Origin of the sequence: Corallincola holothuriorum, assembly GCF_003336225.1 — a bacterium.
Classification (GTDB): domain Bacteria; phylum Pseudomonadota; class Gammaproteobacteria; order Enterobacterales; family Neiellaceae; genus Corallincola; species Corallincola holothuriorum.
On record NZ_QPID01000012.1, the window covers coordinates 1 to 115343 of the forward strand.

101 protein-coding genes (1 of these 101 running past the window's edge) are annotated in these 115343 nt (G+C 49.2%); 43 read left to right on the plus strand and 58 right to left on the minus strand.

Translation table 11 applies throughout. From position 1 onward, the window contains the following. Nucleotides 1–139: 139 nt before the first annotated feature. Nucleotides 140–499 (minus strand): PilZ domain-containing protein, encoded by a 360-nt coding sequence (locus tag DU002_RS16655; protein ID WP_158538110.1) that lies wholly within the window; start codon nt 497–499, stop codon nt 140–142. Nucleotides 500–805: 306 nt separating this feature from the next. Between DU002_RS16655 and crp the strand changes: the two genes are divergently transcribed. Next, the gene (gene crp, locus DU002_RS16660) at nt 806–1441 is read left to right on the plus strand and encodes a cAMP-activated global transcriptional regulator CRP (RefSeq protein ID WP_114339581.1); all 636 of its coding nucleotides are present in this window, start codon (nt 806–808) and stop codon (nt 1439–1441) included. 67 nt (nt 1442–1508) lie between these two features. On the opposite strand, the gene DU002_RS16665 is transcribed toward crp, so the two are convergent. The 9 genes from DU002_RS16665 to rpe all read right to left on the minus strand — a co-directional run bounded on the left by DU002_RS16665 (nt 1509) and on the right by rpe (nt 10830). Then, nucleotides 1509–2306: a DUF1338 domain-containing protein gene (locus DU002_RS16665; RefSeq protein WP_114339582.1), complete on the minus strand. Its 798-nt coding sequence runs from the start codon at nt 2304–2306 to the stop codon at nt 1509–1511. Nucleotides 2307–2390: 84 nt separating this feature from the next. Beyond that, a complete protein-coding gene (astD, locus tag DU002_RS16670; RefSeq protein WP_114339583.1) occupies nt 2391–3863 on the minus strand; it encodes a succinylglutamate-semialdehyde dehydrogenase in 1473 nt (490 codons plus the stop codon). 18 nt (nt 3864–3881) lie between these two features. Then, on the minus strand, nt 3882–4901 hold the full coding sequence (gene astA, locus DU002_RS16675; protein WP_114339584.1) for an arginine N-succinyltransferase: 1020 nt from the start codon (nt 4899–4901) through the stop codon (nt 3882–3884). A 28-nt stretch (nt 4902–4929) separates the two neighbouring features. After that, the gene (locus tag DU002_RS16680) at nt 4930–6144 is read right to left on the minus strand and encodes an aspartate aminotransferase family protein (protein ID WP_114339585.1); all 1215 of its coding nucleotides are present in this window, start codon (nt 6142–6144) and stop codon (nt 4930–4932) included. A 210-nt stretch (nt 6145–6354) separates the two neighbouring features. Further along, nucleotides 6355–7542 carry an HDOD domain-containing protein gene (locus DU002_RS16685; protein ID WP_114339586.1) on the minus strand — a complete coding sequence of 396 codons (1188 nt, stop codon included), beginning with the start codon at nt 7540–7542 and terminating at the stop codon, nt 6355–6357. Nucleotides 7543–7671: 129 nt separating this feature from the next. Beyond that, on the minus strand, nt 7672–8274 hold the full coding sequence (locus DU002_RS16690; protein ID WP_114339587.1) for an anthranilate synthase component II: 603 nt from the start codon (nt 8272–8274) through the stop codon (nt 7672–7674). Between the two features lie 147 nt (nt 8275–8421). Then, nucleotides 8422–9426, minus strand: a complete 1005-nt coding sequence (gene trpS, locus DU002_RS16695; protein WP_114339588.1) for a tryptophan--tRNA ligase — start codon at nt 9424–9426, stop codon at nt 8422–8424. A gap of 33 nt (nt 9427–9459) precedes the next feature. Continuing rightward, the gene (locus DU002_RS16700) at nt 9460–10161 is read right to left on the minus strand and encodes a phosphoglycolate phosphatase (protein ID WP_114339589.1); all 702 of its coding nucleotides are present in this window, start codon (nt 10159–10161) and stop codon (nt 9460–9462) included. Next, complete coding sequence (gene rpe / locus DU002_RS16705) at nt 10162–10830, minus strand: ribulose-phosphate 3-epimerase (RefSeq protein WP_114339590.1); 669 nt, start codon at nt 10828–10830, stop codon at nt 10162–10164. A gap of 289 nt (nt 10831–11119) precedes the next feature. On the opposite strand from rpe, the gene DU002_RS16710 reads away from it, so the two are divergent. The 3 genes from DU002_RS16710 to DU002_RS16720 all read left to right on the plus strand — a co-directional run bounded on the left by DU002_RS16710 (nt 11120) and on the right by DU002_RS16720 (nt 12525). Then, complete coding sequence (locus DU002_RS16710) at nt 11120–11830, plus strand: TorF family putative porin (protein WP_114339591.1); 711 nt, start codon at nt 11120–11122, stop codon at nt 11828–11830. A 157-nt stretch (nt 11831–11987) separates the two neighbouring features. Continuing rightward, nucleotides 11988–12311 carry a hypothetical protein gene (locus tag DU002_RS16715; protein WP_114339592.1) on the plus strand — a complete coding sequence of 108 codons (324 nt, stop codon included), beginning with the start codon at nt 11988–11990 and terminating at the stop codon, nt 12309–12311. Nucleotides 12312–12351: 40 nt separating this feature from the next. Beyond that, complete coding sequence (locus tag DU002_RS16720; protein WP_233496531.1) at nt 12352–12525, plus strand: DUF2970 domain-containing protein; 174 nt, start codon at nt 12352–12354, stop codon at nt 12523–12525. A gap of 2 nt (nt 12526–12527) precedes the next feature. On the opposite strand, the gene DU002_RS16725 is transcribed toward DU002_RS16720, so the two are convergent. The 9 genes from DU002_RS16725 to DU002_RS16765 all read right to left on the minus strand — a co-directional run bounded on the left by DU002_RS16725 (nt 12528) and on the right by DU002_RS16765 (nt 21520). Then, nucleotides 12528–13361, minus strand: a complete 834-nt coding sequence (locus DU002_RS16725) for a Dam family site-specific DNA-(adenine-N6)-methyltransferase (protein ID WP_114339593.1) — start codon at nt 13359–13361, stop codon at nt 12528–12530. Beyond that, nucleotides 13354–14877, minus strand: coding sequence for an SPOR domain-containing protein (locus DU002_RS16730; RefSeq protein WP_147271889.1), 1524 nt, complete (start codon nt 14875–14877; stop codon nt 13354–13356). Before DU002_RS16730 ends, DU002_RS16725 begins: the two co-directional genes overlap by 8 nt. Before the next feature lie 30 nt (nt 14878–14907). Next, entirely contained in the window at nt 14908–15975 is a 1068-nt protein-coding gene (gene aroB / locus DU002_RS16735) for a 3-dehydroquinate synthase (RefSeq protein ID WP_114339595.1), read from the minus strand. 16 nt (nt 15976–15991) lie between these two features. Next, the gene (gene aroK, locus DU002_RS16740) at nt 15992–16507 is read right to left on the minus strand and encodes a shikimate kinase AroK (protein ID WP_114339596.1); all 516 of its coding nucleotides are present in this window, start codon (nt 16505–16507) and stop codon (nt 15992–15994) included. 155 nt (nt 16508–16662) lie between these two features. Then, entirely contained in the window at nt 16663–18735 is a 2073-nt protein-coding gene (locus DU002_RS16745) for a type IV pilus secretin PilQ (RefSeq protein ID WP_114339597.1), read from the minus strand. A gap of 22 nt (nt 18736–18757) precedes the next feature. Then, the gene (locus DU002_RS16750; RefSeq protein WP_114339598.1) at nt 18758–19273 is read right to left on the minus strand and encodes a pilus assembly protein PilP; all 516 of its coding nucleotides are present in this window, start codon (nt 19271–19273) and stop codon (nt 18758–18760) included. Next, nucleotides 19273–19872, minus strand: coding sequence for a type IV pilus inner membrane component PilO (locus tag DU002_RS16755; RefSeq protein WP_114339599.1), 600 nt, complete (start codon nt 19870–19872; stop codon nt 19273–19275). Before DU002_RS16755 ends, DU002_RS16750 begins: the two co-directional genes overlap by 1 nt. Beyond that, nucleotides 19869–20453, minus strand: coding sequence for a PilN domain-containing protein (locus DU002_RS16760; protein ID WP_114339600.1), 585 nt, complete (start codon nt 20451–20453; stop codon nt 19869–19871). The genes DU002_RS16755 and DU002_RS16760 overlap by 4 nt, the downstream gene beginning before the upstream one ends. Then, entirely contained in the window at nt 20441–21520 is a 1080-nt protein-coding gene (locus tag DU002_RS16765) for a pilus assembly protein PilM (RefSeq protein WP_114339601.1), read from the minus strand. Before DU002_RS16765 ends, DU002_RS16760 begins: the two co-directional genes overlap by 13 nt. Before the next feature lie 197 nt (nt 21521–21717). Between DU002_RS16765 and DU002_RS16770 the strand changes: the two genes are divergently transcribed. The 3 genes from DU002_RS16770 to DU002_RS16780 all read left to right on the plus strand — a co-directional run bounded on the left by DU002_RS16770 (nt 21718) and on the right by DU002_RS16780 (nt 27034). After that, nucleotides 21718–24288 (plus strand): penicillin-binding protein 1A, encoded by a 2571-nt coding sequence (locus DU002_RS16770; RefSeq protein WP_114339602.1) that lies wholly within the window; start codon nt 21718–21720, stop codon nt 24286–24288. Nucleotides 24289–24384: 96 nt separating this feature from the next. Next, entirely contained in the window at nt 24385–25572 is a 1188-nt protein-coding gene (locus tag DU002_RS16775) for an HD-GYP domain-containing protein (RefSeq protein ID WP_114339603.1), read from the plus strand. Nucleotides 25573–25816: 244 nt separating this feature from the next. Continuing rightward, entirely contained in the window at nt 25817–27034 is a 1218-nt protein-coding gene (locus DU002_RS16780; RefSeq protein WP_114339604.1) for an ammonium transporter, read from the plus strand. A gap of 105 nt (nt 27035–27139) precedes the next feature. Here the strand turns inward: DU002_RS16780 and DU002_RS16785 are convergent, their stop codons facing one another. The 3 genes from DU002_RS16785 to oxyR all read right to left on the minus strand — a co-directional run bounded on the left by DU002_RS16785 (nt 27140) and on the right by oxyR (nt 29698). After that, nucleotides 27140–28384, minus strand: a complete 1245-nt coding sequence (locus DU002_RS16785) for a diguanylate cyclase (protein WP_114339605.1) — start codon at nt 28382–28384, stop codon at nt 27140–27142. A 67-nt stretch (nt 28385–28451) separates the two neighbouring features. Next, on the minus strand, nt 28452–28745 hold the full coding sequence (locus DU002_RS16790) for a PilZ domain-containing protein (protein WP_114339606.1): 294 nt from the start codon (nt 28743–28745) through the stop codon (nt 28452–28454). A gap of 35 nt (nt 28746–28780) precedes the next feature. Further along, nucleotides 28781–29698: a DNA-binding transcriptional regulator OxyR gene (gene oxyR, locus DU002_RS16795; protein WP_114339607.1), complete on the minus strand. Its 918-nt coding sequence runs from the start codon at nt 29696–29698 to the stop codon at nt 28781–28783. 133 nt (nt 29699–29831) lie between these two features. Between oxyR and DU002_RS16800 the strand changes: the two genes are divergently transcribed. Both DU002_RS16800 and DU002_RS16805 read left to right on the plus strand, forming a co-directional pair. Further along, a complete protein-coding gene (locus DU002_RS16800) occupies nt 29832–30566 on the plus strand; it encodes a glutathione peroxidase (RefSeq protein WP_114339608.1) in 735 nt (244 codons plus the stop codon). A gap of 100 nt (nt 30567–30666) precedes the next feature. Beyond that, nucleotides 30667–32118, plus strand: coding sequence for a dihydrolipoyl dehydrogenase (locus DU002_RS16805; RefSeq protein ID WP_114339609.1), 1452 nt, complete (start codon nt 30667–30669; stop codon nt 32116–32118). 117 nt (nt 32119–32235) lie between these two features. On the opposite strand, the gene malZ is transcribed toward DU002_RS16805, so the two are convergent. From malZ to DU002_RS19395, 3 genes are all read right to left on the minus strand, one after another. Next, complete coding sequence (malZ, locus tag DU002_RS16810) at nt 32236–34128, minus strand: maltodextrin glucosidase (protein ID WP_114339610.1); 1893 nt, start codon at nt 34126–34128, stop codon at nt 32236–32238. A gap of 151 nt (nt 34129–34279) precedes the next feature. Continuing rightward, entirely contained in the window at nt 34280–34495 is a 216-nt protein-coding gene (locus DU002_RS16815) for a DUF7661 family protein (protein WP_114339611.1), read from the minus strand. A gap of 476 nt (nt 34496–34971) precedes the next feature. Next, nucleotides 34972–35121, minus strand: coding sequence for a hypothetical protein (locus DU002_RS19395; RefSeq protein ID WP_158538112.1), 150 nt, complete (start codon nt 35119–35121; stop codon nt 34972–34974). A 213-nt stretch (nt 35122–35334) separates the two neighbouring features. On the opposite strand from DU002_RS19395, the gene DU002_RS16820 reads away from it, so the two are divergent. Both DU002_RS16820 and DU002_RS16825 read left to right on the plus strand, forming a co-directional pair. Continuing rightward, on the plus strand, nt 35335–35976 hold the full coding sequence (locus tag DU002_RS16820) for a DUF4056 domain-containing protein (protein WP_158538114.1): 642 nt from the start codon (nt 35335–35337) through the stop codon (nt 35974–35976). Nucleotides 35977–35981: 5 nt separating this feature from the next. Next, complete coding sequence (locus DU002_RS16825) at nt 35982–36392, plus strand: hypothetical protein (RefSeq protein ID WP_114339613.1); 411 nt, start codon at nt 35982–35984, stop codon at nt 36390–36392. 273 nt (nt 36393–36665) lie between these two features. Here DU002_RS16825 and DU002_RS19315 read toward each other — a convergent pair whose 3' ends face one another. The 6 genes from DU002_RS19315 to argC form a co-directional block, all read right to left on the minus strand. Beyond that, the gene (locus DU002_RS19315; protein WP_147271890.1) at nt 36666–36926 is read right to left on the minus strand and encodes a hypothetical protein; all 261 of its coding nucleotides are present in this window, start codon (nt 36924–36926) and stop codon (nt 36666–36668) included. A 125-nt stretch (nt 36927–37051) separates the two neighbouring features. Then, nucleotides 37052–38983, minus strand: coding sequence for an argininosuccinate lyase (gene argH / locus DU002_RS16835; protein WP_114339615.1), 1932 nt, complete (start codon nt 38981–38983; stop codon nt 37052–37054). A 1-nt stretch (nt 38984) separates the two neighbouring features. Then, the gene (locus tag DU002_RS16840) at nt 38985–40199 is read right to left on the minus strand and encodes an argininosuccinate synthase (RefSeq protein WP_114339717.1); all 1215 of its coding nucleotides are present in this window, start codon (nt 40197–40199) and stop codon (nt 38985–38987) included. A 14-nt stretch (nt 40200–40213) separates the two neighbouring features. Then, entirely contained in the window at nt 40214–41128 is a 915-nt protein-coding gene (locus tag DU002_RS16845) for an ornithine carbamoyltransferase (RefSeq protein WP_114339616.1), read from the minus strand. Nucleotides 41129–41258: 130 nt separating this feature from the next. Beyond that, nucleotides 41259–42041 (minus strand): acetylglutamate kinase, encoded by a 783-nt coding sequence (gene argB / locus DU002_RS16850; RefSeq protein ID WP_114339617.1) that lies wholly within the window; start codon nt 42039–42041, stop codon nt 41259–41261. Further along, nucleotides 42038–43078, minus strand: a complete 1041-nt coding sequence (gene argC / locus DU002_RS16855; RefSeq protein ID WP_114339618.1) for an N-acetyl-gamma-glutamyl-phosphate reductase — start codon at nt 43076–43078, stop codon at nt 42038–42040. The genes argB and argC overlap by 4 nt, the downstream gene beginning before the upstream one ends. A 456-nt stretch (nt 43079–43534) precedes the next feature. Between argC and ppc the strand changes: the two genes are divergently transcribed. Continuing rightward, entirely contained in the window at nt 43535–46165 is a 2631-nt protein-coding gene (gene ppc, locus DU002_RS16860; RefSeq protein WP_114339619.1) for a phosphoenolpyruvate carboxylase, read from the plus strand. A 70-nt stretch (nt 46166–46235) separates the two neighbouring features. Here ppc and DU002_RS16865 read toward each other — a convergent pair whose 3' ends face one another. Then, nucleotides 46236–46889 (minus strand): PilZ domain-containing protein, encoded by a 654-nt coding sequence (locus DU002_RS16865; protein WP_158538116.1) that lies wholly within the window; start codon nt 46887–46889, stop codon nt 46236–46238. Nucleotides 46890–47621: 732 nt separating this feature from the next. Between DU002_RS16865 and DU002_RS16870 the strand changes: the two genes are divergently transcribed. Continuing rightward, nucleotides 47622–48317, plus strand: coding sequence for a hypothetical protein (locus DU002_RS16870; RefSeq protein ID WP_147271891.1), 696 nt, complete (start codon nt 47622–47624; stop codon nt 48315–48317). An 86-nt stretch (nt 48318–48403) separates the two neighbouring features. Here the strand turns inward: DU002_RS16870 and metF are convergent, their stop codons facing one another. Together metF and metJ are read right to left on the minus strand one after the other, a co-directional pair. After that, nucleotides 48404–49294: a methylenetetrahydrofolate reductase gene (metF, locus tag DU002_RS16875; RefSeq protein ID WP_114339622.1), complete on the minus strand. Its 891-nt coding sequence runs from the start codon at nt 49292–49294 to the stop codon at nt 48404–48406. Between the two features lie 246 nt (nt 49295–49540). After that, the gene (metJ, locus tag DU002_RS16880) at nt 49541–49864 is read right to left on the minus strand and encodes a met regulon transcriptional regulator MetJ (RefSeq protein WP_114339718.1); all 324 of its coding nucleotides are present in this window, start codon (nt 49862–49864) and stop codon (nt 49541–49543) included. 216 nt (nt 49865–50080) lie between these two features. Here metJ and metB point away from each other — a divergent pair, with 216 nt between their 5' ends. Beyond that, nucleotides 50081–51232: a cystathionine gamma-synthase gene (gene metB, locus DU002_RS16885; protein ID WP_114339623.1), complete on the plus strand. Its 1152-nt coding sequence runs from the start codon at nt 50081–50083 to the stop codon at nt 51230–51232. A 43-nt stretch (nt 51233–51275) separates the two neighbouring features. Next, nucleotides 51276–53738 carry a bifunctional aspartate kinase/homoserine dehydrogenase II gene (gene metL / locus DU002_RS16890; protein ID WP_114339624.1) on the plus strand — a complete coding sequence of 821 codons (2463 nt, stop codon included), beginning with the start codon at nt 51276–51278 and terminating at the stop codon, nt 53736–53738. Nucleotides 53739–53812: 74 nt separating this feature from the next. Here the strand turns inward: metL and DU002_RS16895 are convergent, their stop codons facing one another. The 4 genes from DU002_RS16895 to DU002_RS16910 all read right to left on the minus strand — a co-directional run bounded on the left by DU002_RS16895 (nt 53813) and on the right by DU002_RS16910 (nt 58292). Next, entirely contained in the window at nt 53813–54367 is a 555-nt protein-coding gene (locus DU002_RS16895) for a hypothetical protein (RefSeq protein WP_114339625.1), read from the minus strand. Beyond that, nucleotides 54367–56085, minus strand: a complete 1719-nt coding sequence (locus tag DU002_RS16900) for an OPT family oligopeptide transporter (protein WP_114339626.1) — start codon at nt 56083–56085, stop codon at nt 54367–54369. Before DU002_RS16900 ends, DU002_RS16895 begins: the two co-directional genes overlap by 1 nt. Nucleotides 56086–56200: 115 nt before the next feature. Next, nucleotides 56201–56812, minus strand: a complete 612-nt coding sequence (locus DU002_RS16905) for a TetR/AcrR family transcriptional regulator (RefSeq protein ID WP_114339627.1) — start codon at nt 56810–56812, stop codon at nt 56201–56203. Beyond that, nucleotides 56802–58292 carry a coniferyl aldehyde dehydrogenase gene (locus tag DU002_RS16910; protein ID WP_114339628.1) on the minus strand — a complete coding sequence of 497 codons (1491 nt, stop codon included), beginning with the start codon at nt 58290–58292 and terminating at the stop codon, nt 56802–56804. Before DU002_RS16910 ends, DU002_RS16905 begins: the two co-directional genes overlap by 11 nt. 214 nt (nt 58293–58506) lie before the next feature. On the opposite strand from DU002_RS16910, the gene DU002_RS16915 reads away from it, so the two are divergent. Further along, entirely contained in the window at nt 58507–59187 is a 681-nt protein-coding gene (locus tag DU002_RS16915) for a sulfotransferase family 2 domain-containing protein (protein WP_114339629.1), read from the plus strand. Here the strand turns inward: DU002_RS16915 and DU002_RS16920 are convergent. Both DU002_RS16920 and rpmE read right to left on the minus strand, forming a co-directional pair. Then, nucleotides 59178–59981, minus strand: coding sequence for a thermonuclease family protein (locus DU002_RS16920; protein WP_114339630.1), 804 nt, complete (start codon nt 59979–59981; stop codon nt 59178–59180). The genes DU002_RS16915 and DU002_RS16920 overlap by 10 nt on opposite strands. A 96-nt stretch (nt 59982–60077) precedes the next feature. Next, nucleotides 60078–60293 carry a 50S ribosomal protein L31 gene (rpmE, locus tag DU002_RS16925; RefSeq protein ID WP_114339631.1) on the minus strand — a complete coding sequence of 72 codons (216 nt, stop codon included), beginning with the start codon at nt 60291–60293 and terminating at the stop codon, nt 60078–60080. A gap of 234 nt (nt 60294–60527) precedes the next feature. Between rpmE and priA the strand changes: the two genes are divergently transcribed. Beyond that, a complete protein-coding gene (priA, locus tag DU002_RS16930; protein ID WP_114339632.1) occupies nt 60528–62765 on the plus strand; it encodes a primosomal protein N' in 2238 nt (745 codons plus the stop codon). Between the two features lie 3 nt (nt 62766–62768). Here priA and DU002_RS16935 read toward each other — a convergent pair whose 3' ends face one another. The 6 genes from DU002_RS16935 to DU002_RS16960 all read right to left on the minus strand — a co-directional run bounded on the left by DU002_RS16935 (nt 62769) and on the right by DU002_RS16960 (nt 70575). Next, the gene (locus tag DU002_RS16935; protein ID WP_114339633.1) at nt 62769–63995 is read right to left on the minus strand and encodes an ankyrin repeat domain-containing protein; all 1227 of its coding nucleotides are present in this window, start codon (nt 63993–63995) and stop codon (nt 62769–62771) included. Between the two features lie 127 nt (nt 63996–64122). After that, entirely contained in the window at nt 64123–64818 is a 696-nt protein-coding gene (locus DU002_RS16940; protein WP_114339634.1) for a ChrR family anti-sigma-E factor, read from the minus strand. Then, complete coding sequence (locus DU002_RS16945) at nt 64805–65458, minus strand: sigma-70 family RNA polymerase sigma factor (protein ID WP_114339635.1); 654 nt, start codon at nt 65456–65458, stop codon at nt 64805–64807. Before DU002_RS16945 ends, DU002_RS16940 begins: the two co-directional genes overlap by 14 nt. A gap of 69 nt (nt 65459–65527) precedes the next feature. After that, complete coding sequence (locus DU002_RS16950; RefSeq protein ID WP_158538118.1) at nt 65528–68290, minus strand: DUF4397 domain-containing protein; 2763 nt, start codon at nt 68288–68290, stop codon at nt 65528–65530. Nucleotides 68291–68432: 142 nt separating this feature from the next. Beyond that, nucleotides 68433–69023, minus strand: coding sequence for an LON peptidase substrate-binding domain-containing protein (locus tag DU002_RS16955; protein WP_114339637.1), 591 nt, complete (start codon nt 69021–69023; stop codon nt 68433–68435). Nucleotides 69024–69153: 130 nt separating this feature from the next. Continuing rightward, complete coding sequence (locus DU002_RS16960) at nt 69154–70575, minus strand: exonuclease domain-containing protein (RefSeq protein WP_158538120.1); 1422 nt, start codon at nt 70573–70575, stop codon at nt 69154–69156. 155 nt (nt 70576–70730) lie between these two features. Between DU002_RS16960 and argS the strand changes: the two genes are divergently transcribed. The 5 genes from argS to DU002_RS16985 all read left to right on the plus strand — a co-directional run bounded on the left by argS (nt 70731) and on the right by DU002_RS16985 (nt 75447). After that, nucleotides 70731–72485 (plus strand): arginine--tRNA ligase, encoded by a 1755-nt coding sequence (gene argS / locus DU002_RS16965; RefSeq protein ID WP_114339639.1) that lies wholly within the window; start codon nt 70731–70733, stop codon nt 72483–72485. A gap of 3 nt (nt 72486–72488) precedes the next feature. Next, on the plus strand, nt 72489–73082 hold the full coding sequence (locus tag DU002_RS16970; protein ID WP_114339640.1) for an SPOR domain-containing protein: 594 nt from the start codon (nt 72489–72491) through the stop codon (nt 73080–73082). 81 nt (nt 73083–73163) lie between these two features. Continuing rightward, entirely contained in the window at nt 73164–73697 is a 534-nt protein-coding gene (gene hslV, locus DU002_RS16975; RefSeq protein WP_114339641.1) for an ATP-dependent protease subunit HslV, read from the plus strand. Between the two features lie 32 nt (nt 73698–73729). Further along, nucleotides 73730–75064, plus strand: a complete 1335-nt coding sequence (hslU, locus tag DU002_RS16980) for an HslU--HslV peptidase ATPase subunit (protein WP_114339642.1) — start codon at nt 73730–73732, stop codon at nt 75062–75064. Beyond that, on the plus strand, nt 75064–75447 hold the full coding sequence (locus DU002_RS16985) for a gamma-butyrobetaine hydroxylase-like domain-containing protein (RefSeq protein ID WP_114339643.1): 384 nt from the start codon (nt 75064–75066) through the stop codon (nt 75445–75447). The genes hslU and DU002_RS16985 overlap by 1 nt, the downstream gene beginning before the upstream one ends. Before the next feature lie 79 nt (nt 75448–75526). On the opposite strand, the gene DU002_RS16990 is transcribed toward DU002_RS16985, so the two are convergent. Together DU002_RS16990 and DU002_RS16995 are read right to left on the minus strand one after the other, a co-directional pair. Next, nucleotides 75527–75802 (minus strand): HU family DNA-binding protein, encoded by a 276-nt coding sequence (locus DU002_RS16990; RefSeq protein WP_114339644.1) that lies wholly within the window; start codon nt 75800–75802, stop codon nt 75527–75529. Nucleotides 75803–75966: 164 nt separating this feature from the next. Further along, the gene (locus tag DU002_RS16995) at nt 75967–77826 is read right to left on the minus strand and encodes a methyl-accepting chemotaxis protein (RefSeq protein WP_114339645.1); all 1860 of its coding nucleotides are present in this window, start codon (nt 77824–77826) and stop codon (nt 75967–75969) included. Nucleotides 77827–78034: 208 nt separating this feature from the next. Between DU002_RS16995 and DU002_RS17000 the strand changes: the two genes are divergently transcribed. Beyond that, the gene (locus DU002_RS17000; RefSeq protein WP_114339646.1) at nt 78035–78802 is read left to right on the plus strand and encodes a PEP-CTERM/exosortase system-associated acyltransferase; all 768 of its coding nucleotides are present in this window, start codon (nt 78035–78037) and stop codon (nt 78800–78802) included. Next, nucleotides 78799–79671 (plus strand): ThiF family adenylyltransferase, encoded by an 873-nt coding sequence (locus DU002_RS17005; RefSeq protein WP_114339647.1) that lies wholly within the window; start codon nt 78799–78801, stop codon nt 79669–79671. The genes DU002_RS17000 and DU002_RS17005 overlap by 4 nt, the downstream gene beginning before the upstream one ends. Before the next feature lies 1 nt (nt 79672). On the opposite strand, the gene DU002_RS17010 is transcribed toward DU002_RS17005, so the two are convergent. From DU002_RS17010 to DU002_RS17020, 3 genes are all read right to left on the minus strand, one after another. Next, nucleotides 79673–80617, minus strand: a complete 945-nt coding sequence (locus tag DU002_RS17010) for a KpsF/GutQ family sugar-phosphate isomerase (RefSeq protein WP_114339648.1) — start codon at nt 80615–80617, stop codon at nt 79673–79675. 107 nt (nt 80618–80724) lie between these two features. Beyond that, nucleotides 80725–81753: an MJ1255/VC2487 family glycosyltransferase gene (locus DU002_RS17015; protein ID WP_114339649.1), complete on the minus strand. Its 1029-nt coding sequence runs from the start codon at nt 81751–81753 to the stop codon at nt 80725–80727. A gap of 83 nt (nt 81754–81836) precedes the next feature. Beyond that, nucleotides 81837–82355: a phosphatase PAP2 family protein gene (locus DU002_RS17020; RefSeq protein ID WP_114339650.1), complete on the minus strand. Its 519-nt coding sequence runs from the start codon at nt 82353–82355 to the stop codon at nt 81837–81839. A gap of 240 nt (nt 82356–82595) precedes the next feature. Between DU002_RS17020 and DU002_RS17025 the strand changes: the two genes are divergently transcribed. From DU002_RS17025 to DU002_RS17055, 7 genes are all read left to right on the plus strand, one after another. Beyond that, on the plus strand, nt 82596–84215 hold the full coding sequence (locus tag DU002_RS17025) for an alpha-amylase family glycosyl hydrolase (RefSeq protein ID WP_158538121.1): 1620 nt from the start codon (nt 82596–82598) through the stop codon (nt 84213–84215). A gap of 135 nt (nt 84216–84350) precedes the next feature. Next, nucleotides 84351–84836: a ribonuclease E activity regulator RraA gene (gene rraA, locus DU002_RS17030; RefSeq protein ID WP_114339652.1), complete on the plus strand. Its 486-nt coding sequence runs from the start codon at nt 84351–84353 to the stop codon at nt 84834–84836. A gap of 6 nt (nt 84837–84842) precedes the next feature. Then, nucleotides 84843–85064, plus strand: a complete 222-nt coding sequence (locus DU002_RS17035) for a DUF1653 domain-containing protein (protein ID WP_114339653.1) — start codon at nt 84843–84845, stop codon at nt 85062–85064. An 88-nt stretch (nt 85065–85152) separates the two neighbouring features. Then, on the plus strand, nt 85153–85476 hold the full coding sequence (locus tag DU002_RS17040) for a hypothetical protein (RefSeq protein WP_114339654.1): 324 nt from the start codon (nt 85153–85155) through the stop codon (nt 85474–85476). 157 nt (nt 85477–85633) lie between these two features. Then, a complete protein-coding gene (locus DU002_RS17045) occupies nt 85634–86602 on the plus strand; it encodes a kinase (protein WP_199405266.1) in 969 nt (322 codons plus the stop codon). A 38-nt stretch (nt 86603–86640) separates the two neighbouring features. Further along, nucleotides 86641–87495: an HAD-IIB family hydrolase gene (locus DU002_RS17050; protein ID WP_267897014.1), complete on the plus strand. Its 855-nt coding sequence runs from the start codon at nt 86641–86643 to the stop codon at nt 87493–87495. After that, nucleotides 87488–88699, plus strand: a complete 1212-nt coding sequence (locus tag DU002_RS17055) for a glycosyltransferase family protein (RefSeq protein ID WP_114339656.1) — start codon at nt 87488–87490, stop codon at nt 88697–88699. Before DU002_RS17050 ends, DU002_RS17055 begins: the two co-directional genes overlap by 8 nt. Nucleotides 88700–88779: 80 nt before the next feature. Here the strand turns inward: DU002_RS17055 and DU002_RS17060 are convergent, their stop codons facing one another. Continuing rightward, complete coding sequence (locus DU002_RS17060; protein WP_114339657.1) at nt 88780–90513, minus strand: sugar phosphorylase; 1734 nt, start codon at nt 90511–90513, stop codon at nt 88780–88782. Nucleotides 90514–90747: 234 nt separating this feature from the next. Here DU002_RS17060 and galU point away from each other — a divergent pair, with 234 nt between their 5' ends. The 3 genes from galU to DU002_RS17075 all read left to right on the plus strand — a co-directional run bounded on the left by galU (nt 90748) and on the right by DU002_RS17075 (nt 97975). Next, on the plus strand, nt 90748–91638 hold the full coding sequence (gene galU, locus DU002_RS17065; protein WP_114339658.1) for a UTP--glucose-1-phosphate uridylyltransferase GalU: 891 nt from the start codon (nt 90748–90750) through the stop codon (nt 91636–91638). A gap of 430 nt (nt 91639–92068) precedes the next feature. Beyond that, complete coding sequence (locus DU002_RS17070; RefSeq protein WP_114339659.1) at nt 92069–94306, plus strand: bifunctional diguanylate cyclase/phosphodiesterase; 2238 nt, start codon at nt 92069–92071, stop codon at nt 94304–94306. A 21-nt stretch (nt 94307–94327) separates the two neighbouring features. Further along, nucleotides 94328–97975 carry a hydantoinase B/oxoprolinase family protein gene (locus tag DU002_RS17075; protein WP_114339660.1) on the plus strand — a complete coding sequence of 1216 codons (3648 nt, stop codon included), beginning with the start codon at nt 94328–94330 and terminating at the stop codon, nt 97973–97975. Nucleotides 97976–97980: 5 nt separating this feature from the next. On the opposite strand, the gene DU002_RS17080 is transcribed toward DU002_RS17075, so the two are convergent. The 6 genes from DU002_RS17080 to tviB are packed head-to-tail and all read right to left on the minus strand — an operon-like array spanning nt 97981 to nt 105153. After that, on the minus strand, nt 97981–99126 hold the full coding sequence (locus DU002_RS17080) for an XrtA/PEP-CTERM system-associated ATPase (protein ID WP_114339661.1): 1146 nt from the start codon (nt 99124–99126) through the stop codon (nt 97981–97983). An 8-nt stretch (nt 99127–99134) separates the two neighbouring features. Continuing rightward, the gene (locus DU002_RS17085) at nt 99135–100715 is read right to left on the minus strand and encodes a TIGR03016 family PEP-CTERM system-associated outer membrane protein (protein WP_114339662.1); all 1581 of its coding nucleotides are present in this window, start codon (nt 100713–100715) and stop codon (nt 99135–99137) included. Beyond that, nucleotides 100690–101610 (minus strand): XrtA-associated tyrosine autokinase, encoded by a 921-nt coding sequence (locus DU002_RS17090; protein ID WP_114339663.1) that lies wholly within the window; start codon nt 101608–101610, stop codon nt 100690–100692. Before DU002_RS17090 ends, DU002_RS17085 begins: the two co-directional genes overlap by 26 nt. Further along, nucleotides 101610–103190 (minus strand): XrtA system polysaccharide chain length determinant, encoded by a 1581-nt coding sequence (locus DU002_RS17095; protein WP_114339664.1) that lies wholly within the window; start codon nt 103188–103190, stop codon nt 101610–101612. The genes DU002_RS17090 and DU002_RS17095 overlap by 1 nt, the downstream gene beginning before the upstream one ends. 27 nt (nt 103191–103217) lie before the next feature. Beyond that, on the minus strand, nt 103218–103850 hold the full coding sequence (locus DU002_RS17100) for an XrtA/PEP-CTERM system exopolysaccharide export protein (RefSeq protein WP_114339665.1): 633 nt from the start codon (nt 103848–103850) through the stop codon (nt 103218–103220). 22 nt (nt 103851–103872) lie between these two features. Beyond that, entirely contained in the window at nt 103873–105153 is a 1281-nt protein-coding gene (gene tviB / locus DU002_RS17105; protein ID WP_114339666.1) for a Vi polysaccharide biosynthesis UDP-N-acetylglucosamine C-6 dehydrogenase TviB, read from the minus strand. Nucleotides 105154–105451: 298 nt separating this feature from the next. Between tviB and DU002_RS17110 the strand changes: the two genes are divergently transcribed. The 9 genes from DU002_RS17110 to DU002_RS17150 form a co-directional block, all read left to right on the plus strand. Then, a complete protein-coding gene (locus DU002_RS17110) occupies nt 105452–106864 on the plus strand; it encodes a TIGR03013 family XrtA/PEP-CTERM system glycosyltransferase (RefSeq protein WP_114339667.1) in 1413 nt (470 codons plus the stop codon). A gap of 120 nt (nt 106865–106984) precedes the next feature. Beyond that, nucleotides 106985–108028 carry a glycosyltransferase family protein gene (locus DU002_RS17115; RefSeq protein ID WP_114339668.1) on the plus strand — a complete coding sequence of 348 codons (1044 nt, stop codon included), beginning with the start codon at nt 106985–106987 and terminating at the stop codon, nt 108026–108028. Between the two features lie 82 nt (nt 108029–108110). Then, a complete protein-coding gene (locus DU002_RS17120) occupies nt 108111–109595 on the plus strand; it encodes a hypothetical protein (RefSeq protein ID WP_114339669.1) in 1485 nt (494 codons plus the stop codon). Nucleotides 109596–109657: 62 nt separating this feature from the next. Continuing rightward, a complete protein-coding gene (locus DU002_RS17125) occupies nt 109658–110536 on the plus strand; it encodes a glycosyltransferase (protein WP_158538123.1) in 879 nt (292 codons plus the stop codon). Between the two features lie 14 nt (nt 110537–110550). Continuing rightward, entirely contained in the window at nt 110551–111648 is a 1098-nt protein-coding gene (locus DU002_RS17130; RefSeq protein WP_114339671.1) for a glycosyltransferase family 4 protein, read from the plus strand. After that, nucleotides 111648–112694: a polysaccharide deacetylase family protein gene (locus DU002_RS17135; protein WP_114339672.1), complete on the plus strand. Its 1047-nt coding sequence runs from the start codon at nt 111648–111650 to the stop codon at nt 112692–112694. Before DU002_RS17130 ends, DU002_RS17135 begins: the two co-directional genes overlap by 1 nt. After that, nucleotides 112637–114037 (plus strand): O-antigen ligase family protein, encoded by a 1401-nt coding sequence (locus tag DU002_RS17140; RefSeq protein WP_147271892.1) that lies wholly within the window; start codon nt 112637–112639, stop codon nt 114035–114037. Before DU002_RS17135 ends, DU002_RS17140 begins: the two co-directional genes overlap by 58 nt. Then, on the plus strand, nt 114034–115161 hold the full coding sequence (locus tag DU002_RS17145; RefSeq protein WP_114339674.1) for a glycosyltransferase family 4 protein: 1128 nt from the start codon (nt 114034–114036) through the stop codon (nt 115159–115161). The genes DU002_RS17140 and DU002_RS17145 overlap by 4 nt, the downstream gene beginning before the upstream one ends. A 20-nt stretch (nt 115162–115181) precedes the next feature. Then, nucleotides 115182–115343: the 5' end (the start) of a lipopolysaccharide biosynthesis protein gene (locus DU002_RS17150; protein WP_114339675.1), read on the plus strand. 1326 nt of this gene lie beyond the right edge of the window; the window shows 162 of its 1488 coding nt (coding positions 1–162); it begins with the start codon at nt 115182–115184; the stop codon falls past the right edge of the window.

A 115343-nucleotide genomic window follows, 5' to 3' on the forward strand; every position in this document is an offset into this window, starting at 1 on the left:
ATCTACAATCGATTAAGGCCGCACTTAAGCCTTGATATGAAAACACCTGAAGAGGTGCATAAAAAAGCCAGCGCTGAATGGGCGCTGGCTTAGTTAAAAACCGTCAACTTATTTTAGGACGGCACAGATTGCTGATATATCAACGAATATCAAATTCCGCTTCACAGCTTTTAAAGTAAGAGATTAGACTTTCATGCTTCGGCAGATCCAACTCAATGCCAAACATATAACCACTTTGAATAATATTGAGATGCTTAATCTTACCGCTAAAGGTGCGATTATTTCCTAATCCTAATACCGTTACTTTTACTTTTGCGTCACTGCCGCCTGGGGGCGCTTCCTTTGAATGGATCCCGACCCCTTTAGGACTGACATTTATCACCATGATATTGACCGGTTTGGCGAACATACCACCCAATCCCGCAGGCTTAATCTGCGCAGTGATAGTATTCCGGAGTTTATAGCGGGTCTCTCGACGCCGTTCCTGCTCGTCACTCATGCAAAAACCTCTTGATATATAGCATAAATGTATCATCAAACAGGCGACTAGCAAGTAACTGTTCGCTTTCCTTCACTGTTTTTGCGCTCGAGAGCAGGCTTAACAGACAAATAACTGTGCGAAACCGGAGCAAACACGACTCAGGTCAGTGATAACTACTTGGCTTTGCCACAAACTGTGGTAGTGTAGCCTGTTGACGCCGCGTGTTAACAAGGTGTTACAAGGCTAATAGATAAACGTGGTGATTTCGACATCCAGTCGGTCAACCATATATAAGTTAAAAACAAAAGACAGGAAGGAGTACCCATGGCCCTAATAGGCAAACCACAGGCCGACCCGGTATTGGAGTGGTTCCTTTCCCACTGCCATATCCACAAGTATCCGGCAAAAAGTACGCTGATCCATGCTGGCGAAAAAGCTGATACCTTGTACTACATCGTTAAGGGTTCAGTCGCGGTACTGATTAAAGATGAAGAAGGCAAGGAGATGATCCTTTCCTACCTTAATCAAGGCGATTTTATCGGCGAACTCGGTTTATTCGAAGAAGAACCAGAACGTACGGCGTGGGTGAGAGCTAAAGCACCATGTGAAGTAGCAGAGATCTCCTATAAGAAATTCCGTCAACTGATTCAGGTTAACCCTGAAATCTTGATGCGACTTTCAGGTCAGATGGCTGCCCGCTTGCAGACCACCAGCCAGAAAGTAGGTGATCTTGCGTTTCTGGATGTTGCAGGCCGCATTGCACAAACATTGCTTAACTTGGCAAAACAGCCGGATGCGATGACCCATCCTGACGGCATGCAGATCAAGATAACCCGTCAGGAGATAGGCCAAATCGTTGGTTGTTCTCGTGAAACCGTGGGCCGCATCTTAAAGATGTTGGAAGAGCAAAACCTCATCCATGCACACGGGAAAACTATAGTGGTTTTTGGCACACGCTAAACTTCACTTGTGTGAATACAGAAAAGGCAGCCTCAGGGCTGCCTTTTTGTTGTCCTAAGAGCAACACCTAACGCACGTCTGTACTTTCAAAAATTTTATCCGCTGAAGCTGCAACAAATCCGGTATAAAGCTCACCATTAGCCATAGGATAGCGCAAGGCAAACTCATAGAAGCAGCTAGGAACCAGTCGCTTACCGTCACTAAATAGCACGCTAGCCTGATCAGCCAAGGTTGAGGACTGCTCCAACAGCACCCCAGGAGAGCCTTTTATCTCACCGCCACTGCTATTAAGTGCAAAGCCTGCTTGTTTTAGAGCCTCATTAACAGATGCGAGTGTAGGGTAAGCGGGCAAATGATTTACTGACACAGTGAAGTGGTTAGCACGATAGCCCCAAGCGGCCATCCAAGCCGCGTACTCGCTCTCAGCCAGTAAGCTTTTGTACTCCTGCAGTGAGCATTGCCAATGACGGCCAGAATAGAGAAAGTCATCGTTAGTCACCACGGACTTGTCCATCTGCGCAGCCAACGCCTCTACGATCTGCTGCAATTCCGGGGAACACTGTTCTACTAGCAACTCACTGATAAACACCTTCGGCAAAGCAGGATCGAGATGCTCGAAGTGCCGGGCAAACAGCTTCTTTCCAACAAATTGATACTCTTCCTTGGCTTCGTATCCAAGTGTAAGAAAATGAGCGGCAAGAACATCTAAACCAATACCTGGCAGATTAAAGGTCCGCAGTGCAATATGATCGTTGATGATCTCACCCTGCTGTCCCAACAGGTTATGTATTTTTTCTGCCGACGGTGTCACTTGCAGGTAGTGCTGCCACAAACCGTCAAACAGGGTGGTTGCTTGTTGATGCATTGGGCACCTCAACTCTTATTTTAGGATTACAAAGGATAGCGGGGCCAGATTGACCCCTACTCATTAAACTTTCACCAAGCAGGCTCAGTCGATGGTTAGTCCAGGGCTTAATTTATCTGGCATAGAGATCTGCTCGACCTCCACAGAGGCCACCGGATAAGCACAATAGTCTGCCGCGTAGTAAGCACTGGGACGATGATTGCCACTGTCACCTACACCGCCAAAGGGTGCCGCACTGCTAGCGCCAGTAATTGGTCGGTTCCAATTCACGATCCCAGCACGGATGCGATTGTAAAACAGATCATAGAGATCTCGGCGGTCACTCAGCAGCCCTGCAGATAAGCCATAACGGGTATCATTCGCGACTTCTAAGGCTTGCTCAAAATCATCGTAACGGATCACCTGTAGTAACGGACCAAAATATTCATCATCCGGTAATCGCTCGATCTGACTCACTTCAATGAGTCCCGGGGTAATAAAGCCGTTCGCACTATCGCCACGTTGCATCATCACGAGTGACTTACCACCCATGGCAATCAGTTCTTCCTGTGCTTGCATCAAAGCATCAGCCGCCGCAGGCGAAATAACTGGCCCCATGAAAGGTTGCGGCTCATCCTCCGGCCCGCCGACTCGGATCAACTCGACCGCCTTGATAAGACGCGCCAATATCTGATCCCCTTCACCGCCTTTTGGCAGGAATAGACGACGAGCACAGGTACAGCGCTGGCCGCTTGAGATATAGGCTGAATGGACAATGTCATGCACCGCGGCTTGCGGGTCGCTGACATCTTTCACCAACAACGGGTTGTTCCCCCCCATCTCTAGCGCCAAGATCTTTTCTGGTTGCCCACCAAACTGCTGATGCAACAGCTTGCCTGTATGGGAACTTCCGGTAAAAAACAAACCATCAATACCGCGATGGCCAGCCAGGTGCTTACCGGTTTCAGCAGCCCCTTGCACCATATTGATCACACCGGCAGGAAGACCAGCGGCATGCCATAAGTTAACCATTTCCTGACCAACCATAGGTGTCTGTTCACTGGGCTTAAAGACAATACAGTTGCCAGCCAGCAAGGCCGGAATAATATGCCCATTAGGGAGGTGCCCGGGAAAGTTGTAAGGCCCAAAGACGGCCACTACTCCATGGGGCTTGTGGCGAATAACTGCGCGACCTACTGGCATCGCTTTCTCGACGGTGCCGCTGCGCTCTTCATAGGCTTTGACAGAGATCTCGATCTTCGCCAGCATCGCTGCGACTTCGGTACGCGTCTCCCACAACGGCTTGCCGGTCTCTCTGGAGATCACCAAGGCCAATGATTCTTTCGCGCCAGCAACTTGCTCGCCAAATTGACGAATAATGGTCAATCGATCCTCGAAGCTACGCTGCGCCCACTCAAACGAAACAGCACGGGCGCTACTAATAGCCACATCAATCTGCGCAGAGTCTGCCATATTTCCCTGCCAAACCACTTCACCCGTCGCCGGATTGATAGAGCTAAACAGCTCACCACTGCCCGCTAACCATTTGCCATCGATGTACTGTACTTTCTCTGTCATTATTATATTCCTCGTGGCTTACTTCACGGCCAGTACTCGCAGAGGATCCCCCTGCTTTACACATAAAACATCTGCAACCTCAGGCGATATCACTATGGCGCCGGTTTCATCATCGAGCACGGCCTCAACCAAGGTACAGCGATACTGAGCTAACTGGGTATTCGCGATCATATACAGCGAACCTTTGTCGACCTCTGCGAGCAACGCATGCCGACGCTGGGAGCTACGCACACTGCGGATCTGGCTTAGTTCAGCCTCAACCGTTGGCCCAGCGTCGAAGATGTCGACATAACCTTTACACCTAAACCCCTCTGTTTTCAGTAGCTGCAAGGCTGGTTGTGTTTTCTCATGAACACGACCTATCACCTCTTGCGCCGCTTTACTCAGCAAGTTGACGTAAATAGGGTACTTCGGCATCAATTCGGCAATAAATACTTTTTGACCAATACCCGTGAGGTAATCGGCGGTTGGAAAATCCATGGAGAAAAAATGCTGTTCTAACCATTGCCAGAAAGGTGAGCGGCCATGTTCGTCGGACACTCCACGCATCTCTGCGATCACAGGGGCACCAAACAGCTCTGGATGCTCGGCCATCAGTAACATTCGGCTACGAGACAGCAAACGACCTGCCAAGCCTTTACGGTGGCTCTCACGCAGGAATAGCGTACAAAGCTCGGCCGCCCCCGTGTAGTCATTACACAGAGTCAGCGTTTCCACCATATTATGGATCTTCAATTCGCGGGAAGAGTGCACCACTTGCCCAACATGGTAGTGATAAAAGGCATCGGTCAAGCCAACACACGCCTCAATGCCACATGTGCCAACCACATCGCCGGATTCGGTGTCTTCCATCACCATCAAGTAACTTTCCGCTCCCGGTTTATGAGCTCGACGGGAGAAGGAACGAACAGCTCGAGTGATCTTAGATCGCAGCAACTCTTCATTGACAGGCAAGGAGGTAAAACCGATCCCCGATTCGCAGGCGATTTGATAAAGCGACGCATAGTCCGATTCTCTAATAGGACGGATCACTAACATAGCTATACCTCCCTCTATATCCCGGCTATCAAGCAGTCACGATCTTAGCAACAGCGCGCTCAAATCGAGCCAATCCCTCTTTTACGTCGGCTTCGGGAATAATCAATGACGGGGTAAAGCGCAGCACATTAGGTCCTGCCACCAACATCATGGTGCCCTCTTCGACAGCCGCCATTAAGAAGTCTCGCGCACGACCAGCGTACTTTTCGTTTAATGCCGCGCCGACCAACAGCCCTTGACCACGAATTTCAGCAAATACCTGATGTTTTTCATTAATTTGATTCAGAGCATCACGGAACCACTGTTCTCTCTGCTTAACACCCGCCAGTACTTCAGGCGTATTCACCAACGAAAGAACCGCCTCACCCACGGCACAAGCCATCGGATTACCACCATAGGTGCTACCGTGAGTCCCGACTTTCAGGGAAGGCGCTAATTTATCTGTGGTGAGCATGGCTGCGATAGGGAAGCCGCCACCCAATGCCTTCGCGGTAGTCAGCACATCAGGTGTCACTCCCAGCCCCATATAAGCGTATAGCTCGCCAGTACGACCAACCCCTGTTTGCACCTCATCAAATACCAGCAGTGCATTAAATTTGTCACATAGCGCTCTAACGCCCTTAGCAAACTCAGGATCAGCAGAAATAATTCCACCTTCCCCTTGCAGCGGCTCCATCATCACGGCGCAGGTACGATCAGAAAACAATGCCTCCAGCGCTGCCAAATCGTTATAGGGGGAATGCTCAATCGCACCAGGCTTAGGGCCGAAGCCATCGGAGTAAGTGGTTTGCCCACCGACTGTGACAGTGAAAAAAGTTCGGCCGTGGAAGCCCTGTTTGAAAGAGATAATTTGGTCTTTTTCTTCACCAAAGTTCTCAACGGCATAGCGGCGCACCAACTTCAGCGCTGCTTCATTCGCCTCTGCACCTGAGTTGGCAAAAAACACCTTGTCTGCAAAGGTTGCTTCCGTGAGTTGCTTAGCGAGTCGCAGTGCTGGCTCGTTAGTGAACACATTGCTCAAGTGCCAAAGCTTGTCTGCTTGCGCCTTCACCGCGTCAACCATGGCTGGGTGACAATGACCCAGACAGTTCACAGCGATGCCACCCGCGAAGTCGATATATTCCCGTCCCTCTTGATCCCAAACCCGTGAACCTGCTCCCTTAACTGGGATCATCTTCGCAGGTGCATAGGTGGGCACCATTACTTCATCAAAAAGGGCTCGAGAAACGTTCGACTCTGACATATTTTGGCTCCTATGGCCGAGAATTTGTGAAGGCACATTGGCTATTCATTGCTCAATATCAATGCAGCCGAGCCTACTCTAATGTAACCGCATTATTACCAATGCGAACAACTAAGGGAAATTTTGATTAAACAACGAATAAACATGCAAAATAAGCACTAGAGACCCAATTTAAATGCATAGTTATTGCATAACAAACTCAATCTATGGCTATGCACGCGCTTTTTTAAGATTTTGCCGTGTTAATTCCTGTAGATCGTCACCTGAAAAACCGTACTGTGCCATTAACTTTACAGCCTCATCGAGCTGTATCCGACGCTGTTCATTCAAGCATAGATACTGGCTATAACAGCTAGCAAACTTCACGATTCGAGCGTATGGCGAGGTGAGTTTCCACGGCAACGAACTATGCAGCTCTCGGCTGACTGTAACACATGTTTTACATTCAGGAGAAATCTGCGGCAAAAGCGCTTTCGTGATCACTTTCTGGTAACGGGAAAATTGCCTTTTGAGCATGGTAGCAGGAAGATCTAGCTCGCTAAGCACTTGATGGATCTCAGGTTTAGCTGTCAACCTTGCCTGTTGCATGTGATGCTCACACAGTGCCAGAAAGATCTGCTTAATCAACCTCAATAGCGTCAGCGAGCCGTAACTGTTGACCCAACTTAAACGACCCGCGAGATAGGGATCTAACCCCTGCTTCTCTGCCAAATAATGCGCGGCATTCGCACTAACCAGCGCATGTTGCCAAAGCCGCCGAGCAGAATTTGCGAAAGGTCGATTATCATCCGGCAACATCTGTTCACATAAATGTCGTGCTAACAACTGCTTCAAGCGTTCTTGACCAAAGCTTGCCAGCGCATGGGGCAGGTCAACTATTGGCGTCGTAATTGCGTGGCTTTGCTTGAATAACGGCGAATTAACCGTGGCGAGCAATTCTCGTGTCAGCCAGGACAGCTGCCGTAGCTGCTGCTCCAGGTGGGATGTTGGCGCATCAAGCGCCAACATGGCTAATGACTCAGTGAGCTTGGGATTGATCGGCAGTTGCTGAAGCACAACCGGCCAATCACCAGTGAGTAATTCTGTCAATTTCGCTTCAGTTTGGGCGGTGATCCGTTGCACTAAGGTTGCCCTCAGCATCTCTTTCTGCGCCAGTCGCTGCGCATGCTGTTGTCGACGCTGCTGATCAATAGCCAGTCCCTGCAGCTTGACCTGCTGTTCATCACTAGACTCAATGAGCTCAGAGGGGGTATGGAAAGGGATGCCACAAAGATAATCCAAGTGACGCTGTTCGAGGATATGAGCGGATCCATTCAGATCTAACTCGGTCTCATGGTCGCAGGTTTGTGATGATTGAGAATGAAAACGCCCCCGCGACGGCGTTGTTGCTGATGCCATTTAGATACTCAAGGGATCAATAATCGTCTCTCATATTCTAACGGCTTTCCTTATGAACACCCGCCTAACAATGAGTAAATGTGATGCCAGCGAAATACACCAGCACCAAAAGCAAGCGCAGTAGCTAATTCAAATCGGGGAGCAGGATGGCGCGTAACGCGTTAAGAAGTTATCCAGCAGTTCATGCCCTTGCTCACTGAGAATGGATTCAGGATGAAATTGCACACCTTCCAAAGCAATATCTCTATGCCTAACTGCCATCACCTCATCCATCTTGCCATTGCTGTCGCAAGTCCAGGCGGTCACTTCAAGGCAGTCGGGAAGGCTCGCAACGTCCAGCACCAACGAATGATAGCGGGTCACTGTGAGTGGGTTCGATAATCCACAAAAGATCCCTTCGCCACGATGGCTAATGGCACTGGTCTTGCCGTGCATCATCTGCCTGGCAAGAGTGACTGTCGCACCGAAAACTTGCCCCAACGCTTGATGACCTAAGCAGACACCCAAGATAGGCAGCTTACCGGCAAAGTACTCGATAGCCGGCAGCGAAATACCAGCGTCATCAGGAGTGCAGGGACCCGGGCTGATCACCAGATACTCTGGTGCTAGCGCCTCGATCTCAGCCAGCGTTATTTCGTCGTTACGAACCACCTCGACCTGCTGGCCGAGCACCATAAAATACTGCACCAGGTTATAGGTAAACGAATCATAGTTATCGATCATTAACAGCATCTATCTCTACCTACTCTATAACCGCCTATAGACTCAACCCTCAGTATAAATCTTAAGGCAAAACCGACGTGCGCCATACGCCAAGCAATCGTCTGAAAAGAAAAGGGCTGCCTTCAATGACAGCCCTTCTATTGCGGTAACAATACTTTAAGGACGAGCGACTAAACCGACGCGCTCATACACCGTTTTTAAGGTCTCAGAAGCGATCGCTGATGCCTTCTCTGCACCTACCGCCATTATCTGCGTCAATGCCGTTTCATCTTCACGCAGCTCTTTATAACGTTGTTGGATAGGCGTCAACATCGAGACCACAGCATCGGCAACGTCTTTCTTCAAGTGGCCATACATTTTATCTTCGTATTGCGGCACCAAACTTTCCACGGATTCTCCTGTCGCGCAGCTCAGCAATGTCAGCAGATTGGATACACCTGCTTTCTCTTGCTGATCGAAATAGATCCGCGCCTGCTCATCAGAATCGGTCATCGCCCGTTTAATCTTCTTCTCGATCTTCTTTGGTTCCTCTAACATCAAGACAAAATTATTCGGGTTATCATCTGATTTTGACATCTTCTTCTCTGGCTCCTGCAGGCTCATGATCCGAGCCCCCACTTCGGGGATAAAGGGGTCCGGTACGACAAAAGTATCGCCATGAAGATTGTTAAAACGGGTCGCGATATCGCGAGTCAGCTCTAGATGCTGTTTTTGGTCATTGCCCACAGGTACTTTATTGGCTTGATACAGTAATACATCTGCCGCCATCAATACCGGATAACCAAACAAGCCCACATTGATATTGTTGACATTTTTCTGCGACTTATCTTTAAACTGAGTCATTCGATTCAGTTCACCCATCTGCGTATAACAGTTCAATATCCAAGCTAACTGAGCATGCTCTGGCACATGTGACTGGACAAACACGCTGCTCTGTTGTGGATCTAAACCACAAGCGAGATACAACGCCATACCATCAAAAGTACGCTCGCGCAGCAGCGCTGGCTCTTGGCGGACCGTGATCGCATGCAGATCCACCAGCATGAATAAGCACTCATGATCCTGCTGTAACTTAATCCAGTTACGTATGGCGCCAAAATAGTTACCAATGGTAAGACCGCCGGAAGGCTGCGCGCCGCTAAGGACGATGGGTTTAGACATGTGAATGTTCCTGCAAATGCTTTGAAAAATTAGTTACACGGATTCAGGCACAGATAATAACAGCGCCGAGAGCTCCGCTAGTTGATTAAGTACCCGGTCCGGGTTGCAAAGAGCGATATCTTCCCCGTAGTTGTAGCCATAGGTCAAGCCAATACTCGGGCTCAAGGCTGCTTTTGCGGCTTGAATATCATTCCTAGAATCTCCCACCATCAGTAACTCAGTGGCGGAGATATCAAAATGCTCGGCACAATATAGCAACTGATCGGGACTCGGTTTTTTCTGTGGCAGCGTGTCACCACAGACCACCAAGTCAATCAAACCTGACAAGCCGAACTGTTGGACTAACGGTAAGGTAAACTCAGTCGCTTTATTAGTAACAATAGCCAGTTTCATGCCTGCCGCTTTCAACGCCATCAACACGGCTTCTACATCAGGATATAGCGAGCTAAAGCGGTGTAGTGCGTTGGCATAAAACAGCTTAAACAAGCCCAACGCCTGCTCAACAAGTTCTGGCTCCAAGCGAGTATCAACATTGAAACTACGGCTGAGCGCACGCTGCACAAGGACTTCAATACCATTCCCGATCCAGCCCGTTACCTGTCCTAGTGACACCGGTTCACGGCCAAGTTCAATCAGCATCTGGTTAACCGCATAGTGCAGGTCCGGTGCGCTGTGCAGCAGCGTACCATCGAGATCAAATGCAATGGCACGGATCTGACGAAAGGACGACGGCATTTAAACGGTGGCCAACTTCTGACGGAATTGGCCGACCACCTCGTTATAGTCACCTTGGCCAAAAATGGCTGAACCCGCAATAAACATATCTGCGCCAGCTTTGGCGATCTCGACAATATTGTCCTGTTTCACGCCACCATCGACAGCTAAACGAATATTCAGGCCACGCTGCTCTATCTGCTGTTTCACCGCTTCGATCTTAGCCAGCGTTGCAGGAATAAATGCCTGCCCGCCAAATCCAGGGTTAACTGACATCAATAAGATAAAGTCCAAACGGTCCCATACATAGTCCAACACCTGCAATGGCGTTGCCGGATTCAACACCAACCCGGCCTTACAACCCTTGTCTCGGATCAGTTGCAACGAACGATCGACATGCTGGCTCGCCTCCGGATGAAAGCTAATCATACTCGCACCCGCATCGGCAAACTGTTCGATCAGCTCATCTACCGGTGACACCATCAAATGCACATCGATTGGCGCAGTCACGCCATAGTTTCGCAATGCCTGGCAAATCATCGGGCCGAAAGTGAGATTCGGCACGTAATGATTATCCATCACATCAAAATGCACAACGTCCGCCCCCGCCTCAAGCACATGGGTGACCTCTTCACCTAAACGGGCCAAATCTGCAGATAAGATAGAGGGAGCAAGTAGATAAGGTTGCATGAGTGGTTTCTCGCCGAGCTATTAAGAGAGACGCAGTGTACTAAAAAGTAGGCAGTTTTTCAGCTCCAGTTTTCGCGAAGGATGCACTCAATTAAAGCGCCGCACCAAAATAATGCACTGATAAATGTTTTGTAAAACTAATGCACCATGATGTTACAAAAATTGATATCCCTTCCCGCGGCACCAAGGCCAAAAACCATATTAACCATTACTTTTCATAGCCTTAAAAAAACTGGCACGATGATCGCTTTAACCACAGCGATAATTCCAAACCCAGGAAAATACTAAAATGAAAAAAGCACTTTCTTTAGCTATCAGCTCAGTTTTGGGTGTTGCAGCACTCGCTTCTACTAACGCATACGCCATCGAAGGCTTGTCAGCCAACGCTAGCGTAACTAGCAACTACTTATGGCGTGGTGTGACCCAAACTGATGACGGCGCAGCCGTACAGGGTGGCATCGACTATGAACATTCTTCAGGTATCTATGTAGGTACATGGGCATCAAACGTAGATTTTGGTGGTGATGAAGTAACCGGACTCGACGCATCTTACGAAGCAGACTTCTACTTCGGCTACGCAGGAGCAGTTGGTGACTTCGGTTATGACGTAGGTTACATCTACTATGCATACCCAGACGACAGCGCTGAAATCGACTTAGGCGAGGTATATGGTTCTGTTAGCTATTCTTACTTCACCGTAGGTGCAGCAACACTGGTTAACTCTGGCGATGACGCATTCAGCGACGGCCAGGATGATGACTGGGTTTACGTCTATGCTGACGCCGCTTTTGAAATTTCAGAAGGCTTAGAGCTTGGCCTACACGTAGGTAACTTCAGCGGTGATTCTGCAGAAGATTGGTTTGGCGACAGCTATACCGATTACAGCGTAAGCTTGTCTAAAGGCGGCTTCGGTCTGTTGGTTTCTAAAACTGACATCGACGGCGGCAACTTAGACGATGTTAAAGTTGCTGTTTCTTACGCTGTTGACTTCGATCTGTAAGAACAACAGCCGTAACATAAACGCCGCCATCCGGCGGCGTTATTTCTTGTCACAGCATACACCGCTCAAAATTTAACCTTTATTTAACACTCCAAGCATAGTTTCCCTTTATTAGCAGTGGTATATTTGTTTGTATCTCTGTCAGGGAGGCAGTGAAATGATTCGTTCGAAGATCTTTTTATCAAGTGCAGCAACCGTAGTTTTAAGCTCTATTGTTGCTTTCCATCAGTGGCCCACTAGTACAAGCCTGGGTGACGCATGTTCCTGCGAAGCAGAGAGCATTACTTTTGACGCCAGCCTTCCGGTCAGCCACCCTGCAAACCGCTGCTCATTGCAAAACAAAGCATCAAATGAAAGCTGGTGGGCATGGTTAGCTGGCGATAGTCGTTCGGCAGAATATCACTTCATCGATCTGCTTGAACTCCTATCCCGTTCGAATACTACTGATAAGCCTATCTCGCCGAAAGAACCCCAGAGCTAGGGTTGAATTGCAACTCCCGAAGAAGATATCAGTTCACCCGTTGCGAGCCATAAGAGCGGTAGTATCGGCTTTCTTTGGCGTGCAGAGTGAAGCGGCGAGAAAACAAGATTTTCAGTACCACAATCCGGTGCCATTTATCATTGCTGGCATCGTTATGGCATTAATGCTGGTGCTAACGCTGATAGCTGTCGTTAGCTGGGTACTAGATAAATAAGCCTATTCCGCGACTAACCGCCCTTCGTAAAAAGCAAGCAACTCACTTACCTTTTGCCGCCCTGACCCATTACGACTGATAGTACGCTTAACACGGACTATATCTAAATTAGCAGGAGCATAAAGTGCTCGCGTCTCGGTTACCTCATGGTTACTAATTAATACGGGCACCCCGTTTTTTGAGGAGACCTCTTGTGCTACCAGCGCCAAAGACTCCTGCTCGGCGCGATTGAATCCAGCACCATGATAGGAGGTAAAGCTGGCAGTGGGGCTAAGTGGCCAATAGGGAGGATCGCAGTACACGACATCGCCTGGCCCGGTAGCCCGCATCACCTCGGCGAAAGGCATACAGGTAAACGTGGCTCGTTTCGCTTTCTCAGCAAAAAATGCCATCTCTTTTTCTGGAAAGTATGGGCGCTTATAACGACCAAAAGGCACATTGAAAGCACCTTTCTTATTGTAACGACAGAGCCCGTTATAGCCGTGACGATTCAAGTAGAGGAAGAGTCGCGAACGCAATTCAGGATCAGCACTCTGATTAAACACTTGTCGCCAATGATAGTAAGCTTCTGGCGTATTATGCTGCTCTGAAAATAGCGGTTTCACCGCAGCAATAAACCTATCTCCCTGATCAGCTAGGAGCTGATAAAGACCAATCAGATCAGGATTAATATCGTTTAATCGGTAATTTTTATAATCAGAGTTAATAAATACCGAACCAGCACCTACAAAAGGTTCTACTAAGGTATCACCTGAGGGTAAGCGCCGATTGATCTCTTCAACTAACCCATACTTTCCGCCCGCCCACTTTAGGAAAGCACGCACTTTACTACTCACTACGCACAGCCCCCTGCGCTTCTGTTATATCCGCTTGCACAGCTGCAACACTTTTTGTCCAAGGCTTTAAGGCGCGCAGATCTGCCGAAGACGCTTGCAGGTATGCCGTAGCTTCTGCACGAGTAGCAAAGTTCCCCAAGATAAGCACATGACGAGGCAGCCCCTTCTTGGTCACAATGTACTCGAGAATATCATCCTTCAGTAGCGCAATTTCTGCTCGCTGGTAAAAACGTGCAAGAACGGCTTCGTCAGAAAATACACCTAGTTGCAGTGTGTAATGCGCTGTTGGCCACGCAGATATGCGCTGGCGAACTTCCGCATCTTCTTGCGTCACCGGCAAAGCTACGAACTTTTTTTCATCTGTCTCAGGGGTGACATCCAAGCTCGCCTCAGGAATCACTGTGGCAGGGTCGGTCTCCTCTGCACCTGACTCATCGCCATCGCTTTCCTCGGTCGAGATCGGCGAGACGGAAGGAGATACTGGCAGCAGGTTCTGCTGTTCAGCCTCAATCAGCAGCTCATCGGGGATCTCGATTACCACATTTTGACCACTTGGCGGCGCAGCTTCAATTTCCACTGGCGGTTCGGTCAATTCAGCAGGCAGTAACTCATCGGCACGCAATATCGGGTTCTCTGCCGGTACAGAAGGCGCTTTTACGACCTCTTCTCCAATTGCCTGATCAGATAGCTTTTCATCGTCAGGTAGCCGTTCAGTTACAGGGCGAGGTTCAACGCGTGGAGAAGCATCGTCGGGAGATGGCTGGAATTCCCACAACAACAAAGCGATAAGCAGCGCAGTGACCAACCCCGCTAGCACTGCATGTTGCCACGGAAATGCTGTTTTCTTCACACCGCCTCCCTTAATTTTTGTTGCCAGCGCCATAACGGCGGCAGGTGATTTTGCTAATGCAAGATGACGTTCAATCGCTTCGTTGTTGAGCAGCATAGATGGCTCTGCCGCGAGTAATTCAGATAGAAAATGGCGGCGTTCCTCCATCGGCAAAGGTGGCATAGCCACCTCTACGACGCCATCACCAACCAAACCGGCCAGTGACAGGTTAGCTGAGCTATCTATGGAGCCAATCACCGATAATTGATGCTTTCCATCACGGCGAAAGGTGATAATTAACTCAGCAATTTCCTGCCAAACTTCATTGCTGAAAAACTGGCAATCGTCCAACACCACTAACATTCTTTGCGGTTCATCAGGCAACATCCGCAATAAACTATCAGACAGGGGATCGGCTTCATCAAACAAGGGATTAGTGATCAGCTGCGTCAGTATTTGGTGGCGATAGTGACAAACATCAGCGTCCGATTGGCACTGAACGAAAGCATGATTAGTTGTGGTGTCGTGATTGGTGACATAACTGAGCAGTGTCGTACTTCGACCACTACCGGTGCTACCTTTTAGTAGCACAATATTTGAATCGAATTCGACGAGAAAGCCTAACCGCTCGTGCAGCTGCTGTTGTGAGACAAACAATTCGCCTTCACTGTGTTGAACGTTTTGCAAACACACCCCTCCAATAGGGTATAGGCGTCATTACGCCAGCACTGAACGCAACACGGCCTCTTCGACATCGTCAAACATCGCACAGCGACCTATTCTCTCTGGCAAAATAAGCCGGAGTTTACCTTGCAATACCTTCTTATCACGCTGCATATGCGTCATAAAAGAATCGAAGTCCATCTCAGCAGGAGGAACGACAGGAAGGTCATAAAGTCGAATGAGTGCGACTTGCCGTTGATACATAGCTTCATCAATCAAACCGAGCGCTAATGATGTTTTTGCGGCTAACACCATGCCCACTGCCACTGCCTCACCGTGTAGCCATTGACCATACCCTTGTTCAGCTTCTATCGCGTGACCAAATGTATGTCCCAGATTAAGTAGCGCGCGAACACCTTTTTCTGTTTCATCAGCGGCAACGATATCCGCTTTTATCTGACAACAACGTTCGATCGCATAACGCAAAGCCTCTGGCTGTAACGCCTGCAACTCGTCCGCATGTTGCTCTAACCATTCAAAGAAGGGCTCATCGGCAATGATACCGTACTTAATCACCTCGGCCATCCCTGCTGCGAACTCCCTTGCAGGCAATGTCCCTAAACAGAGGGTATCGATAAAAACTGCTTGAGGCTGATAGAACGCCCCAATCATATTCTTTCCTAAAGCGTGATTAACGGCTGTTTTACCACCAACAGAAGAATCGACCTGTGAAAGCAAGGTCGTTGGTATTTGAATGAACGGCACCCCGCGCTGATAGCACGCGGCGGCAAAGCCCGCCATATCGCCAATAACTCCTCCACCTAGTGCAATAACCGTGGTGTCACGCCCGTGGTTTCCTTCAAGCAACGCGGTAAACACCTGATTCAAGGTATCAAGGGTTTTATACGATTCACCGTCAGGTAGAACCACAGAAGCAACTTTCTTGCTGGTCAGAGCGGCTTCGAGTTGCGCCAGATAAAGCGGCGCTACAGTCTCATTGGTGACAATCATGACACGATCACCACGCACATATTTGACCACAGCACCAGCGGCTCGAAAAGCCTCTGGAGCAATAGTAATGGGATAACTTCTCTCACCCAATACAACTTGAAGGACGCTCATATCCTGCACCACTATCTTAAAAACCGAGTTCCTTGATAATTTGATTTGCTACGACACGAGCACTTTGCTCATCAGTCTTCACAGTCAAATCGGCGATCTCGCTATAAAGAGGGTTTCTGACATCGGTCAGATCTTCTAACGTCTTACGTGGGTCGTCGGTCTGTAATAAAGGCCGACGCTTATCACGCTGCGTACGCGCATACTGCTTATCAATTGAAGTCTCGAGATAGACAACGATACCGCGAGCAGATAACTTATTTCGGTTCTCTTTACTCATGATCGATCCACCACCCGTTGCAAGCACAATGCCTTGCAACTCTGTTAGATCATTAATCACTGTCTCTTCTCGAGCGCGAAAGCCTTCTTCACCCTCAATATCGAACACCCAAGCGATATCAGCGCCTGTGCGACTCTCAATCTCGCTATCAGAATCATAAAATTCTAGGTGAAGTTCTTGCGCCAAATGACGCCCAATCGTACTTTTACCAGCCCCCATGGGGCCTACTAGGAATATATTTCTTTTTTCTGCCATTGCCGTCTACAGCCGATTAAACAGAGTGAAACCTTGGTCTCTCCTTAAAGAGTTAAGGACCCGCGAACAATCTACCATTATCTCAGGAACAGTACCCCTTTGGCAATTAAGATCAAAAAAGGGGAGCAAGCTCCCCTTTTTAAGCTAACTACCAGTTAGAAAGTTTCAGTCACAATCCTTGGTGTTACAAAGATCAGGATCTCTTTCTTCTCATTGGTATCGCTGGTGTTTCTGAACATCCAGCCTACGCCAGGCAAGTCACCAAGCAGCGGCACTTTACTGACCGCACGCTTAATTTCCTGCTGATAGATACCACCAAGAACAATGGTTTCCCCGTTATTGACCAAAACTTGCGTGCCAATTTCCTGGGTATTAATTGCCGTCGCTAGACCAGTACCAGTAGGTACAGTATCGCCTTTGGTATCCTGAGTAATAACCAAATCGAGAATAATACGGTCATCAGGCGTAATGTGTGGTGTAACACGTAGCGCTAATACCGCTTTTTTAAAGGTCACAGATGTCGCACCAGAAGAAGACGCTTCCACGAATGGGATCTCTGTACCCTGTTCGATATACGCAGGTTTCTGGTTAGCCGTCGTGATACGTGGACTCGCAATCACCTCACCCTTATTTTCGCGCTCTAAAGCTGAGAGCTCTAAGTCAAGGATGGTACCATCCGCCAGTTTTGCTACCTGGAATGCGATACTACCGGCTGGTGACGCGACAGGAAGATTTACATTCAAGCGGTCAGCTAAGTCAGGAACAATACCTGCTGCTGCTGCATCAGCCCCCTCAAGGGTGCCGGACGTTGCGCCATCATCGAATGTATCTGTGATACCCCAGCGAATACCTAAGTCTTCCTGAACACCATCGCTAATGGTTACCATTCGCGCTTCAATCATCACCTGCTTAACCGGCACATCCAGTACATCAATCATACGACGGATATCTTCCAAACGTTCCGCGGTATCACGAACCAACAAAGTATTGGTTCGTTCATCCATTGAAACAGCGCCACGCTTCGATAACAGCGAAGAATCAGAAGAGGTAATAATCGCAGTCAATTCCGCCGCTTTAGCATAGTTAACCTGAATATATTCAGAGTACAGAGGCGCCAAGTCCTTAACTTCACGCTCCGCTTTTAATTCGTTAGCTTCACGTACCGCCAGCTCCTCCGAAGGTGCAATCATCAGAATGCGTCCCTCTACTCGCTTACCAAGGCCTTTAACCTTCAAAATAATATCAAGCGCTTGGTCCCAAGGCACACCGTCTAAACGAAGTGTAATATTGCCATCCACAGAATCAGTGGTTACAAGGTTGAATCCGTTGTAATCAGCAATAATCTGTAAAACAGTACGCACAGGAATATCCTGGAAGTTAAGCGAGATAGGCTGACCTGCGTATTGGTCTGACACATCATCTTCGTCTTCCGAGATGGGGGAAACAGTCAAGGTAAAGAGATTATCTAATTGATAGTAGTTGTAGGTATAGTCAGTTAATGGTTCGACCATAAACTGAGTATAGTTTTCCCCTTTAAATGTCTCGATGGTTTTCACTGGCGTATTAAAATCAATAACATCCATCATGTAGATCAGTTCTTTCATGATGTCAGTGTTATGGAATTCAACGATCAGCTTCTCACCCTTTTGAGTCACATCCACCGCAGCAGATTGGCCTTCAAGGTAAACAAGAAACTGACCTTCGCCTTCCGCCCCACGTCGAAAATCGAGAGCATTAATTCGATTAAGGAAAACGTCATCAGGCGTCGGCCCAGCAACGACTTCATTACCAATGCTGATAATAAAGGAGTTACCTTTCCGCTGGGTACGATAAGGACGCAGGGATTTTAGCCCCACCACCATTTTCATACCACGGAAACCTTCCTGAATACTCAAGCCACGAACATCGGCCTTATCAATTGGGATACTACGCAGATCCAGATCTGACGTGACGTCAGGAAATCTAAACTCAATCTCTGTCGGGCGATGGTTCACCCGACTCTCTGGATCTTCAACCGGCGCATCGAATACAAGTTCGATCTCCAGAAGATCTTCCACGACCGCGTTATAGCGGATGTCCTTGAGTTGCGCTGCATTCACTGCACTTGGCGTCAGCAGCAGGCATAAGAACAGTGTTACTAGCCTATTAGAAATCACGGCTCTCAACTCTCCCGAAGTTATCGACCCAACAACTTGGCCTAAATGCCTCACCGTCCGTTCACTAAACATATCCGTTCCTGAATTCTACTTATTATTCCGCAAGTGCCACATCGGTGTAGCGCTCTACCCAACAGCCTGAGCCGTCAGGGATTAACTCGATAAGATCTAAACCATCACGGCGCACTTGCGTCACCAATCCGAAATAGAGCCCCATATGATAACCGGCTCTCACACGGAACAAGCCTCCGTCATCAGTCTGCATCAACGCCCAAAGACCTTCGGCATCACCAACGGTGCCCTTCATTGTCAGATTATCAATCGCATAAGCTTCCAAAGGCTCTTTAATACGATTGACATCAGGTGTTAAGCAATCTTTTACTACTTCAACCGCTTCTACGATAAGCTCAGGCTGAGGCGCCACAAACGGGCTTCTCAATTCACTCGCCACGTAATCTTCATGCTGAAACGGCGCAACTTCAGGCATAGGTTCCACGTAACCTGACTGCGTCGCTTTAACGGAGGAAACAAACTCCTGTAGATCGCTAATATCGTCTCCGCAACCATAAAGTCCCGCACTAACCAAGGCGAGCAATGCTAACTTCTTCATTACTGAGCCTCCTTGTAGCGGTATGTTTTAGCCAAAATACTCAGCTGCAACTTCGACTCATCTATACGCTTAATAGAAAAGTCATGGAGACTAACAATTCGTGGTAATGCAGAGACATCTGACACGAAGTCACCAAATTGGTGATAGTCACCCTCAACAACGATCGCGATAGGCAGCTCGATATAAAATTCCTGTGGCCGCTCGGGTTCCCAGTTAATGTTAACGAACTCGAGGCCATGGGTAGTGCCGACATAGGTAATATCGTCCAACAGACCCGGTGTTTCATGGCTTAGCGGCAAGATACGCAGCAAGTTTTCAAACGTTTCTTCCATCGCTTTCATCTGCTCACGGTAGGTTTTCACCCGGGCAGCTAAATGATATTTAGAGCGAAACTGTTCCCGTAATTCAATTTCACGAGCCTGCTCTCGCGACAAATCGTCGAGCTGATCACCGATCATGAAGTAATAAAACAGGAAGCAAGTAAGAACACCAACAATCCCTATGAATATGGCCTTAACCGTAGAAGGCCATTCGCCCATATTGTTAAGGTCCAACTCATTGAAATCGATTTCATTCAGCTCTTTCAAGTCAAATTTCATCGTTTAGCTCCCCTCTGCTTAGCGTCTTCAGCAACAGGTGCTGCAGCTTCTTTGATACGAAGACGCATTGAGAAGCTCTTCAACTTCGGTTCTTTCGGATCTGCCTGAATCGATTGCAAGGTAGGATCAGTCAACCAACTTGAATTCACGACACGGCGCATCAAATTAGAAAGGTGGTTATTAGACTCGGAGCGCCCAACAATCTGGATATTGCCAGACTTGCGGTCAAGTTCCGTCATATACACACCACCAGGCACCGATGATGCTAATTCATTAAATACCCGCGTCACCATATTCCGGTTCTTCTGCAGGTCGCTAATCAACTTCATACGTTGTGCCAGTTCAGATTTTTTCTTGCGCAGCTCTTTAATCTCTGCAATCTGACGATCCAGAACTTGAATTTCCTGCTGTAGATAAGCATTTCGATGACGTTGGCTGTCAATGACACCATCAACAATTGAGTAAACGCCATACATCAACAAAACACCCGCAAAGACAGTCGCTCCGAGCATCGCCGTGAAGGCACTTTGACGACGCTTGCGCGCCTCTTCGCGCCAAGGAAGGAGGTTTATATGTGCCATTGGCTAAAGCTCCTTAATGCTAGGCCGCAGGCAACAGCATATTTTGCTGCATCCGTTGTAATCGCTTCAGGGGCAATTTCTTCAGCCAATGTCATACCGCTAAAAGGGTTAGCCACGATGGTTTCCACACCTAACTCATCTGAAAGCAGTTGCACAATACCTTCAAGCTGTGCGGTACCACCGGCAAGAACTAAATTATCGACTTTATCGTAACCACTTGAGGTCGAAAAAATCTGAATAGTTCGTCGCAGCTGTTGAATTAACGATGTTTGAAACGGCGCCAACACTTCAAAAGTGTAGTTACGTGGAAGTTCGCCTGTTAGTTTCGCCGTTTCCGCTTCGGCATGTTCCATCCCGTAATAAGACATCAACGACTGAGTAAATTGCTCACCACCAAAGGCTTGCTCTCGGGTATACACAACCTGCCCATCTACGACAAAACTAAAGGTTGTCATATTTGAACCGATATCGACCACCGCAGTAACACTTTTCTCAGAGTAGCCTTCGAGCTGCCCCACCATCAATTCGACGCTGCGGCCCAGCGCGTAAGCCTCAACATCGATCACTTTAGCGCTGAAATTACCCTCTTCAAGAGCACTAACACGCGCTTCAACATTCTCTGTGCGAGAAGCGGTCAACAATACGTCTGCTTTGGTTGGATCTGCACGATTGGGACCAATGGTCTCGAAGTCTAAGCTCACTTCATCCAATGCGTACGGAATTAAGTTATCTGCTTCAATCCGGATCTGTTCTTCCATCTCATTGTCAGACAGAGCCGCATCCATGAAAATCACTTTAGTCATGACGGACGAGCCACTGACAGCAGCTGCCGCCAGGCGCACTTTTCTGTCAAAACGTTTGCGAAGTGTTTTAATCACTCCGCCAACAGCCTCGATGTCCTGAATCTCGTGATCTACAACCGCCCCTTTTGGTACCGGCATCTGAGCCACGCCATCCAATCTAAATCCGTCTGTTGTTTTAGATAACAACACGGCTTTGATTGAATTCGAGCCAATATCTATGCCGACCATCGGGGGGGTTTGCTGTTCTAAAAAGCCCTTCAGCATGACCCCTCGCCAAACTCCCTGAAAATAGAAAGATTGCTATTATGTTAATTTTTTGGTTCTGGCTGTTAGCATAGAACAGTTCGAGTCGCCATCCAACAGTAGAGTTCTCAAAACTATTCGTTATTTATGAGCGAGATCCCTATACTAGCCTTCTCTGATCACAGAAATGAAAATTAGTCCCCCTGGAGTCTGCCACCGTGAAGTGGATTAAATGGCTATCTATAGCATTCATCAGCTGCTTTTTGACCGGTACATTGGCTGTCATCGGCCTTTATTTTTATATAGCGCCTGAATTACCCAATGTAGATACGTTAAAAACTATGCGCTTACAAACGCCAATGAAGGTTTATAGCGCTGACGGTCAATTACTATCCCAGTTTGGCGAAAAAAGACGAATTCCATTGGAAATGGAACAGATCCCGGAGACCATGGTTAATGCGTTTCTTGCGACGGAAGATTGGCGGTTTTATGACCATCCAGGCATCGATGTCATTGGTATAGCCCGCGCATTTACCTCTTTATTAATGACAGGTGAAAAGCGTCAAGGGGCAAGCACAATTACCATGCAGGTAGCACGTAACTTTTTCCTCTCTCGGGAAAAAACATACATGCGAAAAATTAAAGAGATATTTCTCGCTTGGCATATTGAAGAACTTTTAACCAAAGACGAAATTCTCCAACTTTATTTAAATAAAATCCCTTTGGGTTATCGTGCCCATGGTGTCGGCGCTGCTGCAGAAGTTTATTATGGCAAATCAGTTGATGAATTATCTCTAGCTCAGATTGCGGTTATTGCAGGCTTACCCAAAGCCCCCTCTTTACTAAACCCAATCCGTTCTCCTGAACGCGCCAAAGACAGAAGACATCACGTACTAAGGCGAATGCTAGAGGTCGGCGCAATTGATCAGGCTAGTTTCGCAGAAGCGGATGCGGCCCCCATCACTGGAAAATATCACGGCCCTCAAGTGGGTATTTACGCCCCCTATCTGTCAGAGATGGTTCGTCAGGAAATCATTAACCTGCTCGGCGAAGATGAGGCTTATACCGGCGGCTACAACGTTTATACAACAGTACAAAGCAAAGCACAGATAGCGGCTGAAAAGGCGGTTGTCGGGAATCTATTTGCTTATGATATTCGCCACGGCTACCGCGGTGCAGTGAAGCAGCTATGGCAGGACGGTTCAAATGCCCTTATCAGCTCAGACGAAGCGCAGCAAAACGACAGCGAGATAGCACCGATAAGCGAAGGCTGGACGACCGAGAAGATTTTCGATTATTTGGATGATGTCTCACCCGTCGGCGATCTGCTACCAGCGGTGGTTATTTCCGTATCGGAAACAACTGCGGAAGTCGCTGTTCGCGGCGGCTTGCTGAGTACCATGCCATGGGAAGGGATGAACTGGGCACGCCCCTATATCTCTGATGAGCGCCAGGGAAAAGCACCGAAGACAGCAGCCGAAATAGTTAATCCTGGCGACCAGATCTGGATACGCACTCACGAAGAGGGAGAGTTGTCACTGGCTCAAGTACCAGAAGCCAACGCCGCACTTGTTGCACTCAATCCAAAAAACGGTGGCATCGAAGCTTTGGTCGGTGGCTTTAACTACCAGTTCAGCCAGTACAATCGGGTGACCCAGGCCAAGCGCCAGGTCGGCTCAAACATTAAGCCTTTTATCTACTCAGCCGCTCTTGAAGATAACTTCAGCTTAGCAAGCATCATTAATGACGCGCCCATCAACCAATGGGACTCCCGTCAGGGCACAGCATGGCGACCAAAGAATTCACCGCCAGTCTACGAAGGGCCAACTCGACTGCGCGTCGCCTTGGCTAAATCGAAAAACGTTATCTCGGTGCGCTTGTTACGGGCGGTTGGACTTCAAGATCTACGCCGTTACCTGACGCGATTCGGCTTCGATATCAATGAATTACCCAGAAATGAATCTCTAGCCCTTGGTTCTGCGTCTCTGACGCCGATGGAGGTCGCCACAGCTTTTGCCGTCTTTGCCAACGGTGGCTTTCTCGTAGAGCCCTACCTGATCGATAAGATTGAAGACCCTCAGGGCAATATCATTTTTCAAAGTACCCCCAAAGTAGCCTGTAGCGATTGCGTGCCAATACCAAAACAGAACGCTGATGACGAGTTTCCAATTAGTCCTGCCACTCCGGTAGAGCCTGCGCAGCTAGCACCACGTGTTATCTCAGCCCAAAACGCATTCCTTGTCACCCAAGCACTAAACAGCGCGGTATGGGGAGGAGGCAGCTGGCGAGATGGTACGGGTTGGAACGGTACAGCCTGGCGCGCGGCCAGACAGCTGAAGCGCCGGGATATTGCAGGTAAAACAGGTACCACCAACGAAGCGAAAGACGCTTGGTTTTCCGGCTACAACAGTAACCTGGTTGCCACCTCATGGATCGGCTTTGACGATCATCAACGCAACCTAGGCGCTGCTTCACGTAATGCCAACATGGGCAAGGAGCAGATCACGGGCAAGGAGTTTGGAGCAAAAACCGCGCTGCCCGCTTGGATTACTTTCATGCAAGCTAGCCTCAAAGGCCAAAAAGAGGCCAGAATGGCAACACCGGAAGGGATCGTCAGTGTTCGTATCGATCGTGAAACAGGTAAGCTAGCGAGAAGAGCAGACCACACATCCAGATTCGAGTATTTCATCCAAGGCAGTGAACCCACCACGTTTGCCGAAGCCACCCAAGACAATCCATTCGACAGTGATGATAGCTCTGACCAACAACGCTCTGAGGAACTGTTCTAAACAGATAAACGGAGTGTGATCCCCTTAGTATCACACTCCCGTTTCATAGGTTAGACTGCAGCCATGATTAAGCCTTGTTATTACTGCGCAGTTTAAATGCTGAAGACAATTTCAATCGATCAGCTCAGAGCTGGTATGTATGTAGACGGTATTGCCAAACAAGCTGGCGGTAAGCATCACAACATAAAAAAAGCGGGCAAGGTGCCTAGCCAAAGTGTTGTTGATTTGATGCGTAAAAAAGGCGTGGTTGAAGTCGTTATCGATACCGATCGAGGCGACGATCTCCCTCAATCCCCAGTTCCTGCAAAACAACCCAAAACAACACCAGATAAAGCGGAACAACATGGCAGTGCCAGTTTCGCTGACGAAATGGTAAAAGCAGAGAAACTCTATACCGAAGCCAGAGGACTACAACAAAAAGCACTGGATGATATCGCAGCCGGTAAGACCCTTGAAATTAAGCCGATGGCAGAACTAACAGGATCATTCATCGATTCTGTGTTCCGCAATCAAGATGCATTGCTCTGCTTAACCCGCATCCGCGAAAAAGATTCTTATCTACTCGAACATTCCATCAATGTATCTATTCTGATGGCCGTGTTTGCTAAGCATCTAAAATTAGATCGAAAAATAACCGATCAAATCTGCTTAGGTGCACTGCTCCATGATTTAGGCAAAATTAAAATCGCCGAAGAGGTGCTACATAAGCCGGGTAAATTAACTGCCGAAGAGTTTCAGTTAATGAAAAATCACGTGGTATATAGCCGGGATGTGGTCATTGAAAGCGGCGTTGAAGTTCCACGTTTAACCATGGAAGTCATTATTCAACACCATGAGAAACTCAACGGCGGCGGCTACCCATATAAATTAACGGCCAATAAAATTTCAAAGTATGGTCGCATGGTGTCTATCGTCGACATATATGACGCACTAACGGCGGACCGTTGTTATAAGCGTGGCATGGTACCGAACGCAGCATTAGGGATCTTAAAAGGCTTATGTCCGGATCAATTAGATGCCGACTTGGTACTAGAGTTTATTCGCTGCATGAGTATCTATCCGGTTGGCACTCTGGTGAAACTGGAAAGTGAAAAATTAGGCATTGTCACCAAAACTAATGAAAAAGAGCTCACTAAACCGCAAGTAAAAGTGTTTTACAGCGTCAAGTATCAGCATCATATTGACGTAGAATTTATCGATCTTGCAGACCCTAAATGCAATGAAAAGATCGCCTCCTGCGAAAAACCTGAGACCCATAAATTAGACATCCAAAAGTATTTCTAATCACCAATCTTCGCGTTTCCCATACCTCCTTTTTGTTATGGCACACATCCTGCTTTAGTTATTGAACTGTTCAGGTGCAAACCATAGCAGCCCAACAATCACAAACATAAGTGATTGATAAAAATAATTAAATTTATAAAAGCGAAGCTAAGTTTCACTCCTTGCTCAACAAGGTGTGAAATTTTTGCACTTAATTGGCGCATTTTGCACCAATTGAATGCGCTCGATTTAAACTGGAGGAATTGTGGAAGACATCAATAGCGCGGTGGAAACACTGCTTCAAAGTGCCGACACCCTATTTGTACTGGGCGGTGCCATCATGGTGCTGGCCATGCACGCCGGCTTTGCCTTTTTGGAAGTGGGTACCGTACGCGAAAAAAACCAGGTCAACGCCTTAGTGAAAATCATCACTGACTTCGGCGTTTCGACATTAGGTTACTTTTTTGTTGGTTATTGGCTGGCTTATGGCGAGCACTTTTTCGCCAGTGCAGACACTTTAGCTGCAGACAACGGTTATCAGCTGGTCAAATTTTTCTTCCTGCTGACTTTCGCTGCTGCCATCCCAGCCATTGTCAGTGGTGGCGTTGCCGAGCGTGCGCGCTTCTACCCCATGCTATTAGCTTCTCTGCTGTGTGTTTCTCTGCTCTATCCCACCTTTGAAGGTATGATCTGGAATGGTAATTATGGCTTCCAGACTTGGTTGGAACAGAGTTTTGGCGCCCAATTCCACGATTTCGCAGGCTCCGTTGTGGTTCATGGTGTCGGCGGTTGGATCGCACTTGCTGCCATCATGTTGCTCGGTACTCGTCAAGGGCGTGTTAAAGGTGGCACCGTCGTTGGTTTCGCTCCCTCCAATATCCCTATGCTAGCGCTAGGTGCATGGGTTCTGACCGTAGGATGGTTTGGTTTTAATGTCATGTCTGCTCAGCAACTGACAGGTATATCAGGCCTCGTGGCATTGAACTCGCTGATGGCCATGGTTGGCGGTATTGTCGTTGCCATGCTGATGGGTAAAAACGACCCAGGCTTTATCCATAACGGTCCTTTAGCCGGCCTTGTGGCTGTTTGTGCAGGCTCGGACTTGATGCATCCTATCGGTGCACTGATCGTTGGCTCTGTTGCTGGCGGCTTATTCATCGTCGTCTTTACCTACCTGCAGAATCGCCGCCCGGATATCGATGACGTATTGGGTGTTTGGCCTTTGCACGGTTTATGCGGCGTTTGGGGCGGTATCGCTGCGGGCATCTTCGGTCTGGAAGCGCTTGGCGGCCTTGGCGGTGTAACCTTTATGAGCCAACTGATCGGCTCTATTACGGGGCTGGTTATTGCGCTGGTTGGCGGCTTCGTTATCTACGGGCTAGTTAAAACCATCATAGGTATTCGTCTGAGCCAAGAGGATGAATTCCAAGGCGCTGATTTAGCGATTCACAAGATTAAAGCAATCAACTCCGAAGTGCCTTAACCTCTGCACTTAACATGAAAAAGGGCATTCCGCGGAATGCCCTTTTTCGTGCTTACAATCTAATCAATCAACCTAATGAGATGATGGATAGAGTGAAGCTTTTCGTTAGTCGTCAGTAATCACGAAGTTGCGACCCGCTTCTTTGGCCCGATAAAGATACTCATCCACCCCTTGGTACATATTATCCAAACAACTGGATAGCTGGTTGGTAACTCCCGCGCTAAAGGTCACCTGAAGCTCTGTATCACCATACATAAAGGGTTGCTGCGCCACCATCAAACGAAAGCCTTCTAAAAGCTGATTGGCTTGATCGTTATTTAGGCCGGGCATCATGATACAAAACTCTTCACCGCCCATACGCGCGCAAATAAAACGAGGAAAGGCCTGCGTCATCTTAGATGCCAGTTGTCGTAACACCTCATCGCCAGCCTCATGGCCGTAGTTATCATTCAGTTGCTTGAAGTGATCAATATCCAGCATCGCCAACGCCAATTGCTGACCTTTGGCAACCGCTTGCTCATGGTGCTTCCCACCTGTGGTGAAAAAGTAGCGGCGGTTATAGAGCTGAGTTAGATAATCCCTATTGGCTGCGTCCTGGATCGCCTGGATCAACTCCATCTCTTCCAGGTTATGCATTAAACGGCAGTGAAACTCTTCATGAAAGAAAGGCTTACGCAAGAAGTCATTGGCGCCATTTTTAATAAACTTGGCGGACAACGCACCGCTTTCAGTGGATGACAGGCCGATAATCACCAGTTCATGCTTATCTTTTTCGGTGCGCACCTGCTTGACCAATTCGAACCCATCCATTTCAGGCATCGCATAGTCGGTGATCAGGATGCTGACATCGGGATGTTGAGCTAAGACTTTCAGGGCTTCCTTACCATCTTTCGCTTCTAACACTTGGTATAAATGCTGCTGTAGCAAGCCTTTAATGAAACGGCGGGTAGTGCCGGAATCATCAGCGACCAGTACTTTAATATGACGATTTTTTTGCAAGCGACGCAGCAGCTTTACGACATAGTCGTAACTATGACGACTCTCTTTAACGACGTAATCCACTACTCCCATACTCAGCAAGCGCTCTCGCCGCTCATCATCATAACTACCGGTTAACACCACGGTAGGTATTTGACGATCAAGCACGAGTTCAACCACTTCACCATTGGGCGCGTCAGGAAGATTCAGATCGACAACAGCGGCAAAAAACTCACCATCGCTATCAAGCTGTTCACGACAACTTGCTAAATCGGTTTGGGTTACAACATCAACATCCAGCCCCTGTAAGATCAAATGACGAATAATCTTCAGCACCATAGGGCTGTCTTCTACAACCAGGATCCGCTCCATATCCGTTATCTTCTCCAGATAAGTGAGAATACTTAAAACAGAATCAGTATGTGGTGCCTGTACCTGGCTAAACTACATCGAGGATCTCAAGCCCTAGCATGTAGCTCCCGTCCCCTTGGGGCGTACACCGAATCACTTTGGTCTTCGCATTGAGTGCAGGAACCATTTGGTCAGCGGCTTCAAGCCGTGCTTCCAGTTCCATATCTGCATCAATCATTTCATCTACCGACACTGCCATCCCAGTTGCACTGAGGTTGATACAGGTTCCCTCATAACGAGAGTCCGTCGTCACTTGCGTTAATGTGACTTCAGCATTCACCATCATGCGGTAGAAATTTCTACGATCATCATGCGAGATCATCGCATCCTCCCTGTTTGGTTGCCTAACTTATTGGCTTATCCAGCGCTGTGAATATAACCTCGCATTGCCTCTTTCACCACTTCCGAGCACAGATCTGAGAGCGGCGTACAGGTTCTGCTAATACCAGAGCCTTTTCGCCACAACATAACGATGTCCCGTGTTGGTTGCGGTGCGCTAAAATTAGCGTAGCAAAGGCCGTGGGATTTACCTGTTTCTGAACAGGCCAATAACGGCATTAATGTGATCCCCCTCCCCAAAGCCACCATATGACGTAAGGTTTCCAAGCTAGTCGCGCGAAAACTGGGATCCTCTTCCGCGCCAGCAGCAAAACAGACACCGAGCGCTTGATCCCGCAAACAGTGGCCATCTTCCAGCATCAGCACAGATTCACCCTGCAATTGCGCCAGCTGCAAGGAGGGCTGCTGCAACAGAGGGTGATCAAATGCGGCGGCGAGCAGCATTGGCTCCTGATAAAGCAGCCGGTCATCATATTTTTCCATCCCCGGCAATTTAGCCAGAATAAGCGCATCCAATTTGCCTTGTCCCAGTTGCTCCAACAACACCTCGGTTTGCAACTCATGCAATTCGACTCTTAGCGCTGGAAACTCTCTTTGCACCGCGGGTAGCAGGTGAGGCAAAAGATAAGGCGCCACCGTCGGTATCAGCCCCAGTCGCAATGTCGTCGCCATCGGATCACGCCAACGTTCGGCCTCATGTTTAACTTCGTCCACAGCTAACAATACCTGCCTTGCTTGAGCCACAATGGCCTCTCCAGCCGGCGTAAACATCATGCTGCGACGGCTGCGTTCCACCAGCTGCAGACCCAACTCATCTTCCAACTTACTTAGCTGGCCACTGAGCGTGGGCTGACTGACATAGCAACTCGCGGCAGCGCGGCCGAAGTGGCCAGTATCATGTAATGCGATTAAGTACTGAAAATCTCTAATGTTCATCTTTAATAGCCAAAACCTATCACTTAAATAAATATAAACGATTTCACCAATATAACAATCCCACCTATAGTTACTCCCGAAGCAAGCAATGACCCGGGCAAAACGCCCCACAGATAATCAATTGGAGCACGACATGGCTTTTGAAAACAAAGAAGGACAACGCGTCCCTAACGTTACTTTCCACACTCGCAAAGACGATCAGTGGGTTGATATCAGCACAAACGAGTTGTTCGCAGGTAAAACCGTCGCTGTATTCGCCTTACCGGGTGCATTTACGCCAACGTGTTCAAGCACACACCTGCCACGCTACAACGAGTTGGCGCCCGTGTTGTTTGAAAACGGCGTCGATGAGATCGTTTGCTTAAGTGTTAACGACACCTTTGTAATGAATGCATGGTTAGCCGACCAAGAAGCAGAAAACATCACCGTTATTCCAGACGGCAATGGTGAGTTCAGTGAAGGTATGGGTCTGCTGGTTGATAAAGATGACCTCGGCTTTGGCAAGCGTTCATGGCGCTACAGCATGTTGGTGAAAGATGGCGTGATTGCAAAAATGTTCATCGAGCCAGAAAAGCCAGGCGACCCGTTTGAAGTATCTGACGCTGACACCATGCTGGAATATATCAATCCGCAGGCAAAAGCACCGTCGTCAATCAGCATCATCACTAAGCCGGGATGCCCGTTCTGTGCCCGCGCTAAGCAAGCCCTGCTCGACAAAGGCTTGCGTTACGAAGAAGTGATTCTGGGCACCGACGCCACTAGCGTCAGCCTCAAAGCCATTTCTGGCCGCAGCACTGTGCCGCAAGTCTTCATCGACGGTAAGCACATCGGCGGTAGCGAAGAGTTAGACGCCCATTTGGCCGGCTAATTAAGTCATCGCCATGTCAGCGGCGGGTCACACCGCCGCCCCATATTTTTAACGCGATGGATGGCTAAGCCATCGATCGTGACAGTATAAGAGGTTCGATATGCAACAACTGAACGTAGATGTCGCTGTGATCGGCGCAGGCACCGCTGGCCTTGGCGCTTATCGCGCAGCAAAAGAACACACCGCCAGCGTCGTCATGATCGAAGGTGGCCCTTACGGTACGACATGCGCACGCGTCGGTTGTATGCCATCGAAACTACTGATTGCCGCCGCCGAAGCCGCCCACGATATCGGCAAGGCGGACAAGTTTGGTATTGAAGTGCCCGCCAAGCCAATCATTCATGGCAAGCAGGTGATGCAGCGGGTAAAAAGCGAGCGTGACCGCTTTGCCGGCTTCGTAGTTGAAGCGGTCGATGGTATTCCGGCTGAAGACAAGATCCGTGGTTATGCCAAGTTTATCGATGCCACAACGCTGCAGATCGATGATCACACCCAGATCACAGCCAAGCGCATTGTTATCGCCACCGGCTCTCGCCCCACTTATCCCGCGCCATGGGCAGAACTGGGTGACCGTTTACTAATTAACGATGATGTCTTCGAATGGGACGACCTGCCAGAATCTGTGGCCGTATTTGGACCCGGCGTTATTGGCCTGGAGCTAGGGCAAGCACTGCACCGGCTTGGTGTACGTGTGTTGATGTTTGGTGTCGGTAACCAAGTCGGTCCACTGAGCGATCCCGATGTCGCCGAATACGCCCGCAACGCCTTTGCCGAAGAGTTCTATCTTGATGCGGATGCCAAAGTTGAAACCATCAAGCGTGATGGCGACCGTGTGTTCCTCGCCTATAACGATAAGCAGGGCGAATATATCGAAACCCATGTTGATTACGTGATAGCCGCCACAGGGCGCCGTCCTAACGTTGATAAGCTGGGACTGGAAAATATCAATATCGAGCTGGATGAACGGGGTGTACCCACGGCAGATCACTATACACTGCAAACCTCAGTGCCGAATCTGTTTATTGCGGGTGATGCCAGCAATCAGATCCCGCTATTGCACGAAGCGGCTGATCAAGGGCGTATTGCCGGGGACAATGCTGGACGCTTTCCCGATATCCGTGCCGGTCTGCGCCGCAGCGCCATCGCTGCCGTATTTTCTGACCCACAAATTGCTATGGTCGGTCAAAGCCATCGTGAGCTGGAAAAACAGTATGGTAGCTGTGGCTGTTTCGCTACCGGCGAGGTGAGCTTTGAAAATCAGGGCCGTAGTCGAGTGATGCTGAAAAACAAAGGGATGTTGCACGTCTACGGTGAGCAGGGCACCGGACGCTTTTTAGGCGCTGAAATGATCGGCCCCAGTGCGGAGCACATCGCCCACCTGCTGGCTTGGGCCCATCAACAAAAGATGACCATCGCCCAGATGTTGGATATGCCGTTCTATCACCCAGTGATCGAAGAGGGCTTGCGCACCGCGTTACGTGACCTTAACGCCAAACTGCATTTGGGTCCGGCAATGATCGAACAGTGCATGGAGTGTGGCCCCGGCGCATAGTGACGGTTCACAATCACCCATATGTGATTTTGTGCTGCAAGTAAAAATAAGGCGCCCCATGGCGCCTTACCTGTTTAATTGATATCTCTCCACGGTTAAATGAGAGCGCACTGCCGCCTAGCTTAAGTCCCACACAGCAAATCCTGTTGCTGGCAGAGTGATAACGCCATCCTTGTTGATACCTTCCCCAACCAGCAGTGACCACTGACCCGCTTTGCTCAATGCCGCCATAAAATCTGCCGTAAGCGCCATGGTTAACGGCCTGTCGGCGCTGCGGTTAATCGCGATAACGCAGCACTGCTCAGCATCAAATCGAGCAAACACAAATCCATCCCCTTCAGCATATAGCGTGTGATAGGCACCCGCCTGCAGTGCGGGAGTTTGCTGACGCAATGCGATCATCTGCTGATAATGCCGCCACAGAGAATGATTCCAGTGCGCTTCATCCCAATCAAAACAAGCACGGTTGTAGGGATCATTGCCCCCAACCATGCCCGTTTCATCGCCGTAATAGATACACGGCACACCGGGGTAAGTCATCAGTAACACCACGGCCAGCTTCATCAGCCCTTCATCTTCATTCAACAGGGTAAAAAAGCGTGCCGTGTCATGGGTGTCCAGCAAGTTAAGCTGGCAAAGCTGAGTGGCATAAGGGGTACGGGAACGGGTTTGACGCAACCAAGCATCGAACTGCGCAGCGCTGAGCTGATGGGGGTGATAATTCACATCCTGCTTTGCCAGAAACGCCCGCAGTGGCAATGCAAAGCCGTAGTAGTTCATCGCTCCATCTTCGAGCTCGCCTTGGGTCCAGCGGGTATTTTCAAAGAAATGTTCACCGAGGAAGTATCCCTCAGGGTTGGTCTCCTTAATTGCTTGGCGCATCTGTCCAAGCACTTTGGCATTATTATCGGCGTGGGGGCCTTCTCCCATCATATGGATCACATCCACTCGCCAACCATCGACATTATAAGGGGGCTGCATCCAGCGACGGGTGATCGCATCTGGCGCATCAAAGAAATAAGCCTTCAGCTCAGGGTGACCCAGATTTAAAACAGGGATCGCCTTACTTCCCTGCCAACAAAATTCACTGTCAGGATTATTAGGATCCATAAAGGTGAAGTAGTCGTAATAGGGCGAATGCTTACCTTGGTGTGCCCCAATGGAGTCTTGCGTTCCCCAGCGGTTAAACCAAGGGTGGGTATCCGAGCAATGATTAAATACTGCATCCAGTAAGATCTTCATACCACGCTGATGCATATCATCGGTCAGCGCAGCGAGGGCTTGATTGCCGCCAAAGTTCAGGTCGACATTTTCATAATCTTCTATGTCGTACTTATGCACACTGGGCGAAGTAAACACCGGATTCAGATAAAGCGCGGTGACGCCAAGCGACTGCAGATAATCCAGTTTATTTTTAACACCGACCAGATCCCCCCCGTAAAACTCTGTATTTGGATTATCCCCATCTATCGGTTCCCCCCAGGGCTTGGCTTTAACCGGTCCCTGATGACGCACTTGATACGCACCTTTCGCCATATCACAGGCGGGATCACCATTATTAAACCGCTCAACAAACACCTGATAAAACACCTGTTGTGGCACCCATGCAGGCGGCGCAACACCCACCACTATCTTAAAGCTCTGCTCTCGCATCGGCATATGTGGCGATTCACCGGCGGCATCCAGCCACAACTGGTTATCCTCAGTCACCACCTTGAAGCAATACACTGTGGTAGGTTCCGCTGGATTTAATGGCAATTCAGCTTGATAGCTGAGCCAATCGCCAGCACCTGCAGAGGTGAGAGTCATCGGCAGCAGATACTCTTCGTTATCCGGCTCCGCACGCAGAAACACCTGCTTTGCATTGAGACTTGAATGCAATAACAGAGTGACCAGGTAAGAGTGATCAGACGGAACCAGATAAGGGGCGATCTGCCAATGTAATAAACGCTGGCCGGAAGCGGCAGCAGAAGACAAGTCAGTAATAGGCGAGGCGGTAATAGGCGACATAAGATCACTCCATGGAAAAATACCTCCTCAGAGACTAGATCTAACCGTTAAAAAGTAACAGCGACAGTCACGACAAAACGAGTAACAACTTCGCACTCAGGTATGTTTTAGCAGTGCAGCAGAGCAAATAAAGCAGATGTCTTACCGCCTATCAAAGCTGCTTCACTTCAGGATGCCGCTCGCTGGCATATTCGTGATAAATATCGTCTAAGTACAGACATATTTCCTCGGCCGTTAACTCCGCAGGGATCACTACATCATAAACGCGGACGGCGATACCGCAATCGGGCGCGGTGAACAATAGCCACTCACCCTTGCTCCGTTGCACGCTCATCGACTTACCAAACACGTCAAATTTCAACTTCACGTTGACTCATCCCATCACAACACAACACAGTTATATATATGTAGTACTAACTAAAATCTTAGCTAAAGTTAAATTTTAACAAGATTGAGTCATAGTCAAATCAAGGCACTGCTCGTTCAACTCATTACCACCATCGCACCTCAAACACCCCCCACTAAGTGTATTGAATGCCATGCACCCGCAATAAAGCTCATCTCCTGCGGCGCAGTTGGCATACAACCGCCATGGGTGGTGGAAATGTCGAAAGTGCAGGGAGCATTTTTCGACCGTACTTCCTGAACACAGCGTGCCCCGCGCAGCGCAGTGGGTATCGTCGCTCTTGTGCATTAGCACACCCCACGAAGTGTATTGGGTGCCATGCACCCGCGACAAAGCTCACCCCGCGCAGCGCTTTGGGTGTACGACCGCCATGGATGGCGGGAATGTCGAAAACGCAGGGAGCATTTTTCGACCATACTTCCTGTAACTTACCACTCCTATACATTGGTACACCCCACGAAGTGTATTGGTTGCCATTTATCCGTGGCATACCGTACTTCCTGTACATCGTCGCTCTTATGCATCCATGCACCCGCGACAAAGCTCACCCCGCGCAGCGCTTTGGGTGTACCGTACTTCCTGTACATCGTCGCTCTTGTGCATCCATGCACCCGCGACATACCGTACTTCCTGTACATAAAAAAGGTAAGAATTTGCCATCCCAAATAAAACAAAAGTGGACGCAGGTTTAAACAACTGCCAGGAACCAGTGAGCGTGAAAAGTTTGGTATGGTAACACTTCACCGATGGTGATAAATTGTTCGAAAGACAGGACGTCACTCTATTTGGACAAGGACACCATGACCACTCGCAGCGATATCATCCACGGGAGTCAAGCATCCCACCGTAAATATGGACTTATTTATACACTTAAGTGTGGTTGGGTAGACCTTGGTCACGCTCATCCAAGCGGTGCTCTGAAACTCTGGCAAAGTATTATCAACGAACCTCAAGGTTCCAGTAGCCATTATCAAATCAGTTACAACCAAGTGATGGGAAATAGACATCTAAAGATAGGTATATCCAAAACATTTAATATCAAACGGGGTCTTACCATCGCAGACAAGCAATCAGTCGCATTGGGCATATTTTTAAACGTTTCCCATGATTTTGAGCAAATGCAGGGCAACTGGATATTTCGTCATTTTACTAACAGTGGATATAGTGCCGAAGATCTAGTTTCTAATCTGGTTGGCTTTTACCGAGCAATAGACCCTACGACAGATTACATAAAAATATGTGAACCAGTCCAAAAGGAACTTGCTTTGCAACTATGGGATACCTACGGCGCAGTAGGAGAACAAAAAAACAACTCTATACTGCCATATCTATACCCTCTCCCGCCAAAACCAACCAATAAACCCTACAGGGGGCAATTACCAATTGAGTTAACAACTATAACCCCAGCAAAGCCTGGAGCTCTCTATCATCTGGCGGATTGAGAAACATGAAAAAAATAGTGCTTAGCCTGATCCTCACTTTGACTATATGCACACTTGGGTTCTCTATTTGGGTCGTAAAGTTAAGCTTATCGGAAGATCTCACATATAAACCCCGTAGCTTAATCCACTTTGTATTAACGGATCCTTTACTTAAAGATTTACCGACAGCAGCGGGAGCTGAAATCATTAACTACCGCTACAGCGCTGCTGACGGCACAAAACCGCAATTAAGTAAGGTTATTTGGCATACGCCTCAAGGCACAAGCACACAGCAAGCACTCCTTAACGATTACTTGCAACAGAACGGTTTTGCCCAGCACTCCAAATTCATCTACCGCAAGGCGGATATAGAGCTAACACTGGAAATTAATGAGATGGCAAACAACATCATTGCCGTTCTCATTCAGCCAATTTAAAGAAATTAGTCAGTATCATTTATTGCCGCCAGTCAGAGCTCTTTCTATTTACGACGGCGGGCATATAGAAAATCCAGGGAGCGTTTTTCGACCGTACTTCCTGTAACTTACCACTCCTATACATTGGCACACCCCACGAAGTATATTGGGTTCCATGTATCTGCGACAAAGCTCACCCCGCGCAGCGCTTTGGGTATACGACCGCCATGGATGGCGGGAATGTCGAAAACGCAGGGAGCATTTTTCGACCGTACTTCCTGTAACTTACCACTCCTATACATTGGCACACCCCACGAAGTATATTGGGTTCCATGTATCTGCGACAAAGCTCACCCCGCGCAGCGCTTTGGGTATACGACCGCCATGGATGGCGGGAATGTCGAAAACGCAGGGAGCATTTTTCGACCGTACTTCCTGAACACAACGTGCCCCGCGCAGCGCTTTGGGCATACGACCGCCATGCATGGCGGGAATGTCGAAAACGCAGGGAGCATTTTTCGACCGTACTTCCTGTAACTTACCACTCCTATACATCCATGTATCCGTGGCATACCGTACATCCTGTACGTAAAAAAAAGCCCCCAATCACCGAGGTGTTGGGGGCAAACAAGGGTGGTAATAAGAGGACTAACTCTCTCACCCTATCTCCAGAGAGACGGTTACAGTACGTATTCCATTGCAACTTCATCGCAAGCGTGTTTCTTCGGACAGATATCGCAATCTTTCATCACTTTTTCCGGCAATTGGTCTTTGCTGGTGTATGTGAAGCCCAGTTTCTCAAAGAACATGGGGACCCGAGTCAACACGACTAAACGTTTGAGCTCTAATTCCTTTCCGCGTTGAAGCATGTACTGCACCAGTGCTTTCCCCTGGCCTTGACCATGCTGCGTACGCTCCACTCCTAACGAGCGGATTTCTGCTAACCCCGTGCCGTAGATGTACAAAGATGCACAACCGATAACCTGATTTTCCTGTTCAGCAACAGCAAAATCGAGAATGCTGCGCACCAGGTCATCGCGACTCCGAGGCAATGTTTCGCCCACTTCAGCCCAGTGACTGACGATCTCATCGATGGCATCGAGATCACTTAACTTGGCACTACGCACTTTCAGCACTTCGGCTTTCTGTGCATTCAAGCGCGTCTGCGCTTGCGCTAAAGCGTGTTTTACCTGCTGGTAGGTCGTGCCACCCAGCGCCTGTCCCTGCTGCACATCCACCGGCGCCTTGGCCTGTTGTGCCTTGCCTAATGCTTCTGACACGCTGATCCGTGCGGTACCACCCAACACTTCACGCTTAGCCAAACAGGCATCAATGGTCAGATGCTGATAGACATCTTCTTCAATCTTGTCAGAGAAAGCTTTTAGCTCTGACAGGGCAAAATCTTCCAGAGGTTGCTTCTTAGCGATTGCCGCAACCACCACCTCACCAACAATGTGGTGGGCTTCGCGGAACGGCACATCACGGGCAACCAGATAGTCAGCCAGCTCTGTAGCATTAGCATACCCTTGCTGGGCCGCTTCCATGGTCCGATCACGGTTAACTTTTAACCCTTCCAGGCACAATGCCGCCATATCCAGGCACATCACCCAGCTGTCGATAGCATCGAACAGTCCCTCTTTGTCCTCTTGCATATCTTTGTTATAGGCAAGTGGTAGGGCTTTCACTGTCATCATCATGGCGGCCAGCGAGCCATATACTCGGCCGGTTTTGCCGCGGATCAACTCCAGCGCATCGGGGTTTTTCTTCTGTGGCATCAGGGACGATCCCGATGTCACGTTATCACTCAGTTCGATGAAGTTGGCTTCACCCGTGTTGTAGAAGATCAGATCTTCTGACATCCGTGACAGGTGCAGCATGCTGATGCTGGCGCTCGACATCAATTCCATTACATGGTCGCGATCAGATACCGCGTCCAGGCTGTTGTATGTTGGACGAGTAAAACCAAGGCTGTGAGCCAGCTTTTCACGGTCGATAGGATACGCCGTGCCCGCCAGAGCACCTGAGCCCAGTGGGCAGGTATCAAGCCGCTGCATGGCGTCTTTCAGACGGTCGATATCACGATGGAACATCTCGACATAAGCCAGACACCAGTGACCAAAAGTGATCGGCTGCGCGCGTTGCAGGTGGGTATATCCCGGTAACACGGTTTCAGATTCGCGATTAGCCAGGTCCACTAAGGCTTGCTGCAGGCGAACCAGCGCTTCAAGCACCAGATCGCCGTAGTCTTTACACCATAACTTCAGGTCGGTAGCGACCTGATCGTTACGGCTACGACCAGTGTGGAGCTTCTTACCCAAGTCACCGACCTTATCGATCAGCTTGCCTTCAACCCAGCTATGGATATCTTCGGCATCGCTCTGCAGGATCTGCTTAGGATCGGCCTGAACTTCAGCGCGTAGTTGCAACAGCGCCGTTTCCAGCGCTTTCACCTCTTCATCACTGAGCACGCCGACGCTATTCAGCGCACCCGCCCAAGCGATCGAGCCCATGATATCCTGCTCGGCCAGCTGGTAATCAAACTTCAACGAGTCGTTGAACTCTTTAAACCGGCTGTCTGCCGCCTGGGAAAAACGTCCACCCCACAACGCCATCTTATTTCTCCTGCTTCAGCGCTTTAATGCGGCTGGAAAGCGAGAACAGACGGATAAAGCCTTCTGCATGGCTTTGGTCGTAAACGTCATCTTCCCCAAAGGTCGCAAACTCTTCTGAGTACAGTGAGTTTGGTGACTTCTTCTTCACTGCAGTGGCTGTGCCCTTGTACAGCTTAACGACGACTTCACCGTTAGCATCTTCAGCGAAGCTTTCTGCCGCCGCCAGCAGTGACTTGTTCAGTGGCGTGAACCAACGACCGTCATACATGACGTGAGAAAACTCCACCGCAAGTTGGTCACGGAACTTACGTGAGTTCTTATCCAGAATCAGTTCGTCGATACCACGCAGCGCCGCCATGATCACGGTGCCGCCTGGGGTCTCATAACAACCACGCGACTTCATGCCGACTAAACGGTTTTCCAAAATATCGACACGACCCACACCATGGGGTGCCGCGAGTTCGTTCAATTTCACCAGCGTGTCGTAAGGGCTAAGCGCTTCACCATCAACAGCAACAACGCGGCCTTTTTCAACGGTCAGGGAAACATACGCTGGGGTATCAGGGGCTTGCTCAGGCGCCGTTGTCCATGCCCAACAGTTTTCTGTCGGCTCGTTCCACGGATCTTCCAGCTCGCCACCTTCGGTGGAGATGTGCCATGCGTTCGCATCACGGCTATAGATCTTGGTCAGGCTGGCAGTACAAGGGATGTCGCGCTCAGCTAAGTAGTTCAACAACTCTTCACGGCTGGACATAGTCCACTCACGCCAAGGGGCGATCACAGCCAGTTGCGGTGCCAATGCGGCGTAGGTGCTTTCAAAACGAACTTGATCATTACCTTTACCGGTACAACCGTGGCACAAGGCGTCTGCGCCTACTTTCAAAGCCACTTCTACCTGAGCTTTGGCGATGATAGGACGCGCCATCGAGGTACCCAGCAAGTAGCTACCTTCGTAAACCGCACCCGTAGTCAGGCTTGGATACACGTAGTCCGCTACGAACTCATCTTTCAGATCGACGATATGACATTCACTGGCGCCGGATGCCAGTGCTTTTTCTTCCAGACCTTCAAGCTCTTCATCACCCTGACCTACATCAGCAGCGAATGCGACCACTTCACAGCCATCATAGTTTTCTTTCAGCCAAGGAATAATGGCTGAGGTATCGAGACCACCGGAATAGGCCAGTACGACTTTTTTAACTTGTTGCTTACTCATGTTTGCCATCACCCTTACTTTAATAATTCCAGCATTACTGAATTTTGTGCCCACATGCGGTTCTCCGCCTGCGGTAATATTAATGATTGTTCGCCATCCAACACCTCAGAGGTCACTTCGTACTCGCGATGTGCCGGTTGGCAATGCATAAAGAATTTCGCGCCAGTATTCGCCATCAACTCAGCATTGATCTGATATGAAGAGAACACGGCTTTAATCTGATCCAATGGCGTGCTGTCACCCATCGACACCCAAGTATCGGCATAAATGGCGTCAACACCGTTGAGCGCACTCAACTCACTGGAGATAGTCAGCTTACCGCCAGTACGCGCATTGATTGCCTGACAATCAACCACAACCTGACCATCCACGTTATAACCTGGAGGACAGACCACCACCATTTCAGCACCGATCTGCGCCGCCAACAACATCAGTGAATGGGTCACATTGTTGCCATCACCGACATAGGCCAGTTTCACTTTTGACGGATCGCCAAGCTTTTCCTGTAACGCGAGAAAATCGGCCAATGCCTGACAAGGGTGATAGAGATCGCTCAGTGCATTGATCACCGGAATAGAGCCACCCGTCGCAAGCTGCTCCAACGTACTCTGCTTAAACACACGCGCTACGATGCCATCGGCCCAGCAGGAGATATTCGCGCCGAAGTCTTTTACGGTTTCCCGTGCACCTAGCTCACCATTTTGCTGATCCAGATAGACCGCGTGGCCACCCATTTTATTTAAACCGATGTCGAAACTCACCCGCGTCCGCAGCGATGGCTTCTCAAATAACATCACCACACTTTTGCCTCGCAAGGCATTGGCGTAATCCTGAGGAGCAGCCTTAATTTTTGCGGCTTGATCCAGCAAATGAAGGATCTGCTCTTTATCGAGATCCTTCAGTGTTAACAGGTGATTTAATGGTTTCATCTAACACTCCATCATGTCTGCGGCTTCTCGCCTCTTCTTGCAGACATCTGTTTCGTTCTTTCTCGTATGCCATCAAGATGGTATACGCATTAATTCTTTTGCTGTGTTTTGCTGCTTAACGCGATGCAGCCTAGCCCAGCACCTTAGTGCCTACCGGCTTACCAGCCAACAGGTCGGTCAATTTTTCTGGCTCACGCCAGCTGGCCACAGCAATACTGCGACCGAGCGTTCGTGCGGCTTGCAGTGCAGCCTGCACCTTAACAGCCATACCATCGGTGATCACACCCTCAGCAACCAGTTGATCGGCTTTTTGCTGATCAATTTCTGGGATCAACTGACGCTCACCATCGAGAATGCCTTCGACATCGGATAACAGCACCAGTTCCGCTTGCAGTAATTGACACAACGCCAGCGCAGCCTGATCGGCGTTAACATTCAACAACTGACCTTCGCGAGATACGGCGATAGAACTAATAATGGGTGTATAGCCATTATCGACCAACAACTTCAACAAGGCCGGATCACCCGCTGAGCCATCTTCGCTGCACTGCCCGACACACCCTAATGCAGGATCGAGTACGCTGGCTTCGACAGTGAACGCATCGCCGATACAAACACCCACCGCTTTCATGCCCGCATTCAGGCCATAAGCTAATAACTGTTTATTGCTGGTGCCCGCTAAAGCGCCGGTGATCACAGCCATCTGCTCCGGTGGCGTGATCCGCAGGCCATCTTTCTTTTCACTGACCATGCCCATGGCAGCCAACTGCTGTTCAACGATACAGCCGCCACCGTGAATGATCATCACTGGCCGCAAACGCTGAACGTCCGCCAAGGCTGCAAACAGTGCTTGCAATGCCTGAGCATTTTCCAGCAAGGCACCGCCAACTTTAATCAGTACCGGAGCACTCATAGCGCAGCCTTCTTACTTATCGGATAATTGGTTAAACCAAAACGAATATTGGCGCACTGGATCGCTTGTGACGCGGCGCCTTTTAGTAGATTGTCGATAGCCGAACCAATCACGATATGACCGCTTTCCAAATCGGCTTTCCAGCCGATATCGCAATAGGGCGTATTGGCCACACCACCGATGCTTGGCCAATGACCTGGCGACAGCTGATTATACAAACGCACCGCTGGCTTACCGGCATAGGCGTGGTCATAGGCTTGGTCAATTGCTGCTGCCGTCACCCCATCCGCCAGTTGAGCGGTGATAGTAGCCACGATACCGCGAGGGAAGTTGCCAAGATGTGGCGTAAAGATAACTGAATTTCCCAAATGCAGAGCGATCTCAGGCTGATGCCGATGATTAAGGACGCCATAAGGGTTGTAGCTGACTTCACAGAAACTATTCACCATGCTGGCTTTACGCCCAGCGCCAGATACACCGCTAACAGCGTTAATCACCGGCGTAGTCTCTGCTTTAAGCAAGCCCGCTTCCTGCAAAGGCTTTAACGCCAACAGGCTAGCAGTAGGGTAGCACCCCGGCACAGCAACCAATTGAGCGTGACTGATCTCAGCCGCATTCCATTCTGCTAAGCCATAAACGGCCTGCTCAAGCCATTCGGGGGAGTCATGGGTAAAGCCATAAAACTGGTCATAAGGCGCGGCCGTATCAAAACGGAAACCACCAGACAGATCCATGACCGTGACGCCAGTTTCCAGCAAGCCGGGCGCCAGAGCCACTGAGACCTTATGATCCGTGGCGAGAAAAACCAGATCCACGCCTTCAGCGGCTTTGGCTACATCGGCTGTGGCCAAGGGTGTCAAAGGCAGGTTTAGCTGGCCGAGATAGCGTCGATGAAGGGTTCCTAATTCGGTGTCGGCATCAGCACTACGCTCTGATACATAGATAGCCTTAAGCGTCATCTGTGGATGCTGCTCAACCAAATTTGCTAATTCGGCGCCGGTATAACCACTGGCACCGATAATGGAACATTTCACCATCTGTTTTTGCCCCTCCGCAAGGAACCCTAACTATAGTTGTTCTAACCTTACTCACTCTTCGATTGCTTATCGTATTCGCCTTTCCAGTCATTGGAACTGCCATACTGGCTGATAAAGAATGAGCCTTATGTTGGCAAAGCTAAATCAAAATGACTTCTTATGCAAGATATCTGCATTTTTATTGGGTTTATTCATTTTTCGCAGCAGCCATTGAACTGGAATGTAAACTTTACGTATATATAACGAAAAATAGGCACCATCGCGCGACTATTAACCATTCGCTAAGTTGCATAATTATTAAAATCGGGAGTTAACATATGCACTAGTGCACATTGCACGCAGTTTCCTTTATTATTTGAACCTCTAAAGTTTGTTTTGTGGCAAAAAGCTATCCAGCTTTGCGCGATAGCCTTGCCGGTTTTTTGCTAGCACACATGCACATAAGGTATTACCAGTATGGATAAATACGCGGCGCTAAGAAGCAATGTCAGCTTCCTCGGCACCCTACTGGGTCGAGCGATCCAGCATGACATGGGTGACGCCTTTCTCGAAAAAATTGAGTCGATTCGACAATTGTCTAAAGGCGCCCAGTCTGGTTCGGAGCAAGACAGAGCAGCCCTTATTGATATTCTGAACTCTCTTGGCGATGAAGAGCTGCTGCCCGTTGCCAAAGCGTTCCAACAGTTTCTTGCCCAAGCCAATATGGCAGAGCAGTTTCACACCATCTCTCGTGATGGGCGGCAACAGGTAGACAAGCCAGATCCTTTCGGCGAACTGTTTGACCGTTTGCACGCACAAGAGGTGTCTGCAGATGAGATCATTGATGCGCTGACCACGCTCAATATTGAATTGGTATTAACCGCGCATCCAACTGAAGTGAATCGTCGAACCCAGATCAACAAGTATGTGCAAGCGGCGCACTGCTTGGGAGATTTGGAAAGTCCACTGAACACAGAGCGGGAAAAAGGCTTGGTTGAAAACCGCCTAGAGCAGTTGATCACCCAGGTGTGGCACACCAACGAGATCCGCGACCAACGCCCGACCCCTGTAGACGAAGCCAAGTGGGGCTTCGCCGTTATCGAACACTCGCTTTGGGAAGCGGTACCGAGCTTTCTACGTGATCTCAACGCGGAACTGGATAGTCGCTTTGGCCGAAAGCTTCCGGTCGATGGCGTGGCACCCATTCGTTTTGCCAGTTGGATGGGCGGCGACCGTGACGGTAACCCGTTTGTTACGGCCAAGGTGACCCGCGAAGTGCTGTTGCTGGCGCGCTGGAAAGTGGCCGATCTCTATATTCGCGATTTAGGGCCACTGATTGGCGAGTTGTCGATGAGCCAATGCGACGACGCCCTTGCTGACTACAGTAACGGTGCCAAAGAACCCTACCGCCATGTACTTAAGCGTTTGCGAGATCACCTGCGCGCCACCCGCGAAGGGATCGAAGCGGTATTGGATGGTCGCTCTGTAGGGGTATGCCCTCTGATCCGTGATGTCAAAGATATCCGTGAGCCCCTGCAACTCTGCTACGAATCATTGCATAACTGTGGCATGGGCGTAGTCGCTGATGGCGCCCTATTAGATACCCTGCGCCGTGTCGCCTGTTTCGGTATCAATCTGGTAAAACTGGATGTTCGTCAAGATGCTGCGCGCCATGCCGATGCGATTGGCGAGATCACCCGTTATTTAGGGTTGGGTGATTACAGCAGCTGGCGTGAAGAGGATAAGCAAGCCTTCCTGTTGCAGGAGCTGGCCAGTAAACGGCCATTACTTCCGAAGCAGTGGCAACCCAGCGCAGATACACAAGAGGTATTAGACACCTGCGAAGTGATCGCTGAACAGCACCCAGATGCCCTCGGCACCTATGTGATCTCGATGGCATCAGATCCTTCCGATGTGTTAGCTGTACAACTGCTACTAAAAGAGTCTGGTGTCAGCTTTAACATGGGCGTCGCGCCACTGTTTGAAACTCTTGATGACCTCAATGGCGGCGCCGACTGTATCAAACGCTTGTTAGAAATCGACTGGTACCGAGGTTATATCAAAGGCCATCAAGAAGTGATGATCGGTTACTCCGATTCAGCCAAAGATGCTGGGATGATGGCCGCCGCTTGGGCACAGTACAGCGCCCAGGAAGATCTGGTGCAAGTTTGTAAAGAAGCCGATGTCTCACTCATGCTGTTCCACGGCCGCGGTGGCACCATTGGACGTGGGGGCGGCCCGGCGCACAATGCGATCCTGTCTCAACCTCCAGGTTCGTTAGATGGCGGTATTCGCGTCACTGAACAGGGCGAAATGATCCGGGTGAAATTTGGTTTACCAGAAGTCGCTCAGCACTCACTGGCGTTATATGGCAGTGCCGTGCTCGAAGGTAAACTGCTACCACCTCCGGTACCGGAGCAAAGCTGGCGCCAGCTAATGGATCAGCTGTCTGCAACCTCCTGTGAAGCCTATCGTGCCGTGGTGCGCGGCGAGCCTCAATTCGTCGAATACTTCCGCGCTGCAACACCGGAAGTTGAGCTGGGCAAACTGCCATTGGGTTCACGCCCACCGAAGCGTAAACCCACTGGCGGAATTGAAAGCTTGCGTGCTATCCCATGGATCTTCGCATGGGCTCAGAACCGGTTAGTGTTGCCGGCCTGGTTAGGCTCACCTGCGGGTCTGAAAGAGGTGATAGCCAATGGCCAACAACCCCTGCTCGAAGAGATGTTCGAACAGTGGCCATTCTTCCGCACCCGCCTCAACATGCTTGAGATGGTGTTCATGAAAGCTGAACCTGAAGTTTCCAAGTATTACGAGCAGGTATTGGTGCCGCAAGAGCTGCACGCTCTGGGTGACAAGCTTCGCGCTCAGCTACAGGAAGGGATCGACATTGTATTATCGCTGACACACGATAACGATCTGATGGAACGGGAAACATGGCAGCAACAGTCTATTAAGCTACGTAACCCTTACATGGACCCATTGCATATGTTGCAAGCAGAGCTACTGCGACGTTCTCGCGCATCAGACGAGGTTTGCAATGCTGTGGATCAGGCATTGATGGTGACCATGACCGGGATCTCTGCGGGTATGCGTAATACCGGGTAATCCCAAAGTAGCAAAAACGAAAAAGCCACCTAATCCAGGTGGCTTTTCTGTCTCTAGGCCTATTCAAAATCTAGGCAGACTCTGCCATCTCCGATGACTTCGGCGTGACGGCGGGCATTTCCCACTCAGGGTGCTGCTGCTTATGTTGCTCGAACAAAAAGCGTCCCAATGCCTGCTCTAAATCGGGTTCATCAAATAACAGGTTGTAAGCCACCGTTTGCTGGTCAATACGCCTAACTTTTGCGCCATAAAGAGGCAGTAGCGAACCACATTCGGGCAATTCCAGCTGCAACTCCAGCTTCTCTGGTGCGGGGCCTTCATGTTCAGGCAGTGTCACAGAGAAACCGCTGAGAGAAATATCATGCACCTTTAGTTCAGCTTCTTTGCCGCATGCTTCCAACAAACGTAGCGGTAACTGCGGCTGCATCCGCCATTGCCTCATAGTGGGGCCGGTTTCGAAGATCTGTGGCGCCTGTAACTCCATGGTTAAACGGTTAAACTCGTCCTGAAATAACTGTAACGGAAAGATAAGACGGCGGTTTTTGAACTGCGCCACCATCTGCATACTGGCAGCCTGTCCGAGACGGCCAAGCATTTCACTGTGCTCTTGATCGCCATCCAACGTAAACGACGGCTGAACCTGATTTCCTTCAGGCAAGCGACTGAACATCACCTCATTGAGAAAACTCAGTTCTTCAGATTCTAAAATTGACGACTCACTCATTTGCGACATCCTTGGGCTGCAAACGTGGAATTTCTGCTGAAAAAACAGTCACTATTCGTGCCAATTATGCACAGTTCACATTTTTTTAACAAGTGTGTGTTAGTGCAAACTGTTATCAAACTTCAACCGGCACAGCTTGTCAGCTGTTCATGAGTAGCCAACGCAACCGGACTGCTTGTTCGAGTCACGGTTACTGATCACTATCAAGGAGTATCGAACAGCAACGAAAGTCACCACTATTCCTAATACTCTCATTGCCGACGAACCAAAATAAAAGCAAGAGAGCTGCTTTGTGATGATCTAAACAACTAACAACGATTCAGCGGTACTACGCGGAACCAAACCCACTCACCAATGCCGCCACCTAGAAAAAATAAATTAATTAAAACAGCCTATTGAGATCTAAAACGGTGATTTTAACTAACGAAGCATTAGTTGATCACCTATCATTAAATAACGCGGGGGAATACGCGATTTAAGACAACAGGACAGCGAATGGCGTTAACATCAGGGTCCAATAAGCAACAGCCTCAACCAGTTATTGATCGAATAAAATCAACCAAACTCGGCCCATTTGTATTAAAGATTTCCCATCACTTCAGCGACGGCTCGGTTTACCACTGGACATCTAGGGCTCACCGTAAAGGTAGTGGCCATGGTGCAATCAACCAAACAAGTCCCACTCTTAGTCAGCGGCTATTGGTTTTTCGGCCGACATTTTTAAGCTGGTGTATGGCGATGCTATTCATGATCGGTGCCGCTTGTTTTGCCGCCCCCTGTATCAACGAGGTCTGGCCTGGGCTAATCAGTCACTGGTTAGAAGATGTCGACACCATCAATATAGTGTTTTTTGTTGGCTCTATCTTCTTCACCAGTGCCGCTTACCTACAGCTTCTCGAGGTGGTCAATGCTGATCGACGGGCAGAATTAGAAGCGGGTGTTACGCCCACTAACCCCTTCACGTGGTTTAGCTGGCAACCTAATCAGATTGGCTGGTTAAGTGCATTTATCCAGCTTGTCGGCACCTTGTTCTTCAATCTAAATACCTTTGATGTGATGTTAAGTGACCTGAACTGGTTGCAACAAGATTTACTGATCTGGACTCCCGACATCATCGGTTGCGTCTGTTTCCTGGTGGCCAGCGGTCTTGCGGTAATTGAAGAGTGCCACAGCTTTTGGGCATGGAAGCCACGATCTATTTCATGGTGGGTCGTCATGGTTAACATGCTCGGATCTATCGCCTTTATGGTCGCAGGCGTATTCACGCTGGTCTTACCCAGTAGCCAGGAGGTTCTCGACTTGTATCAAATCAACCTTTGGACCTTAGTCGGCGCAGCCTGCTTTTTTGTTGGCGCTTATCTGACCCTACCAGAAATGACGCAGTGGAAACGTCCAGCCATGTTAGTTCGGCAACAGGCTCATAACTGACTCTAGATAGTTGGAACAAGCCTAACGTGAGATAAAAAAGAGCCGGCATATGGCCAGCTCTTTTTCTTCTTAAATAATCTGTTGGATTAGTTACTCGGACGTACGCCCAATGAATGGCAGATGGCGTAACTCAGATCAGCCCGATTCAGGGTATAGAAGTGAAAGTCTTTCACGCCCTCTTTCGCCAGCACCTTGACCATATCCATAGCGATCGATGCGCCGAGCAGGTTACGCGTCATGGCGTCATCATCAAGGCCGTCATACATTTTATGCAGCCACTGCGGTAGATGAACGCTGGTCATGCCTGCGAAGCGTTTTAGTTGGTTAAAGTTTGATACCGGCAAAATACCTGGCACGATCTCAACATCGATACCCGCGGTGACACACCGGTCACGAAAACGCAGATAGCTTTCCACATCAAAGAAAAACTGCGTGATGGCACGATTGGCACCAGCATCCACTTTGCGTTTTAGGTTAATCAGATCCGCTTGCGCACTTTTCGCTTCTGGGTGCACTTCTGGGTACGCCGCTACCGAAATATCAAAGTCAGCTTCCGATTTCAGCAAAGCCACCAGATCTGCCGCATACATATCTGGGCGCTCATTGCTGCCTTCCGGCAAATCACCACGTAGTGCGACAATCTCCCGAATACCATTTTGCCAGTAATCACGGGCGATCTGGCGTAACTCATCTCGGCTGGCATCAATACAAGTTAAGTGAGGGGCAGCGGTCAAGCCGGTATCTTTCTTAATCCGCTTAACGATGTCGTGGGTACGATCCCGTTCACCGCTACAGGCACCATAAGTCACTGAGACAAATTTAGGCTTTAGAGGGGCTAAACGCTCAATCGAGTTCCACAGCGTCTGCTCCATCTTTTCATTGCTTGGCGGGAAGAACTCAAAAGAAACATTGATCTTGCCAAGCTCCGACAAGCTTTGGTTCAACAGACCTATCTGCTGTGCGTGACTTAATGCCATTTCACTTAACTCCCTGGCCTTGCCAGTGCTGAATGCAATGTGACTCACAGGGTCACATTTAGATGTTTAGACGTCTATACGGCCTAAATTTGAGGTGATCGGCATTTAATGTCAAGTCATTTTTGTGCCAAAACACCGAGCGCAACAGCACTCAGCTTGCCCGTGCCTTGCCCGTTAGGTAACCAAAAGGCGATAAAAAAGGAGGCAACAGCCTCCTTATTACGCAATCCAAATGACGGTGAGCGACTAATCTTCGGTGTGCAGATCCGGGATCGGTAAGCCTAACTCTTCCATCTGCTTGCGTACCTCTTCAGGCAAGTCATCTGGACTGTCTTTTCGTAGGTCGTCATCAGCGGGCAGCGGTTGCCCTGTGTAGGCATGCAGAAACGCTTCACAAAGCAGCTCACTATTAGTGGCATGGCGTAAATTATTAACCTGACGACGCGTACGTTCGTCGGTCAGGATCTTAAGCACCTTAAGCGGAATAGAAACAGTGATTTTTTTAACCTGCTCATTCTTCTTACCATGCTCTGCATAAGGGCTGATATATTCGCCGTTCCACTCTGCCATGTCAGCGCTGCCTACCTTCGTTTGCTGCAAATAACCCTGCTGATTGTACCGAGTCAGACGAGTCAGTCAAATATAGCAATCCAAATGGCGGGATGTTTAGACGTCCAGATATCTTGACGTCTGAAAGTTCATCCCTTATCGTTGCCTCATGCCCGCCTCTGCCTGCATATTTCGATGTCCAGCAGATGGCCCCTTAGCCAAAGTGAGAGCAACCAGATGAGCAAACGTAACATTGCCACCGTATCGGTGCGTGCCGGTATCGATACTGACCATCAGCACGGTGCTGTGGTGCCGCCAATCTATCTGTCCAGCAACTATACGTTTGCGGACTTCGATCAGCCGCGACAATATGATTACACACGTTCAGGCAACCCTACCCGCGATGCACTAGCCGAAGCGTTAGCTGAACTCGAGCAAGGCGCGAAAGGCGTAATCACCAGCACGGGTATGGCGGCTGTGCATTTGGCTACCATGTTATTAGAAGCCGATGATCTGCTGGTTGTTCCTCACGACTGTTATGGCGGTAGCTATCGCCTGTTCACCAATTTAGAAAAGAAAGGCCATTTCAAATTGTTGGTGGTTGATCAGAATGATCCCACCGCGTTCGCTGCGGCGTTGGCACAGAAGCCAAAAATGGTTTGGGTAGAAACACCAAGTAACCCACTGCTACGTGTGGTTGACGTGGCTGCTATCTGCGAGCAAGCCCACGCTCAAGGTGCTTTAGTCACGGTTGATAACACTTTCCTGTCACCGGTATTGCAACAGCCGTTAACTCTGGGTGCAGATATCGTCGTCCACTCTACAACCAAATACATTAACGGCCATTCCGACGTTGTTGGCGGTGCCGTTGTCGCCAAAGAGCAGGCAATGGGTGATGATTTAGCTTGGTGGGCAAACTGTATCGGGATCACAGGTTCTCCATTTGACAGCTTCCTGACCATGCGGGGTTTGCGCACGCTCAAGCCACGAGTGAAACAACACCAGGATAATGCCGCGGAGATCATCAAATTCTTACAGCAACAAACCAAAGTTGCGGCGATTTATCACCCGAGCCTGCCGGATCATCCAGGCCACGAGATCGCCAAGCGTCAGCAGCATGGTTTTGGTGCCATGTTGAGCTTTGAGCTGAAAGGCGGCGTCGATGAGGTAAAAGCATTTCTCAGTGGTCTGAGTTTGTTCTCATTGGCAGAATCTCTTGGCGGTGTAGAAAGCTTAGTTGCCCACCCGGCAACCATGACCCATGCAGCCATGGATGAAGCAGCGCGCATTGAAGCGGGCATTGGCAACAACCTGCTTCGTTTATCTGTCGGCATCGAAGATGTGGCAGATCTAATTGCAGATCTGCAAGCGGGCTTTGATGCGGTTTAAGTTATAATTGGCCGACTGGCATAACCTAAGGTAATCAGCCGATATGTGGCAGCACGCACAGCGCAGTGAATCCGTGTCATCACGGAGCAGAGTTCATAAGTTTGGTGGCAGTAGTTTGGCCGATGCAGATTGCTATCTGCGGGTCGTAGAACTGCTAAAAGAGCACACCTCTGCAGGGGATCTTGTGGTGGTCTCAGCGGCGGGTAAAACCACCAACGCGCTGGTGTTGTGCAGCAAAAGTGCGGGCAGCAATGACGAGCTGGTAAAACAAACCTTAACTGATCTGGAGCGCTTTCAAGGCAGTCTGATCACCCAGCTGTTAGACGGTGCCGCGGCAAAACAAGCCCTGCAATCGTTAAGCGATGATCTCAACCAGATCCAGACTCTGCTGCAAGCTGGCGATGAGTCGGCGCGCTATAACGAAACTGTCGGATTTGGCGAGCTATGGTCAGCTCGGCTACTGGCGGCATTGCTCAATCAGTCGACAGTGCCCGCAGGCTGGTTGGATGCACGCGAGATTTTCTCGGCACAGCCGGGGCCGCAACCAGAGATCGATGTTGCACTGTCGCAGCCAAAACTGGCCGAACAACTGTTACAGCGCCAAGAGGAGCTCACCATTGTCACTGGCTTTATCAGCCGTGGCCCCGACGGTGAAACCGTGACCCTTGGCCGTAACGGCAGTGACTACAGCGCGACTATGCTGGCCACCTTAGCCGATGCGCAAGCCGCTACTATTTGGACTGATGTTGCCGGTATCTTTAGTGCCGATCCCAATAAGGTCAAAGGGGCGCGTACGCAACCAATTCTATCGCTGGCGGAAGCCGCTGAGCTGGCACGTTTAGGCTCACCGGTACTGCATACTCGCACGCTACAGCCGATGGTCGGCCGCAAGACGCGCTTATCGATCCGTTCAACCTTTGCCGCCACCGGTAGTCATACCCAAATAGCCCCCACTCAGGTGGGTGAAAAGGGTGCCAAGATTGTCACCTCATTAGATAAAGTCTGCCTGATCAGTATGAACACCTCATCCCGACAGGCATTTGAGGAAGCCACGGCCACCATTCGCGCTTATCTCGACCGTTATCAGTTAGTGCCACTGGCAAAACAATATCAACCCGATCAGCGCTTGATCCGGCTCTGTTTTACCGCAGAAGTCGCGGAAACTGCGTTTGCCCGACTGAAAGACTTTCAGCTGCAGGGCGCGTTCTGCAACCTAACACTGAATGACAACTACGCCTTAGCAGCCATGGTTGGCGATGGTGTCACCGAGAATGCCCGCCACTACCACTGCTTCTATCGCCATCTGCAAGATGCGCCAGTTGAGTTTATTCAACCCGGTGAACATGGCCTCAGTTTAGTGGCAGTGCTGCGGGAAACCGACCTAGATACCCTGCTCTCGCATATGCATCACGGTATCTCCAGTCCCGATAAGAAACTGGGCGTGGCATTGTTTGGTACCGGCAATATCGGCTCTGGTTGGTTACGCCTGTATCAAGAACAGCAGCATTATTTGTCCAACTATCACCGCCTTGAAGTACAACTCTGTGCACTGTACAACCAAGACGGCGCGATTATCGACTTCACCGGTATCGAGGTAGATGATTGGCAGGCGCGTTTTCAGCAGCACAAAGAAGATATGGGCTTCGAACAGTTACTCGAACTGCTCGCAGGTCATCCCTATGACGAACTGGTTGTGATCGACGCGACCGATAGTCGAGATCTGGCGTATCAATACCCTGCGCTGATGGAACATGGCATCCATCTGATCAGCGCCAATAAATATCCGGCGTCGGCACCATTATCGCTGTACCGTGAAATTACCCAGCAACGCAAAGAGAAAGCTGTGGTTTGGCTCAACAATGCCACCGTGGGTGCGGGACTGCCGGTGCACTATGTCACGGGCGACCTGCAACACTCCGGCGACGAAGTGGTCAGCATCAGTGGCGTATGGTCAGGCACCATGTCTTGGCTACTACAGCAATATGATGGCAAACAGCCATTCTCTTCTTTGATCCGTGAGGCCATGGATCAGGGGCTCACCGAGCCAGATCCACGGGAAGATCTCACTGGCGAAGATGTTTGCTGTAAGTTGCTGATCCTCGCTCGTCAGCTGGGTATGGAAGAGTTTGAAATGGATGACATCGAGGTGGTTTCTCTGGTCGATGAAGAGGCTCTGGAGGGCTCAATCGAAGAGTTCTTCGCCAATGCCGAGGTATTTGATCGTCAAATTGCTTCCGCATATGGTCGCGCCGAAGCCAGTGGCCGCGTATTGCGCTATATCGCCCGTCTAGAGCGTGGCGGTCAGGCTCACGTTGGTTTGGAATTTCTCGATCCAAGTGACCCCATGGCCAACTGCCATGCAGGGGAAAATATCTATGCTATCCACAGTGAATGGTTTAAAGAGCAGCCGTTGGTGATCCGTGGCCCGGCAGTTGGCCCCGAACTCACGGCAGGCTCGGTACAGTCAGATCTGTTTAAGCTATGCCAGCATATTAAGTCAGCCTAAACGCGTTACAACCAGACAATAAAAAGGGCCGCTATTCGTTAGCGGCCCTTTTTATTTTTGGAGCAACAATATGTTTAATAAGAAGTTTTTACGGCCACCGTCGCCAATGCGGCGGTTAATTTTGCCCGCGCTTCTCGAAACTGTTCAAGCGCTCTTACCAGATAGGTATTCGCCTCTTCCAGATAACCATCTGCCGACGCCGACCAGATACGATTGATATAACGCTCCCCCGCGGCAAATGGCGACATCACATCCGCAAACACCTGCACACCGCAGCTATGGCGAATACTGTACCTGGCCTCGGCAAACTGATTCAGATCGGCACGAAACAGGCGGTCAATCTCAAAACGGTATTCATGCACCGGCAACTCGTGGCGCCTATCCACCAGCTGTTCTGCCTCCATCACAATGCGACCAAGGGCATCATTCAGTTGACCCAAATTTTCCTCAAGCTGTTCCGGGTCATGAGCAACAAGGTGTTGATGACGCTTCACCATCACCAAGCCAACTGCTCCCACCACCATCGCTACAGCATAATAGCCCCACGGCAACGTGGCAGGATCCAGAGAGGTGGTAAACGCCGCAGCCAGCGCACCAATAATCAATAGCATATAACCAAGCAGCAACATTACAGCCCCTCCATCACGTAACTGACGGCGAATCCAACCCCTATTAACGCTTCACCGACGATCAAGCCTGCGGCGATAGGAATACCGACCGACTCACTGTATGCATCACCTTTATAACGGTCGCATAGTTCACGTAGCAGGGTACCTAGGGCATAGGTCAGCACGATATTAAAGGGAAGATAGAAACCCAGCCCCACGGTAATACCTAAGCCACCGGACAACGCCGAGAGCAGAGCACCAATACCGGCACCCGCCAGATACTTTTCTGTCGGGATGTCACCGCCGAGAATACCGCTGATCATGCTAGCCAACGCTTGCCCCTGAGGGGCGGGTAGTTTTTCCGATCCTAAGCCGTAGGCTTCATGCAGCACCATGATCAAACCGATCACCAGCAGCGGCCCTAACCAGGCTCCTAAGAATTGTCCCATCTGTTGCATCTTCGGCGTTGCGCCCACCAGATAGCCGGTTTTCAGATCCAGCATCAGATCAGTGGCCTGACTCATGGCAACACATACCGCCGCGCCCAAGGTCACCGCAGCAATCACTGCTTCGGCGTCACCCAACCCTTTAGCGATAATGATCAGTATGGTCACCGCGATCAGCGTCATACCAGAAAGTGGCGACCAATTAGTACGGCCAATAGCTTCCGATAAGATCACCCCAGCAATCCAGATCCAGAGGGTACCCATCACCGCCATGAGTAGGCCGCGGCCCAAGCCCATATGCTCCGTCGACAAAATAGACATCACTGCCAGTAGGATCGCCGCCGCCACAATGGCGATATACAGCAGCTTAATCGGCATCTCGTCTTTACTTACCACCGACTTACTCACCGCGGCACTCTGCATTGAGCGGATAGCGGAGATGATCAGGGGCAAGGCCAGGGCGATCCCCATCAACGCGCCCCCAATTAACATGCCGATCCCCACCGGCCGAAACAGATCAACCCGTAAAGCATTCGGCAGCGTCACCGGATTGCCAGCCGCATCCAGCGGCAACAAATCAAAGCCACTAAGTAAGGGCGCTAATAACCAGTAACAGACAAAACCACCAAGAATAAAGGCGATACCACCTCGGCCAGCGATAAAACCAACCCCAACCGTGAGTAGCGACAGATACCAGACACCATTCATATACTCGGGCAAGCCAATCAAAGCGCCCAGATCCCAGTTATCGACACCGCCCATTTGCGATCCAAAGTGAACCAGCGCAGCCACTGCCGCGGCCCCTACTAACAGCTTGGCTTTTTGCACGCCAGCACCCGGTGACTTGAGGATCGTGGCCACCGCCACGCCCCCTGGATAGGTCAGGCGCTCATAGTCGATCATCTGTTTACGTAACGGAATAATAAAAGCGATACCAAGAAAGGCACCGGCAATACAGCCAAAGGTCAGCAGCACGGGGTCAAAGTCGGTATACCCCAGAATAAACAGCGCGGGCACCGAGAACATCATCCCCGAAGATGCGCCATTAACCGCACTGGCGACAGTTTGGGTGACGTTGTTTTCAACAATGGAGTGACGCCCAAGCATTCCCCGCAGCACGGCAAATCCCAAAATGGCGGCTAACTCGGAGCCCTCAATAGAAAAACCGAGGATCAGGGCGGCATAACCGATACTGATGGCAATAATGGCGCCAAGAAAGTATCCCACCAGCACGGCAGGTAGCGTCAACTCGGGGTAGGGACCGTGACGCACCACGGTATCTGTCTGTTTCAAAACACAGCCCTCTTATATATTTGGCTTTCCCTAATGCGGATACCGCCACTAAGCGTCGATCCGCTGCTGTTACGACATCACAGCAGTAAGCAATGAAGCCTTGATAACACTCTAACTATGCATGCAGCGCGTCCCAAAGCAAGCCAAATGACTGATCACATTCGATTTCTGTGGGCATACGCCGCTGCGCAATATAATAAAATGCGGTCTGCAGCAGTAATCCATGACAGGTTTCATACAGCAGCTCCACTGGTAAACACTTAAACACGGCTTGCTGCTGACCAACCCGCAACAAGCCATTGATAAAGCCAAACACTTGGGTCTGCGCCGTTTGCTGTGTCTGGTTGTTGATGTATGGAGAGTGATTGTATTGCGCAAAAAAACGCACTTTTTCCGGCATGCTGACACACCAGCACAAAGAGTGCTGCCAAAACTGCTTGGCAACAGTGCGAAGTTGCTGTGACGAAGGCTGTCCAGACAAGGAGAGAGACTGCGCCGCGATACCCTCTGCTAACTCTACTTTAACAGCGAGATAGAGGGCATTAATTAACGCCTCCTTGGAGGCGAAATGATGAAACAGCGTGCCGGTAGCTACGCCAGCGTGCTTGGCTATGGCTGCCGTCGAGGTGCCATGAAACCCCTGTTCTATAAACAGTGTTAGCGCCGCATCTAAAATACGCTGACGCTTATGGATCGATCTCGGGGCAGGTTTCAGATTAGCGGACAAAAATCTTCACCAACAGCTTTTGCAGCCAACGACCATAGGGGGGATGCACCAGCAGTGACGATGCAAATAGTCCCTGCTTCAACACCGTTTTCACTTTCGAGAAAGTGAGAAATCCTTCATGGCCATGATAGTGCCCCATACCCGAGGGGCCAATACCACCAAACGGCGCATCGTCCGCAGCGACATGGAAAATCGTATCGTTTATACAGACACCACCGGAATGAGTTTCTGTTTCTATCCGCTGCTGCAAAGCTTTGTCGAAAGAGAGCAGATACAAGGCCAATGGCCGCGGCCGTTTAGCAATATATTCCAGTGCCTCATCAATATCGGTATATGGGATAACCGGAAGCAGAGGGCCAAAAATCTCCTGCTGCATCAGCGTCATCTCATCACTGACATTAAGGAGCAGCTGGGTGGCCATGCGGCGTTGGTTATCGTCACCGCGACCACCACAAGGGATCACCTGCGCGCCTTTCTCCTCCGCATCCGCTAACCAAGCTTGTAGCCGCTGATACTGCCGCGAGTTAATCACACAGCTGTAATCGTCACCCCCCTCTCCATTCGGATACATCTGCTGAAAGCGGCGCACAAACTGTTCACAGAATTCGCTCAACTTGTCGGCCGGACACAATACATAATCGGGCGACACGCAGATCTGACCAGCATTAAGCGTCTTACCATAGATCATCCGCGCTACAGCGGTATCGATCGCCATATCAGGGGCGATAATCACCGGCGACTTACCACCCAACTCAAGGGTGACAGGGGTTAAGTTTTCCGCTGCCGCACGCATCACATGATGTCCGACAGCGGTCGAACCGGTAAACAGCAGATGATCAAAAGGCAGCGCTGAAAACGCCTGGGCAACATCCGCCTCTCCCTCGACGATAGCCACTTCATCTTCACAAAATTGTTGTGCCAATAAACGTTTCAGCAAAGCATTGGTATGAGGGGTAAATTCTGACATTTTTATCATGGCGCGGTTGCCCGCCGCCAATGCCGATGCCAATGGCCCGATAGATAACATCAACGGAAAGTTCCACGGCACCACAATGCCAACCACACCTAACGGCTGATACACCACTTTTACCTGGGCCGGCGCCAGTAATAGGCCGGCACGACGGCGCTGTGGTTTCATCCAACGCTTAAGATGACGGATCTGATATTTCACCATCTGCACCGACGGCAAAATATCACCAAACATAGAATCATCTTTGGCGCGATGCCCAAAGTCAGCACTCAACGCCTGCGCCAACGCTTGCTGATTATCAACCAGCAGACGTTGCAACCCGGACAATTGAGTTAAACGAGTCTCGGCCGAAGGAAATGGGCAAGCAGAAAAAGCTGCACGTTGATGTTCAAGCCGCTGTTTCAACGTCGGCTCTGCACCGTCCGGTGCCTGCGCGCATTCAGTATTGACCATCGCAGCAGGATCACGGACCTCAACATCCTCCGCAACGGGTTGGCTACTCTCCAGCATGGCGCTACTCCGAACTATCTCTAGGCATTAAAGGTGGCAGTATAAACAAAACCGACTAATCAGTCGGTTTGAGCATAGTTGCTATCCTCCATCCACACAAACCCAACCTGTAGTAACTAAAAGTGATAACAAAATAGTAAATATTCTAAGTCAACCCAGAGCCTCGCCAGCGGCTGTTCTAGGCTTTATTAGATAACCTTGGCAGGGACGACTCATGATTATTTCACACCGACACAAGTTCATTTTTCTAAAAACCAACAAGACGGCGGGAACCAGCATCGAACTGGCTCTCAGGCAACATTGTGGTGGTGAAGATGTGATCACCCGAGTCACCCCGACGGACGAATCAAAAAGCCAGCAGCTCGGGGGCTGTGGGGCGCAACACTATTTAGTACCGTTGAAACATTACAGCAAAGGTGACTGGATCAACCTATTAAAAGGTAAACCGCGACGCTTCTACAATCATATTCGTGCGGCAGAGGTGAGAGAGCTAGTTGGCGCAGAGATATGGGATAGCTACTACAAATTTTGCTTCGAGCGTAATCCTTGGGACAAAGTCGTCTCGCTCTATTTTTGGCGCTGTCGCCAAGAACCCAGACCTAGCTTGGAAAAATTTGTCGAAGAGGAAGCGTCCAAAGCGATCAATTTGCGCGGCTGGCAGGTTTACACCATCAATAACCAAATCGCTGTCGATAAAGTATATCGCTTTGAACAGATGGATCAGGCGATGAAGGAGCTAGCAGAACGTTTTGCTCTACCTTCGCTATGCCTACCTAATGCCAAAAGCTCTTTCCGCGAGAGCAAAAATTATCGAGAGTTATTCTCCGAGCCTTTACGTCAGCGGGTCGGTGAACTGTTCAGCAAACAGGTGTCATTGTTTGACTATCAGTTTTGACGCGGTGGCAGATTGCTGATCAGCGCCAGCTGCCAAGGATGCTCCAAACGCATACGCAGCCTGTCATAAGCATCGTAAACCCGGCCGGTGATGCGAACAGTCTCTAATAGCTGAGTACGTAGGTTAAACTCAGAAAAGAGTTCAAGATGCTGTTTATCCAGCTCGACATAGATCCGGTTATCTAACACCAGATGTAAAGATTTCGGCGAGTCTTCAATCCGCGTGATCTTTCCTACCACATCCACTTGGCGCCGCGATTCAGGTTGCACTGAAACTGCACTGCGAGGCTGATTTTCTGCCAGCGCCCATAAGCCGACTCGAGCGGCACGAGCCCGCCGTTCATGGAGTTGATAGCAAAACCAGCCGTAATAATTTGGTGGTATCCAGTATTGCCGCGCGAGTCCAGCTTTCAACAAAGCTTCAGATACATTCTGCCGCTGCTGATTAACAACCACCGCCAAGGTACGCCCATATTTATCCTTAACTCTCACATCATGGCGCAAAGAGACACTACTCCCCTCAGGCAACAGGCTTTTTAATAGATCGGTGGCGGGCAGCGCTAACGCTTCAGATTTTTCAGGGTAGAGGTGTTCCACTTCTGGCGCGTCGATCCCCAACAGCCGTATCTTTCTACCATCATGCAGGGTAAAGGTATCACCATCATTCACATACTTGACCACACCACTGTCATTGTATTCCGGCGGGATACACTCAACGGCAAAACTCACACTCGCCACAGGCAAAAGTGCGATCAACAGGGAGCGGACAAATTTGACGATAAATGTATTGGGCATAGATAACTAACGGCTAGGATTTACAACAGTATGCACTGGATAAAACAAAGGCGCCATTGCGGCGCCTTTGTAAAATTCTTTTCGCTTAAGCGAAGCTTACTTCTTGCTGCTAAGTGCACCAAAACGCTTCTTGAAGCGATCAACACGACCACCTGAAGCAGCTTCTTTCTGCTTACCAGTGTAGAAAGGGTGGCAAGCTGAACATACGTCCAGGTGCAGATCCTTACCAACTGTTGAACGGATAGTCAGTACGTTGCCGCAAGAACAAGTCGCAGTCACTTCTGCGTAATCAGGATGGATACCATCTTTCATGGGATAACCTCATTGGGCCGTGTCGCCATCCGGTCACCCCTTGTGCCGGACACCACACGTATTGTGGATAAATTTGGGTCGCGAATGTTACCGGATCAGGGTCTGATCGATCAAGCGTTATTGGTAATAAATTGACCAACTTTATAAATACCGAACCAACTAACCCGTCAGCGGCTTGTGATCTGCAGATGCCATCGGTATGTTGCTGCAGAGAGTTATCAACTGTTGTGGCGAATGTCTTCAACCAATTTCACACCCCGTTATCTTAAAGTGGCTCTATCTGTGCCAATGCGCAGACTGTTTGACTACCGATTACCGGAAGGCGAATCGGTCAGTGACTGGCCTGCAGGTATTCGCGTCAAAGTACCGTTTGGCAAGTCCCATCGCATCGGCTTGCTGGTTGAACATGCCAGCAGCACAGAATGGCAGCCAGAACAGGTCAAGCCTGCGCAACAGCGACTAGATGATCAACCACTGCTTCCAGAATCGCTATGGCAACTGAGCTTGTGGAGCGCAAAATACTACCAACACGCCTTAGGCGATGCTCTGCTCAGCACCTTACCCACTAAACTGCGCGAAGGCGGCGCGCTGTCGGCGGGTAACATTCGCCAATGGCGCTTAACCGCTGCCGGACAACAAACCACCCCTGCCAGCTTATCCAGAGCCAAAGCACAACAGCACCTGTTATCCCTATTTCAGCAGGAGCAGGCACTGACGGACAACGCCATCGCAGAACAAGCCGGCAGCCGTAGTGCGCTATTGGCGATGGAGAAGAAAGCGCTGATTGAAGCGTTCAGCATTGCCAGCGGCGATGCCAAGTGGGGAGAAAAGCTCCAGATCAGTAGTGACACGCCTGTGCTGAACAAAGAGCAGGCCGCCGCTGTGGCAGCCATCAGAGGATCACAACAACAGTTCCAACCCTTTCTCTTAGAGGGCGTCACCGGCAGTGGCAAAACCGAGGTTTATCTACAAGCGATGGCACCCGTGCTAGAAGCGGGCAAGCAGGTGTTGATGCTGGTTCCCGAAATCGGCCTGACACCACAGACCCTCAGCCGCTTTCAAAAACGTTTTAATTGCCCCATCGCCATGCTTCACTCTGGCCTCAACGACACCGAACGCCTGGATGCCTGGCTACAAGCCCGCGATAATCGGGCTGGGATCGTCATCGGTACCCGTTCAGCCATTTTCACCCCTTGCCATCAATTAGGGATGATCATCGTCGATGAAGAGCATGATATGAGCCTGAAGCAGCAGGAGGGCTATCGCTATCATGCACGGGATCTGGCGGTAGCCAGAGCGCAGAAAGAGCAACTTCCGCTGTTGCTAGGATCTGCAACACCATCACTGGAAACATTACAGAATGCACTGCATGGTCGTTACCAGCACCTGCAGTTACGCAGCCGCGCGGGTAATGCCCAAGCGGTGAAACATCAGTTACTCGACATCAAAGGCCGACCATTAGATCAAGGTTTTAGTCCAGAACTATTAGGGCTGATTAAACAACACCTGCACAACGACGGACAGGTGTTAGTGTTTCTCAACCGCCGAGGTTATGCACCGTCGCTGATATGTCACGAATGTGGTTATCTAGAAGAGTGTCGTCGTTGTGATGCTTACTACACCTTGCATCAACGTACGGGCCTGCTGCAGTGTCATCACTGTGGCAGCCAAAAGCCAGTGCCCCACCAATGCCCGGAATGCGGCTCCACCCGCCTGCTTGGGCGGGGTGTCGGCACTGAGCAGTTAGAACAGGCGCTACAACGCCACTTCCCTGAGCATCCCTGTATCCGTATCGACCGCGACAGCACCCGACGGAAAGGCGCACTGGATGCATTTCTTGGTCAGATAAAGCGCGGCGAAGCAAAACTATTACTCGGCACCCAGATGTTAGCCAAAGGGCATCACTTTCCGGAGGTGACACTGGTGGTCATTATGGATGTGGATGGGGCCTTATTTAGTGCAGATTTTCGTGCACCAGAGCGTCTGGGGCAGTTGATCACCCAGGTGGCAGGACGCGCAGGACGCGCTGGCAAGCAAGGTACTTTAGTAATGCAAACCCATCACCCCGAGCATATTCTGTTACAGGATCTGCTGCAGAATGGTTATGGTCACTTTGCTCGTACCGCACTGAGTGAACGAAAACAGGCGCAACTGCCACCATTTCGCCATTTGGCGCTGTTTCGGGCGGAAAGCCATCGCTCAGAAGATGCTGAAGCATTTTTAATGCAACTCTCAGCATTGTTGCAACAGAAGCTCATAGAATCGGCCATCGAACTCGGTGCGGTGCTCGGCCCGATGCCGGCACCGATGGAGCGAAAAGCAGGGCGGTTTCGTTGGCAACTGCTACTGGAGTCTGCCGAACGTAAGACTCTGCACCAGTGGCTGCACGGGATCTTAGTTCAGGCCGAAAAACTACCGATCAGTCGCAAGATCCGCTGGTCATTAGATATTGACCCACAAGATCTTAGCTAAGTACTACAGCACACTCTGGATAAGCAGGTGTGCCGTATCGGTGCTGGTATAATGGCGGATGGCCTGCTGATATTCAGCCGCACCCATCTCTTCCTGAGTCAGTTTTGCACCGTGAGTGATGAGTGTTTTCGCAACCTCCTCTTTAACCCCAAGCTGTAGCGCCTGTGCCAACACACTGTCACCGGCTTGATTAACCAAGTTCAAGTCAGCGCCGTGGCGGATTAAGATCGCCAACGACGCGGCACTGGGATTATGTTCTAACAGATACATTACGGGAGTTGCACCATAAGCATCGCGGTGATTAATCGCACAGTGACTGGCCAATAGATTCAACAGTGGCCGAGATTGGCTACCGATAGCATGAAACAGGGCAGTTTGCCGCTGATTGTCAATCACATCAGGTGAAGCTCCGCTGCGCAGCAAAATACCAACTAAGCTAACATCGTCCGCCTCTGTGGCGTACATCAATACCGTATAGCCATAACGATCTTTACGATCTAAAGAGACGCCATGTAGGCGTAATCGCTGCAGATCCCACTCAAACAGGCGGCCTTCATGATAAGCATGAAAAATCGCATCATCACCATAATAGTGGTCAACACGCTGACTGATTAGCGTCAATATGCAGCTCCAGACCAGTAGCGATAACACAATGAAACTGCCGGTACGAAACGGTTGCCACCAGCGCCGTTGTATTTTCCATATGCGAGTGCCCATCGGTTGCGCAAGGTTTAGCCGCAGCGTCACCAGCGATAACATGACAGCTAAGGCCACTAACATCAGTGTCGGCCAAAACAGTGGCACAATCACCTGATAACCAGCCAAAACAGAAACAATGATTGCTAACACAGGGTTTAACGCCGCATGCCACCATGCTCTGGGTTTGCTGGAGTTAACCAAAGTGCCGCCGAGGTATTGCTGCAGCAGCGCAAACAGCTGCTCGTGTTGTTCCTGGGTGAAGGTTTCCAAACGCGTTTGCTTGAGGTGATTGCTGCTGCCATGGGATATCTCGATGCCCAGATCTCCCTCGCGCTCTTTTAACTGCGCAATTTGTCGATAGCGCACCATACACGCACTATCGCCCAACCAGCGGAAAGCATCAGAAGAGGAGTAGAGTCGGTCAGGTTTGGAGCTGTTCTCAGGTTGAGCGCCATATACCAGCTCATTGGCAAAAAACAGACAGATCAAGCGACCGCTTGATCCTGATATTTCTATTTGTTGGCACGTCATCCCTACGTTTCGCCCCTAGGGCATCCCTTTTACATCCTTCAGAGGCAGGTATATTAGCATGAAATATAGCCAGGGCGAAAAATGCCCTGGCTAGTTGGTCCTTGTCGTAGAGAGGCCTCGGAACAAACTACTGCATAAAACGTGCAAACGGGTTCAGGAGGCGACTTAAACCGGAAGTAAAATGCAATGGTGCTTCAACCACCGCAAAACAGAGACAATCTTCGCCCATAGCGGTGCGTGGCGTGTGCTTATGCTGACCATCACAACGAATAAAATCACCCGCTTGATAATGCCCCTCTTCATCACTAAACGAACCATCCAACACCAGTGTCCACTCCACGCCCTTGTGGGTATGTTCAGGTATCTGACCATCGGCATCAATATGGATAAAGCTGGCACTGACATTCTCTTCCAGCGCCAATGACGAGCGCGATAATTTACCCATCTGTCGCCAACGTCCGGCCTGTGCGCTAAACCGTTGTAACGCCCGTGGCAAGTAAAATTCTTTGTCACCTAACAGTAATGGTGTCGGCGCGCTTTCCCAATTGGTCTCAATAGCAGCGGGGTCAGCACGGGTTATCTGGTCAAACATGGCGGCAAATTCAGGCATGGTCGTCAAATCTTGCTCTGCTACGGTCTCGTCGCTGACCTCTTTGAATTGCCATTGCTGCGCCAGTTCAGCTTCCGCCACATCAAGGGCACGCTGACAGTGAGGGCACATATCCACATGAGCGGAGACAGCCAAGGAGAGCGCTGGCGACAGATCGCCATCAGCAAATTGCTGCAACAACTGACTTGTTGGATGGTGATTAATTGGTTTCATTTGTCATGCACTCCCGTAACTTCTGTACAGCTAACCGCAGTCTTGATTTCACTGTGCCGAGGGGTATTTCTAACTCTTCGGCCACTTGCTGCTGCGGCTTGTCTTCAAGATATACCTTGCGCACCACCTCCATTTGGGTCTCGCTAAGTACATCATAAAATTTATCTATCTGTTTCTGCATCAGCAGGTGTTCAGGCAATAACCTATCGTCATCGGGCTCACGATCCGATAACACAGGCCAAAGATCTTCTGCACACACTTCATCGCCACGACTGCCTTTTTTACGCATCATGTCGTAACTCAAATTTCGCGCTATGGTAAATATCCAGGTGCTAGGTGCACCTTTTTCTGGATGATACAGGTGGGCTTTTTGCCATACATTGAGCAGGGTTTCCTGTACCAGCTCCATCGCTTGCGCTTCCTGGCCAAACTGCTTCATACCAAAGGCTTTCAAGCGTGGTGCAAAATAGGCGAATAAGCTGGCATAAGCACGCTTATCACGGTCGGTTGCCACACTAACTAACACCGGCCGCCAATCTGTTTTCTCTACCGCTTGTTTATTCAACGAGCCACTTCCAGCTTTAGCTACATAAGTGCTGTTAGTATAACGGCTGTTTTCACTGGGTCTAAGCGCGCTCATCTTAACTCCTATTTGTGACAGTTAAGCCAGTCATCAGAACCGGCTCAACTGCCACTGATAACGCTTTATCTATTCGGGAACAGCGATGCCATCGACATCAATCACGGTAAACCCGCTCATTCCGTCATCTATCGCTACTACCGTATATACGCCACCAAGGTCAGCTTGGATCATTACTGGGCCAATTGCCGCAGTTAACGTGTCTGCAACCGCGACAAACACATAACCACCAGTGTCCGCATTAACGCTCAGACTGGCTGTTTCCATGTAATCAAGATCTTCCACTAACAACGCATCACCGGCATCTAACGTCGCATCCGCACTGAGGTAGATATCTACCACGGGTGCCGCGGTCGCCGCATGGGCAAAGCGGATCATCGCTTCAGTCGCGATACTGCGTGGCATATCAACCAGCGGCCACAATGCCAACGGCTTCTCGTCAGAGCCATCACCGATTGCCAGTACCGAATAGCTATAACTGGCCATCAGGTCTACGTCAGCGGTTATCACTGGCATACTGTTGTCCGCGGCATCGCTCGCAGTCACATCGAGGGTATGCATGCCAGCAGCTAATGGTACGTAACCTGTGGTTGCCTGAAAGGCGAAATCATCCACCGCCAGCGCATCATCCACATACACATCCACCAACGGTGCTGCCGCAACGGTATGGATCACATTGACATCCGCACCTGTGTCTTTGTCATACACAATCGCCGCATCATTGCCCTCTTCATCGACGGTGCCATCCAACACTTCCAGTGCAACCAGTTTATCGCCAGCATCGGTGTTCTGAATTGCCGTGATAAACAGATCACTACCACCGGCCAAAGCCAAGGTTCCCGAGTCGTAGACCACCGTCAGATCATCTGCAGGGGTAATACGAATTTGGTAATCACCGGTTGGCACTGTCACTGGCGACATGGTGTACTCAGCAAAAGCCAAGGTAGTCAGTACCGTGTCAGCCGATAACGTGGCGTCAGGGGCGGTGACATGGATATCGACTTGCGGTGCATTGGGCGCGCCGTGCAGGATCTGCACCCGCACCTTATCGGCCGCTAACGCACGGGTAGGTGAAGCAACAATACTTGGCGCAAACGCCGTCGCTGTTTCCATACCCAGCTCAGCGGCATAACCGATAGCAGACACGTTGTAGGTGTAACCAGCCATCAGATCCAGCGAGGTTTCAGGCAATACCGTGGCGAGGAAATCGCCATCGGCATCTAGCGCGTCAATTTGCACGGTATGGGCACCGGCAGGCAGTTCAATCAAACCAGAAGCGACTTTGTAATCAACCCCTTCCAGCGCGACGGCACCATCCACTAATACATTGACGGCTGGCGCATCCGGTGACGCGTGGGATACGCGAACTAACGGATCGCCGGGGGCGATCATCAGGTCATCAAGACCAATCAAACCCACATCGATACCTTCGATAGCCACACCGGTTTCATTCATCGGATCAGTCACGGCCGCGGCGGTATAAACCTTGCCCGCCATCAGATCCAGCGCCAAAGGTCCTAATGCAATGGTGTCCATGTCACCGGTAGGGGTCACCATCAGGTAATACATGCCCGGTACCACTGAGATATTGCCAGAATCACCCAAGTAAGGGATGTCTGCCAGAACCGTGTCCTCAGCATCAATCATATCGTCGGCACTGAGATAGATATCGACATTACCGGCTTCTGGGCTGATATGCAGGACACGCAGTTTCGACTCAGTCGCTACGGCTCGATCATCAATCACGATGGGCCAAAGCGCCGGATTCACATCACCAGGGCCTTGCGGTATAGCAAAGACGTTATAACGGGAGCCGCCTGCCAGCATCACCCCTTCAGCAGAGATCGCCACATCCATGGTGCCGGTTAATGCAACATCAAAATCATAACTGGCGGCAGGCAGTTCAAGGTAGCCTTCCATCGGTGTGGTGCTAGGGAACATCAGGTTATAAAGCGGGCTACCCATCTCAGGTGCGGTACCGTTAACCCAAACATCAACCCCACCGACATTATTGATCGCATGGGTAATCCGGACTTCTGCCGCCAAATTGGCATCGGCAACCACGCCAGCATCATTGCCGTTTTCATCCGCAGTGCCATCCATCACCAGTAAATTGACGGGAGCAGCACCAGCACCGGTGTTCGAAGTGGCAGTGATAAACAGGTCACCTCCAGCAGACAGATCTAACGGGCCGGAGTCGTAAGCGACGACACTGGCATCATCAGGGTCGGTAAGACGCACGCGATAAACTGCAGGCGCCACCATCACCGGATCCATAGTGAAGTCACCGTAATCGAGCTCAGTCAGTTCGGTCGCATCGGACAATTCATCATCAGGTCCAGTCACATGCACACCCACCAAGCCAACATCCGGCGCACCATGCAGCACTTGCAAACGCAGCATGGTTTCATCGTAGATGCCGTCTCTGGGCACAATCACTGGTTGGAAGGTGGTGCTATCAAGCGCTGTCGGCTCTAGCAGACCCGCCGCGTAACCCACTGCGACGATGTTGTATTGCAGCAACGCGTCAACGCTGACATCACCTTGAAATACATCGACATTGCCGCCAGGGACAATTGCTTCAACACGAATGTCGTAAGTGCCTTCTGGTAAAGCTAAGAATGCGGAAGCCTGCTGGTAGCTGACATCTGCCAACACCTGAGCATCATCCACATATACGTTTACGTTAGGGGCGTCTGGAGAGGCATGTACGACTCGAACAAATGCTTCTCCATCTGGAACAATAATTTCTTCGTCATCATCGTCATCACTACAGCCGGAAATCAATGCTGACGAAATAAGTAGGGCTAATACAGATTTAGTAAGTTTCATTATATTTTTCTCCATCCTCACGCCGAGGTGAGAATGGTTACGGCGGCAAATTAAAATAAGATCAAAAAATATGCAGTTTACGAAGCGTTTTAACTCGTTGATGTGAAGGGTGTAATAGCGCCAAGCCAGACAGGATAAAGGGTTAAGCAGTTTTTAGTTGCACCGTATCGGTGAGAAACTTTAACGCTGACTGACAGTCACTCTGTTCCACCAATAACAATTTATCTTCTGCGGATAACGGCAATAGTTCCAGCCAGCGCTGGCAGATCCAACTGGCATCGTTAGCCATTGGTTGAGGATAGAGTTCCGCCAAATGATCATAGCGTCGATAAAGCTCACATAGGCCATCAAAGAGATGTTGGGAGGCGTTCGGCAGTTCGCAAGGACGCCAATTAGGCAAGCAGGTGACTTCACCACGTTTTAAACCGTCATCTTCCATAAACACCCGCTCCAAGCGAAAGCGTTCAACCCCCTCCACTGTGATCCCCAGCAGCCCATCAGCAGTTTGTTCAAAATCAACCACCTGCACCCGAGTACCGATCGGCAACATATTCACTAGGCTATTTGCGCTGCGTTTCTTCAACATGCAGACACCAAAACCAACATCACTCTGGCATGCCTCTTTTACCAGCCGAATGTAACGGGACTCAAATATCCGCAACTGCATCTTTCCGCCAGGCAACACATGCGCACTAAGGGGAAAGAGCGGGAGAGTGTCTTTAACGACAGTCATAACGCCTCATCTGGATGCCGTTGATTAGGCATCATCTACCACTATTACTTGTTGCTTATACGGTAGGAAACAGCGATCTGATCGGCATACGCAAAGAATGTTTTAATCTAACGAGTCTCGGTAAGCAGTCCTATCCGTCACGGGAGCGGACAAATTCATCTAGCGGTTGCACGGTAAGCCGCTTACCGCCGCCCAACAGATAACTGCTAAGTAACTTATATCGGTCCAGTTCAAATTCAGTACTGCCAGCATCCAAGCACGCCTGCAGATCAGTGGGTTGCAACGCTTCTGCTGAATCACAGCTTTGCAGTAACACCCAATGATCAATCAGATGAAAGCTACGCAGATCACTGAAGCTGTCTTCCTCAATCAGCACCATCGGCTGCTGCCACGGCCATTGAGTCAGTTTCATGCTGTTTAATGCCAAGCCCAGGCGCAGGTTCCACAACTCGGCGGACTCTTGGCCGCAACAGGGGCCTTGGCACTCGCCCAGTTGATAGCCAAAACAGGCACCGTCTCCAGCTTCTAGCTGCAGCAGCCGCAAACAGAGACGATGGGATGTGGCAAGTCCGGTCAGCGCTTTATTCGCCTGATTTTTACTGCGAAAAGTGCCGAAGTAGTCAGCTAAGCAGAGTGGGTCTATCTGCTCGGTGAAGACGATCCTGTGGTAACCACGTTCATCACTCTGTAATTGCAGACTGACCACTTTTTTAACCGGCTTTAGCTGTCGATTAAAAAAGGGGCGATGTTGTTTTATTTCGTGCAGCTCCTGCAGTAGCGCCGTTAACTCGCCCGCCGTTTGTGTCCATTCGATATGCCGCACCCGATCTGTCATCTGGTGTCCTTTACTGGTGCTGTGATGGCCGCTGAAATGGCTACTCACCCGCTGGTAGAGATTAACGCTCTTACCAACGTAGATAAGTGCCCCGTCATCATCAAAAAAGCGATAGACACCCGGGGCGGCAGGCAGTTGGTCAAACAGATCCGGCGCTAACCCCGGTGGTAGGCTTGGTCTTTGGGTAAGAATAGCCACCTGCTGCGCCACTTTGTCACAGCCAAGTTCGCTCTGCGCATGACGATAAAAAGCCAACATGGCATCGACATCGCCCATCGCCCGATGGCGAGTCACCTGCGGCAACTGATGGCGCTGGATAATAATATCCAGATTGTGCTTGTTGTGTTGTGGATAGAGGGCTCGGGACAATTTAACCGTACACAGTGCGGTAGCTTGCCAAGGCCGCTTTAAGCGGCGAAATTCATTTTTCAGAAAGCCATAATCAAATCTGGAATTGTGGGCAACAAACAGCGCGTCATCAGTCAGCTCCGCGACTTTATCTGCCACGGTGGCAAACAGCGGTGCATCCCGCAGCATCTGGTCACTAATGCCGGTATAGCGAACGATAAACGGGGACAATGGCTGCTCAGGATCGACCAGGCTAGACCAGCGCTCAACCTCCTGACCATCTTCCGTCACCACAATGGCCACTTCGATAATCCGATCACGGGTGGCAACACCGCCAGTAGTTTCCAAATCAACAAACGCCATGCGCATTGAATTTATTTCCCCGTAGTGCCGCAATATCATGGTTTTTTGCAAAGATAATCGACATTATACGTCGAGAAGATCAGATGCGGTTTGTCTGTCACCCATACAAACCATTACAATGCCCTCTTTGCTCGCTACCAGTCTCAGTCAACAGGTCCAGAATGAAAGCCCATATCGAACAGTTGCTATCGCAAACCGTTGAAATCCTTAAGTCTGAACAGGTCATCCCTGCAGAGGTCACTCCCAGGATCCAGGTTGACCGTGCCCGCGATAAAAGCCACGGCGATCTGGCAACCAACTTAGCAATGATGCTGGCAAAGCCTGCCAAGATGAATCCTCGGCAATTAGCAGAACAAATAATTGCCAAGCTGCCCGCCTCTGAGCGGGTTGCCAAAGTGGAGATCGCCGGCCCGGGCTTTATCAATTTCTTCCTCGATAGTGGTTTCCTTGGCAAGCAGATCACTGAAATTGTTGCTGACCCGCGGGCGAACGTCGCCACAGTCGACTCACCACAGACAATTGTGGTGGATTACTCTGCCCCCAATGTCGCGAAAGAGATGCATGTCGGCCATATCCGCTCGACCATTATTGGTGACGCGTTGGTGCGGACATTGGAGTTTCTTGGACACAAGGTGATCCGCGCCAACCATATTGGCGACTGGGGCACCCAGTTCGGCATGTTAATCACCCACCTGGAATCATTGCAGAGCGAGCAGCCCGACGCCGTCAACTCGGAACTCAGTGATCTGGAGAAGTTCTACCGTGAGTCCAAGCAGCGTTATGACGCTGATGAAGTGTTTGCCGAGAAAGCCCGTAATTACGTGGTCAAACTGCAAAGCGGTGACGCTTGGTGCCGTGAGATGTGGCAGAAACTGGTGGACATCACCCTCGAGCAAAACCAAAAAAATTACGACCGTTTGAATGTCTCACTCAACAGCAGCCACACCATGGGCGAAAGCCTGTACAACCCGATGCTGAAAGAGATCGTTGATGATCTAAAAGCCAAAGGGCTGGCGGTTGAGGATGACGGTGCCGTCGTGGTGTTCCTCGACGAGTATAAGAACAAAGATGGTGACCCGATGGGGGTGATCATTCAAAAGCGCGATGGCGGCTACCTTTACACCACCACAGATATCGCTTGCGCCAAGTATCGTCATGAACAGTTACATGCTGATCGCGTGCTCTACTTCATCGATTCGCGACAAGCAATGCATCTGCAGCAAGCTTGGACTATCGTCCGCAAAGCCGGCTATATCCCCGCCGAGATGAGCCTAGAGCACCACGCTTTCGGCATGATGCTGGGCAAAGATGGTAAGCCATTTAAAACCCGCTCAGGTGGCACAGTTAAGCTTTCTGATCTTCTGGACGAAGCACAGCAACGCGCCATCGATCTGGTACGCAGTAAAAACCCGGACTTGGCCGCAGATGAACTGGCAAGTATTGCCGACGCAGTGGGTATTGGCGCGGTGAAATATGCTGATCTGTCAAAGAATCGTACCACTGATTACATCTTTGATTGGGACAACATGCTGGCGTTTGAAGGCAATACTGCGCCTTATCTGCAGTACGCATATACGCGTATTCAGTCAATTTTCCGGAAAGCTGGAGTCGACCCGACCCAGCTCAGCGGTGAAGTCTCTCTAGCGCAAGCTGCGGAAGAGAACCTGGCGCAAAAGCTGGTGCAGTTTAATGACATCATTCAAAGCGTCGCGACAAAAGGCACACCACATCTGTTATGCGGCTACCTGTTCGAACTGGCAGGCAACTTCATGACGTTCTACGAAGCTTGTCCGGTAAACAAAGATGATGTCGCTGCCGACGTGAAACAAAGTCGCTTACAATTGTGCGCTGCCACAGCCAAAACACTTAAGTTAGGCTTAGACACGCTGGGAATTAAGACACTGGAGAAGATGTAAACCGTGCCAAGGGATTACGCCCACCGCAGTAAGCCAAAGCCCCGCCGCGCTGCAACCAAATCAACGGGGCGCAGCGCTAAAAAGGCTCCGGCGCCGGTAAAGAAACCACCCTATTTCGCCATGGTGATCGCCGTGGCGCTGGTAGGTGCGTTTGGCTACCTGCTGATGCAGCTCAATGGGACAGCGGAAACGCAACCCGCACCGGTGGCAGAAACCACCAAACCCAAGGTCACCACACGTCCGCAAAGCCAGCTGAAGGAAACGCCACTGCCACCGCCGCCAGCGGAGGATTGGCAGTACATCGAAGAGCTGGAAAACAAAGAGGTGGTGGTTGATGTACCACCGCCAGAGCCCAGCCAAGGGCCCTATCAGATGCAGTGCGCTTCGTTCCGTAGTTCAGCACAAGCGGAATCGATGAAGGCAAAAATTGCCTTTCAGGGCAAAGAAGCAATGGTACGAAGGGCGGAAGGCAAAAGTGGCACCTGGTACAAGGTGGTGCTCGGCCCCTACGAGCAGAAACGTAGCGCCGAAAAAGATCGCCATATCCTCGCCCGTAGCGGTATCAAGACCTGCAAGATCTGGAAATGGCAGGGTTGAGTTCCTGAGCTTGCGTCCCCACATCCTTTTCTATGTGTGAAAGGTGGCTGCTTCCAGCCACCTAAACCAAAGGAAAGATTTGTGACCACTATTGTTTCAGTTCGCCGTAATGGCAAAGTCGTCATCGCCGGTGACGGTCAGGTTTCCCTCGGTAATACCGTGATGAAAGGTAACGCCCGTAAAGTGCGTCGCCTGTATAACAATCGTGTGATCGGTGGCTTCGCTGGCGGTACCGCCGACGCATTTACTCTGTTCGAACGCTTTGAAGCCAAGCTAGAGATGCATCAAGGCCACCTGCAAAAAGCCGCCGTAGAGCTCGCCAAAGACTGGCGCTCCGATCGAGCGCTACGCCGCTTAGAAGCGCTGTTAGCCGTTGCAGATCATGAGAGCTCACTGATCATTACCGGTAATGGTGATGTCGTGCAGCCAGAACATGATCTGATCGCCATCGGCTCTGGTGGACCATTCGCCCAAGCCGCCGCATTAGCTCTGTTGGAAAATACCGAGCTGGAAGCAAAAGAGATCGCAGAAAAAGCCCTGACGATTGCAGGCGACATCTGCGTCTTTACCAACAGCTTCCATACCATCGAAGAAATTGACAGTAACAACGCATAAGCAAGTACCCGCGTTGCAGACAGGATCAGAACATGTCCCAAATGACCCCGAGAGAAATTGTCCACGAATTAGACCGGCATATTATCGGTCAGGACGACGCTAAACGCGCCGTCGCCATTGCCCTGCGTAATCGCTGGCGCCGGATGCAGTTGGAGCCAGAGTTACGCCAGGAAGTCACGCCCAAAAATATCCTGATGATCGGCCCGACCGGTGTCGGCAAAACCGAGATCGCCCGTCGTTTAGCTAAATTGGCTAATGCCCCATTTATTAAGATCGAAGCCACCAAATTCACCGAGGTGGGTTATGTAGGTAAAGAGGTTGATAGCATTATCCGTGACCTCACCGACATGGCAATGAAGATGGTGCGCGAGCAGGAGACCGAACGCTTCAAGTACCGGGCAGAAGAGTTGGCAGAAGAGCGCATTTTGGATGCCTTGCTGCCACCACCACGCAACCAGTTTGGTGAGCCAGAAGCAACCTCAGATAGCAATACCCGTCAGGTGTTTCGGAAAAAGTTACGGGAAGGTCAACTCAACGATAAAGAGATCGAGATTGAGATCGCACAGCCACAAGTCGGCGTAGAGATCATGGCACCACCCGGCATGGAAGAGATGACCAACCAGCTACAAGGGATGTTTCAAAATATCGCTGGACGCGGCACCGAAGGTAAATCACGTAAACTAAAAGTATCAGAAGCACTAAAATTGGCGACCGAAGAGGAAGCAGCCAAGCTGATTAACCCTGAAGAGCTTAAAGAAAAAGCGCTGGAATCAGTAGAACAGCATGGCATCGTGTTCATTGATGAGATCGACAAGGTCTGCAAACGTGCCGACACATCAGGCCCCGATGTCAGCCGAGAAGGCGTACAGCGTGATCTCCTGCCATTGGTGGAAGGCTGCACGGTCAATACCAAGCATGGCATGGTGAAGACTGACCATATCCTGTTTGTTGCCTCCGGCGCATTCCAGATGGCTAAGCCATCAGATCTGATCCCAGAACTGCAGGGGCGCCTACCGATCCGTGTTGAGCTAGGTGCACTTAGCAGCGACGATTTTGTACGCATCTTAACTGAGCCCAAAGCATCACTGACAGAGCAATATCGAGCACTGATGGCTACCGAAGGTGTATCAGTTGAGTTCACTGACGATGGCATCAAAAAGATCGCCGACGCCGCCTGGCAGGTCAACGAAACAACAGAAAACATCGGTGCCCGACGTCTGCATACCGTGATGGAACGCTTAATGGAGGAGGTCTCTTTTGACGCCTCCGATAAACAAGGCGAGTCACTACTGATCGATGGCCAATATGTCACCGACCATCTGGATGCACTGGTCGAAGATGAAGATTTAAGTCGCTTCATCCTCTAATGGCCGGACCGCAACTCACAGGCATTACGCTAAATCGCGCTGAACGGCTCCTGACAGTGCGTTTTGATGACGGGGAAGCCTATGCCATTCCCTGTGAGTTGCTGCGCGTCTCCAGCCCCTCTGCTGAAGTTCACGGTCATGGTAAACCGGTCTTAGTCAGCCATAAGCGCGAGGTCAATATCAAGGCAATTGAAAGGGTAGGCAACTACGCCGTCAAACTGATATTTGACGATGGCCATGATACCGGCATCTACCCCTGGCAACTGCTGTATATTCTCGGGCGGGATCAAAGCAAAATCTGGCAAGATTATCTGCAACGCTTAGCTGCGCAGAAAGGCAGTAGAGAGCCGCTAATACCGGTGCAAGTGAAGTTTTCAGACTAAACAACACCCTTCAACCAGCCGGAACTCAGGCATTAAAAAAGGCAGCGAACGCTGCCTTTTTTATTTCCCGCAAGGGGAATTAGCCGTTTACGCTGTCTTTCAGTGCTTTACCAGCAGTGAATGCAGGAACGTTAGCCGCAGCGATCTGGATCTCTGCACCCGTCTGAGGGTTACGACCAGTGCGCGCAGCACGGTGAGAGATCTTAAATGTGCCGAAGCCTACCAGCTGTACTGGGTCGCCTTCTTTCAGGCTTTGCGTCACTGATGCCAGCAGCACATCCAGTGCATCTTTTGCTTTAGCTTTGCTCAGATCTGCGCCTTCGGCAATCTTGTCGATCAGCTCGGTTTTGTTCATTGGAAAGTATCCTCGTTGTTATTAGTAATCTGACGTTTTCGCCAACTCTCTGGGAATTAATGAAGCAAAAGCGGCTTGGAAGCAAGCCGCATTGTATTTATTTACCTGATATTGGAAAAAAGATCACGAAAATTCCCCGCATCACGGGGCTTTCAGCGCATTTTTTAGACTTTGAACTCAGAAATAGCCGAGCTTAAATGAGCAGCCTGCTCTGCCACCTGTCCGGTTGCTTTTGCGTTGTGTTCACTGGCTTCCGCTGATTGAGCAGCAATATCACGAATGTTGGTCACATTGCGGTTCACTTCCGCCGCCACATGGCTCTGCTCTTCAATTGCTGTCGCTATCTGCGTACTCATATCCATAATATGAGTCACATCAGAAGTGATCTGACTCAACAGATCACCAGCGGCTGCCGCCTGCTCTGCACTGCCCATCCCCTCTTCTCGACACGTCGTCATCAATTGCACGATATCAACGGTACGAGCCTGCAGGTTATCAATGATATTAGCGATCTCTTGGGTCGACTCCTGGGTACGCATGGCCAAATTGCGCACTTCATCTGCAACAACCGCAAAACCACGTCCCTGTTCACCGGCACGAGCGGCTTCAATCGCGGCATTCAACGCCAATAAATTGGTTTGTTCTGCGATACCACGGATCACATCAAGCACTGAACCGATAGTCACGCTGTCATTCTCTAACTGTGAAACCACTTCGGAGCTTTGCACCAAACGCTCTGACAAACTACGGATGCGATCCACCGTCATGTCCACTTCCGACTTACCCGCTTCAGCATTACGGTTAGTCTCTTCGGCATTATTGGCGGCCATTTCAGTGTTCTTGGCAATCTCCTCAATGGTGGCTCCCATCTCGGTCGCTGCGGTAGCCACCATGTCAGTTTCAGACAGCTGGCTTTGCATACCATCAAGCGTATGTTCTGAGTTGGACGACAGTTCTTCAGTGGCACTATTAAGCGAATTAACCGCATCCGTGACCTCGACGATCAAAGCGCGGAAGTTATCCATCATATGATTGAAGTTCTCGCTAACCTGCCCCAGTTCATTGTCTTCATTCACTTCCACTCGCAACGTTAAGTCGTTTGTTTCAGCGACCCGTCGCGTCATTACGCGTAACGCCTGAACGGGACGATTAATGGCACGAGAGATCTGAATGTTCAGTACCAACAGTAAGATGATCACCACCACCGCGAAAATAGTTAATATGGTATTGATACTGGCTTCTTTAGTGGTAATTTCTTCGTCAATATGCAGTTCGACAGCGGCAAGCAGCTCTTCACTTTGATGGATCACTGCACGCAACTCACCTCTTATGCCACTGTTTTGATCCAGCCCTATTTTCTGCGCACCAGCAGCAAACAGCTCAAATTGGCTTTGATAATTACCTAACAGCGCTGTTAATTGGGATTTCGTGCCAGAGGCCAATTTACTGCCTTTGACATCGTTCAACAGTGACTGCATATTTTTACTAAATTTATCCAGATATTTAGCATCACTGCGCAACATAAAATCTTTTTCATTGCGGCGTAGCTGCAACATACCGGCCGCCAACTGATAATTCTTTTGAGCGTACAACAGCTTCTCAACATCATGCACCGCGCTTCGCAGAGCACCATTTAGTCCAGACTTATGATCCAAACCAATAACCCGCTGTTCGGCGATCAGCTGCTTGAATAGTTGATGATATTGGTCGATCACCGCTTTCAAGCGGTTTTCCTCTTCGACGATGGTTTCATTGTCCAAACGGGTCTGCAACAAAGCCAACGTCTGCTGAAAAGTAGCGACCTCTTCAGTAAATTTGCCTTCATATTTGTCCAGCTTACGTGCCAGAAAGTCTTTTTCATGGCGCCGTAACATCAACATAGAGCTGTTAAGCTTTTCCGTTTCCAGTGATGCCCGATGTAAGTCTCCAACACTGCTCATCCCCAACGCGCTAGCGACAGCCAACACAACAAGTGCGACAAGGCTTATCACCGTATTCAATTTTAGCTTTTGGCTTATCAACATCGCTCAACAAACTCCATCTATACCAGGGGCTGATCAATTCTATCGGCACCATTGGTTAATGGTTTAGCCGACAAAGAAAGATAAGCCAAAGTCTAGGCAGAAAATCTTGGTCATGCCTCATCTCTCTTTAAAGATCAGCAGCTTTAGTCACAGGATCGATGAGTTATGTCTATAAATAAGAGATAGCTCTCGTTACAAGGCTCTCACTATGGCTGCACCTTCATTGGCAGAAAATTTTGATCGTTACTTTGGCATCCGTTATGCGAAGAACCCGGCGCTGAAAAATTTTGCCTATCGCATCCGCCATCAGGTCTATGCGCAGGAACTGGGCTGGGAAGCCCCCAATCAAGATGAAATAGAGACAGATAGCTGTGATCCCTATGCTCACGTTTGCCTACTGGAGCATAAAACCAGCGGCCAGTATGCAGGAACTATCCGCCTAGTTATTCCCCCGGCCCATGCTGCCAATCAACCGCTACCCTTTGAGCAGCATTGCCTGCAAAGTTGTTGGCGCAGTGTGATCGATCCGGAAAGTTTGGAGCGGGGCACATTCGGCGAAATATCCAGACTGGCTGTGCCTGACACCTTCCGCCGTCGGCAAGATGAAAAGGGTAAGCCGTTTGTCCTCGGTGAGAGCTCCACAGCACGGGCATTTACCGAAGAGGAGCGGCGAAACTTTCCCAACATCGCCATCGGCCTCTACTTGGCCGCCATCGCCATGGTGGATATATGCCATCATCAGCATGTATTTGTGATGATGGAGCCACGTCTGCAGAGGCACCTAATGCGCTTTGGCCTGCCTTTTGAACAATCTGGTGAGGCGATGGAATACCACGGTACCCGTGCGCTTTATATGCTGCCGAAAGCCAAACTCACCCGCTATCTATCAGACGATATCCAAGAACTCTACGATCTGATCAAAGCGCAATTAGACCAGCAGCTCACACTGATCCCATTTTGTCCGACAATGCAATGAGCGAATTTAACTACGCTGAAGCGTTTTCCCGCAATATTGGCTGGCTGACGAACGATGAACAGCAGCGCCTGCGACACAGCCGCATCGCCATTGCCGGGATGGGCGGCGTCGGCGGAGCACATCTACTTACCTTGGTGCGGCTGGGCTGTCAGCATTTTCATATCGCCGACCTCGACCAGTTTGAACAAGCCAATTTCAATCGTCAGGCAGGAGCCAGGTTAGATACCTTGCAGCAACAGAAAGCGGCAACCCTTGCCGACATGGCGAGGCAGATAAACCCTGAGGTGGAGATCCGTCTGTTCGAACAGGGGGTGAACAAAGATAACCTGGAGCCCTTTCTTGCCGACATCGATCTCTATATGGATGGCCTGGACTTCTTCGTGTTACCCGTGCGCCGACTGGTTTTTGCCAGATGCCGAGAGCTCGGCATTCCGGCTGTCACGGCCGCGCCACTAGGCATGGGCGCGGCATTATTAAGCTTTCTGCCAGACAGTATGCCTTTTGATGATTACTTCGGCCTTAATGATCAATCGATGCTCGAGCAATACCTGCGCTTCTATGTTGGTTTAGCACCAAAAGCTGCGCATCGGGATTACTTGGTGCTACCAGAGAAGATTGATTTGGCGAATAAAAAGGGGCCGTCGACCATCATGGGCTGCGAAATGTGTGCAGGCGTAGCTGCGACTCAAGCGCTGAAATTGCTACTGAGACGCGGCGCAGTCAAGCCTGCGCCTTGGAGCTTTCAGTACGATGCCTACTGCAACCGTCTGGCTAGCAGCTGGCGGCCGGGTGGCTATAAGCACCCTTTACAACGGCTATTGCTATGGCTGGCACGCCGCCATTTAAGAAAACAGGGTGCCGACATTTAACTCATAGTTCGCATTGATACAGCTGTAAAACGCCTTCAAGGCGCTCATTTTCAACCACCAACAACACGGTAATATTTAACTCATGCATAGTATCGGCGGCCTCCTGCAGCCTAGCGGATGGCGATATTACCCTTGGCCCCACGGTCATCACATCGGCTGCTGTTTGACGCAAAAAACTGTCTTCATATTTTTCTATCGCCCGACGAATATCACCATCAGTGATGATCCCTCGTAACTCGTCGCCATCCATCACGATCGCGACACCCAAACGCCCCTCTGTCGCCACCTGAATAACCTCTTTGGTGGAGGCAGTAGGCGCCAATATTGGCAGTTGCTCGCCACGCATCACATCTCGCACTCGAGTCAATAAGCGACGCCCCAAACTGCCCCCGGGATGAAAACGCGCGAAGTCAGATGGTTGAAAATCTCTGGCGACCATTAAGGCCATGGCTACCGCATCTCCCATCGCCGCCGTAGCTGTCGTTGAAGAGGTTGGCGCCAAACGCAGCGGACACGCTTCCTCTGCTACTGCAATCGACAGATGAAAATCCGCGTTGCGCGCCAAGGTGGAATCAAGGTTACCCGTCATCGCAATCAGGGTGTTCTTATTCGCTTGCATAAACGGGATCAAGCCGATCAGCTCTTCACTCTCTCCAGAGTTGGAGATCGCCAATAAAATATCGTCTTTACCGACCATTCCGAGGTCGCCATGCCAAGCCTCCGCTGGGTGCAAAAAGAAGCTGGGAGTCCCTGTACTGGCCAGTGTGGCTGCGATCTTCTTCCCTATCAGGCCCGATTTTCCCATGCCAGTGACGACCAACTTACCTTGACTGGCAAGGATAGTGTCTATCGCTAGGTCAAAACTCGCATCCAGTTGTTGCTTTAGATCGGAAATGGCATTGGCTTCCAGTTCAAATACTCGCAATGCCTGTTGGGTATGATTCATATGCTTGTCTTAAAGAGTAAAATGAATAGCTTGGCACAAGCTACGCTGATGCTCCAGCGGTGACAAGCAACCGGATCAAAGCCATTGAGTTTTTTTGTCGCCTGAAATTATATGCTCACTTTCGCCCACAACCGTTCAGCGACCTTCTCTAACGGCTCGGAACGCTGCTGAGCCAACCAACCCGCCAACGCTGCCGCGACACAAGGGTATGACAGAGGCATCTTCGCTGGGGTAGCCAAGAATTCGTTCAACGATGACGCTGACAAGGTATCCATCACCTGAGCCAATTGCAGTTTCGCTAATGTCGCGGCGTTTGATTCCTGCTCAAACTGCCCCACTAACGGCTTTACCAGCAATTTTTTACCGAGAAAAAGCGCTTCCGATGGTAGTTCGAAACCACTGTTACATATCACCCCTTCCGCATCGGCAAGATCGTTGGCAAAGCTTTGCTTGCTCAGGGGTAACCACTGAATATGTTGCTGTAACTTCGCACTTGAGATCGCCGGGTGATAACAATAAAAATTCGTATTGGGCTGAGACAACAGCATGGTTTCAATCTTGGTTAACGCTTCAAACGGCAGATAAACAACCACCTTATTTTTCAACGCCGGTAAGCTGCGATGCTCAATATCGATGATTGGGGGCAAAATGGTCTGGTCAAAATGGTGCCAGTGCAACCCTATATGCTCAGAGGCGGGGGCAAAACCGCTCATTAATATGCGTGCAGCCAAGTTATAACCACGCTTAGGCACATCATAACGAAACGATGCTTGGTGGCTTAAGGCAAGACTGGGTACCCCTTGTAGTTTTGCCGCCCACGCAGTGACAGGCTCAAAATCGGTAATAACAAGGTCGTAGGCACTCAAATCAAGCGAACGAATATCTCGCCATAATTGCCGCAAGCTGGCCTGTTTAAGCGTTTGCCATAGATTAATCGAGCCCGCAGAAACGGCAAAAGTCAGTCCTTGGCGCCAAAAAAAGTCACCAAACGGCTGCATATCAAATAGCTGATCTAACGGCCGGCCACTGACCAAGTAATCGGTTGCAATTCCCGCTTCAGCTAACGCCTTTGCCATAACCCGCGCACGGGTCATATGACCATTACCCGTGCCCTGTACCCCATACAGTATCTTCATCTACGACTTCTCAACATCAGGCTCCCTAGGGGAAATCAAAATCTCTCTATCCAACCAGCGGCGCCCGGCACTTACAGGCTGTACTACACCAGTGAAATAACCGCTGTTGCGACCGTTATACCCAGCAGTGCGCCACAGACGACATCCGCCGGGAAGTGCACTCTTAGCATCACGCGGGAGTAACCCACCAAGCACGCCCAGCCATAGGCCAGCCACTGAATCTCTGCGAAAAATGTACTCAACATGGTCGCCATCACAAACGCCGCGGCCGTATGGCCAGAGGGCAAACTAAACTTATCGGAAGGGGTTACCACGGCAGCGATACCGAGATTGGCTTGGGCAGGACGATTACGTTTAAAGCCATTTTTCAACAGCCAATAGATCGGTCGCTCAATAAGAAAAGCGGTCAAGGTGGCGATCAGAAAGGCGGTACCGCGCTCAGGGAATAAGCACCAAGCCATCAGCCCGACAAGCGGATACCAATAACCATCACCGGTTCTCGATAAGTAACGACAGGCAGTGACCAGACCAGGCCAACGATTAGCGCCAGAAAGGCGAAGAAATAACTGCTCATCAAGTTGCTTCAGACTCAATATGTTCATGAGGCACCTCCAACTAAGTTAGGTGCCAAGCTAAGGTGAATCAATGACAACAACATGACAGAAACAAGAAGGCTATATTTCAACCAATTGACGAGGGCTGGCACTAATCGATGGCTCCGGCATCGAGTCGTTTTTCTGAAACTTATTTTGTGCGTTGATTCATACTCAGGCGGTAACTTCGTTGCCGCCAACAACGGTAAAGCGCATGCTCAACTCAATTCACGACAGGATCGCTGCAGCATGAAAAACATCACTTCACTCTCCTCATTTGGATGCTCAGCGTTATTGGCGCTCAGCCTAACCGCTTGCCAGCAGGCACCGGCAGATCCAGACACCCCAGGCTTAAGTGATGCCCTTGATCTGAGCCCGATAGCCGTTGAGTTAAACGATAGCGGACTGCCTGCCGATTGGCAGAAACACGCGGTGTTTATGGAGATCTACATTCGGGGCTATCAGGACAATGATGGTGATGGTATTGGCGACTTTAATGGCCTGACCTCACGCCTCGATTACCTGCAAGATCTCGGAATAAAAGGGATCTGGTTGATGCCAATGATGCAAAGTCAGGATCGCGATCATGGCTATGCAGTAACAGACTATCGCAAAGTTGAACCCGATTACGGCAGTTTGGACGACTTCAAGCACTTCCTAAACGAGGCCCACCGCCGAGGCATCGGGGTGATCATTGATTACCTAATTAATCATAGCGCTGCACAGAATCCACTATTCCTCGATTCAGATAAACATCTAGCGGGTAAACGTGATTGGTATATTTGGCGTGACGATTTTCAACACTGGCCGAACTGGGGGGGCAACGAAACCTGGCATGCCGGAACTGACGGTTTCTATTACGGTATTTTTTGGGATCAAATGCCCGATTTTAATCTGCGTCATCCCGAGGTAGTCAGCTTCCACCAAAACAACTTACGTTACTGGCTTAATTTAGGGGTCGATGGGTTCCGCTTCGACGCCGTCGGCACGCTGTTCGAAAACGGCAGCAGCGCCATGCTCAATCAGCCAGACAATCACCGCTTCCTCGCCGATAGCATCCGTCCGATCGTGATGGAATATCCCAATCGCTATATGGTTTGCGAAAATCCGGATGGCCCCATGCCCACCGCAGAATCTTGTGGTAGTGCGTTCTATTTCGGTCTACAAGGCGCCATTCTTGCCAGTGCTAAATTTGGCAAAACCAAGCAACGCATGAAGGATCGACTAGAGAATGCACCGATGGCGCAACTGGCCACGCTGTTAGCCAACCACGATTCATTCGCTGGCGGCCGAATCATGGAGCAACTAAAGGGCGACGAGGGTAGCTATCGCATGGCTGCAGCAACGCTGCTGACCCTGCCTGGCACACCTTTTATCTACTACGGTGAAGAGATAGGGATAGGTCATAGCCTCGACATCACCGATCCGGATCCCGACCACAGATTACGAACCCCGATGAGTTGGACTGATGACGCCAACAGTGCAGGCTTCACCACCGGCACACCATTTCGAGCCGTCGCTAATAATGTCGCGACGCATAACGTTGCTGCCGCGCTTGAACAACCGAGCTCATTACTCAAGCACTACCGTCACTGGATCCAGTTACGTAATCTGCAGCCAGCCTTGCAGAGCGGCGACTACCAAGCGGTTGAAGTCACCGATAAACGGATCTTTGCGTTTACCCGAACACTTGATGATGACGTACGTCTAGTATTACTGAACTACAGCTCGCAGCCCGTTGAACTGACACTGACCGATAGCTGCTGGCAGATTATCGACAGCTATCCCAACAGCCTCCTTGCCGGGACTTTACCGACGACGGTGAATTTACCGCCACAAACAGCGACATTAGCGCAGCCCTGCGAGTGAAACAGCAGCTGCGTTAAATCAAATAGTTAGCGAGCATTGCAACACGGAGATCGCTTTGCACTAGAAAGGCGCTTATACTCTTTGTCGTTAAGCAAGCCTCGAGCTAAAAAGCCGTTATCAATCAAGGAGACAGTTATGGAATACAACACCTCGGAACTGTGCGATATCTATCTCGATTCCGTCGATGTGGTAGAACCCATGTTTGCATCCTACGGAGGACGCAGCTCCTTCGGTGGTCAGGTCACCACCATTAAATGTTTTGAAGACAACGGCTTAATCCGCGACGCGGTGCAGGAAGATGGTAGCGGACGCGTGCTGTTAATCGATGGCGGCGGCTCATTACGCCGAGCGCTAGTGGATGCAGAGATTGCCGAAACGGCGACCGATAATGGCTGGGAAGGCTTGGTAGTTTATGGCTGTATTCGCGATGTCGATGCCGTCGGTGAATTTGAGCTAGGCGTACAGGCGCTGGCGTCTATTCCTGTTGGCGCAGACGGCGAGAGCATTGGTGAAGTTGACGTAGCAGTCAATTTTGGCGGTGTGACTTTTCTACCGGAAGATCACCTTTACGCCGACACCACAGGCGTGCTGTTATCTGCCGAGCCTCTCGACATAGAATAACCCTCGTTGAACAACACTCCAGAACTCCGCCCCGGACGGTATCGCCACTTTAAAGGTGGCGAGTATCAGGTAATCGATCTCGCCCGTCACAGTGAAACCGAAGAGTGGATGGTGCTCTACCGACCGCTTTACGGAGAACAGCAGTTATGGGTGAGACCGCTTGCCATGTTCACAGAAAAAGTCAGCCATCAAAATAAAACAGTGGCGCGCTTCACACCCGTCGAATGAGCAACTTGGCGTTGACGCTAATTTCCTTAAAGTGGTCGGTCATCTAACACGGATGCACGTTTAAAGAATGATTTAAGGAGATGCTGTTATGGGTGCAGTATTGGAAGCAACCATCATTGGATGCCTCTATTTTATCCCTATATTTCTCACTGCAAATCTACTCCAAGCTGGCCGCCGCACGGTTTTTCCTTGTATCGTCGCCGCAGGTGTGTGTTGCAGCATGACAGAGTTAGTTAGCCTGATCGCACTGCCAGAGTGGTCCTCTGCTGGGGCGATTTTGGGGGCGTCAGCGTTGCTGTTTACCTTGGTGCTTGATGCTAAATGGTATTTGGCAGCAGGTATCGTCGCAATCAGCTATCTTGTGCAAATGGGAATGACTGAAACCGGCACCATGCTACTGAACGCTGTATAGATTTTTTTGTGAGCTAAATCAGCACACCGGTAACAAGCTGGCACTCAAACTGCAATCAATCACTATAATCATTCGATAGTTGGATAATCGCACCAATATCGAACGTGATGAATCATGAGCCGATCTCGACGCACCTTAGTGGTGCAATGTAAGGAAGATGATGCCAGCATCACCATTGTGGCCAGACACTCCTCTGACTGAGGAACGCAAACAAGCGTTGCTTGATAAGCTCACACAGCCATTTAACGAGTTGTGTGAGCAACTTCAGTTGCCTGATAGCTACAGAGAGCTACTCCCGCAAATCTATCTGCCGTTAGGTGAGTGGATATCTCGTCAACGCCTACTCCAAGGCAAGCTTTGCTATGTTTTCGGTGTCAACGGTGGTCAGGGTAGCGGTAAGTCAACCTTGTGCCATTTCCTCAAGCTGGTGATGGAGCAGGGTTTTGATCTGCGTACCGTTGGCTTCTCCGTTGATGACCTCTACCTCAGTAAGCGTAGCCGTCATGTATTAGCTCGCAATCAGCATCCACTATTGGCAACCCGCGGCGTGCCTGGCACCCATGATGTGGCATCAGGTCTCGAACTGCTCAACCGTTTACGTACGTTACGGGCGAACGAAGCGACCTATCTACCCAGCTTTAACAAAGCGGTTGATGATTGCGATCCCATGGAAGCTTGGCAGACCTGTGAAGGCCCGGTGGACTTGGTTATTTTTGAAGGTTGGTGTGTCGGCACCCCCGCCCAAAGCGAAGCTTCTCTGGCGATCCCAATGAACGCCCTCGAACGTGAAGAGGATGCTGATGGCCAGTGGCGGCGCTATGTTAATCAGCAATTAGCTGGTCCATACCAAACGCTATTCGCCCGTATTGACGCCCTATTAATGCTGAAAGTGCCAGACCTAAACGCTGTTAAACAATGGCGTGGTCAGCAAGAACAACAGCTTCAGGCGAAAGCCGGAAAACAGGCTGGCGTGATGGACGAAGAGAGCTTAGCTCGTTTTCTGATGCATTATCAGCGACTGACTAATCACGCACTGAAAACCTTACCCGATTTGGCTGACATCTGTTTTCACCTCAACGAAAGCCACGGTATCGATAAGGTGCAAATAAACAAAATGCTTTGCTAATGAGGAGGTGATTTATCGTTAGTCCCCAAGCCCAACTGATCGTCTATAGCGATCTAGACGGCACACTGCTAGATCATCACAATTACAGTTTTGCAGCTGCGCAACGCTCTCTGGCACTACTGGCAAGCGCTAATTTCCCCCTGCTCCTTAATACCAGTAAAACGTTTTCGGAAGTGATAAGCCTGCGCCACCAGCTCGATAATCATCATCCATTTATCATCGAAAATGGCAGCGCCATCTGTATACCAGCAAATTATTTTGTCTGGCTTGACGGCATGTTGTCGACCCAGCTTTACGCTGGTGAGCAGCGCTATTTCATCCAAAATCTAGGCCCCAACTACAGCAACATCATTAAGGTGCTGCACCAACTTCGCAAGCAGCACGGCTATCAATTTACCGGCTTTGCCGATATGTCTGATGCCGACGTGGCAGATTGTACTTCACTGCCTCTGGCGGATGCCCAGATGGCGAAACGCCGACAGGCCAGTGAGCCGATGTTATGGCAAGACAGTGACGCCGCATTGACGCAGTTAAAGCTGCAACTCAAGCCCCTTGGCTTAAAAGTACTCAAAGGTGGGCGCTTCTTGCATGTGATGGGGCACGTAGACAAAAGCACTGCACTGGATTGGTTGCAACCCCATTTCGCAAGAAAATATGCACAGTTCAAACAGATCACAGTCGCCTTGGGTGACAGCCAAAATGACCTATGCATGCTTGAACGTGCTGACATTGGCGTGGTTATCCCCGATGCCAAAAATCAACGCTTAAGCCCTGTGGGCAAGCAGATAAAGTTTGCATCCCAGCAAGGCCCTGAAGGCTGGGACGCAGTAATGTACCCACTGATATTAGACATTATAAATTCACTACCTGAGAAGGAATTCATGCATGGCTGATTTTTACCAGAACGGTCTGGTGACCACACTTCATAATCTCACACAGCGGCCACTGGATGAGTTAGAGCAGGAGCTGGCCAGCTTCTCTCGTCAACGCCCTATGTCACTGGTATTGCCGTCTCTTTATTCGGAGCTTCAAGCGCCGGCATTGGACAATATTGTCGAGGAGCTCAAAGGAGCCACCTACCTCAATGAAGTGGTTATTGGTCTCGACCGCGCCTCAAAAGAGGAGTTTGAACATGCCAAGGAGTACTTTTCCCGTCTACCACAACACCATAGGATCCTATGGAACGATGGACCAAGGCTGCGCGCGTTAGATCAGCTACTGGTCGACAAAGGCTTAGCCCCGGAGCAGCCAGGGAAAGGACGTAACGTCTGGTATTGCTTTGGCTATGTACTCGCTTCCGGTCGCGGTAAGGCTGTAGCACTGCACGATTGCGATATCGTCACCTATCAGCGGGAGATGCTCGCACGTTTGATCTATCCAGTGGCCAATCCATCATTCAACTATGAATTTTGTAAGGGCTACTACTCACGCTGGTCCGATGGCAAGCTCAATGGTCGCGTCTGCCGCCTGTTGGTTACCCCACTGATCAAAGCGTTGAAAAAAATCTGTGGTTACGACGACTATCTGGAGTACCTGGATAGCTTCCGTTACGCCCTCGCTGGGGAGTTCTCAATGCAGGCGGATGTGCTACGCGAGCTCCGCATCCCAAGCGATTGGGGACTGGAAATCGGTGTACTCTCAGAAGTCTATCGTAACTACAATACGAACCGATTGTGCCAAGTCGATATCGCCGATGTGTATGATCACAAGCATCAAGATCTCTCCATCGACAACCATGATGCCGGACTGGCAAAAATGGCAACAGATATTGCAAAAGCGATGATGCGCAAGCTGGCCACGCAAGGGCATGTGTTTAATTCTGGCGCGTTTCGTAGCCTGAAGGCCACCTACTTTAGGTCGGCACTCGACTTTATCGAAAACTATTACAACGATGCCAAGATCAATGGCTTGACCTTGGATCGCCATGCAGAAGAGGAAGCGGTGGAGCTATTTGCCAAGTGCATAACTGAAGCGGGCGAAGCATTCCTCGCCAATCCATCAGCAACACCGTTTATCCCCAGCTGGAACCGGATCACCAGTGCTGTTCCTGATTTTCTTGACCGCCTCTACGATGCAGTAGAAGCAGACAACAGCTAAGCGATAAACACTCACAAGGTGCTAAATAGAACGCCCGCATATTGCGGGCGTTTTTTTATGAAGCAATCGTAATCGTTCAGCTATTCCATACTAGGCACCAACCAAGCACATTGGTACGGTGCCAATTCGAATTCATGCAGCGCCACTGTTTTTCCCGTTAACAATTCATCACAGCCCGCGGCAGTGAATTGCTGCGGTATTTTTTCAATGCCATGCACCTCATGGGGGTAGGCTGTTAGGTTATGTATACAAAGGATCTGCTCCCCGGAGTGCGGATCACAGCGGATAATGGCAAACAAGGTATCTGATAACACCAATGCTTCCTGAGAAGCGTCGGGGCTAAACGCATGATGACTGCGCCGGATCTTAATGATCTCAGTGAGTGCTGAAAAAATCCGCGACTGGTCACTGGCCGGATCGCACAACAGCCCGTTTAACTCATCACTTTGCCATTTATGGCGGTTAATTGAACGTGTCCTTCCCGTTAGCTCGACCTGCTCCAAATCGTTAGGTGTTGCAGTCAAACTATGGATATATAGGGCAGGGATCCCTTGCAGCGATAGCATAATGGTTTGCGCACACAAGAATCGCGAGATCTGAAAAGTGTCTGGCCCATTCCGCGTTCCCTGAAGCGCTTCAAATAACGAGATGTTCAGTTCGTACGGACTTTTTGTACCATCACCGTTAGCTTTCATACTGACAAAGCCACCGAACTGATGCACAGATTCAATCAAATCGGTTATTTCATGCTTAGGAATGATCCCTTCGACCGCCCGGACACCAATACCATCATGGGAAGCGGTGAAATTTAGAAAGCAGCAACCGGCAGGAAAAGCAGGTAGTGATCGCGCCCAACGCGTGAGATAGCTGGCATTACCACGGTTCAAGCCGTGTAGGATCAGCGGTGGCAAAGCAAAGTTGTACACCATCTGTGCCTCATCGCCACTGCCAAAATAGCTAATATTCTCTTCGTGAGGCACGTTAGTTTCCGTGATAAGAACCAGCCCTGGATCCAACCAACGGAAGATATCCCGCATCAGCTTCACCACTTCATGGGTTTCGGGTAGGTGAACACATTTACTGCCTAGGGTTTTCCATAAAAAGGCCACGGCATCGAGGCGAATGTAACGAGACCCCTTGACGATATACTCAAGCAAGATATCGATCATCTCGATCAGTACATCTGGATTAGCAAAATTCAGATCGATCTGATCATCACTGAAAGTGGCCCAGACATGCTTCACCCCTTGACGGGTATAAACATCCACTATTAGCGGGCTGGTTCTGGGCCGAATCACCGAGCTGTAATCAGCATCAGGATCCGACTCGACAAAAAACTCCTTGCCTTCCCCCTCACCATTAATGAAATCAATGAACCAAAGGCTCTGACGGGAGGTATGGTTACACACCAGATCCGCCATCAAGTCGAAAGACTGCGCAATCTGAGCAACGTCGTCCCAAGTACCGAGCTTATAGTTCACAGCCCGATAGTCGATCACTGAAAAACCATCATCTGAGCTGTAGGGAAAAAACGGTAAGATATGCACGGCAGAGAAAGTGTCGGCTAAATGCTGACGCAGAAATTGATTCAATACCTGCAGCGGCCGCTTACCCTCTTGCAATAAGCTATCGCCATAGGTGATAAGAATAATATCTGACTCATCCCATCGCCCTTTTCTCGTCCTTTGGTACGCTGCCGTTCGCGCCTCAATCTTAAGCATCAGCTTTGCTAAGCAATCGTCACTGCCATAGATCCGCTGTAAACGTTGGGACAAGATCTCTGACAACGTCGCCAATGTTCGCTGATCTGCCATCGGTTCACCTCCTGAGATTGCTCTATTATGGTGCAAACTTACCCCTTTAGTATCAAATCCTGGTGCAAGTTGGCTTCTATTCTTCACCCTTTAGCGGTCAGAGGTAGATATCCTCAATCCCTGTGAAAACACCGTATAGACATAGCATTCGCTGTGCCAATCATAAAAATATTTTAACTTGGCATCCTGTTTGCTGTGTCTTTATCACAAAGTTTAGTTTCAGGAGTGTCACATATGATACGCAAATGTTTATTTCCGGTGGCGGGCTACGGCACACGCTTTTTACCGGTAACCAAATCAATGCCAAAAGAGATGCTCCCCGTCGTGAACAAGCCGTTGGTGCAATACGGTGTTGAGGAAGCCGTTGACGCTGGTCTGGATCAAATAGGCTTCGTCACCGGACGAGGTAAGCGCGCTATCGCTGATCATTTCGATATTAGTTATGAGCTCGAAAATGAGATCGCCGGTACATCGAAGGAAGCATTTCTTACTGATATACGCACGCTGATCGAAACCACCGATTTTTCCTACACCCGCCAGAACCACATGAAAGGGCTTGGCCATGCCATTCTTTCCGGAGAAACCTTGGTAGGTAATGAACCGTTTGCGGTGGTATTGGCCGATGATCTCTGTCTTGGCGAGGACGACGGCGTTTTGAGCCAGATGGTGAAACTGTATCGCCAGTTCCGTTGCTCTATTGTCGCCATCGAAGAAGTACCGATGGATGAAACCTACAAGTACGGTGTCATCAAAGGTACCGAGATGAAAGATGGCTTGTTCCGTGTTGAAGATATGGTAGAGAAGCCAGCACCCGAAGATGCACCGTCCAACTTAGCCATTATTGGTCGCTACATACTAACACCCGATATTTTTGACCTGATTAAAGAGACCCCCCCCGGTAAAAATGGCGAGGTACAATTGACCGACGCCATTCTTAAACAGGCAAAAGATGGTTGTGTACTGGCGTACAAATTCCGCGGCACCCGATTTGACTGCGGCAGTGTAGATGGCTTTATTGAAGCCACAAATCACGTTTACCAACATGTCTACAAAGCGGAAGAGGCGGCAAAGAAAGTCACTCCTCTCACCGCCAGCAAACCAGATAAAGAGGCCGAAAGCGCCTAAAGATTTCTTCGTTAAAGAAACCAGCTCCAGGTTGCCACTTATCTCCGACAGGGCCTAACTAAAGGGGAGATAAGTGGCTTTTTTTATGGCCACAGGCTACCCCCCTCGATGAACAACAGTTTCCAACCTTCCCCCAGCCAACCATAAAGTTTGATCCCTACGTTTGTTTAGCGCAACGGAGAGGATGAAAACGAAGAAACACGCTATGGTTAAAGACCAGACGAAAAACGGAGAAACACGCCATTGAGGCTTTAGACTGCCCAGCAAAGGGCGATTTAATGCACAGTTGCGAACCTTGTGTCGCTGAACATTGTTATTTGTGCCTAGGTTTTACCTTATGACTATTGTTAAATGGTACAAGATGTTGATACTTAACTTATCAGCGTAAAAAAGATTGTCTTCTGAAGTGCAAAGGGTGTCATCAGGCTATATGACCGCAGATAATCAGGAAATGGATAATGATGAGCTACTGTTCTTCGCAGATGATGAAGAGTTAGTTGGTTCAGACGGCCCTGAACTGGAAAAATGGCGTATTCTAATCGTCGATGACGATCATGAGATACATGCCGTCACTCAGCTCGCCCTCAATGGTCTCACCATTTTTGACCGAGACATTGCGTTTCTGCACGCCTATTCCGCCGATGAAGCCAAAGAACTGCTCCAGCATGAACAAGATATCGCTATCGTGCTGCTTGACGTAGTAATGGAAAATGACGATGCCGGCCTGCAGCTTGCTCGCTATATACGCGATGATTTAAAACAAGATGAGGTACGTATCATTCTGCGTACCGGACAACCGGGTTACGCACCGGAAGAGCAAGTGATCAAAGATTATGATATCAATGATTACAAGACCAAAACCGAGCTCACCCGCAATCGCTTAGTCACCTCCATTATCACTGCTGTGCGTTCCTATCATCAGATAAGAATGCTCAACCAAAGTCGTCGCGGCCTGGAGATGATTATCAAATCCAGTGCCAATTTGATGGAACACCATGCAATGAAGGGCTTCGCGGAAGGCGTACTGACCCAACTTGCCTCGGTGCTAGGTGTTGAGCCAGAAGGTGTGTTGTGCGCGCGGCGCGGTCAATTCAGCAGTGAAGAAGATACACCAGATAATAGTATTTATGTCTTAGGTGCTGCTGGCGATTTTGCTCCCTTCGTTAATCAGCCACTGCAAGATCTCCCAAGCCAGCATATCGCCAATTTGGTAGAAAGCTGTTTAAACGAAAAAGCCCATCAATACGAACAAGACGATACCGCATTATTTATCGCCAGTAGCGACTACGAAGCCGCTATTTATATCGATTCCGCACGTCCGCTGGCACAAATCGACCGCAACCTTTTGGAAGTGTTTCTCGGCAACATTGGGGTCGGATATGAAAACGTCAGCCTGTTCCAGCGCCTGCAACATGCAGCCTATACTGACGAGCTGACCCGACTGCCTAATCGTGCCGGCTTTATTCAATGCTTGGACGGCTTTATCACCACCGCGGGTAAAGACCAAGTGGTTGCGCTGGTCGATCTCAACCAATTTTCCGATATTAACGACGGCTTAGGACAAGAAGCGGGCAACCAACTGCTCAAAGCTGTGGCAGAAAGACTATCGCAAACCTTGGGCGAGAGCTGCACTGTCGCTCGCGTCAGCTCAGATGTGTTTGGCATTATCGGTAGTGAACAGATAGTGACACCCGATCGCTTATTGTCAGTGTTCAATCATCCATTCCATGCTGGCGAACATATGCTGCCAATTAAAGCCGCCATGGGCTTTTGCTGCCAGCCACAAGCATCTGGCCGAGGACTTGACCTACTCAAGCAGGTCTATATTGCACTCAACTTAGCGAAAAAGAATCTGAGTGAGAAATATGCCTACTATGAGCAGTCTCTGGAAACATCGACCTCTGATCGCCTGAATATGATCCGCTCACTGCGGCATGATTTTTCTGAACGCCGATTACAGGTCTGGTATCAGCCACAACTTTCCTTAGCTAATCTGAAAGTCTCAGGCATGGAAGCGCTGCTGCGCTGGCCTGATGGCGAAGGCGGCTATATTTCACCCGCTGTGTTTATCCCGTTAGCAGAGTATTCAGGCCTGATTGTTGATATCGGTGCTTGGGTATTGGAGGAATCGCTGCGGCAACTAAAAGAGCTGCAGGAACAGGGATTCGAAGAACTCACTGTTGGCGTTAACGTCTCCATGCAGCAATTCCGTAGCGTTGGTTTTCTCGATTCGGTAATTAATACCTTAGCGCAACTAGAGATGGCGCCGGCATGTCTAGAATTAGAGATCACCGAAAGTGTGGTGATGGATGACCCAGCCGTAGTCATCGACACCCTTGGAAAACTCAGAGCCGCAGGCGTCAAAGTCTCTATTGATGACTTTGGTACAGGCTTTTCTTCGCTCAGTTATCTGCAACAACTGCCATTAGACCGGATTAAAATCGACCGCGCCTTCGTCACTGCTGTCGATGATGCTCAAGGAGCTATCATTGCCGAAACCATCGTTGCACTAGGTAAGAAGTTGAAGCTAACGACGGTGTGTGAAGGCGTAGAAACCGAAGCTCAAGCGGCACATATGCGCCAGATTGGTTGCGATGAAGCACAAGGCTTCCTCTACGCCAGACCAATGCCCTTTGCGGACTTGGTCAACTTCCTTAGCAAACCTTAGCAAGTAGCCGTTAGATTACTTATGCACGCAAACGGCTGGCAATTTTGGATCGATCGCGGCGGCACATTCACGGATATTGTCGCCCTTGATCCCCATGGCAATAATCACCAACACAAGTTGCTGTCAGAAAACCCCACCCAATATGAAGATGCTGCGCTGCAGGGGATCCTAGATCTACTGGGTTTAACAGCGCTGCACCAACTGCAAGGTGTCGCTATTGATGCCGTCAAAATGGGCACCACCGTTGCCACCAATGCACTGTTAGAACGTAAAGGCGAAGCGACCGCACTGCTCATTACTCAAGGGTTCGCTGATGCGCTCAAGATCGGTTACCAGCACCGCGCAGACCTGTTTTCATTACAAATAAAGCGTCCAGCCGCCCTCTATCAGCAGGTGGTCGAAGTTGAAGAACGTGTCGCTGCCAATGGCGAGCTAATTTCTCCACTCAATACAAAAAGAGTGTTAGCGCAATTAACAGCGCTTCACCAACAAGGTATACGAGCAGTCGCCATCGCATTGATGCACGCCTATCGCTACCCAGATCACGAACAGCAGATAGCCGCAATAGCTCAACAGGTAGGCTTCACGCAGATCTCGGTCTCACATCAGGTCAGTCCACTGATAAAATTGATTGGTCGTGGCGACACAACGGTTGTTGATGCATACCTCTCTCCCATTCTTCGCCGCTATGTTGATCGTATCGAAAAAACGTTGGGTCACTGCCCATTGCAGTTCATGCAAAGTAGCGGCGGACTGACCGACGCCCACAGTTTTCAGGGCAAAGACGCGATACTTTCAGGGCCTGCAGGCGGCGTCGTAGGGATGGTGGAGACCGCAAGAAAGGCCGGTTTTAGTCAGATCATCGGCTTTGACATGGGTGGCACAAGTACCGATGTCTCACTGTTTAATGGTGAGTATCAGCGTAGTTTCGAAACTGAAGTAGCCGGGGTGCGAATGCGTGCTCCTATGATGAAGATCCATACGGTTGCGGCTGGTGGCGGCTCTATACTCGCTTTCGATGGGGCACGACTCACCGTTGGTCCGGCATCTGCGGGCGCCTATCCCGGCCCAGCCTGTTATCGTAATGGTGGCCCCCTCACGGTTACAGACATCAATGTCTTGTTGGGAAAAATCCAACCCGACTTCTTTCCTGCTTTATTCGGCAAAGATGGCCAGCAAGCACTAGATATCAACCAGGTAAAAAACGATTTTCAACGCTTGGCAAATCAAGTCTCAGCAGCCAAGGGCTCAGCTTCCCGTCCAGAACAGATAGCGTCAGGCATGTTACGGCTCGCCGTAAACCACATGGCTAACGCCATTAAGAAGATATCCACGCAGCAGGGGCATGATGTAGGGCAGTTTACGCTCGCCTGCTTTGGTGGCGCCGGCGCTCAGCATGCTTGCTTGGTCGCAGATCAACTAGGTATTCGCTCCGTCTTTGTGCATCGCCTATCTGGAGTGTTGTCCGCCTACGGGATGGGTTTGGCAAGCGTCAGCCACATACAACAGCAAACTATCGAACGCCCCTTGGACGACTTCAATCAAGAAGCGCTGCAAGCTTTATTTCATCACCAAGTCGAAGAAGCTATTACCGCGCTCACGCGCCAGCACATTGCCGCTGCAGATATCTCATGTCGCAACAGCGTCAATCTACGCTACCAAGGGTCAGACACCCAGATCGAAATTGAGTTGGCGGATACAGACAGCATGACCGCCGCCTTTCGCCACAAACACCAGCAGCAATTTGGCTTCACCCAGGACTCGCCGTTAATCATTAGCGGGGTGCAAGTGGAAGCCTCAGCCGCAAACCGGCAACACGCCTCGCAGCCTAGTGCTGACGATTCCCCATGCGCATTGACCCGTACCCAGCCTTGCGCTATCACCACGCGTTCAGTGTTTATGGATGGCATATGGCAGCAAGCCCCCTTCTACGAACGAACAGGGCTCAGTTCAGGCGCCACACTTGCCGGTCCTGCGATTATTTTGGAGCCGGCCACTACAGTGGTGATTGAGCCCGGATGGCAAGCCCGCGTCAGCAATGATGATGGTCTGATCCTTGAGCGGGTAGTGCAATTGGCTAAAAATGAGGATATCGATACCAGCGCCAGCCCTGATCCCATCATGCTAGAACTGTTCAACAGCCTGTTCATGCACATCGCTGAACAGATGGGGACAACGCTACAACAAACCGCCAGCTCGGTGAACATTAAGGAACGTCTCGATTTTTCCTGTGCCGTGTTTGATAGTCATGGTGATCTGGTGGCTAATGCCCCGCACATGCCGGTACACCTAGGCTCGATGAGTGAAAGCGTTCGCAGTGTCATTGCGCAGAATCATGGGCGACTTAAGCCAGGTGATAGCATCATGCTTAACAGCCCCTACCACGGTGGCACCCATCTCCCCGATATCACAGTGGTCACGCCGCTGTTTAATCAGCGGGGCGACAAGATCCAATTCTTCGTCGCCAGTCGTGGCCACCATGCTGACATCGGCGGTACCACTCCAGGATCAATGCCAGCCGAAAGCTCTCATATTGAGCAAGAGGGGATCCTATTTGAAAACTTCAAGTTGGTCAGTCAAGGTGTGCTGGCAAGTGATGCCCTCTTAACAGCACTATCGCAAGGAAAATACCCTGCGCGAACCCCACTGCAAAACCTCGCGGATCTCAAGGCACAACTGGCCGCAAATCAGCGCGGAATTATGGAGCTGACCCGAACACTAAACCACTTTGGTGAACCTGCGGTGGCAGCCTATATGAGGCATGTGCAGAACTATGCCGAGCAGTGTGTAAGAAAGGCTATAGGCAAACTGCGCAATGGCACTTACCAAGTGGAAATGGACAATGGCGCAGTTATCTCAGTGGCGATCACGGTTGATCAAAAATTGGGGCAAGCCGTTTTAGATTTCAGCGGTAGCAGCGAACAGCAGCCAGGTAATTTCAACGCACCAACCGCCATCACAAAAGCGGTGGTGCTCTACGTTTTTCGCTCATTAGTCGACGCACCTATTCCGCTCAATGTCGGCTGCCTTAAGCCGCTTAAAATTATCCTTCCTGAACGCTCAGTGTTGTCACCTCGCTGGCCCGCCGCAGTAGTGGCCGGTAACGTCGAAACATCTCAATGTATCACTGATGCTATTTTGGGGGCACTCGGCGTACAGGCGGAAAGCCAGGGCACGATGAATAACCTCACCTTTGGCAATAGTGAGTTTCAATACTATGAGACTTTATGTGGTGGTTCCGGAGCCGGGCTGTCATTCTCCGGCACAGATGCCATACACAGCCATATGACAAACTCGCGATTGACGGATCCTGAAATACTCGAGTCCCGTTACCCTGTCCGTCTTGAAGCGTTTTCAATTAGACAAAACTCCGGCGGCAACGGTATCTATCGCGGCGGGAATGGTGCCACCCGTAAGCTCTGCTTTCTGCAGCCAATGACTCTCTCACTGCTTGGCAACCACAGGCGAGTGGCGCCCAAAGGGCTAAATGGCGGTGAAGAGGGGGCTATTGGACGCAACGAACTCATCACTAACAGTGGCAATCATCGCAGCCTGCCAGGATGCTGCCAGCTACAAGTGAATCAAGGGGACACTTTGATTATCCACACACCAGGCGGTGGCGGCTCCGGCAAAGCGTGCTCTGCTAGCCAGACAAAAAGCCGAAAATAACTGAGTTAATCGGTACTCACTTCAGACATTTCACCGGCGGGTTTAAGCACTGTCACGTTTTCCTCTTCTGGTGGTGAAGAGGGTACCTCTGCACTGGCATTCAGCAGCTCCAATTGCTCTCGCTTAGCAGCAATTTGCTCATCTAATTGCCGCAGCAATGCCACTTTCTCCACCAATTGCTGGTCAAGATAATGTGCCACCGTGGCAATATTCGCCACCTTGTCTACATCCCGCGCCGTTACATAAGGTGAAGCCGCAATTCCAGCGACCGGGTTATTAGCAGAAGAAGCGGCAGCCATAGGCTGATCGGCTACGGGTTCGCTTAACTCCTTCTTCGCGGCAGGCTCTTGATAAAGATCCTTTGCCACGGCTTGCACTGTTTCCAAATCAAAATCGGCCAACTCTTCGAGATAGCCAAATAACAGCAGCCGGTCACAGAACAAGTTCACACGACGCGGAATGCCCGCCGTCGCCTCATGGATTGCCAACATGGCCTGTTCAGAAATTTTGGGACACCCCTGCCAACCGACTCGGCTAAGGCGATGTTCTATGTAGTCAACCAGCTCCGATTCCGATAGAGCCTCCAAGTGACAACTAGCTATCACTCGCTGCCTAAATTGTTCCATTCCCGGCGATTCTATCGTTTGCTTAAGCTCCTCTTGCCCTAACAAGAACGATTGAAATAGCGGCTTATTGTTGCGTTGGAAATTGGACAACATACGCAACTCTTCAACCGTCTCAGCAGGCAGATTCTGAGCCTCATCCACCACCAGCAAGGCACGCTGTCCCCGCCGATATATTCCGGAAAGGAACTGCTCAATCGCTTTCAGCAACCCCGCTTTAGTCGGAAAATCTCCCTGAATACCAAAGGCATCTGCAACGAGTTGTAAGAGATCTCCCGGCGCTAGATTAGTAGAAACCAGCTGCGCTGCAACAACTCGGTTATCACTTAGCTCAGACAGAAGATTACGGACAAGCGTCGATTTCCCAGTACCGATTGGCCCAGTAACAACAATGAAACCTTCGCCCTGCGACAAGCCGTAGCGAAGATATGACATCGCACGTTGATGACTGTCACTGGCAAAGAAAAACCTTGGATCCGGGGTTAGCTGAAACGGTTTCTCGCTGAAGCCATAAAAATGTTCGTACATCTAATCACCTAAAATTGGCTTCGAATGCCCACCAGTAAGCGAACTTCGTCATAATCAGTACCACCATTATAGCTATCACGCGTGTTGTACTCCGCAGCGACATTTGCCGACGTACTCGGCCAAAGCCGACGAACGTAAGCGCTACGTATAGACCATTCGGTGTCGTCACCAGACTCGGCCTCCCGCTCAAAGCGGCGGTAGACAATCCGATTATCCAAACTAGAGCGTTCGTTTAACCGGGTATCAAGGGCTAAACTTGCACCGCCAGTTTTCTCATCTGAACGCGCAGGCTCTTGACCTCCGAATTCTCGCTTAGAGTAGTACGTATTAAACAACAGCGTATTTTTTTGCAGGCGTAATGCTGTTGTCCACACCCACATTTTATTTAAATAGGGCTGATTGTTTACCGAGCTATAGGGTAAAGACTCGCTAACAACTTCCTGTCCTGGGGGAGGCGGTTGATTAGGCTGTGCAAAAGAACAATCATTTAAACTGCCCCCGCCACCAAGCGGGCACCATAAATCAGCATCGATACTGCCGTTGTCTGACTGGCTGAACGTCGTTACAGACTCTGTATATTGGATGGAATTTTGCAGTTTTTTCGTACCATGGGATAAGCTTAAGGCGTAGCTTTCGCCGTAGAATCTACGATCATAATCGGCATAGAATGAGGTAAGTTGCGTCGGATTCCAGTTGACACTGGCATTCCAATAATCCGGTTCATCGCCATCAATCACACTGTTATAACCAAGGTCGACAACAAGTTTCGGACCAGTAGAAAAGCGGATACCACCCCCATAACTTTTTAACGTCTGATCATTATCGGCAACACTAGAATATTGGTTATCGTCATAACTATAGCGGGCATATATGCCGAGGTGTTGCCAAACAAAATACCCCAGCTGCGCTTTTCCAAATCGGGTATGCAACGATGGTTCACTGTCGGAAGATTCTCGCATCTCATCATACTGTCCCACCCAGAAAATCCGATCCCAGCGGTCCCCCTGAGTCACATCAAGGCTAATATTGTGACCCTCTGTACTCTCAAAATTATTAGGTCCGGTATCATCGGCCTTAACCCAGCGATAGCTAACATCACTATCAACAACCATCCAACCTGCATGCTGATTGGAATATCGAGTTCCTACGACAAACTGCTGTCGATCAGAGACATTACCCTGCCTAGAGACAATATCGTCAGACAAACCACGATCCAAGTTAGTTATCGCTTGATCATAGCTTGCCGTAGAATAGAGAGTCACTGGACGCCAAGGGGAATATGCCACGTTACCATTAGCTTTATGGTAAGAGGTTTTAGCATCACTATCGTCGGTGTAATAGATCCCCGTAAGCGCGTAGTTTAATGCTGCGGTGAAATTAGCACCCAATCCCTGTAGCGCAAAACCCGGACTGACTTCAGTAACAAAACTTTCTGTTTCATCTGAGCGTTGTCGCTCAATGTTACTGCTGTACATCTCTTCAACATAGATCTTCGGCACTGCCTGCCACTCGGCGGCATTGAGTGACAGAGAGCTGGCCGTCAACAGTAAGCATAGCGGCCAGTTAGCCGTTGTAATATCCATAGGCATAATACTTTTTATCCTTGGGTTTGGCTCTATTCATTAATAAGCCAACAGCACTATCTGGATTCAGTAGGGGGACGCATGCCTGCACATCTTTCTTCAAAGTGCGACCTTGTGAAACGACCAAGACAGTTTGTCCAGCTAACTGCGCCATCGCATGTGCCTCGGTAACCCCTAGTAAAGGAGGAGAATCAAACAAGACCAAACGATCAGGATAACGAGCACCCAACTCTGATACTAAGGCTCTCATTTTGTCACTCGCGAGCAACTCACTCGTCAGGTGGTGGCTCTGTCCTGCTTGGATAATTTTCAAGCGCGGGATATTGGTATTACAGATAACATCACCAATATCTTCGACCTTGCCTAACAGATAATCAACTAATCCAGGACGAGGCTCTATACCTAACTCTTTGGTTAATGAAGGCTTGACCACATCAGCATCTACCAACAAAACGGTGCGGTCTTGCTCATGGGCAATACTCATCGCCAAATTGATCGCATTAAAGCTTTTGCCTTCAGATGGATTAGCGCTGGTGACCATCACCAAATTAGCATTATCAGCCAAAGGGCCTGCGACATTAAACGCCGTATTTAGCAAGCGACGCTTAATAACTCGATACTCCTCTTTGATCCTGTTTCGCTCGAGATCAGGCACTAACATGCCTTTATCGCGTAAGCGATCCATATCAATCTGTACCGCTTGCTGCTCAAGCTCTCTGTCAGTTTCGGCAACTGGCTGCTGATCTTCTGAGGAGATAGTCGGCAACGCTTGATCTGCTGGGCTTTGCTGTTTTTGCAGCAATGGATCGATGGCAACACCTTCATTAACGGGTTGCTCACCAGAAACAGATTTGTTTTGCTGCTGCGCTTTCTTTTCAAGCGCTCGCTCGATGATCCCCATTACAGCACCCCCTCTGCCATCTGTTTTAATCTCGATGCCACCGGAGATTGTGAAGCTATTTGGGTAAACATAATTGCGCCATAAATAAATAACAGTATCACTGCACTCAAGCCCACACTGGCCACCTGCAAACGCCCGGAAAGAGACTGTGCCGAAGGCTCAAGGTCTGACACCTGGCCTAACAAGGGAATACCTGTCAGCTCTACTATACTGCTCGCGCTGTATACTCTTGGGTTAAGCTCACCCAACACGATGGGTACGCCAATCGCTATTATAAAACCAGCGGCGAGTACCATGGTATAAAGTAATGCCCGCTTCGGACCTACCGGTTTCGGTGATACTTTGGCCTGATCGATCACTCTAAATTTAAGCGCATCCGCTTGTTCGCCGGCTCGCTGCCCTAATGCAGCGGTCTCTTTACGACTTAATAACTCTTCATACTTTTGGCGAGTAATTTCGTAGCCACGTCGCAATGCCAGCAAATTGGCTTCAACTTCTGGAACTTTGTAAACCAGTTGCTCTAGATCTTTCACTCGCGCGTCGTATGTACTGACCTGGATCCGCATCGATACAGCTTCAGACTCCAGAGTGGTCACCAGTAGCTGTAGTTGCTGGTAATACCCCATATCACCACTGCTTTGTGCCGATGGAACCATCGCTGAATTCTGCAACTCTTCGTTACGCTGCCTTTCAAGCTGCTCAAGCAAACGGGTGGTTTCGATAATATCAGGGTGCTGTTCGGTATAACGCAGTGAAAGGTCGTCTAACCGTTGCTGCAATGATTCAATACGCTGATCGTACTTCGAGCTAAACGCTTGACCGGCGCCAGAACCCGCACGCATTTGCGCTTCGTAGTCATGCAAAGTCTGTTTTGCATTAGCCAGCTGACTCTCTTTCTGACGTAAAGCTAACGTTGCATCTTGCAGATCACGTTTTTCGGCCTCTAAACGGTTATAGTAGCCACCCGACTCACCGGGTAGCAGCCCTGAGTTTTGACGTTTAAAATCAGCAAGCTTTCTATCTTCTTCAACCAAACGGCGCTCATACTCTGCCAACTGTTTATCGAGAAATTGCTGCGCCTGTTGCGACTCAATCCGAGTTTCGCCGAGAATATCTTCCATAAAAACATTGATCGTCGACTCGACCACCGACTTAGCCATTCGCGGGTCCTGATTTCGATAAATCAAGGTGTAAAGATTCTGCTTCTTATCCAACTTGATGGTTTTAATATCCCGCTGAAGCTGAGCGATTAACTCATCGAACTCATCTTCGTCGTTCGCCAGTAGATCCATGTCTGACAATCGGGCCACTTTTTCCAAATTGGAACGACTCAGAATATTCTTGAACATCAAACGTACCTGCGTATCAACGTCTGCTTCCACCGTTAACCCTTCTAATAAAGGCTTCAAAACAGTCTCAGTATCAACGTAGATACGCGCACGCGCGTCATAAACATCCGGCATGTTGCTAACATATATCCAGCCACCAATACAGATTGGCCAAACCAGCAGCAAAGCAAACAGCTTTCTTTGCCACACAGCAAACAACTTCTCTTGAATCAGTTCTAATGCATCCTGCATTACTGCATTCCTACCTAATTATGTTGACTAAAACCAAGCTTCGGGAATGATGATCACATCACCTGGCAATACATCAGCATTAGCCGAAATATCGCCATCACGCACCAAGTCATCTAAATGAACAGAGAAGGTCTGCTGAGTCCCTCCCTGCACACGAACCAAGGTGGCACGGTTACCTGCGGCGTAGGTTGTTAGGCCACCCACCTCTATCATCACATCAAGCAGAGTCATATGCTTGCGATAGTTAATTGCACGTGGGTTAGCAGCTTCGCCGATCACACGGATCTGCTCGCTAAATGGGCCAACAAAGCCACCGACAGAAACAGTGACACGCGGCTCACGAATAAAAGTTTTCAACGACTTTTCAATTTCTCGGGCTAATGCGAACGGGGTTTTTCCTGCAGCATCTAAATCTTCAGCCAAAGAGGTGGTGATTTTGCCATCAGGGCGCACGGTGACAGGCCCCGAAATATCTGGGTTGCCCCAAACAAAGATCGACAGTGAATCACCCGCGCCAATCAGATACTGATAGTCACTAGGATCCGTTGTCATCGAGGGTTGGACTGTTGCGTGAGACAGCACCTGGTTATCGTTGGAACTACTGCAACCGAACTGAGTTAAGCCTAAAACGATCAGTAACCACAAACTTCTTTTTAGCATCTCAAAGTCTCCTTACTCTGTTTCATAGACGTCCATCAGCAAGCCCCTGTGGCAATGCTGACTTAACATCGTAAATAACGCATTGAGATTTCCCCAGTGCTTCTATCTGCTCGGCCGACATAGCCATAAACTCTCTATGCCCCACCGCTAAAATAACGGCATCGTAACGATTCGAATCTGGTGCGGTTATCGCTGAGATACCGTACTCTTTGGCTATTTCATCAGCATCTGCCCAAGGGTCATAAACGTCAACTTCCATGTTGAAGTTAAGCAGCTTGTTAACGACATCTATCACCCGAGTATTCCTAATGTCAGGACAATTCTCTTTAAAAGTAAAGCCCATCACTAACACCTTGGCGGACACAATTTCAATGCCTTTGCCAGCCATCAGCGACATCACTTCTTTCGCAACATAGGCACCCATACCATCATTGATACGTCGTCCCGCCAAAATAACTTCTGGGTGATAACCTAACTCCTGAGCTTTATGCGTCAGGTAATAAGGATCTACGCCAATACAGTGCCCACCCACTAATCCAGGCTTAAATGGCAGAAAATTCCATTTTGTCGCGGCGGCGGCCAGCACATCCTGAGTATCGATGCCAACCCGTTTAAAGATCTGAGCCAACTCATTCATCAAGGCAATATTGATATCACGCTGGGTGTTCTCAATAACTTTGGCTGCCTCCGCCACCTTAATAGAGGGCGCTAAATGTGTCCCAGCTGTAATCACTTGACTATAGACTGAGTCGATAAATTCTGCCGCTTCGGGCGTTGAACCTGAGGTGACCTTCAAAATATCAGTGACACCATGCTCTTTATCACCAGGGTTAATCCGCTCTGGCGAATACCCAACATAGAAATCAGTGTTGAACGTGAGGCCCGAGGTTTGTTCTAGGATCGGCACACAGATCTCTTCGGTAGCACCGGGATAGACGGTCGACTCATACACAACAATGTCATCTGGTTTGACTACACTTCCGACCATACTGGAAGCTGAAGCAAGTAAGCTCATATCGGGGTGCTTATGAGTATTCACAGGAGTAGGTACACAGACAATATAGAAATTCGCAGAAGCTAAGTCTTGCACCGATGAGCTAAAAGTAAGATTCGTAGAGGATTTCAGGTCAGCAGACGAAACCTCTTGGGTCACATCCACGCCGTTATCGAGTTGCGCAACACGAGTGCTACTCACATCAAAACCTAAAGTCGGATAATAGCGACTAAACGCAACGGCCAAAGGTAAACCTACATACCCCAGGCCAATAATTGCAACTTTAACATCCTTCTTTACTACTCCCATACTACTAACATCCTTATAACAATTTGATTTAACACAGAATGGCTTTCTCTGGTGACAAGCTTGCCGTAGCGATCGACTTTATATTAACGTGTAATACAACATTTTGACACATTGAATGTGGCAAAATCATACGCAACAACAAGTCGTTATAATATTTTTTTTGCATATTTTTCATGTTGATAACACATTTTTGCAGTATGGAAGATGACAAGATACTGACACTGATTGGTGTCTACCTCATAAACGCTATAAACTATATTGTTCGCGTGGAAACAAAATCTACATTGGATGTAAATAGATGACGCCCGATTTAAAAAGCGGTGGCCATGGCGTGTTCGTTTTGGTCGTAGTAGAGAGCTTTCTGTTATTAGTGGCCCTCCACCTCTGCGTGCTCGCAGAGCCTTGGTTAGTTACTCTTCACTCACAAAACTCTGCCACCATTGGCAATGCGTCGGCTGCAGAGTTTATAACATTCGCTGTTATTGGAATGTTGTCACTCTTCGCTATGGGGCTCTATAACCCTAGACTTCGCGAGCATTCTCGCGGGGTGCTCAGGCGTATCGGTTTGGCGATGATTCTCACGTTTGGCCTACTTGCCGCGCTTAGCACTGTTTTTCCTGCGCTCACCCCAAGTCCCTCGAGGTTCCTTAGCGCCACCTTGTTAGCTATAGGCCTGTTGGGCCTATTTCGCATGTTAAGTCCGAAAATCCCTGGACTAGGAGCATTCCGCCGCAGAATTTTGGTACTTGGCGCCGGCCAGCGTGCGTCAATAATTGAAAAGCGGATGCGTCGGAAGGTAGACCGAAGGAACTTCTTTGTCTGTGGCTATATCCCGATGCAGGGAGATAAAGAAAACGAAATATCTGACCAACTTTATGTCGATTCTAAAACTCCTTTAGTTGAGTATATTGCAAAGCATAATATCGACGAAATAATCGTTGCCTGTGATGAGCGCAGACAGCAACTTCCAGTGAGAGAATTGTTTGAGTGCAAGCTTCGTGGCGTAGAAATCACTGATATTTTGAGTTTTATAGAACGAGAAACAGGCCAAATAGCCGTCAACCTTATTTATCCTTCCTGGATGATCTATTCCAACGGTTTCAAACCCGCAGACAACCTACGCTCTCAATTAGACTGGATCCTTAATACTAGCCTGGCACTACTGTTAGTGTTCTTCTGTTGGCCTCTGATGATAGGAACTGCGTTAGCTATCTGGCTAGAGGATGGTCGCCGCGGCGGCAGCATACTGTATCGCCAAGAGCGCATAGGGTTAGGTGGGCACCCTTTCAATATCATTAAGTTTAGAAGTATGCGTTCCGATGCTGAAACTAACGGTGCTCAATGGGCAAAGAAAGACGATGACCGCGTGACCAAAGTTGGAGAAATTATTCGCAAGTATCGATTAGATGAGTTACCTCAACTCATAAACGTACTGAAGGGAGAAATGGGCTTTGTTGGCCCACGTCCAGAGCGTCCTGAATTCGTAGACAAATTGGCAGAGAAGCTGCCGTATTATTCTGAGCGACACTCGGTCAAACCTGGTCTGACAGGGTGGGCACAATTGTGCTACCCCTACGGAGCCAGCGAAGAAGATGCACTTGAAAAGCTTAAATATGACCTCTACTACGTCAAACATCGCAGTTTTCTATTGGATATCTTCATCTTTATTCAAACCGTCGAAGTTGTATTGTTTAAGAAAGGGGCAAGATAAGATCTAATATAAATCTTATCTTGTTCATGTGAACAATGACGGTTGTCGAGCACTAAAAACCTGGATAAAAGGTAATGTCATTAGGCGGAAACTAATGATATCAGGGAAAGGAAATCGTGGATGAAAGAATCAGTTGCCATATGTGTAGATGATACCGGCTACGGCATTCAAAAAGATGCACTAATCTTAAAAAACGTATTAAAAGATTTAGGTATTGATTCAATCATTTTCTACAAGAAGAACTCTAATATACAAAACTATTTACCATGGCGATTACGTAAATTTTATTTTTTCACTATTGCTTTCATATGTAAGGTATTAGCTTTTTTTTTAAAAGAAAAATATACCATCATGGTACATATACAACGCATAAATCCACTTTTAGCTATGCGTGCAAAGAAAAACTTTTTGATACCCAATCAAGAATGGTTTTCAAAAAGCTCAGTACCGCTAATAAGCTTAGTTGATGAAGTCCTAACAAAAAGCAGGTACGCCGAAGGAATTTTTAAAAAAATAAAATGCAAAACAAGCTATTTAGGTTTCACTTCTGGAGGTCCATCACGAACCTCACTACTTCCTCTAAATCAAAATCCTATTCGTTATTTACACCGTGGCGGAAACAGTGCTAATCGAGGCACAAAAACATTGATAAATCTATGGTCAAAGCACCCTGATTGGCCTCCCCTCACAGTCTTGATTGGTAGCCACCGCCTGCCTGATATAGCCATTCCGGCTAACGTAGAGATTATAACGAAGTTCTTAACCGAGGAAGAATTTGCTGCTCTGATGGCTGCCCACCCCTTTCATATTCATCCAACAATGGTTGAAGGCTATGGTTTAACTATGTCGGAAGGTATTGCAATGGGTTGTGTGCCCATAGTCACCGATGCACCTCCAATGAACGAGATTGCAAAGCGAGATTTTTCAGTTTTAGTCAAAGCCGATAAAGTAGGGCAGCAGGGCTTGTCAGACCTGTTCGCGGTAGACACAAGAGCACTAGAGGATGCCATTGAAAAAACAACGGAAATGAAAGAAAACGAAGTTAGAGAAATGGCACAAAAAGGACTAACATGGCATCAAGAAAACTATAAGCAATTCACACATAATGTGGGCACTCTGTTTAATTGCCAAACCCAAAGCTTATACACTGAATCTAGACGATGATACTGATGAACGGAAAGTGTTAATGGCGACTTTGTGTCCATTTGCTAAACTTCGACTTAGCAATGTAGCCTGGAGAGGAACGATGAAATTTGCTGTCACGAAAACGATAAGACGACTAGTTGTTACATATGTTGGGCTTACATTCCTTGGCTTGAGTTCTCTGGCGAGCGCCGAGCCTGAAGTCAAAAGCGCCGACGCGTCTGATCCCCAGCTCCAGCAAGGAAGTCTGATCACAGTCACGGGCTCTGGCTTTGGAGAGAAAGAGCAGGCCGCACCAAAGCTTTACGATAGAGCAGACGTTGCTTGGGAAAACGGTGTGATCAATGAACACCAACGTAACTTTGAAGAAGGGCAGCCAATTCTTCGACGGGACGAAGACCCAAATACTATCTGGACAAAAGCAAGTAATTACAGCATGGGCGCAGTGCCTCCTATCATTACAAAAGAAAGAGAACATCGAACACCATACCTAAATGCGCATTATTATATGCTTGGACCGAAGTCGTACTTAGGTTGGCCTTCAGTCACTAGCGAGGAAAATACCAAACACTACGTGCAAGAAGATCCGGAAGACCCTTCTAAAACTGTCGTCCTAGAAAATAAATTCTATTTGTCATGGTGGATGAAAATTCTAGTGCATCCGCACAATTATTATCGATATGTTTTAGAGGATAGGCAGGGTGATTTTGAATTAAACGGTGAAGATCTAGTGGGCGAAGAGCTTCGATTGTCAAATGGAAAGTCTGGAAGAATTGTATATATAACATCTGAGGAAGATGGAAGTGAAATTGCTCATATCGAAATTGATGATGCTTATTACAGCAAAGATTTAGGCTCTACAATTACAGGAAACAACAGTGGCGCCACTGCAATACTAAGTGCGCGTGATGAAAACCCTGGGGCCAATAAATTCATCAGAATCTGGGACCATACAAGCGGAAAGTACATGAGATGGTCATGGACTAATTCAGTATTAGCTGGCTTAACTAAAAATTCTGAGCCTAACTATGACGGTGCTGTTGGTCGCTGGGTTCATATGGAATATTACCTGGATTTAGATCACCTTAATCTAAATGTTACTAGAGCCCAAGAAGACTCATTCATTGATCATACAACGGCATTTGGCTGGATCGATAAGAGGCTAATTCATGACGTTACGGTTGATAAAGAAAACATTTCCATTCCCGACCCGAGTTATGTCGACGGCATCGAAGACAACACGCAAAACCACCCATACCTTCGCCCAAATATTGGTTTAATAGGATTTGATGGTAAGGTCCAAACGTATCAGAAGACAGAGATAAGTGAGATATATTTTGATTACACGCCACAGCGAATTATGGTAGGTGATGCACCAGATTGGAATGATGTTACACATACTGAAATACAATTTCCTCAAACTTGGTCTGACAAATCCGTGACATTCAATCTTGATCTGGGGAGCTTTGAAAAAGTTACAGGGTCATTATATTTATACGTCTTTGATAAAGAAAATAGACCTAATCCTAAAGGGATGCGACTTTGTCTCGATTGTAAGGCTAAGCCCAGCCCAGTCGTTATAAACTAGCTTGTTTAATATAATTATTATGATTTTTGGCAGCGCTATCGTTGTTTCACAAGGAGTTGTCCGTGGCAGTTTCGGTTTCAGTAATCATTCCCGCATACAATAGGGAGGCATACATTGAAGAAACAATTAACTCTGTACTGTATCAAACATTTCAAAATTTTGAACTAATTGTTGTTGACGATGGAAGTACTGACAATACGCGCAACATTTTGGAGTCTTTTGATGATGAAAGAATAAGTATTCTTGAACATCCAGGGCGAGCCAATAAAGGTCAATCGGCTGCGATTAACTTAGGATTGAAACATGCAAAGGGTGAGTTTATCGCTATTCTCGATAGTGATGACTATTGGCTCCCAGAAAAGCTAGAAATTCAAGTGGCCTATTTGCAACAGCATAATGATATTGGCTTAGTGTACGCTAACGGAACAGCTGTCGATCCAAACAGAAATCACCTTTACCCGATATATAACGAAGACCATAGAGAGTGTAGCGATCCCGGAAGAGTGCTTAAAGATTGTTATTTCTTCGTACCTACCAACTCTTTGGTGAGGAGTGAGGTAATAAGAAAAGTGGGTGAATTTGATGAATCATTACGTGCAGCTCAAGATCACGACATGGCCATTCGTATTGCCGAAACGACTAAATTAGCATATATAAACACTCCTCTTTTTGCATATCGCCGCCATCCTGAATCGATTAGCAGTACGCGCGCTCATATTCGCTGGCAAAATGGTTTCTATATTTTAGATAAAGCAATTAGGCGCTTCAATTATCCCTCTAACATTATTCGAAGCCGGAAAGCTGTTCTTCATTTTCGTCTTTATCAGTGCCGAAAGAGAAATGGTCAGTTTCTTTCCGCTATTGGTCACCTTTTAACAGCAGGATATTTAGATCCTGCGAGATCTGTTCGCGTCCTCTGCCGCAAGGAACTAATAACTTAGGGAAGAATTTAATAATGGATCAGCTCAATATTGCGTATTTAATAGATACGCTGGGCAACCCAAACGCAGGGACAGAAGGACAGTTTATTCAATTAGTGCAAGGTATGAAAAATCGGGGGCACAAGATCACCGTTTTTTCTTTGCGTAATAGTAGCTACCTTGCCAGCGGAGAGCTAGGGGTCACCATTGAGATTTTGAATATCTCCAAAATGGCATCTCCGATAACAGTCCTAAAGCTACTCAAACTTAGTTATAAGCTGAAAAATGGAAGGTTCCAAATAGCCCAAACATTTTTTAACGATGTCTCGGTTATTTCGCCACTATTTTTGAGTTTATCGGGCTGTAAAGTAGTCATTTCTCGCAGAGACATGGGATTTTGGTATAGTAATAACTTATTAAAAATATTGCGATTTAACAGCCGATTTATCGATGCTGTCGCTGTGAACAGTAAGGCAGTTGGTGACATAACCGCCATTAAAGAGCACGTTTCGTCAACGAAGGTTCGAGTGATCTATAACGGATATTCCTTTAGCCAAAGCTCTATGGTAGATGTCAATATCCCAAAGGGTCCTGTTCTAGGTATTGTGGCTAATATTCGGCCCATCAAGCGTATGCATGATGCGGTTTTAGCATTAGCCAAACTGACACCTTCCATACCCGATTTACAGCTAGTCATTGTTGGAGCAGGGGATCCCTCCTCGCTACTAATACAAGCAGAAAAATTAGGAGTCTCACGCAGATTACACTGCGTTGGTGGGCAAGAATGTCCACAACACTATATCAATCGCTTTGATATTGCGTTGCTATGCAGTGAATCAGAAGGCTTTTCAAATGCAATTATTGAATACCTTCAATTTGCGAAGCCCGTTGTGTGTAGTAATACTGGTGGCAATCCGGAAATTGTCAGTCATGGTGTGAATGGCTATTTATATGAAGTTGGTGATGTAGATGCTTTAGCTGAACATATTGAACGCCTTCTAAATGATACCGCCCTTCGCCAACGTATGAGCGATTCAGCACGCCAAAGCGTATCAGAAAGGTTTTCTATGCATAAGATGTTAGAATCCTATGAAGACCTCTATCATCAGCTGCTAAAAGGGACGTTGCAATAATGCTGGGGCAACTAAAACGTAGCAAATCCAGAATTGTCCGATTCACTGCAGAATTAGGTGGATACCAATTAGCCCGCCTATTGACTAAAAGACAGCCGCGTATTTTGATGTATCATCGCTTTAGTGATACACCAAAACACGGCTTTGTTGATTTAGTAACACTACGCCAGCAATTGAGCATTTTAAAACGCGATTTTAACGTTGTTTCGTTAGGTCAGCTTGTTCAGTCGCTAAACGGTGGAGCCCCTCTTCCTGAGCACGCAATAGTGCTAACCGTTGACGATGGTTATGACGACTTTTATCAGTACGCATATCCAGAATTCAAGGCGCTAGGTATTCCCGTCAGTTTCTTTGTAACCACCGGCTTTGTCGATGGGAAGACTTGGTTATGGCCAGATATGCTCACCGACCTATTGAAGAATATCGATATTGAGACCGCACACTGGCCGCAGCACACCCCTCAAAAGATAACAAAGAATATCGCGCAAACTAAAGATCGGAAAAGTACTAGGAAGATACTTAATAGTTACCTGATGCCGCTAAATCTAAGTACTAAGTTGGCATGGCTACGTGAAGCGGCAGATTTAAATGCATACCACATCGCAGCCTCGGCACCAGATAATTATGCTCCCGTTAGCTGGGATGGTTTAAGGGAAATGGCAGAATCTGGCATTGTAGATATCGGTGCCCATACGGTGATGCATCCTACTTTAAGTGGCGAACTGCCATCGCGGGCTTTAGAAGAGATCAATCAAAGTAAAGCGCGACTGGAAGTAGAGTTAGGAGCATGTGTGCCTCATTTCTGTTATCCCAACGGTCAACCTGAAGATTTCAATAATGAAACCATAAAAATGGTTAAAGCTTCAGAATTTGGCTGCGCTGTATCGGCACATTGTGAATATGTCACGTTGCATGATCTATATGCCCTTCCACGATTTGCAGCTACGACAAACCCTTTCCACTTTAAAAAGATAGTATATGGGGTTCAGTGGTTATCTCGGCGTATTTCCCAGCATCGCTATTTCAAGCAGCTAAAGGCCATTTAGAAAAGATGCTTCCGAATAACTCAAACCTTACTGCGCGTATTCAGCAAAGTATAATTTCGCCTCCAGTACCCACTATTTGCTTTTTTTTGTATATGGTTTTTACCATAGATTTCTTTATTCGAATATCAGCTCGTATACCCGGGGTAAGTTCAATCCGACCAACCTTAATATTAGTTGGCATTATCTCTCTCCTTCTCGTTTTTAATCTTGGCCGACTTAAAGAAAAGTTTCAAACGCCGACAGGGAAAATACTAGGCATTCTATTTGTCTACATAATCATTACAATTCCTTTTGTTAAGTGGCCTGGCAGCGTTCTTAGAGAAAATATTCCTGATTTTATTAGGGCAATTGTTTTCTTCTACTTTACTCTTTTAATCGTTGATACAAATAACCGACTTCGGTGGTTCCTATTTATTTTTATTGGGTGTCAAACCTTTCGCGTTCTAGAACCTCTTTACCTCAATCTTACCGAAGGATACTGGGGCAGTAGCACTTATATGGGCGGCACCGCCCATAATAGACTTGCTGGCGGACCCTATGATGTTATTAATGGCAACGAATTAGGCTTTGTCATTGTTACATTAGTGCCCTTCCTTCATTATTTTATGATTAAAAAAAGCTGGTTCATAAAGCTAATATATTTTTCCCTGCTAGGAATGTTGCTTTGGGCTTTAGTCTTAACCATGAGTCGTGGCGCCTTGATAGCTTTACTTGTTGTTGCTTGGTTCATTTTTAAAAATTCCACTAGGAAGCCATTACTGATAGTAGTTGCCATCTGTATTTCTATCGGAGGGTGGAGTCAGATGAGTGATATACAGAAAGATCGCTATTTGTCGCTTACCGGAGCGGATGTTAGAGGGGCGGGGTCTGCTTCAGGCAGAGTGTCAGGCATTGCGGGCGAACTAGAATTAGCGATGAACTATCCAGCCTTTGGTCATGGCGTTGGTACGACTGCAGAGGCAAAATATCACAAGCTTGGAAGGACACAAGCCTCCCATAGTCTTTATGCTGAGCTTATTATTGAAATAGGAATAATAGGTTTTTTCATTTTTATGCGGTTTTTATATGTCATATACATGAACCTGAAACGTATTAAAGAGCTCATTAAAAAAAGCAGTGAATCTGATGAGTTGGCGGAGAAAATCTCGTTCGAGAAAGACTTAGTACTAGCCATGACGGCATGTTTTTGGATGTATGTTGTTTACAGCATAAATTACTGGGGCCTATCCGTTTACTATTGGTACTTATTTGGCGGCCTATGTGCTGTTACTACATTATTAATTGAGCGTAAGGCGACTTCTATCGACCTTGAGCAGGAAGATAAGGCAAAAGGAACGCTATGAAAAAATCTGTGCTGTTGATAGTCCGTTGGCCAATCAGTGGGATCCGTAATTACCTTCGTTACGTTTATCAAACTCCCTACTTTAATGATTACGAGTTTACGATTGTGGCTCCTGACCTTGATTTTTCACGCTATTTTGGTGAATACCTGTCGAGCTCGAGATTTACCTTAAAGGCCGCTGAAGCAAGCTTAAAAGGCATAGCAAAAGCCACAAGAGCAGTCATGGCGGAAAAGGATTTTGACCTCGTACATTCTCACGGGTTTACATCTTCTGTTGCTACAGTTATTCCAGTAACGCTGGCAAAAAAGAAACATATTCTCACCGTGCATGACGTGTTCCAACCAGGACAATTTCACGCCTGGTATGCTCCAGCCAAAAAGTGGCTCTTAACCCGTATATTCAGGCAAATGGACCATGTAACGACGGTTAGTAAAGATTGTGCCGAAAACTTATATGAATACTTACCGGGCATGAGAGGAGCCCCTGTCACCCCAATATTAAACGGCATCGATACTGAGTATTTTAAGCAATCAACTGCAATCGATTTACAACGCGAATATGAACAGTGCCACGGACGTTTTCTGATTGGCTTTATGGGACGCTTTATGTCTCAAAAAGGTTTCAGATATTTAATTGACGCGATTGCTTCACTTTCAAAAGACAAAACGCTGCCAAGTAAACCTTTGATAGTGGCTTTTGGAAGCGTAAGTGGCTTTGTTAGAGAAGATAGAGCATTAATTGAAGAAAAAGGCCTAAACGAATATTTCACCTTTCTTCCATACACGGATGATGTGGGTGGCTCAATGAAGGGGCTTGATATGATTGCCATGCCCTCGCTTTGGGAAGCGTGCGGACTTCTAGCTATGGAAGCGCTTTGCGCAGGCGTTCCCATTGTTGCAACCAACTGTGTCGGCCTAAGGGAAGTGCTAAAAGACACTCCCGCATGGCAAGTTGAACCAAGAAACGCTGAACAGATTGCCGACGCTATTCGATCGTTGATGCTCAATCCAGAACAACGAACCCGTTTTGAAGCATTCGCTGATATTGCCTGCACGCGCTACAGCGTTGATAGTGCTGCAAAAGCCCTTGCGGATGTTTACCTCAAAGTAGAATCAAGCAAGTGAAGCGCGTTATACAAAACTCCATGTCAAACGTAGGTATTTTGCTGATAAAACTATGCATTACCTTTGTGATGACACCGATCGTAGTTCGTAGCTTAGGCAATTACGACTATGGCATATGGGAAATTATCGGCTCTGTACTGGGATATATGGGGATGCTTGATCTCGGCTTAAAACCGACGATC

Coding starts and splice junctions, on each gene's coding strand:
- DU002_RS16990 (WP_114339644.1), bottom strand. CDS start 75,802: ATGAACAAAACCGAGCTGATCGACAAGATTGCCGAAGGCGCAGATCTG.
- DU002_RS16700 (WP_114339589.1), bottom strand. CDS start 10,161: ATGCCGTCGTCCTTTCGTCAGATCCGTGCCATTGCATTTGATCTCGAT.
- DU002_RS16790 (WP_114339606.1), bottom strand. CDS start 28,745: ATGATCTCGCATGATGATCGTAGAAATTTCTACCGCATGATGGTGAAT.
- DU002_RS16655 (WP_158538110.1), bottom strand. CDS start 499: ATGAGTGACGAGCAGGAACGGCGTCGAGAGACCCGCTATAAACTCCGG.
- metF (WP_114339622.1), bottom strand. CDS start 49,294: ATGGCATTAAGTCACGCACAGCAGATAGGTCTGTTGAACCAAAGCTTG.
- DU002_RS16745 (WP_114339597.1), bottom strand. CDS start 18,735: ATGTTTAGTGAACGGACGGTGAGGCATTTAGGCCAAGTTGTTGGGTCG.
- DU002_RS16755 (WP_114339599.1), bottom strand. CDS start 19,872: ATGAAATTTGACTTGAAAGAGCTGAATGAAATCGATTTCAATGAGTTG.
- metJ (WP_114339718.1), bottom strand. CDS start 49,864: ATGGCAGAGTGGAACGGCGAATATATCAGCCCTTATGCAGAGCATGGT.
- DU002_RS16805 (WP_114339609.1), top strand. CDS start 30,667: ATGCAACAACTGAACGTAGATGTCGCTGTGATCGGCGCAGGCACCGCT.
- DU002_RS16945 (WP_114339635.1), bottom strand. CDS start 65,458: ATGAGCGCGCTTAGACCCAGTGAAAACAGCCGTTATACTAACAGCACT.
- DU002_RS17010 (WP_114339648.1), bottom strand. CDS start 80,617: ATGAATCATACCCAACAGGCATTGCGAGTATTTGAACTGGAAGCCAAT.
- DU002_RS17120 (WP_114339669.1), top strand. CDS start 108,111: ATGAAATTTGCTGTCACGAAAACGATAAGACGACTAGTTGTTACATAT.
- DU002_RS17075 (WP_114339660.1), top strand. CDS start 94,328: ATGCACGCAAACGGCTGGCAATTTTGGATCGATCGCGGCGGCACATTC.
- DU002_RS16840 (WP_114339717.1), bottom strand. CDS start 40,199: ATGAGTAAGCAACAAGTTAAAAAAGTCGTACTGGCCTATTCCGGTGGT.
- DU002_RS16820 (WP_158538114.1), top strand. CDS start 35,335: ATGACCACTCGCAGCGATATCATCCACGGGAGTCAAGCATCCCACCGT.
- DU002_RS17145 (WP_114339674.1), top strand. CDS start 114,034: ATGAAAAAATCTGTGCTGTTGATAGTCCGTTGGCCAATCAGTGGGATC.
- DU002_RS16865 (WP_158538116.1), bottom strand. CDS start 46,889: ATGAGTGAGTCGTCAATTTTAGAATCTGAAGAACTGAGTTTTCTCAAT.
- hslU (WP_114339642.1), top strand. CDS start 73,730: ATGTCCCAAATGACCCCGAGAGAAATTGTCCACGAATTAGACCGGCAT.
- oxyR (WP_114339607.1), bottom strand. CDS start 29,698: ATGAACATTAGAGATTTTCAGTACTTAATCGCATTACATGATACTGGC.
- DU002_RS17020 (WP_114339650.1), bottom strand. CDS start 82,355: ATGAACATATTGAGTCTGAAGCAACTTGATGAGCAGTTATTTCTTCGC.
- DU002_RS16960 (WP_158538120.1), bottom strand. CDS start 70,575: ATGCGCATGGCGTTTGTTGATTTGGAAACTACTGGCGGTGTTGCCACC.
- DU002_RS17025 (WP_158538121.1), top strand. CDS start 82,596: ATGAAAAACATCACTTCACTCTCCTCATTTGGATGCTCAGCGTTATTG.
- argC (WP_114339618.1), bottom strand. CDS start 43,078: ATGGTGAAATGTTCCATTATCGGTGCCAGTGGTTATACCGGCGCCGAA.
- DU002_RS16920 (WP_114339630.1), bottom strand. CDS start 59,981: ATGCCCAATACATTTATCGTCAAATTTGTCCGCTCCCTGTTGATCGCA.
- DU002_RS16950 (WP_158538118.1), bottom strand. CDS start 68,290: ATGAAACTTACTAAATCTGTATTAGCCCTACTTATTTCGTCAGCATTG.
- metB (WP_114339623.1), top strand. CDS start 50,081: ATGAGCAAACGTAACATTGCCACCGTATCGGTGCGTGCCGGTATCGAT.
- DU002_RS16910 (WP_114339628.1), bottom strand. CDS start 58,292: ATGCTGGAGAGTAGCCAACCCGTTGCGGAGGATGTTGAGGTCCGTGAT.
- DU002_RS16935 (WP_114339633.1), bottom strand. CDS start 63,995: ATGACGTGCCAACAAATAGAAATATCAGGATCAAGCGGTCGCTTGATC.
- DU002_RS16680 (WP_114339585.1), bottom strand. CDS start 6,144: ATGTCAGAGTCGAACGTTTCTCGAGCCCTTTTTGATGAAGTAATGGTG.
- malZ (WP_114339610.1), bottom strand. CDS start 34,128: ATGTCGCCTATTACCGCCTCGCCTATTACTGACTTGTCTTCTGCTGCC.
- DU002_RS16915 (WP_114339629.1), top strand. CDS start 58,507: ATGATTATTTCACACCGACACAAGTTCATTTTTCTAAAAACCAACAAG.
- DU002_RS17130 (WP_114339671.1), top strand. CDS start 110,551: ATGGATCAGCTCAATATTGCGTATTTAATAGATACGCTGGGCAACCCA.
- aroK (WP_114339596.1), bottom strand. CDS start 16,507: ATGGCAGAAAAAAGAAATATATTCCTAGTAGGCCCCATGGGGGCTGGT.
- DU002_RS16665 (WP_114339582.1), bottom strand. CDS start 2,306: ATGCATCAACAAGCAACCACCCTGTTTGACGGTTTGTGGCAGCACTAC.
- crp (WP_114339581.1), top strand. CDS start 806: ATGGCCCTAATAGGCAAACCACAGGCCGACCCGGTATTGGAGTGGTTC.
- DU002_RS16800 (WP_114339608.1), top strand. CDS start 29,832: ATGGCTTTTGAAAACAAAGAAGGACAACGCGTCCCTAACGTTACTTTC.
- priA (WP_114339632.1), top strand. CDS start 60,528: ATGTCTTCAACCAATTTCACACCCCGTTATCTTAAAGTGGCTCTATCT.
- DU002_RS17055 (WP_114339656.1), top strand. CDS start 87,488: ATGGCTGATTTTTACCAGAACGGTCTGGTGACCACACTTCATAATCTC.
- DU002_RS16775 (WP_114339603.1), top strand. CDS start 24,385: ATGCTGAAGACAATTTCAATCGATCAGCTCAGAGCTGGTATGTATGTA.
- DU002_RS16870 (WP_147271891.1), top strand. CDS start 47,622: ATGGCGATGCTATTCATGATCGGTGCCGCTTGTTTTGCCGCCCCCTGT.
- DU002_RS17080 (WP_114339661.1), bottom strand. CDS start 99,126: ATGTACGAACATTTTTATGGCTTCAGCGAGAAACCGTTTCAGCTAACC.
- DU002_RS17040 (WP_114339654.1), top strand. CDS start 85,153: ATGGGTGCAGTATTGGAAGCAACCATCATTGGATGCCTCTATTTTATC.
- DU002_RS19315 (WP_147271890.1), bottom strand. CDS start 36,926: ATGTATAGGAGTGGTAAGTTACAGGAAGTACGGTCGAAAAATGCTCCC.
- DU002_RS17015 (WP_114339649.1), bottom strand. CDS start 81,753: ATGAAGATACTGTATGGGGTACAGGGCACGGGTAATGGTCATATGACC.
- tviB (WP_114339666.1), bottom strand. CDS start 105,153: ATGGGAGTAGTAAAGAAGGATGTTAAAGTTGCAATTATTGGCCTGGGG.
- DU002_RS16765 (WP_114339601.1), bottom strand. CDS start 21,520: ATGCTGAAGGGCTTTTTAGAACAGCAAACCCCCCCGATGGTCGGCATA.
- DU002_RS17070 (WP_114339659.1), top strand. CDS start 92,069: ATGACCGCAGATAATCAGGAAATGGATAATGATGAGCTACTGTTCTTC.
- DU002_RS16895 (WP_114339625.1), bottom strand. CDS start 54,367: ATGTTGCTGCTTGGTTATATGCTATTGATTATTGGTGCGCTGGCTGCG.
- DU002_RS17085 (WP_114339662.1), bottom strand. CDS start 100,715: ATGCCTATGGATATTACAACGGCTAACTGGCCGCTATGCTTACTGTTG.
- DU002_RS16845 (WP_114339616.1), bottom strand. CDS start 41,128: ATGAAACCATTAAATCACCTGTTAACACTGAAGGATCTCGATAAAGAG.
- DU002_RS17115 (WP_114339668.1), top strand. CDS start 106,985: ATGAAAGAATCAGTTGCCATATGTGTAGATGATACCGGCTACGGCATT.
- DU002_RS16685 (WP_114339586.1), bottom strand. CDS start 7,542: ATGGCATCAGCAACAACGCCGTCGCGGGGGCGTTTTCATTCTCAATCA.
- DU002_RS16825 (WP_114339613.1), top strand. CDS start 35,982: ATGAAAAAAATAGTGCTTAGCCTGATCCTCACTTTGACTATATGCACA.
- DU002_RS17110 (WP_114339667.1), top strand. CDS start 105,452: ATGACGCCCGATTTAAAAAGCGGTGGCCATGGCGTGTTCGTTTTGGTC.
- DU002_RS16750 (WP_114339598.1), bottom strand. CDS start 19,273: ATGAAGAAGTTAGCATTGCTCGCCTTGGTTAGTGCGGGACTTTATGGT.
- DU002_RS16710 (WP_114339591.1), top strand. CDS start 11,120: ATGAAAAAAGCACTTTCTTTAGCTATCAGCTCAGTTTTGGGTGTTGCA.
- rraA (WP_114339652.1), top strand. CDS start 84,351: ATGGAATACAACACCTCGGAACTGTGCGATATCTATCTCGATTCCGTC.
- rpe (WP_114339590.1), bottom strand. CDS start 10,830: ATGCAACCTTATCTACTTGCTCCCTCTATCTTATCTGCAGATTTGGCC.
- DU002_RS19395 (WP_158538112.1), bottom strand. CDS start 35,121: ATGTACAGGAAGTACGGTACACCCAAAGCGCTGCGCGGGGTGAGCTTT.
- DU002_RS17100 (WP_114339665.1), bottom strand. CDS start 103,850: ATGCTAAAAAGAAGTTTGTGGTTACTGATCGTTTTAGGCTTAACTCAG.
- DU002_RS16760 (WP_114339600.1), bottom strand. CDS start 20,453: ATGGCACATATAAACCTCCTTCCTTGGCGCGAAGAGGCGCGCAAGCGT.
- ppc (WP_114339619.1), top strand. CDS start 43,535: ATGGATAAATACGCGGCGCTAAGAAGCAATGTCAGCTTCCTCGGCACC.
- argB (WP_114339617.1), bottom strand. CDS start 42,041: ATGAGTGCTCCGGTACTGATTAAAGTTGGCGGTGCCTTGCTGGAAAAT.
- DU002_RS17005 (WP_114339647.1), top strand. CDS start 78,799: ATGAGCGAATTTAACTACGCTGAAGCGTTTTCCCGCAATATTGGCTGG.
- DU002_RS16985 (WP_114339643.1), top strand. CDS start 75,064: ATGGCCGGACCGCAACTCACAGGCATTACGCTAAATCGCGCTGAACGG.
- argH (WP_114339615.1), bottom strand. CDS start 38,983: ATGGCGTTGTGGGGTGGACGTTTTTCCCAGGCGGCAGACAGCCGGTTT.
- DU002_RS16690 (WP_114339587.1), bottom strand. CDS start 8,274: ATGCTGTTAATGATCGATAACTATGATTCGTTTACCTATAACCTGGTG.
- metL (WP_114339624.1), top strand. CDS start 51,276: ATGTGGCAGCACGCACAGCGCAGTGAATCCGTGTCATCACGGAGCAGA.
- DU002_RS16715 (WP_114339592.1), top strand. CDS start 11,988: ATGATTCGTTCGAAGATCTTTTTATCAAGTGCAGCAACCGTAGTTTTA.
- DU002_RS16955 (WP_114339637.1), bottom strand. CDS start 69,023: ATGACTGTCGTTAAAGACACTCTCCCGCTCTTTCCCCTTAGTGCGCAT.
- DU002_RS17000 (WP_114339646.1), top strand. CDS start 78,035: ATGGCTGCACCTTCATTGGCAGAAAATTTTGATCGTTACTTTGGCATC.
- galU (WP_114339658.1), top strand. CDS start 90,748: ATGATACGCAAATGTTTATTTCCGGTGGCGGGCTACGGCACACGCTTT.
- DU002_RS16940 (WP_114339634.1), bottom strand. CDS start 64,818: ATGAAACCAATTAATCACCATCCAACAAGTCAGTTGTTGCAGCAATTT.
- astA (WP_114339584.1), bottom strand. CDS start 4,901: ATGTTAGTGATCCGTCCTATTAGAGAATCGGACTATGCGTCGCTTTAT.
- DU002_RS17095 (WP_114339664.1), bottom strand. CDS start 103,190: ATGCAGGATGCATTAGAACTGATTCAAGAGAAGTTGTTTGCTGTGTGG.
- argS (WP_114339639.1), top strand. CDS start 70,731: ATGAAAGCCCATATCGAACAGTTGCTATCGCAAACCGTTGAAATCCTT.
- astD (WP_114339583.1), bottom strand. CDS start 3,863: ATGACAGAGAAAGTACAGTACATCGATGGCAAATGGTTAGCGGGCAGT.
- DU002_RS17135 (WP_114339672.1), top strand. CDS start 111,648: ATGCTGGGGCAACTAAAACGTAGCAAATCCAGAATTGTCCGATTCACT.
- DU002_RS17045 (WP_199405266.1), top strand. CDS start 85,634: ATGATGCCAGCATCACCATTGTGGCCAGACACTCCTCTGACTGAGGAA.
- DU002_RS16785 (WP_114339605.1), bottom strand. CDS start 28,384: ATGGAGCGGATCCTGGTTGTAGAAGACAGCCCTATGGTGCTGAAGATT.
- trpS (WP_114339588.1), bottom strand. CDS start 9,426: ATGTCTAAACCCATCGTCCTTAGCGGCGCGCAGCCTTCCGGCGGTCTT.
- DU002_RS16995 (WP_114339645.1), bottom strand. CDS start 77,826: ATGTTGATAAGCCAAAAGCTAAAATTGAATACGGTGATAAGCCTTGTC.
- rpmE (WP_114339631.1), bottom strand. CDS start 60,293: ATGAAAGATGGTATCCATCCTGATTACGCAGAAGTGACTGCGACTTGT.
- aroB (WP_114339595.1), bottom strand. CDS start 15,975: ATGAGCGTCCTTCAAGTTGTATTGGGTGAGAGAAGTTATCCCATTACT.
- DU002_RS17090 (WP_114339663.1), bottom strand. CDS start 101,610: ATGGGGATCATCGAGCGAGCGCTTGAAAAGAAAGCGCAGCAGCAAAAC.
- DU002_RS17060 (WP_114339657.1), bottom strand. CDS start 90,513: ATGGCAGATCAGCGAACATTGGCGACGTTGTCAGAGATCTTGTCCCAA.